The following is a 114,570-nucleotide window of genomic DNA, read 5'->3' on the forward strand; positions in this document are numbered from 1 at the left end:
TTTCACCAGATCTTCGCTCGAAACAGAGGTTATGCCAGTCGAGGGATGCGCAAAGATCGCGCTCGGGATTTTTGCAATCGGCAGATAAACCAGGCCAAAGGCAACTTCGCTGTCCTTCAGGGGTCTGGCCACCCTGCCGAGCCGCTCGGCTCCGGAACTTACAGCAGCAATCCCGCCACCGGAGCCGATGCTGGGAGGAATGGAAAGTTCGATGCCCGGATGAGCTGACTGAAAACCCTCTCCGATTTCGCGGAGCATCTCCAGGCCATCCCCCGTTCCAACCACATTCAGTGTGGAATCAGCGGAGGCAGAACTTGTTTGAGAGAAAATGACGCCTAGCGACAATGCCAAGCCAAATGCAAAGGTACGCATTACGACCACCCATGTTTATTTTGACAATCAAAGTGCCATCTTCAAGTTAATTAAAAACTAAAGTACCGATATTTTTTACAATTAACATGTTGTAAGAATTAATGAATGCAATAAATACGTATGTTGTTACAACTTGATTACAACTTAACTTTGCACGACATCTTCCCAAAGGTAATTTTTTCCTATTCCAGATCGCAAAATGCAATCAGGAAAGTCACCTGGGCTTCCCGGATTCGCTGGAATTTTTTGAGAAAGGCTGAATTACTCAATAAAAACTGCGGCAAAATCTGCCCGACAACTCAATAATTGCAACGACTTGCAGTTCAGGTTCACTTTCGGGATTTTTCCATGAAACTGGAACAACCGGAGGCTGTTATCCGCTACACAAGTTTTATTATGACGTTGGCGGAGCAGAGCTCTGACGAACGACAAGTTCAACATCGACAAATACGGGCGTGTCCGTTGCTGTCTTCGCGCTCTTGTTCAGATCGATACACTCCAGCAGCAAAGCGGCTGCCTTGGTTCCAAGGGCGTGTCTGTCCTGCCGAATGGTGGTCAGGGACGGGACGTAAAAATCGGACAGCTCAATGTCGTCGAATCCCACTACGGAAATGTCCTCAGGCACCCTCAGACCACCCGCGGTCAAAGTGGACATGAGTCCAAAGGCCACCTGATCCGAAGCACAGAAAACCGCCGTTGGACGATGCTGCATGCCCAGTATCTTTGTTGCAGCAATTCGGCCGGATTCAAGGGAAAAATCGCCCCGGATAATCCACTCATCGCGCGACGGCAGACCAAGCCGGCCGCGCTCTTCCAACATTCCCTCCCGGCGCGCATGCGTGAGAACATTGTCGGAGGGTCCCGTTACATGAGCGATCTTTGTGTGACCAAGTTCATAAAGATGTCGCACGGCAAGCCGGGCGCCCTGGATGTTGTCGCTTCTAACAGAGGGTAGCTGGGCATTGTGCACCCATTCACAAGCAAACACGATCTTGTCAGCGACCCCGTTTTCACGGAACTGTTGCAACTCGTTTTCTGAAAGCGCGCCATCAAGGCAAATCAGGCCGTCGATCTGGGAATCGAGGAAGTAATCCACGAGGTACTTGCCGGTTGTTGCATGATCCTTTGTGTCCGCAATCAGCACGGACGTGTCCTCATCTCCAAACCGCTCGCTGATGCCTGCAAGTATCTTGGAAAAAAACGGGTTTCCAAGATTGGGAACGAGCACCAGCACCGCTCCCGCCTGGCGAGTCCTCAATGTCCGCGCCGCCTTGTTCACGCGATAGCCGGTGGACCGGATGGCTGCAAGGACGCTTTCGCGGGTCGCCTCCGTCAAGAGGTCTGGATTGCTGAGTGCGCGGCTGACAGTTGCCGTTGAAACACCCGCTGCCCGGGCGACATCAAGAATGCGCGCATTTTTCTGGACCAATGCCATCTCCGGAAGTTTGTTTTGCCTTTGACCACATTCCGGGTTGACACAGAGCCATTTCCCTAGAATGATAAATGTAATCGATTACATCAATGATACTACAATATGTAATCGATTACAAAGTGAGGTGAAAGCCACATTCAGAGGACAATCGGACACGTGGTGTTCGATGGGAGGATAAAATGAAATCATTACGCGTAGTTTTTGCTGCATCCACGGCTCTTTGTGCTGCAACGGCCGCAAACGCAACTGACCTTGAAGTTACCCATTGGTGGACTTCGGGCGGCGAGGCTGCCGCTGTTGCAGAATTCGCAAAGGCGTTTGATGCAACGGGCAACAAGTGGGTTGACGGCGCAATCGCCGGCTCCGGCGGAACGGCACGTCCGATCATGATCAGCCGCATCACGGGCGGCGACCCTATGGGCGCCACCCAGTTCAACCATGGCCGCCAGGCAGAGGAACTGGTTGAAGCCGGGCTCATGCGCGATCTCACGGACATTGCCGAGGAAGGTAACTGGAAGGAACTCGTCTTCCCGTCGTCTTTGCTCGACAGCTGCACTCTGGACGGCAGAATCTACTGCGTGCCGGTCAACATCCATTCGCCACAATGGCTCTGGATCAACAATGCCGCATTCGAGGACAACGGTCTGGCCGTACCCACCAACTGGGACGAATTTGTCGCCGCTGCCCCGAAGCTTCAGGAGGCCGGCATCGTGCCGCTGGCAATGGGTCAGCAGCCCTGGCAAACAACACTGGCGTTTCAAACGCTCCTGACCGCCCTGGCGGGTCCTGAAACCTACACAAAAGTTTTTGGTGACAAGGATGCTGACGTTGCCGGCGGACCAGAAATGGCGAAAGTCTTTGAAGCTGCTGCAACGGCCCGGGATCTTGCCAAGGATTCCAATGTCCAGGCCTGGAACGATGCAACGAACCTCGTCATCACCGGAAAGGCCGGAGGCCAGATCATGGGTGACTGGGCGCAGGGCGAATTCCAGGTCGCAGAACAGGTCGCCGGCAAAGACTACACCTGTCTGCCGGGCCTCGGCGTCAATGAAGTAATCCAGACGGGCGGAGATGCGTTCTACTTCCCGAAGGTGGATGACGAAGCAATCACGGCAGCACAGGGCGAACTCGCCAAGGTCATGATGGCTCCAGCAACGCAAGTGGCGTTCAACCTGAAAAAAGGATCTCTGCCTGTGCGCGGAGACGTGGACCTTTCAGCTGCGAATGACTGCATGCGCAAGGGCCTCGATATCCTGGCCAAAGGTGACATCATCCAGGGCCCGGACCAGCTCATGTCCGCCGACAGCCTGACGCAGGTCAACGATCTGTTTGTCGAGTTCTTCAACAATCCGGAAATGTCCGCCGAAGACGCACAGAAGCAATTCGCGTCGATCATCAGCAGCGCGGACTGATCCCGTCACCCTCCGCCGCCCGGACCGTCGTCGTCAACTTACGCCCGGGCGGCGTCCTCCAGCCCTGCGCGCAGAAATGCGCGCAGGGAACTCCGGGTGCATGCCGGAAGTTTATTCAAAAAGGCTCTAGGACATGGCCGCAGCAACAGGTCCATCTAGGTGGCACAAGAACATAAGCGCCAAAGTGGCGGCGCTGCCGATGATCACAACCGCTCTCGTCGTCTTCATCGGCGGAACGGCCTGGACAGTGGTTTATTCGTTCACGAATTCCAAGCTGCTTCCGAGAGAGAAATTTGTCGGTTTTGCGCAGTACGATCGTCTCTGGAATAGCAGCAAATGGTTGATATCCATCGAGAATCTGGCGATCTACGGTGCGTTCTCGCTGGTCTTTTCGCTCCTCATAGGCTTCCTGCTTGCAGCTCTGCTTGACCAGAAGATCCGCTTTGAAGACACGTTCCGAACGATCCTGCTCTACCCGTTCGCGCTGAGTTTCATCGTGACCGGTCTTGCCTGGCAATGGATCCTAAATCCTGACTTCGGCGTGCAGGAGGTCGTACGCAGTCTCGGCTGGGAAAGTTTTGCGTTTGATCCGCTCTATAATCCAGAAATTGTCATCTACGGCATACTCATTGCCGGTCTCTGGCAAGGGACGGGCCTAATCATGTGCCTCATGCTGGCGGGTTTACGCGGCATCGACGAGGATATCTGGAAGGCCGCGAAGATCGATGGCATCCCGATGTGGAAGACCTACATCTTCATCGTCATTCCGATGATGCGGGGTATCTTCATAACCGCCATCGTCCTGATCGCATCCGGCATCATCAAGGTTTACGATCTGGTTGTCGCACAAACGGGCGGCGGGCCCGGCATATCTTCAGAAGTGCCCGCCAAATACGTCTATGACGCCATGTTCCTGTCGCAGAATCTTGGACAGGGTTTTGCCGCCTCGACCATGATGCTGCTCACGGTAATCATCATCGTGGTGCCCTGGGCCTATCTTGAATTCGGAGGAAAGCGCCGTGGGTAACGTGACCAAAACCTCCGCTGAAGTCGAACTCGCTCCCGTCAGTCACGAGATGACCGGGCCGCGGGGGCGCAAACCCCGAAAAATGCTGTCGCGCCGGAACATCATGATCTACGGCACTTTGATCGTGGTCTCGCTTTATTACCTTCTGCCGCTATACGTTATGATCGTTACGTCGCTGAAGGGCATGCCCGAAATCCGGCTTGGCAACATCTTCTCACCGCCCGTTGAAATTACCTTCCAGCCGTGGGTCAAGGCCTGGGCGGAAGCCTGTACGGGTCTCAATTGCGACGGCCTGTCGCGCGGTTTTTTCAACTCGGTCAGAATTCTCGTGCCGTCGGTGATCCTCTCGATCGCAATTGCCTCCGTCAACGGCTATGCGCTCGCCAATTGGCGTTTCAAAGGGTCCGAAACGTTCTTCACAATCCTGATCGTCGGCGCATTCATCCCCTACCAGGTGATGATTTATCCGATCGTGATCATGCTGCGGGAAGTCGGCCTTTATGGCAGCCTGACAGGGCTTGTGATTGTGCACACGATTTTCGGCATGCCGATCCTGACCTTGCTGTTCCGAAACTATTTTGCCTCCGTGCCACAGGAGCTGTTCAAGGCCGCGCGCGTCGATGGCGCCGGGTTCTGGGGGATCTATTTCCGGATCATGGTGCCCATGAGCCTGCCGATTTTCGTGGTCGCAATGATCCTTCAGGTCACCGGTATCTGGAACGACTTCCTGTTCGGCGTCATTTACACCAAGCCGGACCTCTACCCGATGACCGTGCAGCTCAACAACATCGTCAACTCCACGCAGGGCGTTAAGGAATACAACGTCAACATGGCCGCGACGATCCTGACCGGGCTCGTCCCGCTCACCATCTATTTCATCTCCGGCAAACTCTTTGTCCGCGGCATCGCCGCAGGCGCCGTGAAAGGCTGAAGAGACGTCTTATGGAAACCAATCACAGTATCTCTATCAAGAACCTGGCCCTCAGCTTCGGATCACTCGATGTCCTGAAGGATCTCAACCTGGATGTCGGGCGGGGCGAGTTCCTGGTCCTGCTGGGATCTTCAGGCTGCGGCAAATCCACCCTGCTCAACTGCATCGCCGGTCTTCTGGACGTATCCGACGGGCAGATTTTCATCGGCGGCCGCAACGTAACCTGGGAAGAGCCTTCCAAACGGGGCATCGGCATGGTGTTTCAAAGCTATGCTCTCTACCCCCAGATGACTGTTGCGGGAAATCTGAGTTTCGGACTGAAAAACGCCGGACTGCCGAAAGCCGAGATCGAGGAACGGGTTAACCGCGCGGCGAAGGTCCTCCAGATCGAACCCCTGCTCACGCGTAAACCTGCCGCCCTGTCCGGCGGGCAGCGCCAGCGTGCGGCAATCGGCCGGGCCCTTGTTCGCGACGCCGATGTGTTCCTGTTCGACGAGCCGCTCTCCAACCTGGATGCAAAGCTGCGCGCTGACCTGCGAGTAGAAATCAAGCAGCTTCACCAGAAGCTCAGCAACACGATGATCTATGTCACACATGACCAGATCGAAGCGATGACGCTTGCCGACCGGATTGCGATCATGCGTGGCGGTCAGATCCTGCAGCTGGCGTCTCCGCACGAGATCTACAACAGGCCGGCCAGCAAATATGTCGCCGAGTTCATCGGCTCACCCACCATGAATTTCTTTGACGGCGAGATTGTCGGCGGCGACGGGCTGCGCTTTTCCTCCGGTGATCAGCTCTTCCCGCTTGAGGGTTATCAATTCCAGGACGACTTACCGGTCCAGGGCCCTGCCTGGTTCGGAATCCGGCCGGAACACATGATTACCGGAGCCGAAGCGCAAGCCGCGCCCATCAAGCTGAACGGGCAGATCGAACTGGTGGAACCGCTCGGATCGGACACGCTTGCCCGGGTCGATATAGGCGGCCGGTCAATTTGGGTACGCCTGGACGGACAAGCGAATGTCCATGATGGCGACAGCATCGTCGTCGGCTTTGACTCTGCACGAGCCAATCTCTTCGAAAAATCATCTGAAAACCGGATCTAACAGACCTCCTCCAACCTTCAGGACAATCGTCATGAATGTGTCTTTTCAACTCTACTCCGCGCGCAATTTCACACCGTGGGAGCCTGTGCTCGAACATCTTTCAAACCTTGGATACACGCAGGTGGAAGGCTTCGGTGCGGTTTATGAGGATGCACCAGCATTCCGAGCCTTGCTGGCCAAACACGGACTTGCCATGCCGTCGGGCCATTTCTTCCCGTTCGAACAGCTCCTGGACGATACAGGCAAAGTACTGGATACGGCAAAAACGCTTGGAATGGAGCGCCTGTTCGTGCCCGCAGTACCACCAGAGCAACGTTCCACCGACCCGGATGTGTGGGTGTCGCTTGGACAAAAACTCGAAAACATCGGCGAGAAAGTACGCGGGGCAGGCCTGCGCTTCGGCTGGCACAACCACGATTTCGAATTTGTCGCCTGTTCGGACGGCCGCCTGCCCATGGATATCATCATGGCAAGCGCGCCGAGCATCGAGTGGGAAGCCGATATCGCCTGGATCGTTCGAGGCGGCCAGGATCCGCTTTTATGGATCGACCGCTACGCCGAGCGGATCACAACGGCGCACGTCAAGGATATTGCCCCTCAAGACGAATGCATCGACGAAGACGGCTGGGCCGATGTGGGTTATGGCGTCATGGACTGGCAGGGTCTCACCGCTGCCTTGCGCAACATCGGCGTCGACCTCTTTGTCATGGAACACGACAACCCCTCAGATTTCGAGCGCTTTGCGAGCCGCTCCATCACATCGTTCCAAAAGCTCTAAGGATCTAAAATGACTGACAAACTTGGTATCGGCATCCTTGGGTGCGGAAATATTTCGGCTGCCTACATGCGTCTGGCCCCCCTGTTCAAGGGCATCGAAGTGCGCGCCTGCGCGGACCTCAATGCCGAGGCGGCCAAGGCACGCGCTGAAGAATTCAATCTGAGGGCGGAAACGGTCGACGGCCTCTTGGCTGCAAGCGATATCGACATCATCGTCAATCTGACTGTGCCCGCCGCGCATTTTGAAGTCTCAAAGAGCGTCCTTGAGGCGGGTAAAAACGTTTATTCGGAAAAGCCCTTCGTTCTCAGCGTCGAAGAAGGACAAGCGCTTGCCAAACTCGCAGCAGACAAGGGGCTGCGTGTCGGGTCCGCACCGGATACGTTTCTGGGCGGCGCGCATCAGCTCGCCCGTCACCTGATCGACGAAGGTGCCGTGGGCCTCGTCACATCCGGAACCTGTTTCGTGCAAAGCCCCGGAATGGAAATGTGGCATCCCAATCCGGACTTCTTCTTCAAACCCGGCGGTGGTCCGATCCTGGATCTCGGCCCCTACTATATTTCCAATCTCATGCAGCTGCTCGGACCGGTCAAGCGCGTGACCGCAATGAGCACATCCGGTTCAGAATACCGCACGATTACCTCCGAACCGCGGCACGGTGAAAAGATCAAGGTGGAGACTCCCACCACGATCCACGCGGTGATGCAGTTCCATTCCGGTGCCCAGGTGACTTATTGTGCCAGCTGGGATGTCTGGCAACATGGGCACTCGAACATGGAACTTTACGGCCAGAACGGCACGCTGCACGTTCCGGATCCCAATTTCTTCGGGGGAGAAATCCGGCTGACCGAGAAAGGCGCCTTCGCAACGGTGTCGGAGGACTGGAAACACCCCTTCTCGGTGGCGAATGACGGGTCGCATGCGAATTACCGGACTGCTGGTCTGGCCGACATGGCCCTTGCCATCCTGCAGGGCCGGCCGCACCGGTGCTCTCTGGAGTTCTCACTCCATGTCGTGGATGTGATGACATCCATTCTGGCTTCCGGCGACGCAGGTGAGTACAAGGACATTCTCACCACATGCGAACGTCCTGAAGCCCTTGGTCCGCAAGCGGCGCAGGATTTGCTGGCTTAATCGGAGACATCATGACCTGGCAAGCTGCACAAGCTCGTTATGACACTATGGAATACCGCCGATGCGGGAAATCCGGCCTGAAACTGCCGGTGATCTCGCTCGGCCTCTGGCATAATTTCGGTGGCGACACGTCACATGAGCGCAAACGGGATATCGTCCGGACCGCGTTCGACCACGGCATCACCCATTTTGACCTCGCAAACAACTATGGCCCACCACCAGGATCCGCAGAAGAAGCCTTCGGCGACATTCTCAAAACCGACTTCGCGCCTTATCGGGATGAGATCATCATCTCGTCCAAGGCCGGTTATCTTATGTGGCCCGGGCCCTATGGCGAGTGGGGCAGCCGAAAGTACCTGATTGCTTCGTGCGATCAGTCGCTCAAGCGGATGGGCCTTGACTATGTCGATATCTTCTATTCGCACCGGTTCGATCCGGAGACGCCATTGGAAGAAACAATGATGGCACTGGATCACATCGTGCGATCCGGCAAGGCGCTATATGCAGGCATATCCTCATACAATTCCAAAAGAACCCGGGAAGCTGCCGCGATCCTGAAGGAACTCGGCACGCCGTGCCTGATCCACCAGCCGAGTTACTCCATGATCAACCGCTGGGTAGAAGAAGATGGCCTTCTCGACACGCTCGAGGATCTCGGCATCGGATCCATCGCCTTTACGCCTTTGGCTCAGGGGATGCTGACGAACAAGTATCTCAAGGGCATTCCGGACGGCAGCCGCGCGACCCAGGGCAAATCCCTCAAGAACGAGTTTCTGAGCGAAGAAACTCTCAATGCAATCAGGTCGCTCAATGCGATTGCCGAGCGGCGCGGGCAGAGCCTTGCGCAGATGGCTTTGGCCTGGGTCCTCCGCAACGGCCGCGTGACCACGGCGCTTATCGGCGCAAGCCGGCCGGAGCAGGTGATAGATTGCGCGGCCGTGGTGAACAACATGGAGTTCACGGAAGCCGAATTGCGGGAAATCGAGACCACCACGGTTGAGGCAAACGTCAATCTCTGGGCAGCCTCTTCCGAACGACAAGGACCGTCCCGCGGATGATCCGGAACCCGATCCTGCCTGGCTTCAACCCGGATCCTTCGATTTGCCGGATGGACGATGAGTATTTCATCGCCACCTCGACCTTCGAATGGTTTCCGGGTGTTCAGATCCACAGGTCCAAAGACCTGGCCAACTGGGATCTGGCCTGCCGGCCGCTGGATCGGGCTTCTCAACTGGACATGCGCGGCAACCCAGACAGCGGCGGCATATGGGCGCCGTGTCTCAGCTATTCGGACAACCGCTTCTGGCTGGTCTATACGGACGTCAAACGCCTTGATGGCAACTTCAAGGACGCGCACAATTACCTTGTGACGTCACCATTGATCGAGGGGCCCTGGAGTGATCCGGTCCATCTCTCGTCGCACGGCTTCGATCCTTCGCTCTTCCACGACGATGACGGCCGAAAGTGGTACCTGGTTCTGCAGTGGAACCACATTTCAAGTTCCGTCGGCGGCAAACCGCGCACGTCGGCATTTGACGGCATACTTCTTCAGGAATGGTCGGAAACGGAAGGCCTGATCGGTGAGCCGGAAAAGATCTTCTCCGGAAGTTACCTCGGGCTGACCGAGGGACCGCATCTATTTAAACGCAACGGCTGGTACTACCTCACCGTTGCCGAGGGCGGCACGGGCTACAATCACGCGGTTACGATGGCGCGGTCCCGGTCGATCAAAGGCCCTTATGAACTGCATCCAAATACCCACCTGATAACGGCAAAGGATGTTCCCGACTGGCCACTGCAGCGGGCCGGGCACGGTCAGATTGTTGAAACTCCTGATGGCGGGGTCTATCACACACATCTGTGTTCCCGACCGCTTCCCGGCCGTTTTTCACCGCTCGGACGTGAAACCGCGATCCAGAAATGCGTCTGGCGCGACGATTGGCTGTTTCTTGAAAATGGCGGTCCGCTGCCGCAAATCGAGGTGCCGGGTCTCAGCGGCGCTGTCTCCAGGCCGCCGCAAAGAACCAACCGGATATTTGTCGGCAACGAGTTGCCCCCGGAATTCCAGTGGCCCAGGACACCTTATCCAGAACGCCTCTTCACGCTCACAGGTTCCGAACTGCGCCTCATTGGCCGGGAAAGCATCGGCAGCTGGTATGAACAATCTTTGGTCGCGCGCAGACAGGAGCATCTTGACTACCGCGCCGAGACGACCCTGTCAGGCTTCGAACCTGAGACCTATCAGCAGGCAGCGGGCCTGACGACCTACTACAATCGGCACAAGTTTCATTTCCTCGCCGTCAGCCGGACCGAGGAACTCGGCCGCTGCCTGATGCTGATGTCCTGCCCGGGGAACTGGCCTGACGGAAACATGACTTTTCCGGCAGAGCACGTCGCCATCGAGGACGGCCCGGTCGAGCTCGCCGTCGAGGTGAAAGGCGCGCGCCAGCAGTTTTTCTGGCGACAGAAGGCCGGCTGGTCAGCGTTCGGGCCGGAGCTTGATGCGAGTGTGATTTCAGACGAAGGCGGCCGCGGAGAACATGCATCCTTTACCGGTGCATTCGTCGGCATGCTGGCCTTCGACACAACAGGCCGCGGCAAGACGGCCGAGTTTCAACAATTTTCATATGCACCTGAAGGAACCTGAAAGCGGCAACGGCTGCGCCTTCGACAAACTGGGAGGACCCCATGGCAGGACTGATAAAAGGACCGGCAATTTTCCTGGCACAATTTGGCGGCGACGAAGCGCCTTTCAATAGCCTGCCGTCGATTGCAAAATGGGCTGCCGGACTCGGCTATAAAGGCATCCAGATCCCGACATTCGACAGCCGCCTATTCGATCTCGAAAAAGCCGCGGAAAGCCAGGCCTATTGCGACGAGGTCAAGGGTATCTGTTCGGATGCCGGCGTCGAGATCACGGAACTGTCCACACACCTCCAGGGACAGCTGGTCGCCGTCCATCCAGCCTATGATCTGGCATTCGACGGTTTCGCCCCGTCCAGCCTCCACGGCAATCCGTCCGGCCGGCAGGAGTGGGCGGTCGACCAGATGAAAAAGGCAGCGGTTGCAAGCCGCAATCTCGGCCTTGATGCCTCCGTCAGTTTCACGGGTTCGCTCGCCTTTCCGTACCTTTATCCCTGGCCGCAACGCCCGACCGGCCTGATCGAGGAGGCCTTTGCGGAACTTGCCAGACGATGGAAACCGATTCTGGATGTTTATGAGGACCACGGTGTCGATGTCGGCTATGAAATCCATCCGGGCGAGGACGTTTTCGACGGCGTCACATTTGAAATGTTCCTTGAAGCGCTCAACGGGCACAGTCGCTGCCAGATCAACTACGACCCGTCTCACTTTCTGTTGCAACAGTTGGACTATCTGGCCTTCATCGACATCTACCATGAGCGTATCTGCGCTTATCACGTGAAAGACGCGGAGTTTAATCCCGACGGGCGCCAGGGCGTCTATTCAGGCTATCAGGGCTGGGTCAATCGCGCGGGCCGCTTCCGGTCCCTCGGCGATGGCCAGGTCGACTTCTCCGGCATATTCTCAAAGCTCGCCCAATACGGCTACGACAGCTGGGCGGTCCTTGAGTGGGAATGCTGCCTGAAATCGCCCGAACAGGGCGCAGCCGAAGGCGCGCCGTTTATCGAACACCACATCATCGAGGTGACCGACAAGGCATTCGACGACTTTGCCGGTGGCGATACGGATCAGGAACAGATCCGGAAAATGCTCGGGCTCTAGGGCTCTGGACACCCCTGCGGGAATTGTCCGAAGTCAAAGCCACCCGAGCCCCCACCCCTTTTACCTTCCCACAGGGCGTCAGGGGTGGGGGTCATCCGTGCCTGTGGTCAACAGGTCAAGGGATGGAAGGCGATCGCGCCTCGAAAACCGATAGCTGATCAAGTCGGAGCCTGACATCTGCGACAGGGATGCGGTTTTTCTTACAGATCCTCCAAGACCTCACCTGCTCTCCTTTCGCCCGCCTGCAAAAGTGACGACGCCGACGATGATCAGGCCGGTCAGGATCAACCTAAGACCTGCAGCGGCACCGAACGTGTTCAGCATTGCCACGAGCAGGAATAAAAACAGCGCAGATCCGAAAATTCCGGGGACATTGGAATTGCCCCCGGCTATCGACGAACCGCCAATCACCACGACTGCGATGGAGGCGAGCAGATATTCCTCGCCCATGTTCAGCGACGAGCCACCGGAAAATCCTGCCAAAAAGACACCGCAAACCGCTGCCAGCACGGCCGAGAGCGTGTAGGTCAGATATCTTATGCGTTCTATCGGGACACCCGCGAGCTTTGCAGCGCGTGTGTTCTGACCGAAGGCCGTAACGGACCTTCCGTAGATCGTGCGATTGAGCACCACCGCCATACCAATCGCGAAGGCAATTACCAGGAGCGCAAGAATGGGTACTCCCAAAATCTTTGCGGTCGAGATCCATTCCAGCGCGAGCGGCGGCTTGATCTTGACGCCGCGCCCGAGCGCGATGGCGCTCGATTGCACAAGGAAGCTCGACGACATGGTGGCGATGATCGGCGGAATACTGAGCACGCGGATCAGGCTGTAGTTGAAAAGACCGACCAGGAGGCCGACACCGACCGCGGCCAAAACGCCCAGAACGATCAGGGTGTTCGATCCGTCCATGACCATCATCGACACGACCGCGGACAGGGTGATGGTTGACGGGATCGACAAGTCGACATTGCCGGGTCCAAGCGTGATCACGAACATCTGGCCTATGCCGACCATCACGAAGAAGGTGGAGAACGACAAGGCCGTCGACGCCAAGGCGAGTCCACCCGTTCCGCTGATATAGGCAGCTGTCACCGCCCAGGTCGTGAAAGCTGCAAGAAACGACCAGCTCCAGGGATGCTGGCGCATGAAGGCCTGTACGCGTTTCATCGGCGGGCCTCCATCCGGTTCACGATGGCTCTCAATGCCAGCACAATGATCAGAACAGCCCCCTGCGCGCCGATCTGCCAGTCCGGCGAAATGCGCAGAAAGGACAGGAACGAGGCCGTCAATGTCAGGGTCATAGCACCGAGAACCGCGCCCACAGGCGAAATCCGCCCGCCGACAAACTCACCTCCGCCGAGGATAACGCCGGCGATGGAAAGAAGCGTGTAGCGCAGGGCAATATTGGCATCGGCGGAAGTGGCCAGACCAACCAGTGTCAGTCCTGCCAGAATGCCGAAAACAGCGGTCATCGCATACATCGTCATCTTGAGCTTCAGCACCGACCAGCCGGCACGCGTTATCGCTCTTTCATTGCCGCCGACACCGCGCATCAGAACACCCCAGGAGGTACGCATAAGCGCGAAGTGGACAACGAGTGCCAGAACGACAGCAGCCAATATCGGCATGGGTATGTAAGGCGGCTTGAAGGTAACCAGGGCCCGGATCCAGTCCGGTGCGCTGCCGCCCGGCGTCGGCAGAAGCAGAACCGCGCAGCCGGACCAGACAAACGACATTCCCAGTGTGACGACTATGCTCGGCAACTGCCGGATATAGATCAGCGCGCCCATGGCGGCATAGGCCGCGACGCATCCCAGCAGAGCCGCAATGCCGAGCAACGGTGTGTCGTGCAGCCAGGTCGCGCCGATACAGGCGACTAGCGAGACGAAGCTGCCAATCGACAGGTCGAGGTCATTCACAGCGATGACGAACATCTGCGCAATCGTCGCAAGTGCAATTGGTACAGCCAGATTGAACAGGAGGTTCAGTCCGAAATAGCTCATCGCGCGCGGTTGCAGCCAGAACACGCCCAACAGCACAAAAGTGAGAGACAAGGCAGGCAAAGCGCCCCGCCAGAAGCGGGCGGATGTGAAGAATTGCAGTCCGTTCATGCTGCCCCGCTCACCTGCTTGAAAGACGCCTGCAGCAGATTTTCCTCGGTGATGTCGCTGCCGACCAGTGTCTCGCTCACCACACCGTCCCGGAACACGTAGACCCGGTCGCAATAATCCAGTTCTTCCATTTCGGTGGTGTACCAGAGGAATGTTCTTCCCTGAGACGCTTCCTGCCGGATGATCGCATAGACCTCGTTTTTCGTACCGATATCAACACCGCGCATCGGATCGTCCATGAGGACGATATTCGAAGCGGATCCAAGCGCCCTGGCGAACAGCACCTTCTGCTGATTGCCCCCCGAAAGGGAAAGAATAGGCGCTTCGACGTTCGGCGCGCGAATTCCGATGCGGTCCTTCCAGGCTTCGGCGAGTTCCTGCTCCCGTTCGTTTCTGATCAGGGCGCCGGAGCGCAGCCTCCTTAAGGACGCGATCCCGATATTCTTGCGGATTGACCAGAGCGGCAGAACCCCATCCACCTGTCTGTCTCCGGCAACAAAGCAGCAGTCGTTGCCGCCACGGCCGGACGGCAGTACACCGTGACCCTCAAAAATCTCCAGCAAGGCTTCCGTCTGACCCTGGCCGGCCAAACCCGCAAAGCCGATGACTTCACCTGCCTGCGCGCGAATGGTCTGATCGTCCGGCTGGCCGGAGGGGCGCATGTGAATCCGTTCGTCACCGATCGCCTGCGCAGACTGGACGTCGCGTCGAGGCGCAACCCCCGCAGCCAGTGTGCTGCCCATGGCTTCGACAAGACGGCTGCGATCGAACTCAGAGGCTTCCCTGAAGGCGACGACGCGTCCATCCTTCATCACCGCAATCTTGTCGGAAACCTGCAATATTTCACCCAGCAGATGCGAGATCAGAACCACGCTCGTTCCGGAGGCCGTGATCTTTTCGATATAGTCAAGAAGCTGATTTGCAACCCGGGCATCCAGCGAGGAAGTCGGTTCGTCCAGTATGACAAGCCCAAGGTTTGTCTCGGTGACCGTGAAGGCGCGCGCGATCTCAACCATCTGCCGTTTTGAGATCGAGAGATCGCCAATGATGTCAACGGGCGAAATACCGTGCCCCGGGAATATCCGCTCCAGCTGGTCCATGATCAGAGCCGCAGCACGCTTTCGCCATGCGAAGCCCTTCAGGACCGGATGAATGATGCGTGTGTTTTCCGCCACCGAGAGGTTCGGACAGAGCGACAGTTCCTGAAAAACACAGCGGATCCCGAGATTTCCGGCGTCCTGAACCGAATAGCCCTTGCCGAGACTTTTGCCGGAAACCGTTAGAGCACCGTCGCTCGCTTCCAGGGTCCCCGCCAGGATGTTCATCAAGGTGGACTTGCCGGCGCCATTGTGGCCGACAAGTCCGAGACACTCTCCGGCGTGGATTTCAAGGCCCACGCCGCTCAGGGCCTGTACCGCCCCAAAGACCTTTTGAATTCCCGCAAGGGAAATCAAAGGGCTCACAGTTTCCGTTGTCATTGCTCCTCCGGAAATCGAACGGACGGTACCGGCACGCCTTACTTCACGCTTTCAAGATATGCCTTCGCATCATCCTGAGAGTACTCGACATTGGAAACGCCGCCAGGTTCGGTGTTGGCCAGCCCTTCTTCGAGATCCGCCTGATCAATTTGCAGGAAGGGCACGATCAGTTCCTTCGGCACATCCTGTCCGTCGAGGATCTGCTGCGCAACCCAGAAGGCAAGTGTCGAGACACCAGGCGCAATGGAGACCGACATGGTTTCATAACCATTGGCATCCTTTTGCTCCTGCCACCATGTCAGTTCATCGTGACGGTTGCCCATGATGATGATCGGCGTCGGCCGGCCTGCAGCCGCGAACGCCTGGGCAGCACCATAGCCGTCGCCACCTTGTGTCACGACCGCGACAATCTCAGGCATGCTCGGCAGAATACCGGCAACCGCTTTTTGAGCAACGGTCTGTGTCCACTCGCCATGAACGGACCCGGCAATGTTGAACTTGTCATGATTGGCGACACCAGCTTCGATACCCGAATGAATTTCATCGTCGACGAAGACGCCGGCCAGGCCGCGAATTTCAAGCAGCTCACCGCCATCCGCCAAACGTCCGGACAGATAATCGACCTGGATCTCACCCATCTTCTTGAAGTCGACAGCAATGCGCCATGCGCACGGTTCCGTGACAACACCGTCGAAGGACACGACGACGATGCCTGCATCACAAGCCTCCTTGACCGCGCCGTTGAGTGCCGTCGGCGAGGCTGCGTTGACCACAATCGCATCATATCCCTGAAGGATCAGGTTCTGGATCTGCGCTGCCTGTTCGGTGGCCTGGTTTTCTGCCGTGGTAAATGCATCACCGGCAGCAACAACACCCGTGCTGACCGCCTGATCGGCATTTTTGCCCCAGGACTTGAGCATGGCCTGACGCCAGCTGTTGCCTGCGTAGTTGTTCGACAGCGCAATCCGCTTGTCAGAAGTATCGGCCACCGACGGCTGAACGGCCGCAACAGTCATGGCAAGAGCGGTAGTCGCAAACAGTAGTGATTGACGTATTCTCATGATTTCCTCCCAATCATTCGTATTTCGCTTCAAGTCGTCAGAAAGCACTCCTCCGGGTTGATCCTCGAACACCCACATAGATCGCGTAGAGCGATGTTGTTGCTGTAATGAAGAGGCGATTGTTCTTGGGGCCACCGAAAGTCAGGTTGGCGACGGCTTCGGGAACAACAATGCGCCCGAGGAAAGATCCGTCCGGTGCGAACACCTGAACACCGTTACCGGAGCTGGACCAGATGTTGCCAAACTCGTCCAGCCTGAAGCCGTCGGGTACGCCTGGCGAAATCTCGGCAAAAACGCTCTCGCTTTCCGGTCGGCCGGAGGCCCCGAGCTCGAAGGCCTTGATATGATGCGGCCCGCCGGCAAGATGCGAGACACCGGTGTCGGAGACGTATAGCCACGCTTCGTCCGGCGAGAAGGCCAACCCGTTGGGTTTCTCCATCGTCTTGACGACGGGTTCGACCTCACCTGTCTCCGGATCGAGACGATAGACATAACAGCCGTCCTGTTCGGGCTCGGCGCGCGCGCCCTCATAGTCGGTCAGAATACCGTAGCTGGGATCGGTGAACCAGATCGAACCGTCGGATTTCACCACGACGTCGTTGGGCGAATTCAACCGTTTGCCGGCATGATGCGTTGCCAGCACGGTTCGGGACCCGTCGTGTTCGCGCCGGGTCACCGAACGGGTCAGGTGTTCGCAACTGACAAGCCTGCCTTCGCGGTCGATCGTGTTGCCATTGGCATTATTGGATGACGTCGTCAGGGACCGCGTTCCCAGTCCCTCGACCCATTGCAATATCCTGTTGTTGGGAATGTCGGACCAGACCACGCAGTCCGTCATGGCAAAATAGGCCGGCCCTTCCGCCCAAAGGCAGTTTTCGAACAGGCGCTCCAGACCGCAGATCGGAATCACAAGATCCCGCATGCGGTCGCACGCAATTTCGACCCCGTCATGCAATGGCCGCTGTCTCCCTGAGCCGCCGGTTTCAATGTCCTGATCCGGCAGCAATTGCTTTGTTGTTCAGGGAGCTTTCCATGCCGCCCGCACATTGTATGCTGTAGTTTCGACAAACCTCTTGCGGGAACCCGCAGGTTTGAGTGCAGGTTTCAACGGCGACAAAGCGGAAATGGCGCAGGAGAGACAATCCGGAGACCGGTATCCTTGACAGAAGAAGAAACACATACCGGAGCGAACGCCATTAGCACCGAGGCCATGCTGCAACGGTTTCTGCTGATCTCACGGGCAGTGGCCGGACAACTGGATTTTCAGTCGCTGATCCAGAAAGTGTCTGAAGAGGTCGGCTACTTTCTGCCCCACGATCACATCGACGTCTGCATCCTGACAGGCGAAGGCGACATGCATGTCGCCTACGAGGCCAGGCTGCACACGGGATGGGGTGACGCACCCGAACCGGTTCCGATTTCCGTCAGTCCGATCCGCAGCATGTTGCGCGGCGAGGAGGATTTCATTCTGACCGCTGACGCCCAGTTGGACGAGCGCTTCCACTTCGACGGTGCGTTCAGCGATCCGATTTTCGACGCCCGCCTGCGCAGCCGCCTGCACGTGCCTCTGCAGGTGGAGGGCAAGGTGATCGGCGCCCTGTCCTATTCATGCCATGCGCGCGACATCTATGAAGACAGCCACGTGACGATCGCCCAATATGTCGCCGACCTGCTGTCCTCCTATATCCACGCCCTGAACCAGGGTGAGCGCGCCCGGAAGGCCGCCATCCGGCAGGCGGAGATCCATGCGCATGCGGAAGGCCTGCGGGCCGGTGCGCTGCGCCTGACGGAAGCGCTCGAACTGGAGCGGCAAAGGATCGGCATGGACCTCCATGACCAGACCCTCGCAGACCTGACGCGTCTCAGCCACGAATTGCGACGTCTCAGGCAGGCTCCGAAGATACCGGGCGAAACGCTGACCACGCTCACCGACCGGCTGGAAGGGTGCCTGCAGGAACTCAGAAGCATCATCGAAGATGCCCGGCCGAGCGTTCTGAAGCTGTTCGGCTTCGAGCAGGGTATCGAAGCCCTGCTCGAACGCGCCGTCGCCTCGCAGGCGAGGCCGATCTCGGTGGAATTTTCCGACGAAACCGACGGGGCGGGCAACGTCCTTCAGGAAACCCATCAGATCGCCCTTTTCCGGATCGCGCAGGAGGCGGTGAACAACGCGATCAAACATGCCGATGCATCCCGGATCCGCGTCGTGCTTTCACAGTCGGACCGCCTGCTGAGCCTTGCAATTTCCGATGACGGCAGCGGCCTAACAGGCGGTGACGGTGACCATTTCGGCGGGATCGAGAACATGCGCACCCGCGCAACACTGATTTCCGCACAGTTCGAAATCGAGCCCTGTGCCGACTTGTCAGGAACCCGTGTCTGTGTCTCCCTTCCTCTCGGCGATCCGTCCACATTCCCCACGTCAGAACGAACTCAAAACAATGCGTATATTGATAGTTGAAGACGACGTCCTGCACCGTTCCTTTCTGCGCGAAGTCGTGGAACGGGAACTGCCGGATGTCACGGAACTGACCGAGGCACAGAACGGGGACGAAGGCATTGCCCTGGCCGCAAAGCACAGGCCGGACGCGATCGTGATGGATCTGCAGATGCCGAACAGAACCGGGGTCGAGGCGGCGCGTGCCATCTGGCGGCAGGAGCCCGAAACACGAATCCTGTTCTGGTCCAATTATGCAGACGAGGCTTATGTCCGTGGGATATCCCGGATCGTTCCACCGGGCGCTTCCTACGGCTACATTCTCAAATCCGCCTCCGAAGACCGTTTGAAACTGGCCCTGCAGGGCGTCTTTGTCGAAGAACAGTGCATCATCGACAGGACCGTGCGCGGCGTTCAACAGCGGGCTGACGACCGGCTGCAGGGTCTTACCGACGCTGAATACGAGGTTCTGATCGACATTGCACTCGGATTGACGGACAGAACGATTTCAAGACGGCGCGGCATTTCTCTGCGCAGCGTGCAAAGCCGGCTGCAGGCGCTTTACGAGAAACTCGGGCTCGACCAGGATACAGACCGCGATCAGGATGGGGCAGCGATCTACAACAGCCGCTCGCGCGCAGTCAGCATCGCGTTTTTGCGGCGGCTCGTGAACGGCAAGGCGATCGAGGCGGCGGAACTGGACTACCGGACATGGGCAGACACGACGAGCAAGACGCAGACCTAAAGTATCCGTTATGATCAAGCGGGCTTTTGTGTCCACGTCACTGCAGCGGATCGGCGACCGCGTATTTTCTTAGCTTTACCGGGTCCACACTAACCCCCAGTCCCTGGCCTTCGGGAACATGAACGCGCCCGTTTCTGACCGGGAACGGTTCTGTCAGAATATCGTCCTCGGCATAGTAGGTCGCCATGTAGAATTCGCAGTCAAGGATCAGGTCGGGTACGGCCGCCATGAGATGTGCGCCGGCGGCATGCGCAAGACCAGTCTCGAACATGCAGCCGCCATAGACTTCGATCCCGGCCGCGCGAGCGATCGCCGCCACCTCGAGCGCGCGGCGAATGCCGCCAGACTTCATGATCTTCAATGAAAAGATGTCAGCCATGCGGATCTGCGCTGCATAAAGCGCCCCCTTCGGGTCGAAGACGCTTTCGTCGGCCATAATCGGCGCGTCGATCACGTCAGTCAGATGCGCCATGATCTCGCGCTCGTGCATCTTGACCGGCTGCTCGACAAAAGTCGGGCGAAATGCCTCCAGATCGCGGACACGGCGCACGGCATCGTAGGCTGGCAGTCCCTGATTGTAGTCGATGCGGATATCAGCCGTTTCGCCATAGATCTCCCGCATTTTCTCCAGGCGCACAAGATCGAAACGGTGATCTGAAAAGCCGGTCTTGAGCTTGAAGATCCTGACGCCGTCCTCCCACATGGCGGCGACGTCTTCCAGGTCCTTGCCGAAGTCGGGATTGGCAATGGAAAAGCTCATGCCCATGCTGTCCCGCTGCCGGCCGCCGACAAGTTCCGAGACCGACAGGCCCGAGATCTGACCGGTTATGTCCAGCAGCGCCATTTCGAGCGCGGCCTTGGCCTCGGGATGCCCGACGATGATCTTGTCCGCCATCGACATATGCTTTTCGACCTGCACGGGATCCTGTCCGATCAGATGCGGCCGCAGATACACATGCAGGGCCGTAGCGCATCCTTCCGCCGTGCCAGTGAACACAGGCCAGGGCGAGGCTTCTCCCCAGCCTTTGATGCCTGTGTCGGTGGTCATTTCCAGGATGGCGACGTGAATTCCGGCAACGTCGCCGCTGCCATGCGAATGCACTGCCCTTGCGGGGATCCTGATCCTGTGGATTCGGATTGTCTCGATTTTGTGCCCGCTCACACGAACCTCCGATATCGATTTGATGCGTCTTCCGGAAGTGGATGTCTAATCGGGCCGGACGACCAGAACCGAGCACGACGCGAAACGCGACACACGGGCCGCATTGGGACCTATGAACAAGTCCTTCACGGTTGGCCTGCTGGCCCCGATCACAATAAAGCGCGCGGCCTGGAGATCGGCATGTTCGATCAGCTTTTCGTAAACGACGCCGCGCAAGACATCTGTCGAATGCGGCACATCCTGCCAATCGAACTGGCCTGCATAAGCGGCGAGATCCTTGCGTGCGTCCACTTCGACCTGATCGCGCATCTCGTCGGGAATGTAGGCCTGCACATAGGTGTTTTGCTGATCCGGTATCACAAAGACAAGTTCCACAGCGGCTTCATGGCTCTGTGCCAGCATGATCGCCTCACGGACCACACAGGCATCAGACTCCCTGTGGTGCAGATCGACGGCGGCAATGATCTTGACGTCTGCCATAACGGGACCTCTTTGAACGCTAACTGCAAATGCGGAACAAAAGGCGGCAGTGGCCTGCCGCCTCCTGCCAATGTCATCCTCGAGGGCCGCGCATGTTTTCCGGCAGGAAGGTGGCCAACTCGGGAACGAAGATCATCACAAAGACCATCAGCACCATGATCAGGAACAAAGGGATCGCGGTCTTGGCGATGTAGCCCATTTCGTGGTTGGTAATCCCCTGCATGACGAACAGGTTGAACCCGATCGGTGGCGTTATCTGCGCCATTTCGACCACAATCACGATGAAGATCCCGAACCAGATCAGATCAATCCCTGCGCCAATGACCATTTCCTGCACGATCGCCATGGTCAGCACGACGGATGAAATCCCGTCGAGAAACATGCCGAGCAGGATGTAGAACAGCATGAGCGCCATCAGGAGCGAGAACTGCGAGAGTTGCAGGCTCTCGATGAATTCCGCCAAGGCGCGCGGCAGTCCCGTAAAGCCCATTGCGAGCGTCAGAGCCGTCGCCCCCATCAGGATCAGCGCAATCATCGCCGATGTCCTGGTTGCCCCAAGCAGGCTGTCGATGAAGGTCTCTTTCGTGAGCGATCCTTGCGCAGCCGCCAGAACGAAGGCCCCGATAACACCGATGGAAGCCGCCTCTGTTGCGGTTGCCCAACCGCCATACATGGACCCGATGACAACGAGGATGAGCAGGATGATGGGGATCAGAAACCGGCTTTCGCGCAGTTTCTCGGAAAAACTCATGCGATTGGCAATCGTCGGCACTTCTTTGGGGCGCAGGAACGACCAGCCGGCAACATAGGCCATGAACATGCCCGCAAGCACGATGCCTGGTAAAATGCCTGCCATGAACAGCTTGGAAATCGACTGCTCGACGGCGACGCCGTAAACAATCAGTGTCAGCGACGGGGGGATCATGAGCCCGAGCGTTGCCGCTCCGGTCAGGGTTCCGATCGTCATGTATTCGGGATAACCGCGTTTCCTGAGTTCGGGGATCGACATCTTGCCGACGGTGGTCAAAGTCGCGGCGGACGAACCGGACACAGCCGCGAAAATCGTACAGCCAACGATGTTGACATGGACAAGACCGCCCGGCAGACGCTGCATCCACGGACTGAGGCCACGGAACATGTCCTGCGACAATCGACTTCGGAACAGGATCTCGCCCATCCAGATGAAAAGCGGCAGAGCGGTCAGGGTCCAACTGGACGAACCGGTCCAGATGCGCGTCAGCATCGCGTCGCCGGCCGGGCGCGAGGTGAACATCTCCAGCCCGAGATAGGCAACGCCGAACAGGGCAAGCCCGACCCACACGCCTGTCCCGAGAAGCAGGAACAGAACGAACAGGAAAATGAGAACGAGGTAGATCTCTTCCATGTCTTATTCCCCCTGCGTTTTCGCACCGGGGACGTGGATATTGTCCCGGCCGGTAAACAGCGTTGTCACGAGATTGTCGAGTGCACAGATTGCCAGGAGCACCGTTCCGGCTGCCATGGACATCTGCGGTATCCAGATCGGCCAGGCATCATGACCCTGGCTGATTTCGTTGAAACGGTAGCTTTCATACGTGAACTTGATGGCGTATCGCGCGAACAGGAAAGTCAGGTAACTGGCAATCGCCCAGCACCAGATCTCACCGAATTTGCGGTAGCGCCCAAGCGCAGTCAGCAACAGGTTGACCCGAATATGGCTGCCGCTGTTGAGCGCGTAAGGCAACGCGAGGAAGGATGCCGCTGCCATGCAATAACCCGTGAAGTCAGGCGCGCCGGTGATGATCCCGCCGCCCCACCTTGCAACCATTTGCGAGGCCACAAAAAAGAGGATCAGAATCAGAAAAACCGCCGCCAGATACCCGGCGAATTTGTAGAGCGCATCAAGACCGGTGCGCAAAAGCCTGAAAATAGCCACCGCCGTCCCCCTTCAAAGGCGAGTGTGCCCGGCGGAAACCGCCGGGCAGAAATTGTCATGCAGGCAGACTATTGTTGTGCCTTGAATGCATCGACGATCGCCTTGCCTTGATCGCCGGCAGTCTCAAGCCATTCTCCCGTCATGGTCTCACCGATGGCCCGCAGTTCCCCGGCCATCGTGTCGCTCACACGGCCCGTGGTCATGCCGTTCTTGCCCAGCTCGTTCACGGTGAACTCGTTGTACTGGATGGAGCGCCAGTCACCGGCATATTCGGCCATGGCTGCACAGCCGTTGATCACGTTCTTGGTGGTGTCATCCAGGCTGTTCCAGCTGTCCATGTTGACCATGACATAGTTCCGCGGCAGCCACGCATCGGCGGCATAGTAGTGGGACAGGCTTTCCCAGATCTTGCGGTCGTAACCGGTGGACCCGGAAGACACCATGCCCTGTGCAACGCCGGTCGCGAAGGCCTGGCTGATTTCGGCTGCCTCGATCTGCACCGGCTGCATGCCGGCGAGTTCAGCCATTCTTGCACTTGCGTTGTTGTAAGTGCGGAATTTCAGGCCTTTGACGTCTTCAAGGGAATTCACTTCACGGTCGAAATAAAGACCCTGCGCCGGCCACGGCACGGAATAAAGCAGGTGGAGATTCTGGTCTGCAAGGATCTCGGTCAGCGGCTCTTTCGCCACTTCCCAAAGCTTTTCGGAATCTTCAAATGACGTTGCCAGGAAAGGCACGGAGTCGAAGCCGAAGATCGCGTTCTCGTTCTGGTGACCGGAGAGCAAGCGCTCGCCGATCGGCACCTGTCCGGTCTGGATCGCGCGTTTGATCTCGGCGCCCGAATAAAGCGAGCCGCCCGGATGGGTCTTGATTTCAAGCGCACCGCCCGTGCCGAGCGTCACGCATTCGGCGAACTTCTCACCTGTAGCGGAGTGGAAGTTGGTTGCCGCATACGCCATGGGCATGTCCCAGGTTTCGGCCGATGCCGCGCCTGCTGCAAGCGTTGATGCGGCAACACCGGCCATGAGTACTTTCGTCAGTCCGGACATGGAAAACCTCCTCGTTTTTTGTCCCCTCATGCCCCGCGGCCGCGGGACACGCTACTCTTATTGACCGGCCTAGAACCTTTGCGGATCGTAGGCCGACAAGTCGATGTTCTGGCGTTCCCCGGATATGAGCCCGGCCAGAATTCGCCCGGTCTTGGGTCCGGCCGTGAGGCCGATGTGATGGTGTCCAAAACCGGCAAAGACACCTGATGCCCCGATTTCTCCGATCAGTGGCAAACTATCGGAAGGTGCCGGCCGATGTCCGAGCCAGCTCTCTTCCTTTTCGAACGTCAAATTCGGAAAGGTCTCCCTGACCTTCCTGTGCAACAACTCCAGCGGCGCCTTTGACGGCGGTGCATCCACTCCGCCGAATTCGACAACCCCTGCGCAGCGCAGTCCCGCCCTCATGGGCGTGGCGACAAACTTGCCGCTCGTGATCATCATCGGGGTCCGGGGTCCATGTTCGGCCGCCTGGAAAACAATGTGATATCCGCGTTCGGATTCCAGCGGCACCGCCAGCCCCAGTTTCCGTGCCAGGTCACCGGACCAGACGCCGGTTGCCAGAACCACCTGTGTGCAATCAATTGTCTCCTGTGACGTGATGACACTGGAGACCTGTCCGTCCGCAAAGCTGAAATCCTTGACTTCGGCCTGAACAAAAACCGCACCGAGCTTTTCTGCTTCCACCGCGAGCGCGGCGATATATTGCCCCGGGTCGCGCACATAGCCATGGTCATGCATCACCGCCAGCAGGCCGATCTTGTCCGACAAGGCTGGCTCGAAGTCATTGATGTCGCCGCCTTGGAGCACGTCCGGCTCAAATCCGGCCAGTCGCCGGAGCATCCAGGTATAGGCATCCGCCTCGAAAGCTGCCTTCGACGGATAGGCGAAGCTGTAATCGGCATTGACCAGCCACTTCTCGGCGTCCGTTCCCTTGGCAAGCGCTTCGTGCTGAGAGGGTGAATCGTAGATGATCGGCGTCAGACTACCGGCAATGCGCCGGGTGTCCCTGTCGTTTGCATGCGACAGATATTTCAGGAGCCAAGGCATCAATTTAGGCAGGTACGACCAGCGCAGGAACAGCGGGAAATCCGGGTCCAGCAACATTTTCGGGCTTTTGCGGACAAGTCCGGGTGCCGTTACAGGGGCGACCGAACACGCGGCAAGTACACCGGCATTTCCGTAGGACGTCGAGGACGCACTGCCCGGTTTAACCCTGTCCACCACGGTGACGTTCACACCCGCCCGGCGCAGCCAGATTGCGGTCGACACACCGACGACGCCGGCGCCGATCACAACAACATGTGCCGATGCCGCCGTGCCCATGTCCTCAACCCATCCAGCGCCGCACCGGTGCGGCCGCTTCTTCAAGAGGTTGGCAGATCACGTCTATGAGGGTCGGTCCCTCGTAAGCAAGGGCCTCGGTCATTACCTCGTCAAGGTCTTCTGCCTTATCCACCCGCCAGGTTTTAAGACCGAAGGCTTCAGCGACGGCCGCCTGATTGGTGCGGTTGAAGTCAACATTGTAGTAGCGCTTATCGCAGTCGGCATATTGACTTGCCTTGATCCAGCCAAAGGCCGAATTGGAAAAAACGACGTAAGTGATCGGCGCGTTGGCGCGCACGACGGTTTCCAACTCGCCGCAGGCAAAGGCAAAGGAACCGTCGCCCATCATCGCCACGACCTTACTGCCCGGCCGGCCATACCATGCCCCGAGCGCGGCCGAGAGCGAATACCCCAATGCACCATGCGCGCGATTGGTGATGTATAGTCGTCCAGGATGTTTCTGCTGCGAATAGGCATTGTAGTAGGGGCAGCTCGTTCCGGGATCGGAAACCACGATCGCATCATCAGGAAGCTTTTTGTTCAGCGAGTCAATGATCTGTTCGGGGACGATCGGCCCGGAACTGCCTTGGACCAGCGCTTGAAACTTTGCGAATTTGCGTTCCTTGATGTCGGCAACCTTTACGGCGCCGCCGAATGTCGGCAGTTCGCCTTGGCGTTCGTCGAGATAGCCGTTTGCCGCTTCAAGAGCGAGTTTCAAATCCGCGACCACACCGACTTCGGTCGGGTAGTTGGCGCCGATCGTCATGGGATCGCTGTCGAAATGCACGATCCGCTGCCCCGGCTTGGGTGCTTCCCAGCGTGACGTTGTCGTGGAACCAGCGCGGCAACCCATGAAGACAACCAGGTCGGCCGCTTCCATCATTTCCCAGGTTTCGTCCGTTCCGCCATTCGATCCGACGACGCCAAGGGAAAGCGGGTGGGTATCGGCGAGCGATCCCTTGCCTGAAATGGATGTCGCGACAGCCAGATCAAGACGGCTTGCCAGCCGGTCCAGGCTTTCCATCGCACCGGAGATAACAACGCCGCCGCCGCAGACGATCAGCGGCGACTTCGCGGTCAGGATGGCCTCGACCGCCGTTTCCACCGCGCCGGGTTCGGGGGCGCCGCGGTAAGCGGGAAATGTCTGATGCCTGGGATCGCCCCAGATGTCGTCTGAGGCAACGGGATCGTACTGAATGTCATAGGGCAACCCGAGATGGGAGGACCCAGGCCGGCCTGTTGTCATCGCGCGAAAGGCCTGACGGACCATGCGCGGAATGTGATCTGCCCGCTTTATGACCGTGTTGAACTTGGTCAATGGCCGCATTAGGGCTTCCTGGTCGACCTCGGTCAGCGGATATTTGCCGTAGGATGCGACCGAAATGTCGGTCGTGATCGACAGGACCGCATAAGAACTTTCGTTCGCCTCGATCAGTCCGGGAAGAATGTAGGTGGCACCGCCGCCGGACGGGCCTTCGCACACGCCGACCCGACCTGTCACGCGTGCGTAGGCGTCCGCCATATAGGCCGCGCTGCGCTCGTCCCTTGTGAGGACGTGGGTAATGTCGTGATCGAGGGTAAACATGGCGTCATAAAACGGCAGCGTCGTGTCACCGCACAGCCCGAAGATGTGCCTGACGCCGTGCGCCTCCAGCGACCGCACCATCGCCTCGGCACCATTTAACGCATTACGAATGGTTTCCCCCAAGCCAGACGCCTCCCTGAGACAGCATTTTCCTAACTGCACTCAATATTGTATACAGCTCTGTAGGCAAATGTGAAGGCGCAAATGTTCACAAAGACCGTTTTTTGATCTATCAGGAGACAAAGCGAATGGATCGGCAGGGCAGGAACACATGACCAAACGTCTCAGTAGCGTTGACCGCGTCTACGAAACGCTGCGTGACATGGCGATCCATTTCGACTTCAAGCCTGGCGAACGCATCAACGAGTCGGCTTTGACAACCAAACTCGGAACCAGCCGGACGCCTCTGCGCGAAGCACTCAATCGCCTGGTCGCCGAGGGTTTCCTGACGCTTGCAAAGGGGCAGGGCTTTTTCTGCCGCCCGCTTGAACCTGCAAAAATCCTGGAGCTTTACCAGGCCCGGTGCGCGATCGAGACCGAGGGGATCGTCCGGGGCATCGAAAATGCCAGCGACGAAGAAATCCAGGCGCTTTGTGACTATCTTGAAGATTTTGAGAAGACCTATTTCACGTCAACGGACCTGACGGAAGTTCTGCAGCAGGACGAAGAGTTTCACCTTCGCCTTGCCGCTCTTTCCGGCAATGGAGAACTGGTGAGGCTGCTCAGCAACCTGAATGAGCGCATTCGTTACGTGCGCCTGATCAACTTCCGGCAGATCCGCGAGCAGATGAAAGACGGCGAAAAAGAAGATCCGTCGCTGCCGGCTCATCGCCGGATCGTCGATGCGGTCAAGCGCCGCGACACGGACGCGGCCGTCAAAGCGCTCCGCAGTCATATCGAACGGCGCAGCGGCGAAACCGTCGAGCTCGTCCGCCTCGCCTATTCACAGCTTTATGTGCCGAGTTACTGAGGCTCAAGCCATCATAGCAGCGATCCGTGACCCGCATTGACTGTCCGGAGTTTCACCAGCGCGGATCGTCCAGCTCGGCGGGAAAACGGGCAGGAGCGAGGCTTTGCTGGAACCAGAGCACGTAATTGTAGATCGAATAGACCGGCAAGCCCGTCAACCGGCGGATATCTGCCGCATAGGGCACCATGTTGGTGCATTCCAGGACAATGGCACCCAAGTCGCTATTGTTGGCGACGAGTTCCCTTGCTGCATCGCGCATGTCTTCAATGCAGGCCGCAAAGTCGATTTCAGGCGCATCGCCCAGAATGTCCCGCGTGAAGACTTTTCCACGTTCAGTGCCGACAATCGGTGTGTCCAGCGGAACATTTGCCGCTCTCAAATGATCCTCGGTGAGGGTTTCCCGGGATATGGTCAGGATGCCGACCCGTCTGCCGGGAGGCAGAGTTGCCTGGACCATCGGAACCTGCATCAAGGATGAGGTGGCCAGCGGGACATCGATTTCCTGCGCCAATTGATCCTGCAGGATCGACAGGAACCCGCAATTGGTCGTGATGCCATCGCATCCACTTGCAACGAGGTCTTTTGCGGCCTCGATGAAGGCATCAAGCAGAGGCCGTGCATCAGACCGCACGACAAGATCTGGCGATGCGCCGCGCACAACCCGGTACTGGACCGGGAAGGGCCATGTCAGGGCATTGCCCATGTCACCTGGAATGCGCGGAAAACGCGTTTCGAGCATCAGGATGCCGACACTTGCACCATAAACGGTCTTTCCGCCGCGCTGAAACGTCACTGCCATTTCCTTCGTAGTCGAGGGTGCATCCCTTTTAAGATATACATTTTTGAACGCAGACCTGTATACAATTTATTTTACAGCAACAACGAAGCTCTCAGGACCGCCGGAGACCGAGCCAAAAAGCGTCTTCAATCAAAACTGCCGGATCAATATTTTAACAGGCTCCGAGGCCGGGAAATCATGAATGAAACAAGAAAATCCTGGAATCGCGATGCGGGTCCCTGTCAGGACCCGCTGTCGACGTAAGGGACTGGTTTGTCAGTGAAAGAAAGGGGAGCGGCATTTCTTGCGCGGACCGTTATATGGCCGGAACGTGTTGTCATAGGAATTATAGGTTTTGAAACGCTTGCTGCACCAGCCGACATGCTTCTGCCATGCCCTGTTCTTGCCGTATCCGAAGCCGTAAAACGGTTTTACCTTGACGTATCCGAAGCTTTTGCCGTGATGTTTTCCATAGCCATAGTTTCCGGCAGATGCGGTGGTTACGCCGGCCATAATCAATGAGACGGCAACGGCCGCGAGAGAAACGGTTTTAACAATCGATTTTTTAAACATTACTGCATCCTTGTGTTTATGCGCGCTGGCCTTTTCTGTCGTGCCAACGAGCATCACGTAAGAATGCGATGAGGTGTTTGCCTGTGACGGGCGACACGCCAAACCGGCGGATCCTAAATGGTTTTGCGGCCTGTGAAAGCAACCGACGTTCTGATCAGTCGTCTTCGGCGATCGATTCAAGCGCCTCTCGATTGTCAATGATCAGCCAGCCGTCCCTCAGCGTGATCAATTCCGCCTTCTGCCACTTTCGCAGACAGCGGTTCACGTTTTCCCGGGTATTTCCAATCATGCTTGCAAGCTCGGACTGGGATTGTGAGAGTTTTTTCAGGGGCTTGTCCTCTGATCCGGGAGGTGTCACCGTCAGGCGGATTACAAGTTTCGCAAGCCGCACCGGAAGATCGAGAAACGCGATTTCGATCATGCGCTCATCCGAGCGCCGAACGCGTTGACACAGGAGTTCGATCAGCGGAATGGACAAGCCCGGGTTGCGCTGCAGGACGTCCAGGAGGGAACGTCTTTCAAGAACTATCAGCGTGCAGTTGGTGAGAGCCTTGACGCTGGCAGAGCGTTCGCCACCATCGAGCAGCGCTATTTCCCCGAAAACATCGCCGGCCTGCAAGTCGTTGAGTGTAATCTCGCGTGCGCTCGGCGTCAGCATGGTTACGCGCACCGACCCTTCGGCAATCGCCATCATGCTCTGCCCCGGGTCGCCCATCGTAAAAATGGTTTCTCCGGATTTGTAGCGCTTCACAAAGGCAAAACTTGCCAGTTCCCGCTTTGCCTGATCGTCAAACGCATCGAACACGAAACTCTTGCCGAGAAGTTTCTCCTTGTTGAAATCACGGTCGACTTCCATGTTCGTCTCTCTTTCTGCATTATTTCGGCTTAAATCGCTTGCTACAACATTAAGCACATATACGGATCGACATCGTGGTATGGATCCAACGGGGTCGATAAAAAATATTTTCGGGAAGGTGACAATGAGAAACTTCGTCCTGCTCACGGTGCTCACGCTTCTGATCACTCTGTCACCTCAAGGTGCGGTCGCGCAAACGCTTGTCGGCTGCACGACATCGAACCTGACAGATCCGCCTCGTGTCGTTTACCAGTGCGAGGGGGGTGTGGTTCTGGAAGCGGAAGCAGCTGCCGCGCTCGGCATCGTGACATCAGGCGCCGGCAACAGACCGACGGACGTGGACGTGTCGTCCGACGCCGTTTTGATCGAAGTCGCACCTGGAAGCGGACCGTTTCAGATCCGGACACCGCACGCAATCGCGGCCGTGCGCGGAACAATCTATGCCGTCGACGTCGAGGACGGTAAAACCGCCGTCTTCGTCAGTGAAGGCGAAGTTGCCGTCTCCCGCCCGGATGGCTCCGATCAGGTCCTTTTGGCTCAGGGCTTCGGTGTTGACGTTGCGCCCGGTGAACCGCTTGTCGTTCGCGAATGGGGCGCAGAGCGGGTCAGAAATCTCCTAAGCCGTTTCGGTCGATGAAATCGACCGTTCCGCGCTGGATTGTTGCCCTTGCATTTGTAAGTGGCCTGGCTTGGAGCGGATATCTCGCCCAGCGTCATCTTGCAGGAACCGCGAGCGTGCTCGACAGGTTCGAGACGGTTTTGCTCGACCTGCGCATCGTTCTGACCGGTGAGCGGAAATCTCCGGAAAACGTGACTATTGTCGCGATCGACGACCAGACGGTATCGATCGTCGGAAAATATCCGCTCACACGGTCACAGCTCGCAGAGCTGGTCGGGAAGATCGAGGCTGCCGGTGCCCGGGCGCTGGCGATCGACATTCTTTTGTTCGGCGCCTCGGACAGTGCGGGCGATGCCGCACTGGCAAAGGAATTCGAGTCCCTCCCGGTGGTGATTGCTGCAGCAGGGCACAGCGGGAACATGACTTCGTCGGCGAGTTTCGTGCCGACCGTTGCCAGCATCCTGTCACCAACTCCGGAAATCGCCGATGCCGCCGAAGTGGGCCTTGCAAATGTTGTGACAGATACCGGCGGCACCCCCCGGCACATCCCTCTCCTATTCCTGACTGATGGCGGACTGCAGCCATCCTTCAGCCTCAAAGCCCTGGAGCTTTACTCCAACAAGACGCCCATTTTTACCGAGACCGGCCTCAGAACGGGCAACCGGGATCAGGTTCTCGATGCCGGGTGGCATCTTGCGTTGAACTTCTACGGACCGGGCGGGACGATCAGAACGGTCAGCGCCGAACGCCTACTGTCAGACGATACCCCGGATCTGACCGGCCAGATCGTTGTTTTGGGCGTCACCGCGACCGGTGTCGGCGACAGGTTTGGCACACCCTTCGATCCCGTGATGCCAGGCGCTGAGGTGCAAGCAACCGGCATAGCCAATCTTCTGGACGGGACTGCGCTTGCCCGCAACGACACCATACGGCTTGCGGATGGTGCCGCCGCAATTGCCGTCACTGTTCTTAGTCTTGTTGCAGTCGCGTTTCTACCGCTTGCACCGGCCTTTGTGTTCTACATCATCCTGCTCGCTTGTTGGCTGTTCGCCGGTTTTCTATTTTTCGGCCAGTCACAATGGCTGAATGGTGCTTTGCCGTTTGCCGCCAGCTTGCCTCCGGTGGTTGGGCTTCTGGTCACGAGGCAGATTTTCGACCGGTTCCATTCACGCCGCCTGTTGCAGGCACAGAGCGCCCTGAGCCGCTTTCAATCTCCACGTCTGGCGACCCGAATCGCCGAAGATCCGGATTTTCTCGCAAACCCGCGGGAACAGGATGCGGCCATGCTGTTTATCGACCTGTCAGGCTATACCGGACTAAGCGAACAGCTCGGTCCTGTCAGAACCCGCGATTTCCTGAAGACCTTCCACACAATCGTTGTCGATGTCGCCGACAAGACAGGGGGCGTGGTGCTCGATTTCATGGGCGACGGCGCCATGCTCGGGTTCGGGGTCCCGGATGCATCGGAAACCGATCCGGTCAACGCCGTGCGTTGCGCGTTTCAGTTGGAAAGCACGATCAGTGGATGGCTGCAGGGATCCAATGTTGCAGACCACATTAGCGCTGTGAGGGTTGGAGCACATTTCGGGAAAGTCGTGCTATCGCGCCTGGGACACGACAGGCAGCAGCAGATCACGACAACAGGCGACTGCGTCAATGTTGCCAGCCGGCTGCTGGAGGTCGCGAAAAGCCACGAAGCGTCCATCGCATTTTCGGTGGACCTGCTTGACGCGGTTGCCAGTCGATCGGGCAACAGGATGCCAACGCCGAGGCTTGAGACCGTTTCAATCCGTGGACGCCAACAGGATTTGCAGGTTGCCCTGTGGCGACCGGGAGAATTTCCCGCTGTTCCGGTCCGCGTGTCCGGATATTCCTGACGGCACCTGTTTAGCGGTTTGCAAACGCCTTTCGACGCAACAGGACGGCTGGCACGTCAATGTACCAGCCGTCCGCGCGCTTCGTTGGTGCAAGGCAATCGCCTAAAGTATTTTGTAGGAACCGCGAGCGTGCTCGACAGGTTCGAGACGGTTTTGCTCGACCTGCGCATCGTTCTGACCGGTGAGCGGAAATCTCCGGAAAACGTGACTATTGTCGCGATCGACGACCAGACGGTATCGATCGTCGGAAAATATCCGCTCACACGGTCACAGCTCGCAGAGCTGGTCGGGAAGATCGAGGCTGCCGGTGCCCGGGCGCTGGCGATCGACATTCTTTTGTTCGGCGCCTCGGACAGTGCGGGCGATGCCGCACTGGCAAAGGAATTCGAGTCCCTCCCGGTGGTGATTGCTGCAGCAGGGCACAGCGGGAACATGACTTCGTCGGCGAGTTTCGTGCCGACCGTTGCCAGCATCCTGTCACCAACTCCGGAAATCGCCGATGCCGCCGAAGTGGGCCTTGCAAATGTTGTGACAGATACCGGCGGCACCCCCCGGCACATCCCTCTCCTATTCCTGACTGATGGCGGACTGCAGCCATCCTTCAGCCTCAAAGCCCTGGAGCTTTACTCCAACAAGACGCCCATTTTTACCGAGACCGGCCTCAGAACGGGCAACCGGGATCAGGTTCTCGATGCCGGGTGGCATCTTGCGTTGAACTTCTACGGACCGGGCGGGACGATCAGAACGGTCAGCGCCGAACGCCTACTGTCAGACGATACCCCGGATCTGACCGGCCAGATCGTTGTTTTGGGCGTCACCGCGACCGGTGTCGGCGACAGGTTTGGCACACCCTTCGATCCCGTGATGCCAGGCGCTGAGGTGCAAGCAACCGGCATAGCCAATCTTCTGGACGGGACTGCGCTTGCCCGCAACGACACCATACGGCTTGCGGATGGTGCCGCCGCAATTGCCGTCACTGTTCTTAGTCTTGTTGCAGTCGCGTTTCTACCGCTTGCACCGGCCTTTGTGTTCTACATCATCCTGCTCGCTTGTTGGCTGTTCGCCGGTTTTCTATTTTTCGGCCAGTCACAATGGCTGAATGGTGCTTTGCCGTTTGCCGCCAGCTTGCCTCCGGTGGTTGGGCTTCTGGTCACGAGGCAGATTTTCGACCGGTTCCATTCACGCCGCCTGTTGCAGGCACAGAGCGCCCTGAGCCGCTTTCAATCTCCACGTCTGGCGACCCGAATCGCCGAAGATCCGGATTTTCTCGCAAACCCGCGGGAACAGGATGCGGCCATGCTGTTTATCGACCTGTCAGGCTATACCGGACTAAGCGAACAGCTCGGTCCTGTCAGAACCCGCGATTTCCTGAAGACCTTCCACACAATCGTTGTCGATGTCGCCGACAAGACAGGGGGCGTGGTGCTCGATTTCATGGGCGACGGCGCCATGCTCGGGTTCGGGGTCCCGGATGCATCGGAAACCGATCCGGTCAACGCCGTGCGTTGCGCGTTTCAGTTGGAAAGCACGATCAGTGGATGGCTGCAGGGATCCAACGTTGCAGACCACATTAGCGCTGTGAGGGTTGGAGCACATTTCGGGAAAGTCGTGCTATCGCGCCTGGGACACGACAGGCAGCAGCAGATCACGACAACAGGCGACTGCGTCAATGTTGCCAGCCGGCTGCTGGAGGTCGCGAAAAGCCACGAAGCGTCCATCGCATTTTCGGTGGACCTGCTTGACGCGGTTGCCAGTCGATCGGGCAACAGGATGCCAACGCCGAGGCTTGAGACCGTTTCAATCCGTGGACGCCAACAGGATTTGCAGGTTGCCCTGTGGCGACCGGGAGAATTTCCCGCTGTTCCGGTCCGCGTGTCCGGATATTCCTGACGGCACCTGTTTAGCGGTTTGCAAACGCCTTTCGACGCAACAGGACGGCTGGCACGTCAATGTACCAGCCGTCCGCGCGCTTCGTTGGTGCAAGGCAATCGCCTAAAGTATTTTGTAGAGAGTCATGTCTTTCTTAAGCATGTGATGAAACAGTACGGCACCTATGTGAAGCGCGAACAGCGCAAGCAAAATCCAGGCACTCCAGGCGTGAATGGCCGAAAGCGTCCAAGCGATATCCGGGCTCTTGCCGATGGGACTCCAGACCTGAAACAGACCGAACCATTTCAGTGGGAACCCGTGTGCATTGGTCGCCAGGAAACCCGAAACGGGCATGATGATCAGGAACAGATAGAGCAGCCCGTGAACCGTTGAGGCGGCATAGCGCTCCAGAGTCGGTCCTTCGTGCGGCGGCGACACCGCCGTAAGCTTGTTGCCCACCCTCACAAGCATCAGCCAGATCACCAAAAAGCCGAAACTTTCGTGAAGAAGGTAGAACGTCGAAACCACGTCCTTTTTGGCAAAGCCGATCATCAGCCCGAGAGGCCAGGTCACCAGGACAAGGACGGCAACGGCCCAATGCAAAAGGCGCGCCGGCGTGCCGTATCGGGAAACGGATTGAACTGATTGTCCGTCGATCCCGGACACTCCTTCTGTAGCCATTCTGTCAGACACTGCCCACTCCTGTTCCCGCTGTTCGACATTGCAATGGCCAATTTGGCCGCGCGTTGCCTTAGCATAGTGGATTCACCTGCTTTTTCACGCGCCTTGCCGCCAAACGCACCAAGCAATCGAGAGACTTACCGTCCGTCGATGATCAATAAGTAAGGCATCACTTACCGCGCGACCTGTGACGCGCAGCACTGTCAATTGAAGAAAACAAAAACAGGGATGAGGAGCGTCCGGACCCTAAAGGCCGTGCCGGATCGACGTTTTCCTAGTCGGAAAATCCGGTTACTACGTGCGGGCTTTTTCGAACGCCGCCCATGCCGCTTCGAACTTCTCGAAGTTGAACCCGGGTTCCCGCGCAGGGCCCAAAACAAGCTGTTCCGTATCCAGAAGCTTTCGGATCGCGTTCGCCAGATCAGGGACCACTGTTTCGGGGACAACCAACGCGCCATGCCGGTCCGCATGGACAAGTTCGCCGGGATGAATGTCCAGACCAAAGATCTTGACGGGTCCATCTATCTCCTTGACGTGAACATAGCCGTGGCTCGGTCCAATCGAACCGGCAACGACCGGAAACCCGTCCGGCAAGTCGCCGAGATCGCGCATGACCCCATTGGTCAACGTTCCTGAAAGCCCCAGCCCCTTGTGCACTGCCGTGTTGATTTCCCCCCAGAAGGCGCCGATGGCGTTCGGGAAATCAATGTCCTCAACAACAGTCAGCGCCGGACGCGGTCCTTCTGACATGTACCGGTAGTAGTCCATTCGTCTTGCCTTGATGACTTCAGGCGGTTCGGTCGGTGGTGCCAGGGCCGAAATTTTGGCGGTGCGCGCGTAGCCGACCATGGCAGGGGCCGAAGGGTCGGAGGCCAGCATGGTCCCGCGCGTGAAACGGTTGAAGCCGCGTTTTCCCTCTGCAACTTCAATCGCATTGCACACCGTCGGCGTGTCGACGGATCTAAGGAGGTCCAGTAGCTCGGTGTTCATTGGATATCCAGCCAGGTCTTGAAGGCCGCGTTTACGGCCTCGGGTTGTTCAAGGGTCGGCAGATGGCCTGCTTGTTCAACGATCCTGAGATCGGATCCATCGACAAGCGCGTGCATCAATTCATGCCGTTCCAAAGGGCAGAGCCGATCTTCCTTTCCCATCAGGATCAGGGTCGGCACTGTCAGCGCTTGGAGCGTTTCCTGCTGATCAGGCCGCGTTTGAAGGGCCCTGGACTGGCGCTCGAAAACCTCGGGACCGAGATCAAGGGCCATCGCCATGCACGCCTCCAGGACGTCCTGCCGCAACGGACCGTTCGCCAGGTAATTCGGCTTGAGTTCGTCTCTCATCACCTCGCGCAGTCCGCCTGCCCTTACCTTGCCGATCTGCGGCTCGCGCCGCTGCTTGACCTCGTCCAGTTCCGCACGGGGATTTGTGTCCAGCAATGCCAGTCTCGAAACCCGGTCCGGAGCCTGCCTCACGATTTCCATCGCGACGATCCCGCCCATTGAGAGCCCGGCCAGCGCAAATTTCGGCGGCGCCTTGTCAAGAACATCCGCTGCCAGCGCTTCCACCGTGGCGTGGTCTGTGATCGGAGCCAGATGAAGCGGCACGCGTCCTGACAGGGCGGCGATCTGAGGGCCGTAAAGCCGCGCGTCACACATCATACCCGGAAGCAGGACGAGTGGGGTCACGCACGTCCTCCGGCAATCGCGGCACCGTCGGCAAGAGCCTTCAGCTTGGCAAAGGCGATCTCCGGATCAACCGCGCCAAAGCCTGCAAAGGTGCCGAAGCCGCAATCCGATCCGGCAATCACGCGATCCGCACCAACAATTGGGATAAACCGGTCCAGACGCTGAGCAACCACTTCCGGGTGCTCGACGAAATTCGTGGTCGTATCAACAACACCCGGGACAAGAACCTTGTCGTCGGGAATTTCGGATTTGCGATCACGGAAGACCGTCCATTCATGTGCGTGCCTGGGGTTGGACGTCTCGAACAGCACATAGCGGGCGCGTGCCGACATTAGCGTCGAAAACACCTTGTCCATGGAAATGTCGCAGACATGCGGGCCTTCGTAGTTCCCCCAGCAGATGTGAATGCGCACCTTTGCCGGATCGATGTTCTGAAGCGCATGATTCAGCGCATCGACATGGCTCGCTGCGATCTTCAGGAATTCATCATCCGAAAGATCGGTGAAGAGCATATGCCGTGACAGCGCGAGGTCCGGACAATCGAGCTGCAGGTTCAGTCCCGAAGCGACGATGGTCTCGTACTCATCCTTCATGACGTCCGCGAGCGCCTGCAGATAGGCTTCGCGGGACGGGTAATAATCATTCTGGAGAAAGAGCGAAATCACCCCGGGCGAGGCGGCATTCATGAAGCCGTGTTCCGCGCCATGTTCTGCCATCGCAAGTTTCAGATGGCGGATGTCCTTGATCAGCTCGCCCTGCCCTTTGGAGCGGACTTCACCAGTACACATCGGACGCGCGTATTGGGGCGTGCCACCGCTCTCCGCGATCCGTTTCAGGAAGCTCGGATACATTTTCAAGTCGGCGGGCGCATTGCGCGGACTGTCACCGGAAAAACCCGTGTAGCGGTCTTTCACATAAGTCGCGTAGGAGATTTTGGAGGTCTCTCCGTCGCTGACGATGGTAACGCCCGCTTCGACCTGCTTGCGCACGGTTTCCGACACAGCAGCCGCCATGGCCGCATCAAAGGCTGCCTCGTCATAGTCTTCGCCTTTTTCCCGGGCAAAGATAAAGTCGACGACTGCCTGTGTTCTCGGCAATGAGCCGACGTGGGTAACGTCAATCTTGCTCATGATCTCCCCCAGTGTTTCTGGCAAATTCTTACGCCTTGCCTCTGATTTGTTTCGAGCATCTGTGACCCGTCAACGCCTTGCAGGACGCGTGGAGCGCAAGCCGGGCCGGCCCTGCACTTTCATCAAACGACCCAGGTCGGTCCTGCCGGATCATCGGTGTTCATGACACGATACAGACTGGCTTCGCCGCTCATGGATGGTACGAGGCTGTGTTCGAGGCCCGGTGGCACGGCTGCTGTGTCGCCCGGCGCAAGTGTCTTTTCGCCACCCGGCCAACTGAGTTTCCAATGACCACGCACCACCATCAGAATTTCATGACTGGCGAGGCTGTAGCTCGTTTCCGGGATCGATCCGCGGGTCAGGAACTCGACCTCGAAACCCGGTTTGTCTTTCAGGAGCCCGGCTTCGCCGATTACCCGGCAGGGCGTTTTGGCGGAGAGTGCCGTCATGTCCCAGTAACGCGCAACATAGTCCCTGACGACGGCTTCATTGCCCGGTTCAGGGAAGGCCTGAAGCTGTTCGTCGGTCAAAAGCGGCATCGGCTTGATACCGTCCGGGAGCACCTGCCCTTTCTTGGTGTCGTAAAGTACACCGTTTTCGCCGAGAACAAGGCCATGATCGGCGGCGTCTTCAATGACCTGAGGCGCCCAGGTCACGCCGCCACCGGCATCGTCACCACCCAGGATCGCCATGATCATTCCGTAGTCGGTGCCGATGTTTTCAAAGCCTCTGAAGATGCCCGTCGGGATGTTGAAAATGTCGCCTTCTTCCAGAACAACTTCACCGGCCGATCCCCAACGCCCCCAGAAAAACCGCCAGCGGCCCTTCAGGACAAAGAACACCTCTGCTGTGGTGTGCGAATGCAGCGAGTTGCGGCATTTCGGGGGCTGGCCTGCCGCCCCGATATTGAAGCCCGGAGTTTCCTTGATATGCACGTGCTGGTCCGGACTTTCGGAGACCCCGCCTCCGATGATCGTGAAGTTTTCTTTCTGATCCGAGCCTGGCGTGTGGGCGTCGATGAATGCCGTGCGGCACGGTTTCAGATCACCATAGCGCACGATCCGGCTTTCCATTTCTTGAGGGGTCATAACCAACCTGCCTGTTTGCTCACATCATCCAGTCTTCAACGCGATCTGTTTCCAGATCGCCGTCTCATCAAAGAGAGCGTATTCACGTCTCAGCCCCCAGGGACCGAATTCGGCATGGCACGCACCCATGACGTAGACATCCGCCCCGGAGGGCTCCCCGAAGGCGCCCCAACCATCATGTTTGCCGGAGAGCGACCAGCGGATGGCCGCACGCGGCGGCATCAGTGGATCGTCGCGCCCGATCTGATGCTCAATCTTGAATTCGGCGGATGGAAAGCTGGACCGCAGTCCCATCCAGAACCTGTCGGCAGCCGCCCAGGAATAGCCGTTGACGAAACCGGGATAGGCAAGCTCACACGCGCGGTCGTATTCCGCCTCGATCGCTGCCATGTCCGCATTCATGAGACGGCTCAGAATATCGGCGTATTTCGCGCCCCATTCACTGTCGTTGCCGTTTCCCTTGTAGGGGCCGGCCTTGTCGACCGCTGCGGTAAAGGGCCGGACGCAGTGTTCCGGTCCGCCCTCTCGCGCTATGAGATCGCGTGCATAGTCTTTCGGATCCCAGCCCATTTGCCGGACGATCGCGCCCTGGTCGCGGATCAGCCATTCGTCGTTGATCTGATTGTCGATCGCGTGGCAGTCCGCGATGATCCGGTATTGCAGCTTCTTGCCGGTTGCCTTTCCGTAAACGCCGTCACCGAGATGGGTCGCGGTTGAGATAATACGATGGGAAGACAGCATGCCGTCCTCCGGTGTGCCGGACCAGATTACGTCTTCACCGAAAAGGGTCCTGTCGGGAAATTCCGACAGGGTCGCCATTGTCGCACCGATGACATCCTTGTTGCCGACAACGAGCGAGCCCGGCGACCGGACAATGATGTCGCTGGAATAGTAGTGATGCAGGGTCGCGATCTTGCGGTCTTCCCAGATCTCTTTCGTGATGCCGATTATGTAGTCCGGAAAATCCTTCCAGCGCGGGTCAAAGCCTTTCATCGGGCCATCCTTCGGGTATGCGCGCGGAGCCGCGGATCATGAGCGGTCCGTCAATCTGTATTTTCTGAACGTCGTTGCTGCCCTCTTCGATCCAGCCAAGCAGCGTGGAGACAGTCGCTTCCACCATCCGGTTCGAGGGCTGCCGCAAGGTTGTCAGATCGTAAGCAGGCCATGAGGCAAGCGGCACATCATCGTAGCCGACCACGGACACGTCACCCGGAACGTCGAGTTTCAGTTCGAACCGCAGGACATCCATCACGGCAAACGCCATGTGATCGTTTCCGACAAAGACCGCGTCGGGCCGTTCGTTTCCGGAGAAGATTTCACGCGTTGCGGCCGCGGCCGTCTCTCGGTTGTACATCCCATCGATGCAGCGGGTGATATCAAGTCCTGCAGCGTTCAGCCCGGCCAGGAACCCCGACTGTCTGTCCCGGCCTGTCGACGAGCCCGACCAGCCAGCGATGTGAGCGATCCTGCGGTGGCCGCCGGCGACAAGAAATTCCGCGATCTTGCGGCCACCCTCAAAGTTGTTCGACGTGACCTGATTGAGCCGTTCGTCGTCCTGGCCACGGTTGAAAAGAACAACCGGCACCCCGGCTGCCGCGCAACGGGCAGCCAAAGCGTTGGACATGCCGACGGATGCGGTGATGATGCCGTCGACCTGATAGTCCAGCAGTTCTCCCATCACCTTGTCGACACCCGCGTCATCGTTGGAAACCATGAAAACGAGAATGTGGTAGCCATGCGCCTGCAGCGCCGTGGAGAGTTTTTCGAGTGCGTCCGGGTAAAACTGGTTCTCAAGGTAGGCAACAACCAGCCCGATGATGCGCGACCGCCCCGTGATCAGCGAACGGGCCAGAACATTGGGCCTGTATCCGAGTTCCTGGGCCGCCTTGAGCACTTTCTCGGCCATTTTGGGAGAGACCGAAGCCCCGGGCGTGAACACGCGGCTGACAGCGGACTGGCTGACACCGGCCCTTCTCGCAACATCAACGGACGTGACTTTCTCAGCGCGCATTAGTCGGCCGTCCAACCTCCGTCGACAATCAGTGACGTGCCGGTGACCAGCGCAGACGCATCGCTTGCCAGATAGAGAACAGCACCCATGATATCTTCCACCGTGCCGGTACGGCCGAGTTTGATCTTTTCCTCGATCCACCTGACCCGATCCGGGTTATCAAAGGTCGCTTCGGTAAGCGGCGTGCGGATGAACGTCGGGCAGATCGTGTTGACGCGGATCTGTTTCGGTCCGAACTCCAGCGCCATTGCCTTGGTGAAGCCTTCGACAGCAAATTTCGAAGCGCAGTAGACCGCGCGGTCGATACCGCCGACATGTGCCATCTGCGAGCTCATGTTGATCAGCGACCCCGGCTTTCCAGCCGCGATCAATCCCTTGGCTACGCATCGCGTTACGAAATAGGCACCCCGTAGATTGACGTTCATGACCGCATCGAAGTCTTCCGGCGTAGTCTCGACGGCCGGAGAATGGCGTGCAAGGCCAGCGCTGTTGACCAGGACATCGAACGGCCCGTGTCTGTCGACGCTAACTTCGACCTCCATAACGTCGGCAATGTCGAGCTGAAGCGCAGATGCCTTCCATCCCTTTGCCGTCATGGCGTTGACGGCTTCTGCGAGTTTTTCAGTGCGGCGAGCAGCCAGCACGACGTCTCCGCCTGCTTCAGCAAGCGCTGAAGCGCAGGCAAGGCCGATGCCTGAAGAAGCACCGGCAACAAGAACCTTCTTGCCGGCAAGAGAAAAACTCGGGGTGGAAGGCAGGTCGATCATTGCAGAGCAACTCCGGTTTCAAGGTCAAAGCCAGCGCGGGCCTTGTTGAAATCCCGAAGTCTGCCGAAAACGTCAACACCCAACTGGTCATAGGCATCCAGAAGGTCGACCAGTACCCAGTTTTCCCTGATCAAGCCGTTTTCAAGCCGCCAGAAATCGAGGCTGCGCATGGTAATACGCTTGCCGTTTGGCGCGATCCCCATCCAGCCGTCGTGGCTGACGGTCTGGATCATGTTCGGCCAGCCGGTGACCGCCGCATATTCACGGTCGCCGAAGAAATGATAGGTGATTTCGTCGACATACTGTCCGCGATCCGGCATGCCGTTCAGGAACGGGATCTGATGCCACTTGCGGAAGCCCTTGATGCCACGGCCCGTACCGATACCGGACGGGCCGTACCAGCTCATGCGGGGGTGCCAGAAGCGCGGCATTTCCATCACTTCCGGACCGCCCTGCGAAGGGTGCTTTTTCAGGTATTCCAGCATGTCGATGATATGCTGGCAGGTGCGCTGACCTGCTTCGGCGTCATAAGGTCCGGGTACGATGCCGTCCTCCGTCGCCGGACCCGGCACATGCCATTCGCGCCCGAGACTTGGGGCCATCGGCCACGCGGCCGCCTGCATCATAACTTCGGGAATATCCCAGATCGCCTGAAACTCCACGACCTTGTCCTCCACGAAGCGATAGAACTCGTGAAAGCGCATTGCGAACTGATGGCCTGTCGCCGGAATATCAAGCCACGGCTTTTCGAACGATCCTGTGTAGTAACCACCACAGCCGACCCAGTCGTCGCCTTCGGGTGTCGGGCCGGCCATCACGATCGTATCGCGGCGCTCCAAATCCGGGATTGCCTTCAAAAGCGGCCTGAAAGCCTTGTCGTAAAAAGCATCGGGACCGACCGTGTCTCCAAACGGGTGGCACAGCCTGAAGGTGGCATCTGGTGCACACAGACCCTCGAGGGTCTTGCGAACCACGGCTTCCTCGAAATCGTACATTGCGGCCCGTAATGGGGCGATCAATGCCTTATGGGCCGTGTGCTTATCCATTTCTACTCGGCAGCCTCTCCGTAAGGCACGTTTCCGCCGCCATATCTGCGGACGCGGACATTTGCCTGTTCCGCGTGGCCGACAAAGCCCTCCAGCATGCACAGGCGCGAGCAATAAGCGCCAATCTCGGCAGCTGCGTCATCCGTGAGGACTTTCTGGTAGGAATGCGTTTTCAGGAACTTGCCGACCCAAAGTCCGCCCGTGTAGCGTCCGGCCTTTTTCGTCGGCAGCGTATGGTTCGTACCGATCACCTTGTCGCCGTTGGCAACGTTGGTTCTGGCTCCCAGGAACAACGCGCCATAACAGGTCATGTTATCCAGGAACCAGTCGTCCCGGTCGGTCATCACCTGCACGTGCTCCGAGGCGATGTCATCGGCAACGGCGAGCATCTCGTCATAGGTGTCGCACAGGATCACTTCGCCATAGTCCTCCCAGGATTTCGACGCGGTGTCAGCCGTTGGCAGGATCTTCAAAAGCCGGTCGATTTCAGAGAGTGTCTCGGTGGCGAGCTTACGCGAATTGGTGACCAGAACCGCCGGCGAGTTGTAGCCATGCTCTGCCTGGCCGAGCAGGTCGGTCGCGCACATTTCCGCATCGACCGTTTCGTCTGCAATCACCATCGTCTCGGTCGGACCTGCAAAGAGATCGATGCCGACACGCCCGAAGAGCTGGCGCTTGGCTTCGGCAACGAAGGCATTGCCTGGGCCGACGAGCATGTGGACCGGGTCGATGGTCTCCGTTCCTATCGCCATGGCGCCGACGGCCTGGATGCCGCCGAGGACATAAATCTCATGCGCGCCGCCAAGATGCATTGCGGCGATCACCGCCGGGTTAGGTGCACCCTTGAAGGGCGGCGTTGCGGCAATGATGCGCGGCACCTCGGCAACGGATGCTGTCGCGACCGACATATGCGCCGAGGCAACCATTGGAAACTTGCCGCCCGGCACATAACAGCCGACCGACTGCACGGGTATGTTCTTGTGTCCAAGAATGACGCCTGGCATCGTTTCGACTTCGATGTCCAGCATCGATGCACGCTGCGCTTCGGCGAACTTGCGCACCTGTTCCTGAGCGAATTTGATGTCTTCCATGTCCCGTTGCGAGACCTGGTTCATCAGGGCGTCGATTTCCGAGGCGCTCAACCGGAAAGAGGCCGGCGAATAGTTATCGAATTTCTCCGAAAGTTCGCGAACCGCGGCATCGCCGCGTGCCTCGATCTCCTTGAGCGTTCCCTCCACGATGGAGCGAACCTTGGCATCGTCTTCGGAGCGTTCGGATTCCGGCTTCCCGCGCTTCAGATACTCAATGGCCATGTTTCATCCCTTTCACGGCGCGAGCGGAAAATCTTTTGCGGATCTCAAACGCCACGCACCTTATCGTTTTCCTTCAGTTTGCATACGTATGCAGAAAGTTCAAGTGACCTTCTGCGAAACATGGAAAACTACTTGGTTTTCCCTCACGCAGCTTTTTCTGGCGTAGGCGGGACGCGCTCGCCGCGGTCGAAGGCTTCCCAGCCCTGACCGTCAAAAACGTCCTTGCCGAGCTGGGCCAGAACATGAGGGAAGTCGACCATCACCCAGTTATCCACGATCTTGCCGTCGACCACCTTCCAGAAATCCATGTAACGGATCTCGACCCGCTTGCCCGTCGGCGCGAGCCCCATGAACTCTCCGGAATGAGTCGCTTCCTGGCGCCCGAATGCGGCAGCCCATTCACCCATGTAGAGCCGCGCCTCATCAACGCAGACCTTGTCCGAAAAGGCTGCCTGAAACGGTTTTTGCCAGTTGTCCTGAAATTCCTTGAGACCGGTTTTGGTTCCGCACCCGGTATTCCCCAGCCAACGGAAACCTGAAGAAAAGAACTCTCCGATGTCTGCGATCCGGTGGTCGTTGAGACCATCGACCATGCCTTCGATGACGCGGCGGGTTTCCTCCGTCTTGCTCATATCCGTGTCGCGGCTCAATGCCGCCTGTTCGGGACGGGATCCCTTCATGTTTCACCTGTGACTGTAGTGCCTGTTTGAATACTGCATGACCTATCCCTTCACGGCTCCGGCTGTTAGGCCCGAAACGATCTGGCGCTGGAAAATCATGATCAGCAAGAAAAGCGGTGCGATGATAGACACCGCCGCAGCCACGGCTTCAACCTGATCCGTCGTGGTCGTTTCACGATTGAAGTAGCCGGCAATGGCCGGAACCATGGTCTGGTTCTGCGCGTCCAAGAGGAGCGAACAGACCAGATAGTCGTTATAGGCGAGCAGGAAGCTGAAGAGGCCTGTCGTGATTACGCCCGGCCACATCACCGGCATGATCACCCAGCGGAATGCCTGGAAGTGGGTGCATCCGTCCACGCGCGCCGCTTCGTCCAGCTCGTTCGGGATGTTCTGGAAGAACGACCGCAGCATCCAGATCGTGAAGGGCTGGTTGATCGACACCAGGACCGCGATCACCGCCCAGGGTTTGCCATAAAGGGTCGGCGCTGCATCGCCCAGGAGCGGGCGCAGGATTTCGGCCGAATTGATGAAGGGCGGCAGATAACCGGCGACGAGGACGGAATGCGGCAGCGCGCGGAAGACCAGCGCGATAATGAGGATCCAGAAGGCTATGACCGATCCGGTCGATCCCGACCTTGCCAGGCCGTAACCGGCAAGGGTTCCGACCGTCAAGGAGACCGTCACCACACCAACCGTGACAATCAGCGAATTGGTGAAGTTCTCGTAGAAAGCGTTTTCGACCCATACGGCCTGATAGTGTTCTGTGGTCAGGCCGAGGATCGGTTTGCCAAACGGGCCGAGCACCGAATTGACCACACCCAGAACCGGCGGAAGGATTCCCGCGAACACAATCAGGAAGCCGATTGCAAACACGAGCGCGCCGATTATCCAGCCCGGGACGAGCAGATGGGGCGGCGTGTACTTGCTGACCATTTTCGGAAGAAGCGTCATGGCCAGGTGGATCGTGTACCAGAGAAACGCAATTCCGACGATGATGCTGACAATCGACAGGCCGCGGCCGGTCGCAACGGTTTCGGGTCCGAAAATCACGCTGAGAGGGTTCGAGGAAAAGGCGTCGATCGGGTCCTTGAAGCTCATGACCGCGATCCAGAAGATCGGGAAAGCAGCAATCAGGCACCAGAACGCCAGGAAACCGGCCGAGGACAGTTGCAGCGCCATGGGCTGCTGCATGGATTTTGGCAGGCTCATACCCGTCCTCCCTTGTGATCGCGCCAGGTTTTGCGCAGCAACGGAATCAGCAGAACAACAATGCCGATCATGGTGAGCATCGCACTTGCGGATGCGCGCGAAATGGATCGGTTTCCGCTGTCATCAGGCGTCAACAGGTCGTAGGTCAGCCATTGCAGGGAAATGCGGTAGGCCTGGCTCGAGAAGCCGACAATCTCCTCGAAGACGCGGTACGAATCCATCAGGTGGATCAGCGAAACGAAAACAATGAGCGGCATCAGGTGCGGAATGATGACATAGCGCAGCCTCTCCCAGCGACTCGCTCCGTCAATCACTGCCGATTCCAGCGTGTCCTGATTGACGGTTTGCAGGCCTGCATAAAAGACCAGGAATGCAAAGGGTGCCACGTGCCAGACACGGTAGAACATCATCAGAAGTTCAATGGTCCAACCCTGTCCGAACATGGATATGTCGCGCCCGAGCCACCACTCCAGAAAGGCCGTCATGATGCCGTCGCCGATGAACAGCCAGCGGATGGACAGCGCCCCGATAACCGGTGTGATGATGAAGGGCAGCAGTGAAACGAAAATGATGGGGCCACGTATCATTCGGGTGGCATTGTTGACCGTGATCGCAATGGCCAGCCCGACACCGATAACAAGGGGAAGCGTTACCAGCGTGAACGTCAATGTGAAGCGGAGTGCCTTCCAGAAGTCGATGGTCAGCAGGGCATCAAAATCAAGAGCGCTCAGGGCCTCCCAGGCACGACCCGGCTCCAGTACATTGGAGTAGCTCTCCAGACCGACATATTTCACCGTCGTGACGATCTTGCCGTCGTCTCCAAGAACCGGTTGTATTTTTGTTTCGGTGACGCATGTCTGGTTCGGAAAACCGGGGGTGCAGGTTTCCACTTCAACCTGTTCGAACACCGGTTGCGTGACATAGAAACTCTGCATGAACACGCTGACAAGCGGTGCAGCGATAAAGAGCAGCATCAGGAAGATGGACGGGCCGACAAAAGCGGCAAATGTCTTGGTGTTCATGCTGCCCTCCCGTGAAAGTACCTGGATAGGGCGAAGGGCGCGGGCGCCCCTCGCGAAGGCTGTTGCGGCCTTACTTGATCAGTCCGGCTTCCTTCGCCGACGTCGTGTACGCGGCGGCGATGTCCTTCAACGTCGTCTCGGCGTCTTTTGCACCGGTCAGATAATCGGCGACACCGTTGCCAAGCGCTGTGTGCATCAGGCCCATCTGCGAGCTCGCCGGGTACGGCAACGCTCCGGCTTCAGCTGTCTGAACAACGCCGAGCGCGAGAGGTCCAGGCTCGTAGCCCTCGATCAGCCAGACAGCGACGTCATTGTTTTCCTTGACCATTTCAGGTGTCATGCCATTCATCGCGACACGGAAAGCAGCTTCAGCTTCTTCGTCGGATGCATTTTTGGCGATGACGATGCCGTCCCACCACAATGTGGAGGCTGCGCGTGCGTTAGCGGTCGGGGCACCGGCCATTTTGACCTTGCCGACAACCTGGGATTCATTCGGATCGTCCATAGCCCCTGCACGGCTGGCCCACAGGTTCGCCATGGCAATCTTGCCCTGCTGGAACTGCTGCTGGACGTAGGTGGAGTCTGAAACGAGATATTCCGGATCCATGTATTCGGTCAGCTTCTTGAGCATTTCGAGAGACGCAACGCCCTGCTCATTCTCGATCGTCGCAGCATTGTCCGGCCCAAAGAACTCGCCGCCCATGCCGAGATACATGTTCACGAATTCCTCACCGAGGTTCCAACCGGTCTTGAATGTACCGCCAATCGGGTATTCCACGACGCCGGCTTCCTTGATCTTGGCGGCCGCTGACAGAACCTCGTCATAGGTTTTCGGCACCGGGATGCCGAGATCGGTCAGAATGTCCTCGCGATACATCAGGTGCTGCGCATTCACCATCATGGCAACGGCCATGGTCTCGCCGTTGATCTTGATGAGCTGGTTCGCGGTCAGGTTCTGACCGTGTTTCGCGATAAGGTCATCGAGCGGACGAACGGTTCCTTCGTTGAGCAGCGGAACGAGGGTTCCGTTGGCAACACCGCCGATTTGGTAGAGCGACGGGTTGGCGGCAAATGCCGCGGGCTGCTTGGTGCGGAACTCCTGGTCTAGTTCAGCTTCGAAGTCGCCGCATTTGGCCATGAAAGACGTCACCGCCTTCCAGGCTTCAAAACCGGCGGTAAGAGATTTCACCGGTGTCGTATTCGTGAAATCACAGGCGCTTGCCGCACCAGTGACTGCCAGCGACATCGCACCGGCAAGAAGCAGTTTCTTCAACATCTGTCAGGTCTCCCTGCTGTTCCATGCGCCGACAGGCGCTGCTCTGGTTTTTTCGGCAGAATGCCGGGTCCGGACCGGCTTAAGCGTCAATGCGCGCGCCTGTCTCGTGATTGAAAAGATGACAAATTTCGCCGGGGATGTGCAGCCCGACTTTTTCGTCGATCTCGATCCTGTAGTCCTTGTTGGCCTTTACGGACACGAGCGCTCCACCGGCTTTCACGGTGATCATCGTGGCATCGCCAAGCAGCTCCATGGTGTAAACCGGTGCGTTGATTTCCGCGTCTGCGCTCGATGATGCAACGGCGGCGTCCTCGGCGCGGAAACCGAGGGTCATGGGACCGTCGGGGCCGTCAAGTCCTGTGATGCTGACGTTTTCGCCCGTGAAGGTGCCGGCAGACAAAGTACCTTCCATGAGGTTCATGGCAGGAGATCCGATGAAGCTGGCAACGAATGTGTTGGCCGGACGGTCATAAATTTCCGTCGGCGATCCGACCTGTTGCACGATGCCGCGTTTCATCACGACGACACGGTCGGCAAGGGTCATCGCCTCGATCTGGTCGTGCGTGACGTAGATGGTCGTCACCTGCAATTCGTGTTGCAGGTTCTTGATCTGCGCCCGTGTCGAGACACGAAGCTTGGCGTCCAGATTGGAGAGCGGCTCGTCCATCAGAAAGACGTTCGGTTCGCGCACGATGGCGCGGGCAAGCGCCACACGCTGGCGCTGGCCGCCGGACAGTTCTGCGGGTTTGCGATGCAGGAACTCGTCAAGCTCGACCATGGCGCTCGCACGGCGTACGCGGGCATCATGGGTCGACGGGTCGACCTTCCTCACCTTCAACGGAAAGCGAATGTTCTCGTAAACATTCATATTCGGGTAAAGGCCATAAGACTGGAAAACCATTGCAATGTCGCGGTCCTTGGGATCCAGATCGTTGACAACCCGGTCACCGATCACGATCTCGCCACCGGTTGCGTCTTCAAGACCGGCGATCATGCGCATGGTCGTCGTCTTGCCGCAGCCGGACGGGCCAAGCAGGACCAGAAACTCACGGTCGGCTATGGTCAGATCGAAGTTGTCGACACCGACAAAGGATCCCCAGCGTTTTGAAACGTTTCTCAGCTGAATCTCAGCCACTGCGTCCCCTCCTCAGCAATCCGAGCGACAATCTTGCATTCCTATGCAATTTAGCTAGACACAGAGGAAAGACTTTGGCAATGATTTTTTGCATACGAATGCAAAATTGTTGCAATACGTAAAACTTCGCAATTGTTGCAAGGCACAATATGTCCGATTTCCGGCTTAAGCCACAGGGCTTTCTCGACGTCATCCTCACAGCACCAGCGAGCGAGATGAGGTCGTTGCTTTCCAATCACTTAACCGACGACGCCATTTGGGATGTCGCCTATCCGGTGGAGCGGCTTTCCGGCAAGGCGCATGTTCAAGAGGCCTTCTTCGAACCTCTGCGAACCGCGTTTTCCAATGTCCGCCGGCGCAACGAGATTTTCATTGGCGGACCGAACCGCCGGGCTCCGGGAGGACATTGGGTCGCCAGTGTCGCCCATTATGTCGGCAATTTCGAAAATCCGCTTTTCGGTGTTCTGCCATCTCATCACCTGGCATTCCTCCGGTCCGGCGAGTTTTACCGGATCGAGCCGGACGGGCGCATCTCGGAGGCCAAGATCATCCTCGATCTCATCGATCTGATGCGGCAGGCCAACCGGATGCCTCTCCCGGGAATGCTTGGCACTGAAATGATGTTCCCAGGTCCCGCGACCCATGACGGCGTCCTGCCGGTCGATCAGGAAGACGGCGAGCGAACGCTGGATCTTTGCGAAGCGATGCTTGCGGATTTGAAAGCTTTCGATCCGAACACATTCACCTCCAAGGGCCAGACCGGTGAAAACGGCTACTGGCACGACGACATGCTCTGGTACGGGCCGGGTGGGATCGGATCGAACTACCGCTGGAGCGGATTTGAGAAGGATCACCGGGCTTCGTTTCTGACCGCCTTTCCGGACCGGGTCGGCGGGGACCACTATTGCCGGATCGGTGATGGCAATTACGCAGCCGTCAGCGGCTGGCCGTCCATGACCATGACGCATAAAGGCGACTATCTGGGTGTTCCTGCCACAGGTAAATCGCTTACGCTTCGGGTCATGGATTTCTACCGCTGCGCTGGCGGAAAGATCATGGAAAACTGGGTTCTGCTCGACTATCTGGATCTGTTCCGGCAGATGGGACGCGATCTGATTGCCGAGCAGGGTTAGGGGAACGCCGGTGCGCGCAAAAGCGCACCGGTATTTCGGTTGCCGTCTTCGTCAGCCAGCTGCGCTGACGGCGCGTTTGGCCATGACGGTGACGAGGTTTGCTCTGTAGGCTGCGGATCCGTGGATATCGTGCAGCATGGAGCCAGCGTCCACCTTGATGGAAGCGACCGCGTCCGGCGACCAGTTGCCGGCAAGGGCTGCTTCCATGCCGTCGACCCGGAAGACGCCGTAGTGGCCCGCCCCCGTGACCGCGACCCGCACCGAGCCGTCCTGGTGTTTGGCCACATAGACACCCGCCATCGCATAGCGCGAGGCCGGGTTCGGGTATTTCGCATAGGCGCCCTTCTCGATCAGCGGGAACGTCACGGACACCACGATCTCATCCTCGTCCAGCGCCGTGTCGAACATGCCGACAAAGAAGTCTTCGGCGGAAAGCGAGCGCTTGCTCGTGACAACCGTTGCCCCCAGCGCCACAAGCGCTGCCGGATAGTCCGCAGCCGGATCGTTGTTGGCAATCGAGCCCCCGATCGTGCCCATGTGCCGAACCGCAGGATCGCCGATGCCGCCCGCAAGCCCCGCAAGGCTCGGAAGCTTCGATTTCACGAGGTCGGACGCGGCAACCTCCGCATGGGTCGTTGCCGCCCCGATCGACAGGCTGCCATCGCCCTCGCAGATGCCGTTCATCTCCGCGATCTTCGTCACATCCACAAGATCGCTCGGCGACGCAAGACGCTGCTTCATCGTCGGCAGCAGCGTCTGGCCGCCCCCAAGGATCTTGCCGTCCTCAGCCTTCGACACAAGATCCGATGCTTCGCCAACTGAGCCGGCGCGGTGATAGGTTGTTTCATACATGTCGGGTCTCCCCAAAATCTCTTTGTCGGTGACCGGGCAGGCTGACCCTGCCCGAAGAATTTTCCTCGCGAACCTTATTCGGCCGCCTGCTTCAGCTGCGCCTGGCACAGCTGCCACACACGCTCGGGCGTGGCCGGCATCGCAAGCTCGTTCGACCCGACCGCATCCGTGATCGCGTTGATCACAGCCGGCGGAGACCCGATCGCACCGGCCTCCCCGCATCCCTTCATGCCGAGCGGATTGCCCGGGCAAAGCGTCTCGTGCGTCGACAGGCTGAACGAAGGTACATCATCGGCGCGCGGCATCGTGTAATCCATGTAGGACGCCGTCAGAAGCTGGCCGTTCTCGTCATAGGCCGCATTCTCCAGAAGCGCCTGCCCGATCCCCTGGACAAGGCCGCCATGAACCTGGCCCTCCACGATCATCGGGTTGATCACCTTGCCGAAGTCGTCGGCCGCAACAAAGCTCACGATCTCCGTCTTGCCCGTCTCCGGGTCGACCTCGACCTCGCACACATAGGTGCCCGCCGGGAACGTGAAGTTGGACGGGTCGTAGAACGCCCCCTCCTTCAGACCCGGCTCCATGCCTTCGGGAAGATTGTGCGCCGTATAAGCCGCAAGCGCCACTTCGGTGAAGCTGAGCTTCTTGTCCGTGCCCGCAACCTTCAGCTCGCCGCCCTCGATCTGGATGTCGCCCTCCGCGGCCTCCATCAGGTGCGCCGCGATCTTCTTCGCCTTCGCTTCCACCTTGTCCAGCGCCTTCACGATCGCCGACATGCCGACCGCGCCCGAGCGCGAGCCGTAGGTGCCCATGCCGAACTGCACCTTGTCCGTGTCACCATGAACGATCGACACCGCATCGCTGTCCAGACCGAAGCGCTCGCAGATCAGCTGCGCAAACGTCGTCTCATGACCCTGGCCATGGCTGTGGGAGCCCGTCAGGACCTCAACCGTCCCGACCGGGTTCACCCGGACCTCGGCAGATTCCCACAAGCCGACACCGGCCCCGAGCGAGCCGACCGCAGCCGACGGCGCAATGCCGCACGCCTCGATATAGCAGGAGATGCCGATGCCCCGCAGCTTGCCGCGCGAGGCCGCCTCCGCCTTGCGCGCCGCAAAGCCTGCATAATCGGCAGCAGACAGCGCCGCATCCAGCGTCGCATCATAATCGCCCGCGTCATAACACATGATCACAGGCGTCTGGTGCGGGAACTCACGCACGAAGTTCTTGCGCCGGAAGTCCGCAGGAGACAGACCCACCTCCCGTGCCGCCGTCTCCATGATCCGCTCCAGAAGATAGGTCGCCTCCGGACGCCCCGCCCCCCGGTACGCATCCACCGCCGTCGTGTTGGTATAGACCGTCTTCACATTCGCGTGGATCGCCGGGATGTTGTACTGGCCCGACAAAAGCGTTGCATAAAGATAGGTCGGCACCGCCGACGAGAACAACGACATGTAGGCGCCCAGATTGGCGATCGTCTTCACCCGGAGACCGATAATCCTGTTGTCCGCATCCAGCGCCAGCTCTGCTTCCGACACATGATCGCGGCCATGGGCATCCGTCAGGAACGCCTCGGTGCGGTCCGACACCCACTTCACCGGACGGCCCACGCGCTTCGACGCCCAAAGGCACACCATCTCTTCCGGATAGATGTAGATCTTCGAGCCGAAGCCGCCGCCGACATCCGGTGCGATCACCCGGAGCTTGTGCTCAGGGGCAACATTATAGAAGGCCGACAGGACAAGGCGTGCCACATGCGGGTTCTGCGAGGTCGTATAGAGCGTGTGATGCTCTTCCGCGTCATTGTAGCTTGCAAGCGCTGCCCGCGGCTCCATCGGGTTCGGAACCAGACGGTTGTTGCGGATCTCCATCTTCGTCACATGCGCTGCGCCCGCAAAGGCCGCATCAACCGCTGCCGCATCCCCGATCTCCCAGTCGTAGATCAGGTTGCCTTCCGCCTCAGGGTGGATCTGCGGAGCCCCGGGCTCAAGCGCGGCAACCGGATCAACCACAGCCGGAAGCTCCTCATAGTCGACAACAACCGCATCGGCCGCATCGCGCGCCTCAGCAGCCGTATCGGCCACAACAACGGCAACCGCCTGCCCCACATGGCGCACAACCTCAGGCTCAAGCGCCCGCCAGCCCCCCATCTTCATCGGAGACCCGTCCTTGGAGTGGATCATCCAGCCGCAGATCAGGTTGCCGATCCCGTCGCCGATCAGCTGATCCCCCGTCAGGACCGCATCGACACCAGGCATCGCAAGCGCCGCACTCGCATCAATTCCGGTCACCTTCGCATGCGCATGCGGAGAGCGCACAAAGGCCGCGTGGCCCATCCCCGGCAGAACCATGTCGTCCGTATACTGGCCCTTGCCCGTGATGAACCGCTTGTCCTCCTTGCGCAGCGCCCGCGCGCCAATCCCCTCAATTGCCATTCTCTCTCTCCCAAAAACCTGATCCGGATCCCACTGACACCTCGCCGCGCCTTCTCCTCAAGACGCTGAACGGACACTGGACCCAATCGTCAAAACGCGCTGCAAACACAGCGCTCAAATCTCAAACCAACAGCCCTATTCAGCCGCCTCAGCCATCCCAGCCATCTGGTCCGACGCCGCCTTGATCGCCTTGACGATGTTGTGATAGCCCGTGCACCGGCAGATGTTGCCCTCAAGCTCGTCCCGGATCGTCGCCTCGTCCAGATTGCCCGCACCATGACGGTTGATCATGTCAACCGCGCTCATGATCATCCCGGGCGTGCAGAACCCGCACTGAAGACCGTGATGCTCCCGGAACGCCGCCTGAACTGGATGAAGCGCATCCGCAGACCCGATCCCCTCAAGCGTCACAACATCAGACCCCGCCGCCTGTGCCGCCAGCATCGTACAGGCCTTAACCGCCTTCCCGTCAACATGAACAACACACGCACCGCACTGCGACGTGTCACAACCAACATGCGTCCCCGTCAATCCCCGAACATCACGGATCAGCGAGACAAGCAACGTCCGATCCTCAACATCACACGTCACAGACTTCCCGTTCAAAACCAACGATACCTTCGTCATAAATCAATCTCCCTCGGGCAATTTCCAGGGCCATGCTCCCATGGCCTGAAACGACATTTCCCGGCCTTCTACCGGTGTTCTTCTATGTGAACCGGACGGACTGAAATCCGCGATCCAGATGCGCGTCCCCTTTTAAAAGAGAACCGCAAAGACGATGACGACAACCCCAAGAGCCACCAGACCCCAGACGAGCGGACCGCCAAAGACCTTTTCATCCCTGGTTGCCTGCTGGCCGGCGTTTTCGCTGTCCGGCGGCCTGGTCGAGGTGGCGGATGGCATCTCTGGAGCAGCCGCAACAACCGGTTCCGGTGTGGCGGAAGTTTCAAGCGGGGCCACCTCAGGTGCAGCCGGTTCTGCCGATGCTGCCGATCCCGACTGATCGGCAACCGTCTCGGAAAATTTCGTGAAGAAATCCTCGGCCATTTTCTTGGCCGTGGAGTCGATCAGCCGGCTGCCGAGTTGCGCAAGTTTGCCGCCGACCTGGGCCTTCGCCTCGTATTCCAGCAGCGTTCCGCCTTCTGCTTCTGTCAGCTTGATATCGGCGCCACCCTTGGCGAAGCCGGCAACGCCACCCTTGCCTTCACCGGTTATGGTGTAGCTTTCCGGAGGGTTGATGTTTTCAAGTGTGACAGCACCTTTGAACTTCGCCTTGACCGGCCCGATCTTCGTGGTCACCTGCGCGTTCATCTCGTTGTCGGAGGTCTTTTCCAGACTTTCGCAGCCGGGAATGCAGGCCTTGAGAACTTCCGGATCATTCAGTGCGCGCCACACTGCCTCCCGCCCGGCCGGTATCACCTGGCTGCCCGACATATCCATAGTGTCCTCCCACCGGAATATTTCAAAAGTCGTTGATCTTTAGAAAAGAACAGAGCAGGGCAGCTGTACACTGTACTTTAGGCCGGGTTGCGGTCCGCTTTACAAGGTTCAGGTTCGAGAGCTACAAATTGGGTTCGGCATCTGACATCCCGGAAAAAACGGGAGCCTGATGCCCGGGAGGAGAGATTGAGCCCAAGATCAGGGACGCGGCACGAGTGCGGCGTGGTGGTTCTGACGACCAACCAGCCGGATGACCACTCATTCTGGGTTGATATCGGTACGGCTGCCCGATCCGGGCAGTTTGCCCTCGGTCTTTTGTTTTTTTCGCAAGACTGCTTCCCACCCGAGCTGATCAGAAACCGGATGTCGGAGCATGCCCCGGGCCTTGTTTATGCCGCCTGTTCGACGGCAGGCGAGATCGGCGGTCCGCAAAGCGATACCGGTCAATGTCTTGCCGTTCTCTTTCCAAAAGACAACTTCTTTGCAACGACGGTTCGCATAGACGGGATCCGTTCGATCGGATTCGATCGTATCGTCGCACAAGTGAAGGAAGCCCGGCAGACCTTCGAGCGTGCCAGCAATGGTTTTGGGCAAGACGCTGATCAAGGCGAAATTTTCGCGGTCTGCCTCATCGATGGCATGTCCGTTGTCGAAGAAATGGTCACGGCAGCCCTGCACTGGGCGCTGGAGGACATCCCTCTGCTTGGTGGCTCGGCGGGCGACAGCATGCGGTTTACACGAACGTCGCTCATTCACAATGGTGACATCGGGGACAATTGCGCCATTGTGCTGTTTTTCAGAAGCGCCGTGCCCTTCAAGATTTTCAAGACAGACAACTTCGTGCCGACAGAGCGCAAGCTGGTGGTGACGCGCTCAGACCCGGAACGCCGCATCATCTATGAATTCAATGCGACCGAGGCCGCGACGGAATATGCCCGGGCCGTCGGCATCGACCCGGCAAGCCTGTCGCCGATGAGCTTTGCCTCTCATCCGCTGGTCGTGCGTGTCGGCGGCGAGTATTATTGCCGCTCCGTCCAGAAGATGAATCCGGACGGCTCGCTCTCGTTCTTTTGTGCCATCGATGATGGAATTGTTCTGACAGTCGCGGAACCGACCGGGATGACACGGTCAACCAACGAAGCTTTCGAGAGTGTCGTGAGGGAAATCGGGGATGTCGATTTCGTGCTGGGTTTCGACTGCGTTCTTCGCAGGATCGACGCCCAGAACCGGCAGGCGACACAGCGCATTCAGAAAATCTATCAGAAATACAATGTCGTCGGCTTCAACACCTACGGCGAACAATATCTGTCCATGCACCTTAACCAGACCTTCACGGGAATAGCCTTTGCGCGGCCTGCACAGAACACCGGAGAGCGAGCATGAGTCTGTCCGACATTGACGACGTCATCCGTCTGCAGAAAATCAATGCTGCGCTCGTGGACCGGGTCGAACAGGCCATGGATCAGCAGCGGAATGCGTTCTCCCTGTTCCAGACGGCAATCTCGCTGGAAGGCCAGGTCCGGCGGCGGACCGACGAACTGACGTCGGCACTGCACCGTCTGGAAGAAACCAATATCGAGCTCGCCCGCCAAAAAGACATTTCCGAACGGGCCAATCGCTCGAAAACACAGTTTCTGGCCGCCGCCAGCCACGACATCCTGCAGCCGCTCAATGCAGCGCAACTGACCATCTCGTCTCTTTACGATCTGCAGGTTTCAGATCAGTCCCGCTCCATGGTCAATCAGGTGGAACGCTCGCTCGACACCATGAACGAGCTGCTCCGCACGCTTCTGGACATTTCCAAACTGGACGCCGGGGTGACGACACCGCGGTTCGCCTCCGTGCCCATCCCGCCGATCCTGGCCAGCGTGCTTTCGGATCTGCGCCCGATTGCGCAAAAGAAAGGGCTGCGGCTGCGTGTCGCCGTCACGAACGATTGTGTCTACACGGATCGCCTCATGCTCAGAAGGGCTCTTCAGAACCTGATCACCAACGCCATCCGGTATACAGATCGCGGCGGTGTCCTGATCGGGACGCGCAGGCAGGGCGACAGCATTTCGATCGAAATCATCGACACAGGTGCGGGCATTCACGAGGACCAGCAGGAAAAGATCTTTGAGGAGTTTCATCGCGGGCCGCTGCCGCAGGGCGACGCGGACCACGGAACCGGCCTTGGCCTTGGACTTGCCATTGTGCGCAGGCTGATGACAGCTCTCAAGCACGAGGTCAGCGTCAGCTCGAAACCCGGAAAGGGAAGTGTCTTCCGTATTCGGGCAAAACGTGCCGATGCACCGCCATCTATTGCGACCACAGCTCCGGCTCCCACGCATACTATCCCCTCCAACGCCAATCTCACCGGCAAGAAAATCCTCGTTATCGAGAATGATCCGGCTGTTTTGGAGGCCATGGCCGGTCTGCTGTCCAAATGGGGCTGCTACTACAGAATTGCGCGATCGACACCTCAGGCACTGGAAGCACTGGACAACAACAACTGGTTGCCCGACCTGATCATCGCCGACCATCATCTGGATTTCGGGCATCTGGGAACGGACACGCTGGAACGTCTGTTCAGCGTGCTGCCTGTCCGGGTTCCGGCCATTCTGGCAACGGCCGATGCCTCCCAGGGCCTTGCGGAACATGCCAAGGCACTCGGCGTGGAGCATCTGCCCAAACCGGTAAAGCCCGCACAATTGCGAGCTTTGGCAACTCATCTCATCAATTCCGGCAAATGAACAACAGCGCCCGGCAAGGCTAGTTGTGGTGCCGCAGCGGCCTGAAACCGGGATTGGCAGATGCCGCGGTATCAAATGGGTCCGTCGTCCCGAGGGCCTCGAGTTTCTTGACTTCAATCACAGCCTGCGTGCGGCTCGAGACGCACAGTTTTCTGAGAATTTCAGAAACGTGGGCTTTCACCGTGGTTTCGCCAACCTGCAGCTCATAGGCGATCTGCTTGTTCAAAAGCCCGCTGCAGATCATCTGCAGAACCCGGATCTGCTGCGGCGTCAGGCTCGACAGGCGCTCGATCATCTTCCGGGTCTGGTCGTCAAGCGGCTCATCTTCGGCATCGGTGTAGTTTTCGGGCAAATAGGTCGCCCCGTTCATGACCTGCTGAATGGCCTCTGCCAGCGTCGTTTTTTTCGATGATTTGGGAATAAACCCCGCCGCACCATAAGCCATCACCTGCGCGATTATCGGCGGGTCTTCGGCACCTGAGACGACGACAACGGGCAGCCTTGGATAATGGGTTCTCAAATGCAAGAGCCCGTCCATCCCTTTCACACCGGGTATGGAGAGGTCCAGTAGGGCAAGATCGAACCCTGAATCGTCATCCAGCAATTCGCATGCGTCGTCGAGCGAAGCCGCATCAAGGGTATCTGAATTCGGGTAGGCCAGTTCCACTGCACTGTGAAGCGCTTCCCGAAACAGAGGATGGTCGTCTATGATCAGGAATTTGGTCGCGCCGTCTGCCTCGATTGACATGATCCCTTGCCTTCCGGTTTCGGACGATGGGTACCGACAGGTTCTTGCGTGCGATTGTTTCGCATCGAAGACGGGACGCTTCCGGCAGACAGGCCGCCGGAAGCGTCGAACCGTTCCGTCTTAGTTCGATGATGCCAGCTGCTTGGGCAGCTTGAACACCCAGATTGAACCACCCTGGTTCAGATAGTTCACCTTCTTGGCGACCTCACCGCCCCAAAGCGGAACCGCACCACCCCAGCCGGACGCAACCGCGATATACTGCTCGCCATCCATGTCCCAGGTGATCGGCTGGCCGACGATACCGGAGCCGGTCTGGAAGGACCAGAGTTCTTCGCCGGTATCCGCGTCAAAGGCCTTGAACTGCCCTTCGGGCATACCGGTAAATACGAGGCCACCCGCCGTGGTCATCACACCGCCCCACAAGGGTGCGTTGTTCTTGTGTTCCCATTTGATCTCACCGGTGTTCGGGTCAATTGCCTTCAAAGAGCCGATGTGGTCTTCGAAGATAGGTTTGATGGTGAAGCCGGACCCCAGGTAAGCTGCGCCTTTCTTGTAGGTGATCGGCTCGTTCCAGATATCCATGCCCCATTCGTTCGACGGAACGTAGAAGAGGCCCGTATCCGGATTGTGCGCCATCGGCATCCAGTTCTTGCCGCCCAGGAAAGACGGAACCGCGAAGACGACTTCACCCTTCTTGCCGTCGGCAGCCTTGCTCGGGTCGCCGGGCCGATTGTTTTCAACGAATTTCGGGCGGCCATCCTCACCGATGCCTTCTGCCCAGGTGATCTGCTTGACGAACGGCCAGGCGTTGACGAAGGCACCGTCATCACGGTTCAGGATGTAGAAGAAGCCGTTCCGGTCGGCAGTCGCGTAGCGTTTGTTTCCGCTCGCATCGACGAAGGGAATGACTTCGTTGACACCGTCAAAGTCCCAGCCTTCGCGGGGCGTGGTCTGGTAGTGCCATTTGATTTCACCATTTTCCGGATTGATGCCAATGCGCGAGGCTGCGTAGAGGTTGTCACCTTCGGTTCCGGTCGGATTGCCGGCGGAACGAAGCCAGCTGTTCCAGGGTGCCGGGTTGCCTGCGCCGAACACCAGTGTGTTGGTGTCCTGGTCATAGGTGCCGCCGAGCCACGTCGCGCCGCCGCCTGTCTTCCACATGTCACCGGGCCAGGTCGCGTTGAGCGTGCCGGTCATGGTGCTTTCTTCGCCCTTGAAGGTGCCCATATGGCCTTCGATGACGGGACGGGTCCAGACCAGTTCGCCGGTTTCCGCGTCGCGGGCCTGCACCTCACCGATGATGCCGAATTCACCACCGGAATTGCCGGTCACGATGAGCCCGTTCACAATCACCGGGGCAGCCGTATAGGAGTAGCCTGCCTTGTAGTCGGCAATTTTCTTGCGCCAGACCACATCGCCGGTCTTCAGATCCAGTGCCACGATCCGCGCATCGAGCGTTCCGAAGAAAATCTTGTCTCCATAGATGGCCGCGCCGCGGTTTACCACGTCACAGCAAGGCAGAATGCCTTCGGGAAGACGCGCGTCATATTGCCAGATTTCCTCGCCGGTCTTCAGGTCAATCGCGTAAAGGCGCGAATAGGACCCGGTGATGTACATGACCCCATCGTAAATCAGCGGCTGGGTCTCCTGACCGCGCTGTTTTTCACCCCCCAGTGAAAACGCCCAGGCAGGAACCACGTTTTGAACGTTGTCCTTGTTGATGATCTTCAGGGGTGAATACCGTTGCTGATCCCGGCCCATGCCGTTGGTCAGAACGCTATCAGTCGTCGCCTGATCGTTTGCCAGGTCCTCTTCCGTCACATCGGCGTGCGCTCCGGTCATCGCAAGTGCGCTGACCGCTGCCATAGCGAAAAACTTCCTCATCCTGTCTCCTCCCAGGTTCAGTTCGGACAGAGCGACGTGTTCTGAAACCGCATGAACACACGAAGCCACCGCCTCCCTCATTTTTAAGTCTAGTGGAAACACCCAATCGCGAGAATTGCACCATAGTGCACCTTTCAAACGCCGGAATTCTGCGAATCCGGACCTGTGCATTGCAACAAATTCATTCTTTCGCGCCGCGGCGGCAAAGAAGGTAAATCCCAGATCGACACTGCGCTCTTGCAGCCCGTGACCTGACCATTGCAAACCGGGAAGCCTTGCCGACCGAAAGTCCAATTCATTGCGGTTTCACGACTGCTAAGCTGAAGCGAAAATCCAATGGGAGGAAATCATGCATCGGCTCATCAAACTGCTTCTTGTTAGCTTTTCTTGCCTGATGCTCGCCACCGCCGCGTACGCGCAAGAGACGCCCGTCCTGAAGGCCGCTGTCCTCAAGGTCGGGACCGTCAACTGGGAACTCGATACCATCAAACACAATGGCCTGGATATCGAAAACGGGTTCAAGCTCGAAGTCATGGGACTTGCCGGCAATCCCGCGACCCGTATCGCGTTCCAGGGGGGCGAAGCAGATATCGTCGTTGCAGACTGGCTGTGGGTCGCCCGCCAGCGCGCTGACGGGCACGACTATGTGTTTGTGCCCTATTCCAAATCCGTAGGCGGCCTGATGGTTCCAAACGATAGCAAAGCCCAGAGCCTGAAGGATCTGGCCGGTCAGAAGATCGGCATTGCCGGTGGCCCGGTCGACAAAAGCTGGCTTATTCTGAGAGCCTACGCAGAACAGGAATACGGGATTGATCTCGCCGCGGAAACGCAACAGGTGTTCGGCGCCCCGCCGCTGATTTTCAAGAATGCGCTCTCCGGTGAAACAGACGGTGCCATCAACTTCTGGCATTTCGCAGCCAAAATGAAAGCAAAGGGAATGCGCGAGCTGATCTCAGTTGCTGATGCCGCGAAGGCACTCGGTCTCGATCCCGAAACGCCGCTTCTCGGGTATGTCTTTCACGGCGAAATGCTCGAAGAACAGCCGGATCTGGTGCGCGGCTTCATGGCTGCATCGAGAGGTGCCAAAACCATTCTGGCAGATAATCCCGAAGCCTTCGACAGGATCAGACCAATGATGCGGGCAAAGAGCGATGCCGATTTCGAAGCCCTGAAGGCAGGCTTCATCGCCGGCATCCCGGCACCTGGACCGGTCGATGAAGAACAGGCCGAGCTGATGCTGGAGGTCATGGCCCGGCTCGGCGGTGAAAAACTCGTCGGATCCGCAACAAAACTGCCGGAGGGTGTGTTTGTCGTTCCGGAAGGCTGATCCGAAACTTGCAGCTTCCGTCAGGACCCGGCTGATATCGCTGGGTCTGCTCATCCTGGGCTGGTCGGCATTCGCCGCGGCCCTGGCAGATCCTCAGACCCTTCCGTCGCCGCTCGAAATCGGCCGACTGACCTTCAACGAGCTCACCGGCGGGCCGCTGCTGTTTCACTTGAGCGTTACCCTTGGGCGTGTCCTCGCCGCCTTCATTCTCGCCATGGCCATCGGAACGGTTTTCGGTCTGCTGATGGGCCGGAAGAAACCCTTCGACACGTGGCTCGATCCCTGGCTGCTGTTTTTTCTGAACCTGCCCGCTCTTGTAACCATCGTGCTTTGCTACCTCTGGATCGGTCTGACGGAAGTCGCGGCAATCACCGCGGTCGCGATCAACAAGATCCCCATGGTGACGGTGCTCATACGCGAAGGTGCACGAACGTTCGATCCGTCCCTTGATGACATGTCCAGAATATTCCGCGTGACGCGCCTGACTCGGTTCCGGCACATCGTCGTTCCACAGCTGGCGCCTTTCTTCGCGGCAAGTGCCCGAACTGGCATAGCCCTGATCTGGAAGATCGTTCTTGTGGTCGAGTTTCTGGGCCGATCAAACGGCGTCGGCTTTCAGATCCACCTTTATTTCCAACTCTTCGATGTCGCGATGGTGCTGACCTACGCCCTGTCGTTCATCGTCGTGATGCTGACGATCGAATTCACCATTCTTCAGCCGTGGGAGCGCCGCGCAAGCCGGTGGCGCCGGGCATGATTGAGATCGACATTCACAGCAAGTCGTTCGGTGACCAGCATGTGCTCGGGAGTGTCTCGCTGACGATACCAGCCGGAGAATGCGTCGCCGTTCTCGGTCCCTCCGGCATCGGCAAGACGACGCTCCTGCGCATTGCAGCGGGCCTCGACACGGAGTTCGATGGACACGTCACGCGGCCGGAACGCCTGGCAATGGTCTTTCAGGAGCCAACGCTTCTGCCCTGGCGCACCGCGGCGGACAACCTCAAGCTCATTGTCGGTCTGACGGACGACGACGCCGACGCAGCGCTGAAGCGCGTCGGGCTTGATGGCAAAGGCGGACACCTGCCGGATCAGTTGTCGCTAGGTCAAAGGCGCCGCCTTGCGCTTGCCCGCGCCTTCGCCGCGCAGCCGGATTTTCTTGTCATGGACGAACCCTTTGCATCGCTCGACAAGGCGCTTGCCGCCGAAATGATCGCGCTGACACGCGACCTTCTGAAAGGTGCGCGTATCGCGACGCTTCTGGTCACGCATTCAGAATCCGAGGCCGAGGCACTGTCCGACCGGACTTTGCACCTGCACGGCCGGCCGGCTGTCCTGACGGACGCACAGGCTGCGGACTGAAGGCTTCTCACACGTTTCCCTAACAGCGTTTTGAATTGGTCCTTCTGCGCAACCGCAATACTGTTCGCCGTGAAAGAACCTTTGTGGCGGTCTGGCTAATGAAATTTTCTTCGGTTTTGGGTGCTCTTTTTTTGTTTGCAGGCATTGGAACAGCCGGTGCAGGCGAGACGGCCGATCACCCTTGCGGGCTGGAAGCTGCCTGCAGCGCGGACGCAAGGCCCTATCGCGCCAAACCACCAGAGGGCTGGGACGGCGTGGAACCCCTCCCGGTGCTCATTCATTTCCATGGCTGGAAACGCGATTCCAAGCATCCACTTAAGAACCCGAAAGTTCTGACTGCCATAAACGAGAACAAGGCCCTGCTGGTCGCTCCCGAGGGGCTTCACAGAACCTGGGACTTCTGGGAACGCGACAATCGCGATGTCCCATTCGTGCGAGCCGTTCTTGAAGACGTGGCAACGCGGTATCCGATCGACAAGACGCGCATCTACGCAACGGGTTTTTCCTATGGTTCCGCAATGGCATGGCGTGTCGCCTGCGACGCCGGCGACCTGATCGCCGGGATCCTGCCTGCGGCAGGAACGCTCTATAATCAGGACAGGGTTTCCTGCCCGACCGGTCCGGTGAACGTCATACATGTTCACGGCTTCAAGGACAACGTCATGGAACTTCCGCGAGAAGCGGACGGCAATCCGAACATTGCCGTCGATCTCTGGCAACGGACCAATTCCTGTGCGGTTGAACCGGACCGCACGGAAACCCTGAACGGCCATGATTGCCTGGTCTGGTCTAGCTGCCAAAGCGGAAAGGAAGTCATGCTATGCCTGCATGAGCGCGGCCATATTGTCCCCAAAGGCTGGATCAAGAACGCGCTGGAGCGTGCGTTGCAGAAATACCGGCTTGGAGAAAACACATACGGTCAGCTCAACCCAGCGGTCCAGGGCTCAGCGCCGACCTCGCTGGCGAACTGAAACCGAAATCCTGCGCGCTCAGTAGATGCGCTGGAATTTCCATTCGTCGGCATCGGGTGTCACGGCTTTCCAGTCGTAGTCGAGCCGCTTCAGTTCTTCAGCTGTTTCAAATCCCTGCTCTGCAGACCGGTTTATAAACTCCCGGCCCAGATCAATATCCTGCTCGACACCGTAGCCGCGCAAGAGATCGAGCCCGTAGTTGAATTCTCCAATCGGGTCGCCCGCTTCAGCAGCCTTCCGGTCCCAACGGGCGGCAGCTTCGGGATCCTCGCTCTCGCCAAGTCCGTTCTGGTCCATGTAGGCCATCCAGGTCATCGTGCCCGTCCAGCCCTTGTCAGCGCAGGTCTGGAAGACCTTGCGCGCGGCTTCATGATCACCCTTTTTGGTCAGCAGGTACCCTTGGGCGCAGACAACCATGTCAACATCACCTTCCAGGGCTCGGGTCAGTGACTTGCTCAGGCTCATTTCGTCCGGGTTGAGTGTGCCGCCGCTGTCGACCTCTTCGGCGAGCGCAGACTGTCCCCAGATACCAGCGACGAGAAAGAGCGAAACGCAACGAAACTTCATGCCTTGGCCTCCTGTTTCCATACCGGCCCAACGCGCTCAGGTTTTCCTTCGAACCATACCACGTGCCGGATCATACCCCCAAAGACTGCCCAGGGAAAAGACGGTGAATGCCAACAGCACCCATAGAAGAGCAAACCAGTCGACCTGGCCATAAAGGGCAAACCGGATGAGTTCGACACCATGGGAAAACGGATTGAAGGCGCAGATATCACGCAGGATGGTCGAGGCCTCCGCCATTTTCCATAGGGGATAAAGCGCTGTTGACAGGAAGAACATCGGGAAGATGACGAAATTCATGACACCGGCAAAATTCTCCAATTGGTTGATCGTGCTGGATAGCAGCAGCCCGAGAGCGCCCAGCATCAGACCGTTGAGGATCAGCGCGGGCAGGAGCGCGAGGTAACCGGCAGGTGAAAAACTGATGCCCGTGAGCGCTGCAATCGCCAAAAACGTATAGACCTGAAAGATCGAAATCGTGGTGCTTGCAAAGAGCTTGGAGAACAGAAGCCACCAGCGCGGAATAGGGCTGGTCAGGAGCAGGCGCATCGATCCCATTTCACGGTCGTAGACAAGGCTCAGGGATGACTGCATGCCCGAAAAGAGCTGGATCATGCCGCAAAGGCCCGGAACGATATAGATCTCGTAAGTGATGTAGGTCTGATAGGGCGGCTGAATAGACAGTCCAAGGGCTGCGCGGAAGCCCGCAGCGAACACGATCAGCCAGACCAGAGGACGAACGATAGCTGCAAGGAAACGTCCGCGCTGAGAAACGAAGCGGAGGGCTTCCCGGTGGACAATCGCAAGCAGACAGATAAGAGCCGCTTTCATTCACCCGCCCCCGTCATTTCCAGAAACCGGGACTGCAGGGACGATGTTCCAGCGACCTCACCGGCACGGCCGTTCGCGCAGACCTTGCCCTGATGCAGCACGATGAGGTGATCGCTGTCGTCGATCTCGTCAACCAGATGGGTCGCCCAGAGCACCGTCAGGTCCTGCTCTTTTGCCATGCGGTGAACATGGCGCGTGATTGATTGCCTCGTGGCTGCATCCAGCCCAACTGTCGGCTCATCCAGAAGCAGCACATCCGGGTCGTGGATCAGCGCCCGGGCAATTTCCATGCGCCGCCGGTGCCCACCGTTGAGTGCCCGGACTTTCTCGCCCACGCGTTCGGCCATATCGAGCCGTTCAAGAGCAGATCTGATCCGCCGGTCGGCATCCTTTCCCGAGAGCCCGTGAAGCGCAGCGAAGTATTTCAGGTTCCGCCATACCGAAAGATCCAGATCCAGCGTTGGCTGCTGGAAAACGACACCAATCCTGGCCAGTGCCTGGCGGGGTTCTTTCGCCAGCGAGTGTCCGTCAATCGTGATGTCGCCCGCATCAGGTACGAACAATCGCGTCAATATGGAAAAAAGCGTGCTCTTTCCAGCGCCGTTCGGTCCCAGAAGCGCGCAGAACATTCCCTTTTCGAGCGAAAAGCTGATGTCGTTCAGGGCAGTCTTCTTGCCATAAGAATGGGTGACACCCTGAACGCCAAGGCGGGCTGTCACTTAATGGTAATCTCCAGGCTTTGGAGTTCGCTACCCGGCACGCCGAAATTGTATGTCCCTGGCTTGATTGCCAGGAAACTGATTTCCGCGGTGCCGGCTTCATCGAACTCGAGACTGTCGACGCCAAGCGGCCGGATTTCAATCCCCTCAATCACGATCTCGTCGATCCAGATGGCCCTGAAAAATCCCGCTCCGGCAAGCGCCAGTTCCTGACTGCCGTCGGCTTCGATTTCGATTTCGTAATAGGTGCCAGACTTCAGCTCCAGCTTTCCGCTTTCGTTGAGCGGCACCCCGGCGGACAGTGTCAGGGGTGGGAGGTCTTCCCGGTTGTCACGCGACAGGATCCCGGCGGTTCCGAAGGTCGGCGCGTCATCGTCATCATCGTCACCGTCTGCCATGACAGGCGCCGTCAGAAGTGCGAATGTGGTCACGCACGCGAGTAAGAGTTTCATCTGTTCCTCCCGGATTAATCGTCAGTTCGTCGGCCGGTACGCCGCCCCCCAGGGGAAGCGTCCGACTTTGATCGTTTTTATTGGAGCCAGTTCGGCAACGTCGATCACGGTCACGTCGCCGGAAACGCCGTTGGTGGTAAAAAGCAGGCTCTCGTCGCCATTGAACGCCATATGCCAGACGCGGCGACCGACCAGAAGATAGTCCGTAACCTCATAGGTTTCCGGATCCACGACCGCGACGTGGTTCGACGGTCCGAGCGCGACAAAAACGTGTTTGCCATCCTTGGTCATTTCAAAGCCGACAGGCTGGACGCGGTCCGGATGAATGCCCTGGATCTCGAAGTTTATCTTGGCCTTTTCCGTCTGGCTTTCCCGGTCGAAGACGGTGATCGTGCCGCCGATTTCGGAACTGACCCACAGCTCGGATCCGTCATGTGTGAATTCGGCATGGCGCGGGCGCTGATCGACAATCGTGTTTGCGAAGAGCTCCTGCGTCTTTGTGTCGATCCAGTGGGCCATGTTGGTGGTTTCCGACGTGGTGATCGCGATATCGCCATCGGGCGACACCGCCATCCCCTCCGGCTCGATGCCGACATCTATCTGCGCGATGACCTTGCGGGTTTCCGTGTCGACGACGGTGGTGATCGCATCATCCTCGTTGGCTATGTAAAGATGCCGGTTGTCCGGATGCAGCACGAACTGCTCCGGATCTTCACCTGAAGGCAACTCGTGAAGGATCTTGCCGGTTTCCGGGTCAATCACCTGGACGGTGTCGCTGTCGGACGCACACAGATAGAGAACCGAATGATCGATCGCGAAGGTTATCCCACGCGGTCTTTCTCCCACATCGATCGTGCGAACCACTTCAAGCGTATCGATGTCGATCACGCTGATCGTGTCGTCCTTTTCGTTCGACACCCAGATTTCGTCAGCCGCCGCAGTGGACAGGCCGAGACCGAGCGCAAGCGACACGGCCGGCAACAAGATGCGCATGTTTCACTCCCTGAAAGCTGTACAGGCGGTTTCCGCCTCGTCTATTCCGAGCGTATCGAGCTCGGTTCTTTGGTGCAGGAACCCTTCGAACGGGGCCTGGGCGACGACGGCCCGTCCGTGCGTCACCGGTATCGGCTGTCTCATTTGCCCATTCCAGGTCCGGAAGGTCTGTGGCCTTCCCTTGAACCCGGCGAGTTCAAAGTCGTCCGACAAAATGTAGGCACGGATGGCGGATGGTTCCGCCTGATTGGTCCGCGTCACCGCCTCTCCGATCGCCCTTACGGCTGCCCACGCAGCATAATCGACCGGACGCATTGGTCTTTCGGCGCCCTTTACGAACCTCTTCTGAAGCTGTGCAGCGCCCCATTGCTCGACGGTTCGATCCCAGGCTGCAGGAACCAAACCTTCGGTGCCGGCAACGGGGCGCGGTTCCCAGGTATTGAAGGGCACATAGCGGCTAAAATCATCTGTTTCGTCAGCAACGATCAGAAGATCGTGTTCCGGGAAATCCTGCGTTAAAAGTGGCAGTTCCTGAAAAGCGTTGCGCCGCATGTCGGCATCCACGTCCCAGACCTTGCTTTCCAGCATGCGAATTCCAAACTTCCGTGCCGAGCCGGCAATTGAATCCGCAAAGGCTTCGTCCTTCGGATTGGGTCCGGACAGCATGACCCAGTCTGTCCATTTTTTTCGGACCGCGAACTGCGCAAGCGCATCCGTCAGCATCGCGCGCGAAGGGAGTGTGTGCAGAAGGTTCGCGCGGCAGGACTCGTTCCTGAGATCCGTATCGGGAGCACCAGCGTTTAACAAAATCGCGGTCCCGGCCTCAGGCAGGTCGGCCAGCATCAGCAACTTGTTCTTGGGCGCCTTGACGACAACAAAGGGCGTCAACGCAAGCAGCTCGCGCGCAGCGGCTTCAAAGTCGCCACCCACGTCCACAATACGTGTCTCCAGAGAGTAGAACTGCTTCAGAAAACGACCGGTCGTCGCATTGTCCTTTAGGCCAAGCTCGGCACCTGACAGACCCTCGTTTTCAGGAACCGGGTCGAGATTTGAAAGCACCGGCGGTTGTACTTCAACCTGTTCCAAGTAGCCGATCGTCACTGACACTTCCGCATGCGCAACACTGCAGCAAAACCATAATATCACTAAGTATTTCGCGATCGGCCTGACAATCATAAAGTCATTCTCCGTGATCCGAATACCGGTGAGTTCCCGATGCCTCATAGGTTAATCTGACAATCGCACACTGGGCAAGAAAAGGAGACTTGTCCCTTGGTACAATAGCGCCGCTGCGTGAGCTGTGCGTATCTAATTCCGGCGATCTCGGGAGGAGAGAACTCATGAATTTTCGCAAATGCATGCTGGGCATCTTTGCGGCTGGAACCGCCCTTTCCCTCACATCTCTGGACCCAATGGGAAGAGTGGAAGCGCATGGCGATGTGGCGCCTCAGGCGGTCGATACTGCGGGACTTCCCGACCTTGGCGAGGAGTGGCTTGAGGAGAACCCCTGGAGAGATCCGGAGAGTGAATTCTGGGCGCTCGCGATCAGCATCGGCGCATCGGGCTATAACCAGAATTGCGCGCGCTGCCACGGGCTTGAAGTCATATCCGGCGGGCTGGCGCCCGATCTCAGATATCTTGAAGCGGACGACTTCGGCGACGAATGGTATCTGGAGCGCTACCAGAACGGCTACACGCAAAACGGCGTCACCAAAATGCCGGCGTTCGGCGACTTGCTTGGCCAGGAAGCTGCCTGGGCAATCCGCACCTATGTGGAGACACGACCAGATGAGGGGGCTCTCGATCCACACTCGGATCGATTGAAAGCCATCCGCGACGTGATCAAGGAACTTGCAGACAAGGCAACGCCTGCGGCCGAAGCCGAGGCGACCATCGCGCCGCTGCGCATTGAAATGGACGAAATTGCGAATTCCCTGGAAACGGGATCCGGTGCTCCGAAAGCAGAATCGGTTGCGTCCCGCGCCGTGCTGCAGTTGGATGGTTCAGACGACAGTCTCAAGAAAACCGCAGAGATCCTCACGATCGGATTATCGGCCGCCGAGTAATGAAAACAACTGCGAAACGAGCAGCAATCGCGTTCCTGGCTATTTGCAGCGTGGCCGGGACGCCTGCCCTCGCGCAAAACTGCCAGAATGTGCGCTTTGGCGACGAAGCCGAGCGCAAACCACAGAATGTCGGCCGGGACATTGTCGGCCAGAGCCTGGATGACATCCAGGAACGCGGCACGATCAAGATCGCCGTCTACGAGGACTTTCCACCCTTTTCCTATGAAGAGAAAGGCGTCCTCAAGGGCGTCGATATCGAGATCGGCAAACTGATCGCCGCAGACCTTGGTGTCGACGCACAGTTCATCGTGACTGCAGCAGATGAGAATGTCGACGGCGACCTGCGTAACAACGTCTGGCGCGGGAAGCTCATCGGCGGGCAGATTTCCAATGTCATGCTGCATGTCCCCTATGACCGGGAACTCGGATGCCGAAACGAGATGGTCGTGCTCAACGGTCAGTATTACAACGAGCAGCTTGCCATCGCCTATCGCAAGGACGCCTATCCCGAGGACCCGCCGGTTCCGGCCTATTTCCGTTTCGACACGGTGGGTGTCGAAAACGATACGATTTCCGATTTCTACCTTTCAGGCTTCGCCCGCGGGCAGCTGGTCGGCAATATGCGCCGCTTTCCAACGGCAAGTGATGCCATGTCGGCCTTGGCAGAAGGCGAGATCATGGCCGTCATGGCGCCCTTGTCGCAGCTCGAACACGATCTCACCGACGAGATCGGGGTGCATACGCCACCCTTGCCAGGACTGGCCAAGTCGTCCTGGACCCTGGGACTGGCCGTGCGGCACAACTGGCGGCCCCTTTCCTATGCCGTTGACGACGCCATCCGATACGCGATCGACGACGGGCGCATGGCCAAGATCTTTGAAGACCATGGCCTGACTTACACGAAGCCGGAGTGGTGACGTCTGAAGCCGGGCAGGATTCACTCAAATCCGGAGAAGTTCACCACCGGCATCTTCCAGCCAGACGGTTTGCGCGAAGTCTTCCGATACGGCTTTTTCCGCAAGATCGGTTGAGGTCGTCAAGGCAAGCGCCGTAGACAATCCGTCGGCTTCGGCGGCCGTTCGACCCATCACAGTCACCGACTTCCAGCGCGGCTCAGCCCGGCTGAGATCTGGGCGCAGGATGTGGCCACTGCCGTTTTCAAACAGCGTTCCGAACGGTGCTGATGTCGCCAGCGCCGCATTCTCAAGCTCGATCCTTTCAAGAATACCGCCTTTCGTGCTGGCAATCCCGATCCGTGACGATCTGCGGCCTGCGCGGAATTCGCCGACATGGACCAGATAGGGATCAAATCCATGAGCTGTCAGGACCTCGCTCACACGGTCGGTCGCAAACCCTTGAGCAATGCCGTTCAGCGTCATTGCCATTCCGGGAACGGAAAAACGAAGGTGTGACCGCTTCAGCTCGACCTTCGACCACCCGATCAACCCGGCAAGCGACCTCAAGTCCGTTTCGGAAAGTCCGTGACGGGCCCGCGCCTGTGCCACCATGAGCGGCTGAACCGTCGGGTCGAACAGGCCGCCGGACAGACGGTGGATCCTGTCCGCAACCCCGATTAATCGGGCGAATTCGGGCGGCATCATGAGGTTTCCGCTCTCGTTCAAGCGGTTCAGCGCAGACGTCGGCTGATAGAGCGAGAATAGCCGCTCCATTCTGGCGAGCGTGTCCTGTGCGGCACGGAGCGCATTCTGTGCCTGTCTTTCGTCCGTTCCGAACAACCGGATCTCGGCGTCCGCTCCAAGGGCGCGCCCGTGCCATGCAACGCCATCGGCCGATGCTGATCGGGCGCCCGATGCCGACGGGGCGCATCCGGCCATGACGGTCAGGAAACGGCGACGGCTTATGGTCAAAGCTGCCTCCCTCGTTTGGCGAGCACGAGGGGCACGCATTGAGTGTCGTCATCATGGATCGTCACACAATCGAGGCACTGAAAGCACTCGTCATAGCGGATGCCACCAGCCGGCTTGATCGCATTGTAGTTGCATTTCACGCGGCAAAGCTGGCATGGACTGCCACAGACGTCGCGCCTCGGGATCCAATCGCGCAGTCTCAAGAAACCGCCGATCGCCATAACCGCGCCGAGCGGGCAGACGTAGCGGCAGAACCCTTTGAAAACCACCATGCTGAGCAGAAGCAGACCGACGCAATAGGCGACGAAATACCATTCACGCACGAAAAACGTGGTGACCGCCGTCTTGAATGGCTCGACCTCAATGGCGGCGTCCAGATAGGCGGGCGCTACAAAGACGAGCGCCACAAGGCTTGCCAGGACAACGTATTTGAATTTCACCAGCCAACGGTCGATGCGATCGGGCACACGTATCTGGGGAAGCCGCAGGAGGCGTCCTGCGTGATGCATGAATTCCTGCATCGCACCGAAAGGACACATCCAGCCGCAGAAAAATCCACGTCCCCAGATGATGAATGTCAGGACAACGACGCCCCAGATCAGAAGCGAAAACGGATCGTATAGGAGAAATGCAAGGCTTTGACCCTCAAACATGCCACGGACAACGCCGAGAACCGTTGCAATCGAAAGCTGCCCTTGGCCCCACCAGCCGACAAAACCGATCACGCCCGCAAGAATTGCCAGCCGGAACACCGTAAAATAGCGGAAACCGGCGAGGCGCGATTGCCCCAGCAAAAGCAGCGGCACCAGCATGGCAAGGCCGCCGGCCAGAACAATCAGGTCCCCAGCCCTTGCATCCATGGCCTGTCGCCAGACTGGAACAGGTTCAGGCGGCTCGTCCCTTATGAAAAATCGCTCGTCCGTCTTGTGAGCCAGCGCAAAATCGACGGTTCCAATCTCGGGTCTGAAAGATCCGTGTTCGCGAACGGCGCGCACCGATAAAGACCATTCACTGGTCGGGTCGAAGCCGAGCCTGCGGTCGGTGCGCAGGATCATCGCATACTCGCCGGGTATTCCTTCGCGCAGCTCGATATCAAGATCGGCATCGCGCAGCGAAATCGGCAAGCCATCCTGACTTGCGGTGATCAGATCAGGGCTGGTGTTGCGCACAAATTCTTCGGTCACCAGCCCATGGCGCCCGGCGTCGATCACAAGGATCGGTTCATCTTCGGGCGAGAGCTCGCGGAAATTGCGCAGCTGGCGCAAACTGTCCGGTTCGAGGATGGCTTCTGCAACCGACGGCGGGCCCAGGTCGACGACCCAAAGATCCAGATAAACCGCATCCGGCTCGTCTTTGGCGATCGGATCGTCGTCCGCCCAGATCGTTTCCGCAAAGGCGTCATCGACTTCGCGGTTGGTGACCACCCGCCGGCCGGCTATTCCCTCCTCGACAAGCTGTTCCCAGGTCAATGCCTCGGTGTATTCGAGATTAGGCTCGGCCGCCGCCCGGCCGCCAATTCCCTCGATCTTTTCGCGCGCAACCTTGAGTGCCGCAGCAAGCAGCGTTTCATGAGCAATGCGGACACTTGCCGTCGCCTTGGTTACGCCGTCGAGATAGACAAGCGATGACCCACTTCCCTGGTCGCCATAAGGAACCCCGATCACCAATGAGTCGGTTATGGAGTAGCCCTTGTACTGGGCGATGAAGTCCTGAAAGGGAGCTTCGCCGAGCCCTGACACGAAAATCGGTTCGTTGTGAGACACGATATCGACATCGATCAGCCTGCCCTCAAGCGTCAGAATGACAAACAGATTGATCGGCGCACCCGAAAACCCCGGAAGAGGTGCCAGCGGCTGGGTTTCAAAGGCATAGCCCGCAACACGGCCGTCGAGATTGATCAGTTCGTAGATGCCGCCGTCGAGCAGTTCGCCCAATTGGTAGGGAGGCTGGATGTATTGCGAGGCGCCTTCGCGATCCAGCTCCAGTGCGCTGCCGGAAGACACGGCAAACGTGATCGCGACGACTGCGCAGACAACAAGCCTGGCAAGCGCGCGAACAAAGTTCCCCGTCCCTTGCTGTATCTCCTCCATGAGTGCAGTTTTTCCGCAGCGGAAATCGGACGCAACTGTCCTTTAGATCAAGACGCCCTCCAATTCGCCTTACATGCCCTGTACCAAAGGCCTAGATTTCCGTTGACCCAGGTCAACGTTGCCCGCGCGCCGATAGCGTTGACTCCGCTTCGTTCAGGAGAGGAGAGAGCCCATGACGTTCCGAAAAATCGCCTTGGCAACAGCAGCGCTTGCCCTGATGCCATCCGCTCAAGCATCCGAAGTCTTCGAGCAGGCCAAGATCACTGCCGGCGAGATGCTTTACAAGGTGGAGTGCCGCCGGTGTCATGCAGCTGATTCCAGCGATCCCAGTTACGGTCCACCTCTTGAAAATGTGATCGGCCGCGGCGCCGGAACATTCCCGGATTACGACTACTCAGAAGCGCTGGCCACCTCCGGAATTGTCTGGACTCCAGCGGCACTGCGCGCATGGATGGAGGACAACACTGGCTTCCTGCCGGGCACAAAGATGCGCCATGTCGGGATCGAGGACCGGACCGTGCAGGACTTCATCCTGACTTATCTGGCTAGTCTTTCCGCGGTCGAAAAACAGTAACGTCCTCAAACGACACTCTTGTGTTCGGCCGGACGATGTTCACACGACAACGGCCACCACCGCGAGGCAGTCTCCCGACTTGATAAGACCGGGAAAATGGCGTGCCATCAGAATACCGGAGCGTTTGGCCCGGTATTCTTCTGGCGCTTGCCCGGTCCTCTCCGTTGACCAGATCCTAGCGACAAGATCACCTGCGGCCACCTCGTCGCCAAGATCCACAACCGGCTCGATCATGCCTTCGCTCTCGCTGAACACGAAACAATCGCCGTCCGGCATGTCGAGGTTGATCGTCGCTTCAGTTTCGATCGTTCCCGACAGGATGCCGGCGTGGCGAAGAACATTGCGGACACCTTTTCTGGCAATCGCAACGGAGCGGGCGGTTGCTGTACCGCCGCCGCCGAGCTCGGTTGTGACGAACACCTTGCCCTTGTCCTCGACCGCAGTGTCATACATGCCGACATTGTCGATCTCGAGCATGATTGCCGTGTAGGGTGCATTGAATGCCTGGACCGCAGCAACGCAGGCCTCCTGCTGCACCTTGTTGCCGAGAACATGCGCAGAGGCAAAGGGTACGAAATCCAGCGTTTTTCCTCCCGAATGAAAATCGAGAACGATATCCGCCATCGGGATCAGGACACTGTCAAAAAAATGCGCGATCTTCTGCGTTACGGTCCCATCCGGCCGGCCGGGAAAGGAGCGGTTCATATTCCCTTTGTCAATCGGGGAGGTACGCGTCCCGGCACGGAAAGCAGGGTAATTCAGCGCCGGCACGATGATGAGCCGTCCACTGATATCATTTGGGGAAAGGTTCAGTGCAAGGTCCTGAAGCGCCAGAGGCCCCTCATATTCGTCGCCGTGGTTGCCTCCGGTCAAAAGGGCGGTGGGTCCCTCACCGTTCCGGATCACCGTGATCGGGATCATCACCGATCCCCAGGCAGAATCGTCGCGGCTGTAAGGCAGGCGCAAAAATCCATGATGGGTCCCGTCCTGATCGAGCGGGATAGTCGGGACGATGGGATTGCCGGGCATCGTCATTCCTTCACGAACAGCTTGCGGGGAACGTTGGCCAAACATTCAGGGGCACCTTCCCGAATGACAATGCTCTCGGTGATTTCAAAACCCCAGTCCTCCATCCAGAGACCGGTCATGAAATGGAACGCCATGTTTTCCTGCAGGACGGTTCGATCACCGCTGCGCAGCGACATCGTGCGTTCGCCCCAATCAGGCGGATAGGAAATGCCGATCGGATAACCGGTGCGGTTGTCCTTGGTGATGCCGTATTTTTTCAAAACGGCGAAAAACGCTTGGGCAATGTCTTCGCACAGATTGCCTGCGCGGGCTGTTTCAAGCCCGGCCTCCATGCCTTCCAAAACCGCCTTCTCGGCATCGAGGAACGTCTGTGTCGGTTTTCCGAGAAAGAGTGTCCGGGAAAGCGGGCACTGGTAGCGATGATACGCGCCGGCGACCTCGAAAAACGTGCCTTCTCCGGATTTCATCGGCCTGTCGTCCCAGGTCAGATGAGGTGCCGCAGCGTCGCTTCCCGACGGTAGAAGCGGAACTATGGCGGGATAATCCCCGCCTGCCTCCAGGGCGCTATCGTATCTCAATCCGGCGTCGTAAATGTCCGCGACGAGGTCACACTTGCGAAGTCCTGGCTCTGCCTTTTCCAGAATGCGTGCGTGGATTTTTTCGACCAGCTTGCCCGCCTTGCGCATATAGGCGAGTTCCTGCGCCGATTTTACGGCCCGCTGCCAGTTGACTAGCGCGGTGATATCCTGGAACACCGCGTTTGGCAGGTGTTTTTGCAAAGAGGCGAAGCTTGCGGCGGTGAACCAGTAGTTGTCCATTTCAACGCCAATCCGCACCGAGGACCATCCTCGGTCCGCGATCCGAGCCGCCAGAAAATCCATAGGGTGCCGCTCGGTCGACTGAACATAGTTGTCCGGGTAGCCGATGACATTGTCCGGATGCATGTAGCAGGTTCTATAAGCACCTTGGGCATCCTGCCCGCGTCCGAACCAGATCGGATCGCCGTCCATTCCCAGAAGCACCGCCTGGTGCACGTAAAACGACCAGCCGTCATAACCGGTCAACCAGGCCATGTTGGAGGGATCGGATACAATGATCAGGTCCACCCCGGCCTTTTCCATCGCATTCCGGGTTTTACCGATCCTCGTCTGGTATTCGTCAGCCGAGAAATGAAGTGTTGGTTCAATCATGCATGAATTCCAATAAGCGTCAGGACTCAAATCGTGTTCCGGCACCGGTCGCCTCGGCCCGTTGACGTGCGAATGTGGCAATGGCCGTGTCCTGAATGCCAGTCCCTGTCAGGTCACAGATCGTAAGGTCTTCAGGGGTTCTGCGCGCCGTTACCTTGCCCGCCACGATATCTCCGAGTTCGTCGAACCGGCGGTCTTTTTCGATGACCCCTGCGGCGATGGCGTGATGCAATTCTCCGAGAATTGCCGTCTGTGACAGGCGGTCGGGAACGTAGAGATCTGCGCGGGCGAGACAGGCAGGTTCAAGCTCGTTCTTGTGGTGCTGATCCGACCCCATCGCGGTTATGTGCTGGCCGGGTCTGAGCCACTCCGCCTTGATCAAAGGCTTCGCGCTGGGGGTCGTGCTGACAATCACGTCAGCCGAAGTGACGGCTTGCTGAAGGTCGTCGGCAGCCGAGGCCTTGATACCGAGCAACCCGGCCATTTCTTCAGCCGCAAGTCCCGCTTTCGCGACATCCCGTGCCCAGAAAGACACGCTTTCGATGGGCCGGACGAGGCACAGCGCCTGAAGCTGCAGCTTCGCCTGTGCACCAGCACCCAGTATGCAGGCGGTTTTCGCGGTTTCAGGCGCGAGGTGTTTCGCCGCGACCGCGCCGGCGGCTGCGGTTCGAACGTCGGTCAGATAGCCATTGTCCAGAAGCAAAGCCTCGACCACGCCCGTAGAAGAGGAAAACAGGATCATCAGACCCGACGTACTCGGAAGGCCTTTTTTCGGATTGTCAAAGAAACCGGGAGACATCTTGATCGCAAAGCTCGCCAGACCGGGCACGTAGGCTGTCTTGACGTCCACCTCGCCGTTTTGTTCCGCAATGTCCATTGAGAGGATCGGCGGCATGACGACACCACCGCGTGCGAGTGCGGCAAAAGCACTTTCAACACAGGCGACCGCATCGAGATCGAGAGGCACGGCACGCCGCAAATCCGCCTCCGTCAATATTTTGATTAGGGGCAATCGTCAGTCCTCCTCTGCGCCGGCCACATCGACGTCTTCGCCTGAGATAATGCGCCTGTGCATGTTCATGTCGATGTTACATCCGCTCAATATCGCAACAGCGGGACCGGACAATTGAACCTTTCCGGAAAGAATCGCGGCGAGACATACGGCGCCGGATCCTTCGACGACTTGACGTTCCTGCCAATAGGCATGCCGTATGCCCTCGGCGATTTCGCCTTCATCAAGCAAAATGATGTCGTCAACCAGATCCCGGACGATACCGAACGTATACCGGTTTTGAAGACCTATCCCTCCGCCGAGGGAATCGGCAAGCGTCGGCAGTTCCGGAACCTGGACCGGGTGCCCCGCTTTTTGCGAGGCCGCCATGGCGGCACCGCGTTTCATGGAGACGCCAACGATCTTCACGCCGGTTTTTTTCGCCTTGACCGCTTCCGCCACACCGGAAATCAGTCCGCCCCCCGAAAGGGGCACGAGGACAGTTCCAACGTCCGGTGCATCTTCCAGAATTTCGAGCCCCAGTGTTCCCTGACCAGCGATGATGTCACGATGATCAAAGGGTGGCAGCAGCGTCATACCATCTTCAGCAACCAGTCTGTCGACTTCGAGCTGGGCTTCGTCCTGAGAGGACCCGACGATGCGGACCTCCGCGCCCTGAGCCCTTATGCCGTCGATCTTGTTCTGAGGTACGAGGCGGGACATGCAGATGATGCACCTGACCGCTGCTTCCCGCGCCGCATACGCAAGACCCCGTCCGTGGTTGCCGGTCGAAACGCCGACGACACCCTTTGCCCTGGCCGTCTCATCCAGTGCCAGAACCGCGTTGGTGGCACCGCGCAGCTTGAAGCTGCCGGTCGTCTGCAGCTGTTCCAGCTTCAGATGGACAGGCGAGCCGTTCTTCTCACTCAGCGCCTGCGAGATTGTCATCGGTGTCCGGAGCACTTTGCCTGCGATCCTGCTCCGGGCGCGCGCGATTTCATCAGGATCGAATTGCATAACCTGTTTGTTCATGCCGTCATTCAAGCCTTTTCGCCGGAAAGATCAAACGAATAGAGCTTCCCGAAACCGGCGGGCCGATGATCGGTGAGCCCGCCCAGGCGGCTTAACAGCCAGCCAGCGGCCTGGTTCGACGTCACAACCGGTTTGCCGAGGCGTTCTTCGATTTCTGGAATGACGTCAAGCGCCGGCAGGGCCGTGCAGGAGACAAAAAGTACCTCAGCCTCCTTCCGGTCAGCTGCAACAGCTGCATTAATGATTGTCTGCCGGCTGATGCGGGCCATATCCCGGTCGTCTTCTATGCCCAGACAATCGAAGTTGACGACATCCAGTCCTTCGCCACTGAAGAACTCCGCCATCGGCGTGCTCGTCGCAATGGTATAGGGTGTCAAAACGGCTATTCGCTGCGCATTCAGGGCCTGAAATGCCCTGATCGCGGCCGCGGTCGGTGTGACGACAGGGATGCCGGGCAATGCTTCCTGAATTGCTCTGCGCACTTCATGATCACCAATCACAACGGTAGCCGCCGTGCAGCTGTAACAGACAGCCCTCAGCGGTGCTACGGGCGCCAAAAGTTCAGCAGCCCTAACAAGCCGAGGAGCCATCAATCTCAGATTTTCCGGCGTGGTCGGATTTTCGAAGGCGAGCCTGGACACATGGATCGCCGCATCAACGCCTTGCATCTGCCGATAAAGATCCCTTTCGCTGGTCAGGTCCGTGGCGAGCGCAATCAACCCGAACCTCGCCGTTTCCGGAAGATCGAATAGGACTTCTTCCGACGAAACTGACGGCGCGACTCTTGCCATTTTGGTTTCCCATGAATGATTGTTTGCCATGATAACGCAGCGTTTGATTGAGACTGCTATACGACCAGAACCGGACACTGCGCCAGACTGGTGATCTTGTGCGAAACGCTGCCGAGCAGAAACCCCTCGACATCGCCCAGCCCGCGGCTGCCGACAACGATCATGTCCGCATCGTGCTCTTCGGCGAATTTCACGATTGTCCTGGCCGGTGGTCCCACCTTCACGAAAGCGCGGACCGCTTCAGACCCGGCTTCAATCGCAGAACTCTTCGCTTTTTCAGCAATTTCCTTGGCATGATCGCGCATTGACTCGTCCGGCAACAATGGATCTTCAGGACGCACCATCGACATTGAGGCTTCCAGAAGGGAATGGTGCCGGTAGACGGTCAAGACAATCACGTCCGACTTGCACGAAGCCTGCAATCCAACCGCCACATCAAGGGCTTTGTGAGATCCGGGTGACCCGTCAACTGCAACCAGAATGGTCTTGAACATGATTTTTGCCATCATCTGAATGCCAGGTCGCGCAGGAAGAGCGCAATCTGAGGGAAGAAAATCAACGCGACGGAGACACACAACAGGATCACCGTGAATGGAAAGATCCCGCGTATGACGTCGAAATAGGGGCGCTTGAAGATGGCGATCGCCGTGAAGATGTCACATCCGAACGGCGGCGTCGCAGAGCCGATCGCGACCTGCAGTGTGATGATCGTGCCGACAAGAACGGGATCCAGTCCAACCGACTTCACGACCGGCGCGAAAATCGGAACCAGTATGAGAATGACCACGATGGGGTCGACAAACATACAGCCGATGAAGAATGCCACCGATATGACAGCCAGAACGGCATGCGGTCCCATTTCCGTAATTCCGATGCCTGCCAGGATCTGCTGGGGCACCTGCGCGAATGAAATCACCCAGGAAAAGGCTGATCCTGCGCCGACCAGGATGAAGACAACCGCGGTGATCAAGCCGGTTGATTTGGCAATCGTGTACATTTCCGGCCACTTCAAGGACCGAAAAACAACGAACTCGAGGAAAACAGCGTAGAGAACGCAGACTGCCGCAGCCTCCGTCGGGCTGAAAACACCGCCATAGATCCCGCCGACGATGATCACGGGAAATCCGAGTGGCCAGACGGCCATCTTTACGGCTTCGAACCGTTCACTCCAGCTGGCTTTCGGCTCCGTCGGAACGCCTTTGATTGTGGCGTAGACCATGCTGTATGCGGAAAACAACACAAGCAACAACAGACCGGGTCCGATTCCAGCAATGAAAAGTTCGGCAATCGAGGTGCTTGAAATCACGCCGTAAATGATCATGCCGATAGATGGCGGGATAAGGAAAGCGATGTCAGAGGCGTTGATGATGAGCGCAAGTACAAAAGAATCCTTGTAACCCGCCTTCAGCATACGCGGACGCAACGGCGAACCGACGGCCACGACGGTTGCCTGGGTCGACCCGGAAACGGCCCCGAACAATGTGCAGGCCGTTGCAGTACTGACCGCAAGTCCCCCTCTGACGTGGCCGACGAACTTCATGACCATGTCGATCAGCCGGCCGGCGGACTGTCCGCGTGTCATGATGTCTGCCGCGAGAATGAACATCGGCACTGCGATCAGGGATGCCGGACGGATCCCTGCCATCATCTGCTGGACCATGAATTCCGTCTTGCTGACATCACCGAACAGCATCATGAAGCCGGTAAAGGTCGCTGCCAGCAGCGGTATCATCATCGGAAATCCGAGCAGGAGGAGCGTGATCATCAAAAGGAAAATTACAAGTGCCATCATTTCCCCCTAAACTTCGAACTCGTTGTCTACGTATCCCTCAAGCACCTGGGTGGAGAGATAGATATCCTTGCCGAAGACGTTCTTGATGGCGGTCAGAGCGTACTGCACGCCTGTCATGAAAAAGCCGACCGGCACCCAAAGGAAAATCCAGAAGACAGGAATGGCCAATGCCGGCAGCACGCGGCCCGAGGCCGCAACGCTCGTTATGTAACGAACCGCGAAATAGCACAGCGCGAACATTGCCAGAGACGTCACCGTGGCAATCAGGATCATCATCAACTTGCGTGCGGACGCGGGCAGCATGTCGAATATGGCCGACATGCGAATATGGCGCCCCTGGCGCGCCGCGTAGCTTATCCCGGCGAACGTGATCAGGATGATCAGAATGCGGTTCAGCTCTTCGGAAAAGAACAGGCTGTGCTGAAACACGAAACGTCCAACGACGTTGGTAACGGTATTGGCGGCCATCAGCAGGACACCGAAGGCAAGCATAATAGATTCAACGCGGCTGACCGCCAGGTCGAGCATGCCGAGGACACCGGTCATCTGCGCATGTTGGATTTCGGTGGGTTCGTTGCTTTGCACCGTTCTCTCCCGTCCGTCGACACGGAAGCGGGAGGCTGCCGACCGGCCGCCTCCCGCTCTGTTCCGGATCAGTCCCGCGTTGCTTCGAGATCGGCCTTCATCTGCGCCAGGATCGCCTTGCCACTATCGCCGGTCATCTCGATGAATTTTGCTTCCACGTCCCCGGCCGCGGACTTGAAACACGCTCTTTCATCGTCGGAAAGAACCGTGATCGTCATATCGGGCTTGGCCGCCTTGATCTTCTCAAGTTCGCTGTCCGCCAGGCTTTTCTGGTATCCGACGATATAGTCGAAAGCCGAGGCGGCCGCGTCCTGGATGACCTTCTGGTCATCCGCACTCAGGCCGTCGTAGAACTGCTTGTTGGCCATCAGGGCAGTCGTGAAATTGTTGTGGCCGGCATAGGTGATGTGGTCGGTCACCTCGTAGATCTTCGTGGAGTAGAGGAAGAAGGTCGGGTTCTCCTGTCCCTGAATGATGTTGGTCTGGAGCCCGCCATAAACCTCGCCCCAGGGCAGAGGTGTCGGTGTTGCACCGAAGGCCTTGTAGGATTCCACAAGAAGGGGATTGGTCATCACCCGGAACTTTACTTCGTCGAGGTCCGCGCAGCTTCTGACCGGCGATTTCGTGGTCATTGCCACTTCGCCTTCAGGATACATGGACAGCAGCTCAAGCCCCTGATTGGCGTATAGGCCGACGAAATCCTCGTTGATCGCTTTGGAAGCCTTGAAGAAGCGGCCCAGATGGTCCTGATCCGTCGGCAGCAGGTAAGGCACGAAGAAGACCTGAGCTTCGGGGATAAGCGCTCCGGTGAAACCGGGCGACTGGTTCACGAACTGAAGCAGACCGGCCTGCGTCTGCTCCATGATATCAGCAGACTCACCCAATGATCCGTAAGGAAACAGGGTGATTGTATGATCGGAATTCGCTTCAACGGCTTCCTTGAACTTCGTGGCGTAGACCCCCTGCACATCCGTCAGGGCTTCCTCAAAGGCATATTTCCAATCTGCTGACTGGGCCAGGCTCGACCCCGCAAGCATCAGTGCCGTGCCGGTCAAAAGGGCTGTGAATTTGATTTTCATGTGTCTTACCTGCTGTTTGCTGTTCCCAGGCCAAACCGCCCCATTCGGACGCACAGGTTCCGGCCGCAGCAGCGCCCAAGGGGAGCTTTCTGTCGGTACCGGCTCGCGCATTGGGTGCGGCGGCCGTTCAATCTGATTTCTGGGTTGTTGTTATTGTCTCAACTTGAAATGAGGACAATTAATAGTCAATCAAAACATTAAATCATGACAATTTTATTGTCCTGATACTGCTCAGAATGCCAGCAGGGCCGGCTCTGGCGGGCTCTTGTAGAGCCGCGAAATCGTTTGCAGGCCGTGCGCAAGCGCGCCTTCGTCCATCCCGCCAATGCAGATGCGGACGCCGGGCGCGACGGCCGGGTCGGAAACGGCGAAAGCAGAGCCCGGCGCGACTGCAACACCCTTCTGCCGGGCGTTGGCGACAAAGGCATCCTCGCTCCAGGATCCCTGCAGCGGCAACCAGATATGCATCCCGTTGGGGCTCGCACCGAAAGGGATGTCATCCAGCACGGTTGACGCGATCACGTTGCGCCGTTCTAGCGCCGACATCTGCCACGACAGGAGCTCGTCCGCGGTGCCGTTATCGATGAAGAGGGAAGCGATTTCTGCCATGATCGGCGTTGCCACCCAGTCCGTCACCAGATGCCGGTTGGCGGCTGCCGACGCCAAAAGGTCGGGAACAACCAGGTAGCCATGCCTCAATCCCGGCAGCAGGCACTTGGTGAAGCCGGTGAAGTAGAATGTCCGCTCAGGTGCGAAAGCGGCAATGGGCGGCGGTCTGCCGGGTTGCAAAGGCCCCCAGGCATCATTTTCAATTATGGTGAAGTCGAATTTTCGGGCAAGTTCGGCGATCTCTTTGCGCCGTTCCCGCCCCATCATGAGCGCGAGCGGGTTCAGGCCGCTCGGCATGATGTAGACCGACTTTACGGGCTTGGCCCGGCAAATTTTTTCCAGCTCATCCGGCACGATGCCTTCGTCATCCAGCGGAACGCCCTCAAGCCGCAGATCCAGATACCTGGCAAGCGGAATGAGTGTGTGATGGCACATGGATTCCGTCAGGACGAGCTCGCCTGCGCTCGCAGCTGTCATCAGCGCTGTCGTCATGGCCGAGGTCGACCCGTTGGTCATCAGGATTGCGTCAGGCGAACACTGGAGACCGCACCGCGCCAGCCAGCCTGATGCAGTCCCCTTGAATGGCTGTAGAGCATTTGAGGGCTTGAACGAAAATATCGAGGTGTCTGCGAGCGAGCCGGCCAGCTCGGTAAAGGCGGCGCTCATGCGTTCCTTGTGCAATGGCGAGGTGACGGGTTTGAGGATCGACAGATCAATCAGCTGCCCGTCCTGACTCGCCGGGACGAACGGCCAACTGGATTTTGCCGGTCCCGAGCTGACAAACGTTCCGCGGCCGACCTGTCCTTCGATAAGTCCGCGCCGGATCAGTTCGTCGTAGGCCCGGCTTATTGTCTGGACGCTGAGCTTCAGCTGATAAGCAAGCTCGCGATGGGTCGGCAGGCGTTCACCAATCTGCAGGTCGCCCCTGTCAATCGCATCGGATATCAGGTCAGCGAGTGACCGGTAGGCGGGGCGTGGGATGTTTTGAGGGAAGCTGGTCCAGATTGTCATGATTTCATACTGACGATTTTCATAACAATTGACAAGTCAATTCATCCTGTTCATGGTCGCCCCATGATTGGGCTGAAACTCGACGACCGCGACCTTAAAATCCTGTCAATCCTGTCCCGCGAGGGCAGGTTGCCGAAGGCTGACCTTGCCAAGCGGGTCAACCTGTCGCCGACACCACTTTGGGAACGCTTGAAACGCCTCGAGCGCGCGGGCGTCATTCGCGGTTACAGTGCCGACATCTCGCTGAAAAGCGTTGCCTCTCACATCGAAGTCTTTGTCACGATCGAACTTGAGTCTCACAGGGCAGAGAGCTTTCAAACCTTCGAACGCACGATCAACCTGTATGATGAGATTGTCGCCTGTTGGGCCGTCGGAGGCGGGTTTGACTACGTTCTGCAGGTTGTGACCAAGGACATCGACAGCTACCAAAGGCTGATCGACACGCTTCTGGACGGCGGTATCGGGCTCGCGCGTTACTACACCTACGTCGTGACCAAGCCGGTCAAATTGCGCGGTGCACCTCCGTTAAAGTTTCTTGTCGGCGATCCGGCAGAAGACGAAGCTGCTGCAAGCGCCTCCGAATAGGCAAGGATCATCTTCGCAGACGCCGTTTTTTGGTCGTTTCCTCCAGTTCCCGACACCTAGGATCCCGTCACCAACACCGGAGACAAGATCCATGGAAACACCCGTTCTGCAGAAAGCGGAAGCACCCGTTCTCGCGGGCAAACGCCTTTTCCGTTCATTTGCCTATGTCGATGGCAAGTGGGTCGCAAACACGGCCGGGGAGACCTTTCCTGTTTTTGACCCGGCGACGCAGCAACAAATTGGCGACGTGGCAAAGCTCAACGACACGGAAAGCCGGATGGCCGTCGATGCAGCGCACCGTAGCTTTCCCGCTTGGTCAGCTTTCCTGCCACAGCAACGGGCGACGATTTTGCGGCGATGGTTCGAACTGATCGCAGGCAATCGCGAAGATCTCGCTCAGCTCATGACGCTTGAGCAGGGCAAGCCCCTGTCAGAAGCGCGCGGAGAGATCGACTACGGCGCGTCTTTCGTCGAGTTCTATGCAGAAGAAGCCAAGCGTCCAAATATCGAAGGCGTGACGTCGCATCTGCCTGATGCCGAAGTTGAAGTCTGGCTTGAGCCCGTCGGCGTTGCAGCGCTGATCACGCCCTGGAACTTTCCCAGTGCAATGGTCACCCGCAAAGCTGCCGCCGCGCTCGCCGCCGGGTGCACGGTTGTCGTGCACCCTTCGGGCGAAACGCCCTATTCATGCCTGGCGCTTGCGGAGCTTGCCGAACGCGCCGGTGTGCCGCAAGGCGTGTTCAACGTGGTAACCGGTGATCCGTCGATCGTTGTTGCACCGTGGATGGATGATGCCCGTGTCCGGGCCGTCTCCTTTACCGGTTCGACGGATGTCGGCAAGCTGCTTTACCGCCAGAGCGCCGGAACGATCAAGCGCATGGTGCTGGAACTTGGCGGTCATGCGCCCTTTCTTGTCTTCGCGGACTGTGACCTCGATCTTGCGGTCGACGAGGCGATCAAGGCGAAATTCGCGACTTCCGGGCAGGACTGTCTCGGAGCCAACCGGTTTCTGGTGGAGCGCCCGGTCTATCACGCGTTCTGTGAGCGTTTTGCCGAGCGAACACGCACGCTCAGTGTCGGTCCCGGTTTCCAGGATCCCGACATTGGCCCGCTGATGAACAGCCAGGCAATCGAAAAGCAGGAGACCCATGTCGCCGACGCAGTTGCATCAGGTGCAACTCTCATGTGCGGTGGCCATCGTCACCCTGCCGGACCTTTGTTTTTCGAGCCGACCGTCCTGAGCGGCGTACACGACGACGCCAGGATCATGCGCGAAGAAACCTTCGGTCCGGTCGCTGCCATTGCCCTTTTCGACGATGAAGATGAAGCCCTGAGACGGGCCAACGATACCGAATACGGCCTTGTTGCCTATGTGCACACCAGCGACCCGCGCCGGATCTACCGTGCGAGCCGCCTGCTGCAGTTCGGCATGGTGGCAGTGAACAGAACAAAGGTTACGGGCGCTCCAATTCCGTTTGGCGGCATGAAGCAATCGGGCCTCGGCCGCGAAGGCGCCCGAATGGGAATGGCCGACTTCATGGACGTCAAATATGTCTGCCGCGATTGGGCGTGATCACACAAGAAACAGGACACAGAATATGCTTCGCAACGACCAGCTCGATCAGTGGGATCGGGAGAATTTCTTTCATCCGTCGACCCACCTTGCCCAACACGCGCGCGGCGAAGCCGCTGGCCGGATCGTCGAAACCGCTTCCGGCGTCCACATCGAAGACAGGGACGGTAACCGTCTCCTGGATGCTTTTGCCGGACTTTATTGCGTCAATGTCGGTTACGGCAGACCTGAAATCGCTGAAGCGATTGCCGCGCAAGCCAAAAAACTCGCCTATTACCACGCCTATGTCGGCCACGGGACAGAAGCCTCCATCACCCTTTCGAAAATGATCCTGGACCGGGCGCCCGGCAACATGTCGAAAGTCTATTTCGGCCTTGGCGGATCCGACGCCAATGAAACCAACATCAAGCTGGTCTGGTACTACAACAACATCCTCGGCCGCCCGGCGAAAAAGAAAATCATTTCCCGTTGGCGCGGGTATCACGGTTCCGGGCTGATGACCGGTTCCCTGACGGGGCTCGAACTCTTTCACAAGAAATTCGACCTGCCGTTTGAAAACGTTCTGCACACGGAAGCTCCGTATTACTTCCGCCGTCCGGATCTCGCGATGAGTGAAACGGAATTCGTCGCGTATTGCGCTTCTGAGCTTGAGGCGCTGATCGAACGCGAAGGCGCGGATACAATCGCCGCTTTTATCGGAGAACCCGCCATGGGAACCGGCGGGCTCGTGCCGCCCCCCGCAGGCTACTGGCAGGCAATCCAGCCGATACTCAGGAAGCACGACATTCTTCTGATTGCCGATGAGGTCGTCACCGGCTTCGGGCGGCTCGGGTCGATGTTCGGGTCCGAGCACTACGGCATCGAAGCGGACATCATTACGATCGCAAAGGGGCTGACCTCGGCTTATGCGCCCCTTTCAGGATCCATCATTTCTGAAAAGGTCTGGGACGTTCTCATGAAGGGGACGGATGAAAGCGGTCCGATCGGTCACGGTTGGACTTACTCGGCCCATCCGATCGGAGCTGCTGCCGCAATCGCCAATCTGGAGCTTGTCGACAGTCTGGGGCTCGTCTCCAATGCTGGAGAGACGGGTGCCTACCTGAAACAGACTATGGCGGAGACTATCGGTGACCACCAGAATGTCGGCGAGATCCGCGGCGAGGGTCTTCTGATCGCTGCAGAGTTTGTCGAGGATCGCGCAAGCCGGACCTATTTCAACCCTTCGAAGAAAATCGGCCCCGCCCTCGCGGCGGCGCTAACAAAACATGGTGTCATTGCGCGTGCGATGCCCCAGGGCGACATTCTCGGTTTTGCACCACCGCTGTGCCTCACCAGGAAGGAGGCCGACACGATCGTCGAAGCAACGAAAAAGGCTGTTGTGGACGTTCTTGGCTGACGCGTGTGCAGCTGCGCGGTCGCTGCTCCGAATAAATGACGGGCAATGCCTGCGTTGCCCGTCAAAAACGTGCGCCGCCTGTCACATCTGGTTCGGCAGAAACAGCACCAGGGCCGGCAAGAGCAGCAGCAGAAGCAGCCTGATGATGTCGACCGCCCAGAATGGCGTGACGCCCTTGAAGATAGTTGCCGTCGGCACGTCCCCGACAACTGCCCTCAACACAAAGACATTCAGCCCTACCGGCGGCGTGATCAGGCTGATTTCGGTCACGACAACCACGATGATGCCGAACCAGATCGGATCGTAACCAAGCCCGGTGACGATCGGAAAGAAGATCGGCACCGTCAGGAGCAACATGGAAAGGCTTTCGAACACACAGCCGAGCACAATGTAGATCAGCAAGATGATGCACATCACCACCCAGGGGGCCAGGTCGTAGGCCGTCACAAGGTCGCTGAGCGCGGCCGGTAGACCAGCCACATTGACAAAGTTCGAAAAGATCCAGGCGCCGATCAGCACGGCAAAGAGACCCGCCGACGTCATGGCGGTTTCGCGCAGGGCTTCCAAGGTTGCGGACATCGACAGGCGACGGCGCGCAATTGCGATCAGGAACGCTCCCATCGCGCCCATGCCGGCTGCTTCCGTCGGCGAGAAGCTCAGGTTCAGCGGCGGCACATCAAACAAGCCATAGAGCCCGCCAATTACCAGGAAGAACAGAAGCAAAACCGCCCAGACATCCTTCAGTGCGGCCAGCTTTTGCGACGTCGTCGCGCGCGGGCCGGCGGGGCCTGCGTCCGGATCACGCCAGACCGTGAACTTGACGGCCACGAGATAAAGAAGAATCCCGATGAGACCCGGAATGACGCCGGCCACAAAGAGTTTGCCGATCGATGTTTCAGTCAGCAGGCCGTAAATCACAAGAATGACGGAGGGCGGTATCAGGATCCCGAGTGTCCCGCCTGCGGCAATCGATGCTGTCGATAATTTATCGCTGTATCCGAACCGGCGCATCTCGGGCATTGCAACTTTCGACATGGTCGCAGCTGTTGCGAGCGAAGACCCCGAAATCGCGGCGAAACCGCCGCAGGCAACGATCGTTGCCATGGCCAGTCCGCCCCGAAGGTGTCCGAGAAAGGCATTGGACGCGGCATAGAGTTCCCGGCTGATGCCTGCCTTGTTGACGAAGAGGCCCATGAGGATGAAGAGCGGCACGACCGAAAGGCCGTAATCCTGGGACGTGTCGATGATCAGGCGCGCCGCCATGGAAATCGACGCCCTGTAGCTGGTTTCGAGCATGAAGCCGATCATGCCGACAAAACCCATGGCAAAGGCGATGGGAATGCGCAGCATGACCAGAACAAGGACCGCTGCGAACCCGAGGAGACCTTCAAGCATCCGGCGCGCTCATCAGTTTCGGAGTGAAGAGATAGCCGAGGCCCCGGACGATCAGAACGACGGACGTAATAGCGGTGACGGCGGCTATGAACCAGCCCACGTAGTGCAATGGCAAACGAAGGTATTCCATCAGATCGCCGTAGGACCTGCTGCGCTCAGCAAGCACAAAGACCCGCATGGCGGGCCAGATCAGGATTATGCCGCAAAACAGGTTGGTAAAGGCATCGCGCCAGCGCGCCAGGTGGTTTCGCTTGAAGAACCCGTCCAGCAGATCGACGCTGATATGGCCGCCCTGGGCCGAGACAACGGGCAGGACGGAGAACACCATGATCGCCATCAGAAGCCGCGTCATATCGGCAGCCACTTCGATCGGCGCGTTGAACACCGAGCGCAGGATGACGTCACAGAAGGTCATCACCATAAGCACGAAAAGGGCAAACGAGGCGAGCAGTGCCGGCAGGCGGCCCGCCAGCTTCAACAGGTTCGACACGACAGATCCTTTTGAAGTCGGCGGTCCGAAGTCACTCCGGACCGCCAGATGCCGTCAGTTTCCGGCCATCTCTTTCTTGACCATCTCGTAGGCCGCCTGGGCATCGAGCCCGGCTTCCTGGAGCTCGCCCAGAACCTTGTCGGTTACGTCTTTCGAGATTTTCTCGAATGCGGCGACGTCATCCTCGCTGGCCGAAATGATCTTCGTGCCCTCGGCACTTTTCGTGGCCTCGTAGGCGATCTTGTCAGACTTGTCCCAGGCAGCGCCGGCCATGCGGCTGGCCGGTTCGCCGAAGACATTTTCGTCGAGGGCTTTTTGGACATTTTCCGGCAGACCGTCGAAGGTTTCCTGGCTCATGATGATCGCGAAAGATCCACGATAAAGGCCACCCGGCATGTCATAGAGGTTCTTGGCGACTTCATTGAGCTTGAAGCCGACCCGCTCGCCGACATTCATGGCGACCGCATCAGCGGCTCCGGAATCGAGCGTTTCGTAAACCTTTGGCGCCGGGACGTTAATTCCGATCAGCCCCAGGGCTGCGCCAACGTCACCCGCGACACCGCCGCCGATGCGGGTTTTCAGGCCGTTCATGTCGGCCAGGGTTGCCACATCCTTGTTGGAGTGGATCTGCCCCGGACCGTGTGTGTTCAAGGAGATCACCTTGACGCCACGGTGCTCGTCCAGCTTGTTCAGATGCTCCTCATGGACGCGCCAGTAGGCAACCGAAGCGGCTTCCGCGCTGCCCTCGTAGCCGGGCAACTCGATCAGTTTCGTGGCAACGAAGCGCCCAGGCTGATAGCCGTGGAAAATGATTGCCATGTCGGCCGCGCCATCAAGCACCAGGTCCATCTGTGCCGGCGGCGGCGCCAGTCCAAACACCAGTTCGCCCGTCACTTCGCCATCTGTCGCCTTTTCCATCATGTCAATGAGGCCGGCGAAAATTTCCGTATTGATACCGTGGGTCGGCGGCAACCAGCTCGACACTTTGAGCACTGTTTCTGCCGAGAGTGCCGAGACACTGAGGCAAAGCGAAACGGCGGTTGCACCTGCTATCCTGAAAAGCGACTTCATGTTCCTCTCCCTTGAACAACGGGTCTTTTGCGCGGGCTCCTCCACTTCGCCCGAAACATCCCTTGAATAGTTTCACCCTGCGTGAAGGTTTGTCAAGAAATATGAAACTGCATATATTTTTTACAATCCGGAAGATATTTCCGGCCTGCTCTTGCAACCTCAAATTTATCTCGCAAAACGCACCCTGAACGCAAGAAACCCAAGGCTTGCCCGCTCATTCATGGGCTTCTCCAAGCCAGAACAAGCGCTCCTGCCAAGCTGATTGAGCATTCTATTCTCTGCTTGGTATTATTGACCGACCGGCCGATAAATGCAAACACAAACTTCGTTGGTGCTGAATTCCTGTGCATCCAAAACGGATTTCATTGTATATCTGGAGAACATTCGAGGGAGGATGGAATTGGAAATACCCTTCAGAACCAAACGCATGCTCAACTTTGGCGACTGCGACATCTCCGGGACGGCCTATTTCCCGTCCTATCTGAATATTCTCAACGGTGTGAATGAGGAATTCTGGCTGCACCTTGGATATCCCTGGCACAAGATCATCTGGGAGGAGCGATGGGGCACACCGACCGTTCACATCTCGAGCGACTTTTCGAGCCCGTCTTTCTTCGGCGAGGAGCTTGAGTTCGAAGTCACCGTCCAGCGCGTGGGAAGGTCGTCCGTGACCATCCACCACGAGATCAGCTGCAAGGGCGAGAAACGCTGGTCGAGCACACAGGTTCTGGCCGCCAGCAATCTGGACGAGCACACGTCGATCCCGTGGCCGGAAGACGTCAAGGCGGCGCTGCTGGCCTGTATTCCGAAACCGGACGCCGACGCGTGATCTGTCCGGCTAGATGGTCAGCGTGCCAACGCTGGCCCCGCCGCAGACATAGAGCGTCTGACCGGTAACGAAGCTGTTTTCCGGACTGCAGAAAAACAGGAAGGCATTGGTCACGTCCTGCACCGTTCCGATCCGTCCGACCGGAATACGCTTGGCAAGCGCCTCCTGTTGCGGACTGTCTTTCTCGACAATGCCCCAGAAATTATCGGTCAGGATAGGTCCGGGTGCGACCACATTGACGGTGATGCCGTGCGGTGCAAGCTCAAGCGCCCAGGTGCGTGCCATCCCGATCATTCCGGCCTTGCTTGCGCTGTAGGCCGTGCGCGTCGGGGCGCCAAGTGCGGCACGCGATGCATTGAACATCACGCGGCCGAACCGGCGATCCTTCATGCCAGGCAAGACTGCCTGCAAGAGCGTCAGGGCCGAGCCGAGATGAAGTTGCGCAAGTCCCGTTATTTCCTCTGGCTTTGCCTCTTCCACAAGGTTCGGCCAGATCAGACCGGCATTGTGAATGAGGTGAGACACGTCGAACTCGGCCTGTATGGTCTTGGCCGCGTTCAAAACGGCTGCCGGATCGAGAAGGTCCGCCTCAACCGAGTGCAGATTGGGGTGCACCTTGTCGGGAGCCGACCGCGCCACCGAGACAACCATATAGCCCTGGCCGAGAAGTTTTTCGGCAAGATCCGCGCCGATGCCCTTGTTGCCGCCTGTCACGACAGCCGTGAATTCACTCATTTGCTCACCATCGCCAGAACGCGAAGCGGACTGCCGGTTCCGTTCTTTATTTTCAGGGGCGCCGCCATCAGGACCGCCCCGGTCGCAGGCAACTGATCGAGGTTGTTGAGGCACTGCAGGCCGTATTTCCCGGCACCGTGCAGGTAGTAGTGGGCCGGGTAAGGCGGCGCGTAATGGGCTCCCTGGCCGGCATCGGTACCGATTGTTTCCGTTCCAAAGCCACGAATGTCGCGTTCCTCGACCAGGAAGCGGATGCCCTCCGGCGTCGGGCCTGGCGAATGGGGGCCATCGTCGCGCATGTTCAGGTAATCGGCGCCGCTGCGTTTGGACCAGTCGGTTCTCATGAGGACCCAGCTGTCCGCAGGAATGCGGCCATGTTTGGCTTCAAAAGCTGCTATCACGCCGGGTGTCAGTTCGAAATCCTCGTTCGCGAGCGCCTCACTGGAACAATCGATCACCACTGCCGGTCCGACAAAGGCTTGCATCGGAATTTCATCGACAGAGCCAAGCGCAACATCCTTTCCGGAAATCCAGTGCGATGGCGCATCGAAATGCGTTCCGGTATGTTCCGACATGGAAATATTGTGCCATTTCCAGGCCGGGCCCCGGTGGTCATAGGCACTGACTTCCTCCATCCGGAAGCGCGCGCACTGACCAAATTCAGGCGGCAGGACAATGACCGGAAAATCCGGGTCGAGCGTGTGCGTCAGATCTACGATTTCAACCGCACCGGAAGACAGTCCGGAAACAAGAGTGTCGAGGACGGTCATGCGCCTTCGCCTCCTTGCGTGAGTTCACGTTCGAGGACTTTCGGATCACGCCGCCAGCGATCCCGAATTTCCTTGGCGACATCCCCGCACCAGACATCTTCCAAGCCCTGCTGCAGTCCCGACACCACCGCCCGCGCCATTGCGACCGCGGACACTTTGGGCGGCGGTAGAGCCTGGTGCCATTCGTCATCGGTCGGTCCGGTGAAGACGTTCATGACCCGCAGGCCCGATCCTCTGAATTCGCCGCGCAAAGACTGGCTCAGCGAGTAGGCTGCCGCATTGGAAGCGGTGAAGCATCCGAAGTCGGGCGCATTGGAAAGTGCGTGCACGGACAGGATATTGACCCAGGCCACTGCGGAATTGATGCCGTCGCCGGTGCGTGCGCACATGCCGGGCCCGAAGGCCTGTGCCAGGCGCATGAGACCAAGGTAATTGGTCTCCATCTCCTCACGCGCAAAGGCCGTGTCACCGCGCTCCAGAACACCACCCGGACGAACGAAGCGCGCGGTGTTGATCAAAATATCGGTCTTTCCGCCGATCTCTCCGGCAAGTTTTTGTACCGATGCCACATCGGTCACATCCAGCGGCAGTGTTTCCACATTCTCAAGATCCGCCAACGCGCGCCGATTGTCATGAGGACGCCAGCTTTCCGATTCTCCGACGAAAACCGTTGCGGCACCGGCATCAAGGAGAGCCTTTACCAGCGCGGGCGTGTTGGGATTGCGCAAGTCCGTCACAAGGATACGGCGGTGCTTGGGGTCGGCAGACAGCGCACGCAGTTGCGGGTTGTCTTCCATATGATCCGTCCTTTCTTCGGGCACGGCAAGCAATACACCTTGCCCGGCCGCATCGAGACGATTGAGAAGGGTGACCTTGCTGCCGCTCTGGCAATCACCATGCACATGGCAGAGGACGACAGGCCCGACATCCAGCTGAACCGAGCCCATGCGCCATGGCGTCCGGTCTCGGAAGTAGAGTTTCGTCGACGTTCGAACCGTTGTTTCGGCCAAGAGAGTGCCCGAAGGCGACTGGTCCTGCCACGCGAGTTCCGGCGAAAGGCAGGCCCGGCAAACATCGCGCGGCGGATATTGAACGGCGAAACACTCCTGGCACACTTGTAACGCAAAGCGCCCTTCCGCGGCAGCAGCGCTCAGACCCAGTGCTGCGCGCGATCGTGTTTCGGGCGGGCGCGTCGATGATTGCGTCCGTTTCTGAGGGTTCTTTTTGGGTGGAGGCTGGAGCGGCTGTGTCATTATGCGCCTCCGGATTTCAGGATCGCAGCGCTGCTGCAAACACCGCGGTCATAATTGATCATGCCGAAGCCGGATACCATCGCAACACGGGCGTCGCTCACTTGGGTGTCTCCTGCTGTCCCAGTCACCTGGCGGAGAGCCTCCACGAGCCCCAGAAAGCCGCCCGCGGCACCGGCCTGGCCAGCCGACAATTGGCCGCCGGACGTGTTGTGGGGGAAATCCCCATCGACAGTCAGATCCTTTTTCCTGACGAAGTCCGGGCCTTCGCCCTTTTCGCAAAAACCAAGATCTTCCATCTGCATCATGGAGATCACGGGATAGTCGTCATAGGTTTGCAGCAGATCGACATCTCCCGGCGAACAGTCCGCCATGGCGTAGAGTTCGTCTTTGTCGAGTGTCCATCCGCCGCGCAGCTGGATCGGATCCTCCGCATGGGCGTTATGGCGCTCAATCGTGCCGCCGATTGTGGCGAAGGGCAGTTTGCGCTTCATCGCTTCCTCGACGGACATCACCAGAAAGGCTTCGGATCCCGCGCAGGGCATCACACAGTCAAAGAGGGCTATCGGGTCAGCAATTGGCCGTGCCGCCAGATAATCGTCCATCGTCAGCGGTTTTTTCATCACCGCATTCGGATATTTCAGCGCATTCTTTCTTTGCGCCACGCAGATCCGGCCGAAATCCTCGCGGATCGCACCGTATTCGCGCATGTAGCGATCCGTGAGCAGCGCGAAATTGGCGTTTGGTCCACCATAGCCATAGGGGAAAGAGGCATCCTGGGCGAAGCGGGAAAAGCTCGACAGCATGTTGCGGAAGCTGTCGATGTGGTTCGTGTCCCCGGCGACACAGGCGACAATGTTGGCATCGCCCGCCTGAACGGCGCGTGCGGCCCGGCGCAATGCCACGACACCGCTGGCCCCGCCCATCGGGATATGGTCGAGCCATCTGGGGACGAGACCGAGATGCTGGGTCAGGCCAACCGCCGTGTCCGGAAACAGGGTGAAACTTGCAACAGAAAAGCCTTCGAGATCGGATGGCTTCAAGCCGGCAGCCTGAAGGGAGCCGCGCAGTGCCTTTGCGATCCACCAGTGTGCGGTTTCGATGGAATAGCGCTGATACGGCGCTGAAAACGGTGCGGTTACCGCAACCCCATCATAACTCGCGCGTCGTCCCATCAACCGGCCTGCCGTTTCTTCAAATGCCCGGTTGCAACAGTATCCGGATCGTGCAGAAGCCGCCCAGCCATTTCTTTGAGGGTAGCGCGCTGGATCTTCTGTGTCGCCGTCAGCGGCAACTTGTCGACGAATGCGATAAAGCCCGGGGCCTTGTAGTAGGCCATCTGATCAAGGCACCAGCGCGTGATCGCCTCCGCCTTGGCAGGAGTGGCGTCTTTCACACTCAGGCAGGCAAACACTTCATCGCCGCGAACGGGGTCCGGAACCGGTGCGACGCCTGCCGCTTTGATTTCCGGGTGCCGCATGAGGATGGATTCCACCTCCACTGCCGCGATGTTCTCGCCAGAACGTCTTATGACGTTCTTCTTGCGATCGACAAAGAACATGTTGCCGTCCGGCGCACGCCTGACGATGTCACCGGTGTGGAACCATCCACCCTCCCAAGCTTCCGCCGTTGCGGCCGCGTCCTTGTAGTATTCGGAAAAAAAGCCGTAGCGCGGTTCGCTTCCGGCGCGGCGCACCAGCAGCTCCCCTTGTTCTGATGGTGTCCCTTCGTCGTCGATGATCAGACATTCGACATCCGCTGCCGGTTTGCCGATGCTGGCCTGGGCAACCAGCCGGTCTTTTGTTGATGCTGCGATCACGGCGCCGGCGCCCGTTTCTGTCATGGCCCAGGCCTCGACCAGGGGAAAGCCGAACCTTTCTTCGAACGCGACCTGCAGCTTCGGATCAACGCCCGCACCGAAACCGAAGCGGACAGAATGCGCGCGGTCGGCGGGAGACGGTTCGAACCCCATCAGCATGGATGGCATAACGCCGAGATAATGCAGGCATGTCGCCCTGGATGCCGCCACATCCGACCACCAACCGCGCGGGTGAAAGCGATCCAGAACGGTGAGGCACCCGCCGACGGTGACCATGGCCATGAAGGAATAGGCCATCGCATTCATGTGGAACACCGGCAGCGGTGTGATCATGCGCTCGCCCGCGTCAGTCAGGTTTGCCAGTCCGCCAACAGTCGCATACCAGCGGCCTGCCAGCAGGAAATAGGTATTCGGCAGAATGCAGCCCTTCGGTTTGCCCGTCGTTCCGGACGTATAAAGAATGGCCGCTTCACGGGCTTCGCCTTCCAGTGGCCGGGCAACGGCCACGCCCTCGCGCAGCCTAGGCAATCTGTCGCCAGGCGCTATGACCGGCACATCCATGCCGGCTGATTTGCTTGCCGTTTCAAGCTCCGGATGGCGTCTTTTGATCGCGACAATCAAAGCGGGTTCGGAGTGTCCGATGAGATATTCCAGCTCCGCGGACCTCAGGTCCGGATTGATCGGCACGACGGATCCGCCGATGCTGTTTACGGCGAGCCAGTAGAGGAAGAAAGCGGGCCTGTTTTCAAGCAGCAGCGCAACGCGCATTCCCGCAGCATAACCTGCCGCCTTCAACTCCCTTGCGATCAGATCCACCTGTTCCTGTGCATCCGCATAGGTCACCTCGCCCGGCGCGAGACCATAGACTTCTGCCGTCCCGGGCAACACGTTCAAAACCGGCCGGTCGGGATACTTTCCGGCCGTTGCGGTGAAGACCTCATAGACCGTTGAAGGCTCGGATGCGTTCATGGCAGCAACTGGATATTGCCGAAAGCGGCGTCGCTGTTGAGAATATCGACGCGTTTGTTGGCGATCCGCAGAGCGCCGTCGACAACCGCGAGCTCATGGATCGCGGTCAACGCCAGCAAGAACTGTTCATCAAGCCGCGTTTCCACGTAGTGCATGGACGTGTTGGTGACGATCCTGTCTTCGGTCATCTCGTCGACAAAAGGACGCTGAATGACATGATGGCAACGGCTTTTGGGCTTCTGACTGAAGGTTCTTGCGCCATTCAGGCGCTCGACGCGCAGGCGCAGCATGAACATGTCTTCGTAGAGCAAAGACGTCACAAGATGAGGGTCTGTCTGCTTGTAATCGAGCGGCATCCAGTAGTGCCCGCCTTCCAGCCAGAGCGACAGCCACTCGTCATACCGGCCCTCGTCCAGCATGCGCGCCTCGTCATAGATGAAGTCGATGACCTGGTCTTTCGAAACAGCCATCACGCATCCTCCATCGACACGGTCATGAATTTCACCCAGGCGTCGAACTGATTGCGCATCTGACGTTCCGTCGTCCCGTTTTCGACAGCCTCCTGGGAGAAGTCCTCCGCTTCGGTCCTGAGACGCTGAACGTTGACCCATTCCATGCCATTGGACATCAGCCCTTCCTGGGCCCGTTCGTACATTTCAAGGTCATCGTGGCCGACGATGGAAGTCGGCGCATTGATCATCCGGTTGTACATGGCGGTGCGTGCGAGAAGCTGATCGGGCGCACCGACCAGGCGGTAGATGTAGCTTTCCACCAAAGTCTTGTCGGGTCCGAGCGGTATGAAATTGCGCAGCTGCTGGATCGGGCCCTTGATCATGATGTTCGGGAAATACACCGTGTTGTGGCGGTTCTCATCGAGGATCGACTTGGCACGCTCTTCGCCATAAGCCTCTGACAAGGCATCGAAATATCCCGGGATCGCGGAATAATCCGAATGGATTGAATGGTGGACGCCCGTGTGCCCGTGTCCATTCGGCCACGTGCGTATACCCATCTTCTCGAAAAACTCGTAGGGCGACATGAAGGGAGCGATGATCTCCATCGCAGGCGGGCGCGGCTCCGGATTGCCCATCTCTTCCCAGATGTTCACAGCCGTGCCGGCAGAACTTTCATGGGCAACCATCGGGTGACAGGTGTCCGTCTGGTTCTCTACCAGCATTTTCCAGTTGCACTTGTGCATATAGCGCAGCGGCGGCCCTGCAATTTCGAGCCGCCCCTCCGGCGACCGGTCGACCATATTGTCGATGGAGCTGAGGCTGTCGCCGAAATAGTCTTCAAATCCTATTCCCTCTGGCGCTAGGCGGGCAAAGACAAAGCCGCGATAGTTGCGGACAGCGCCGACGGGAGTCATGCCCTTGGCGCTCTCGCTTTCCGAAAACCCGGTATCCTCATAACCCTTCTTGAGCGGGATCGCGAGCAGACAGCCATTGGTCTTGAAGGACCAGGCGTGGTAGGGGCAGCGGAAGAATTTTCCGGTGTTTCCCACTCTGTCGATGGCTATTTTCGTGCCCTTGTGCGGGCAACGATTGAAGAGGACGTAGATCTCGCCGTCGGAGTGACGAACCTGTATCACCGGCTGGTCGCCGATCTGGGTCGTAAAATAGTCCCCCTTGTTCGGCGTCTGACTTTCATGGCCGACGAACACCCAGGTGTTCGCAAAGAGATGTTCCATCTCCAACCGGTAGATTTCCGGGCTCGTGTAGACGTCCCGGTGCACCTGCGGTCCGGTGAACATCGCGGTGATTTCGCTGGCTGTCCGCATGCTGGCTCCTCCTCCGGTCTGCGACCCTCAACGTTTGTGGCGACTACAGATCAAGTACCAGGCGGGCTGACTTTGCCCGGCTGACACAGATCTGCATGACCTTGCCGGATTCTTTTTCAGCATCAGACAGGACGACATCGCGGTGATCGGGCTCACCACTGATCACATCAGTCTGGCAGATGCCGCAATCGCCGCGCTGACAATCGTACATGACGTCCAGGCCGGCTGCCTCGAGCGCTTCGATGATCGTCTGGTCTGGTGCCACAGACACGACCTGACCGCTGCCGTGGACCTCGACTTCAAATGACGAATCCTCCGCCGATTTCTCAGGTGAACTGAAGAGCTCGACATGCACCGCATCATCCGCAATACCGGCCTGCGACGCAGCCGTACGTGCGGCGTCAATCATGCCCTTTGGCCCGCAGATATAGAGATGTGTGGCCGTTTCCTGAGCGCTCAGCAGCTTTGACAGATCGAGTGGGGACTGGTCGTCAAAATGCAGCGTGACAGCGCTCCCGAATGCAGTCTTCAGGGCTTCCGCGAACCCCATTCGCTCTTCGGTCCGGGCGCAGTAGTGTAGCTGGAAGGATCTCCCCGCCGCCTGCAGCCGCGTTGCCATCGATATCAGGGGCGTGATGCCAATGCCACCCGCCAAAAGCAGAGTGTGGGGCGCGCTCTCAATGAGCTGGAAGTCATTCTTGGGACGAGACGCCGACACTTCATCGCCGGGGGAAAGCGCGTGCATCGCCTTTGATCCGCCCTCGCCATCTTCCTCCCGCTGGACCGCGATTGTGTAGAATTGCGAAGCCTCGGGCCAATCGATCAAGGAATAGCTACGGGTGCCCGGCGAACCGAGATCGAAATCGATATGCGCGCCCGGCTCGTAACCGGGTAACATTCCGCCTGCCTGTTCGCGAAACCTGAAAACACGGATTGTTTCCGTTTCCGGTTCCACACTTTCAAGAACAAGTTTCACCGGCGTCCCTCCTCTTCATAAAATATGAAATTTCATATAACTTGAGTCAAGCCTCTTTTTTTCCGAAATGTTCCGGGCTAAACGAAAAGCGGTTTCGCAGGTATTTCAACGCGGCAGACAAAACTCATCCTGAGGAGGACCGGCAAGGTCCGTCTCGAAGAATGGGCCGCAAACGCCGAATATTTGACCTATCCTTCGAGACGCTGCCAACGCAGCTCCTTCGGATGAGGGATGTGGTCATTGCCTGATAAGCGTGAACCACAACCCGGTGCAGCATTTGAGGATTGCAGTCTGGTACAAGAGCCTTGAATATAATCGCTCACGTCGGGGACACTCATTGGCACAGGCACCGGGAAAATTCGTTTCTTCTTACCTGCTTTATCTTCTGGCGGCCTCGAGCGAGGCGGCCAGCCATCAGTTTCACGCGCGCGTGCGTGAACTCGGGCTGCGCGTTCCCGAATGGCGCGTGCTGGCCTGCCTGTTCGATCAGGACGGGCTCATGATCACGCAGTTGGCGCGGTTTTCCCTTATGGAACAGTCTCGCATGACCCGCATCGTCGATCAGATGGAAAAGCGGGGGCTGGTCGCGCGCAGAAGCGATCAGGGAGATGGCCGACGCGTACGGGTCTATCTGACCAGCGAGGGTCAGGCGCTGAGCGAACGGCTTGTCGAAGAGGCCCAGGACCACGAAGACAATTTGCTTTCCGCCCTGAGTCCCGCCGACGCGGAGAGGATCAAACCTTCATTGGTGCGCTTGCTGGGCGCGCTCGAGTCCACGCTGATTTCGAATGAATGAACCGAAAGGAGATGCGCGACTGCTTACGCGAATCTTCTAGCGGTAAGATCAGAAGAGATACCGGCTTTCCAGCAGCAGGCCATAGCGCTGATAGTTCTGTTCAAAGACGACTTTCTCACCGGTAAAGACATAGCGGCGGTCGAAATTCGACTGAAGCCACCAGTAGCGCCCACCAACGCCGATCTGCCAGTTGTTCGTGACATCGAAATTGAGCATCGCATCGGCCTCGACACCATATGTCCAGTTGCTTTCCCATGTTTCGACGCGGTTGTGGCTCCATGGTACGGCCGCTACATCGAAGGACCAGCTGAATCGATCGCTGAAATCGCCTTCGGCCGTCAAGCCGACACGGAGAGCATGCCATTGGCGCCTCTGCTCGATAACGGTGTTCCTATCCACGGCATCAATACTGTCATTCAAGTAGTGATACCCGACGAAACCCTTCATCTGGATCTGGCCGTTCGCAAATTCGGCAAACCGCCAGCCTCCGTCTACGACCACATATCCGAGAGCCGTTTCTTCCAGGTCACCGCTCGGATTGGTGTAGAAGTCACCCTCTCCACCCGAGTTTCGGCCCAAACCTGCATAGCCGCGCACGAATATTTTCGTTGTCAGGTCTTCCAGCTCGCCAACAATCTCTGCAGTGTGTGAGGACACGCCATCAACATTGTTCCAGTTGAAGTCGCCTGTATCCATCTCCGAATTGTTCTGGCTGTACCAGTATCGGAGACCGATACTGCCCCGCAGCGTAGATGCCTGATATTGCGACGTTGCGGGCGTGTTGTAGTCCGCCGCTTGAGACGCTCCCGACAATAAACACGCAAATAGGATAAGAGAAACTCTTCCGATCATAGCCCCTGCACCGGTAAGTATTTATGCGCGGGATTCGCGCTAAAGATGCAGGTATCTTTTGCAACTTATGGTTAATGGAGTATGAAAATATTGCCCTGTGGCGCTGCTTTTGCACGCGCTGCTGCACCACCTGCGGCTCGCATGGCAGCATCGCTGCGTAATGTGTTCGGGACGCCTGTCAAACAAACACGTGGAGCAACATGGGTGTTACTCCAAAAGCGACGACAAAGCTGATACCCAGCCAACCCGGTACCACCAGATAAGACTTTTGTGGCTTGTTTTTGTTGTAGAAAACTCTGGCGGTGTTTGGTGTAGGCCTTTCGATATATTTGCGCTGGTACTCCAAAAGAAACCTGACATTGTGCGATGCGGTCATGTAAAACGGGCTGACGCGATGGCCTTCATACTGTTTTCCGTCGACTTCATAGGTATAGGTCGCCTTGGAGAAATATTGCCGGTCACCAGCAATTGCATCCGAGTGCCAGGCCGACACTTCGTCGCTGTGAAGCTGACCGATGACGCTCGGCCAATTCCGCAATCTGAAGCAGTAGATAAGTGAGTATGTTGCCGCCAGAAGAAAATAAAGAGCTACGAGCAGGAACAGGCTTTCCGGATCTCCTGCTGCAGATCGTCGAAATACTTTTCCAGTGAACCGCTCAAACCAAAATACTCTCTTCTCAAGCCGCGCTAACGCGCGGTCTCACTCGGATACAGAAAGCCAATCGGAAGTGTTGTTGGATTTCCGTCAGCAGGTATGGCGATCATTTCCGGCAAGTCCTAAGAAATCCTGTCTGCGCGCGGGAAACGCTTAAGCGCCCCGTGGTTCTGACCCATATCCGCTCCCGGCACGGGCGATGGATTTCGTCCGGCGTTTCCTGGCCATCGAAGTCTCATCCCCGGATGCGGAGACGCTCGAGATAAACGTTGTTGCTGAGACCACCGATGGTCAGTCCGGCATACCCGGCTGCCAGATGCGCGGGGTGCGTCTCGGACTTAAGTGCATCCACATGCTGGATTTCCAAAACCGTATAGGGCCGCTGGTAAACCCAGGTGCGGTTCACGACTGCCCTGATATCCGCGTTCGGTGGCACCTCATCCGTAAAAGCATAAAAGTAAAGGGTGAACCCAAATGGTTCTACCGGCTGGATCGAAAGCGGTGTCATTCCCCAGCCAAGCAAGTCAGGCTCAATGGCGGAAATGTCTGCAGTACGAAGTGTCACGAGACTGAGATGCGCTCCACCGCCAAGGCGGGTCCTGTCAACAGGGATGTCGGGCCGTTCCCCCTGGAACCAGTGGTCGATCAGCTCAATCGTGAACCCTTCCGGATCGACCGCTTTTGCAAGATATCCAACATCACGAAACTGCTTCGGCTCCGAACAAGGCACGCCACGTGCCTTTAGCTGAGAAATCGCGAGTTCGATGTTCGGGACTGAAAGCGCTATTTTCCAATAAAGATCAGCACCTTGCGGCTTGTAAGGCGCGTCGGCTCTGACAAAGTGAATACCGGTTTCCGGGCTGCCGAATCCGACACGCCCGTCTCCCTGATCAGACATACCCAGGACGTCACAGTAAAAATGCCTCTGCGCCTCCGGGTCGACGACGGCCAATGTGAGTGTGTCAATTCCAGCCATGGTGTTGTCCTGATCAGAGGGAGACGGGAGCGGTCGGTCCGTTACTGGGCGATCTCGAAATGGTCTTCACGAAGACGCGCTTTGCCATCGGGCTGAAGCACCCAAAGCTCGTTTGTGATAATCCCCTGAGCATTGTTCATCTTCCACTCGGCAGAAATGCTCACAGACTTGAGCGATCTGTCCGCCACCCTTGCGACCGTATTATAGTAGACCACGTCATCGAAACCCTTGGCGATGATGTCTTCCCAAAAGGCTTCAATGGCCTGGCGTCCCTTGAAGGTGCCGAAGGGCTTGGCCACCATGACAGCGTCTTCCTCATAAAGTGCGGCAGCGGCCGCCGCATCACCCGCGTTGAATGCATCACGCCAGGCACGACTGGCCTCAGCCACGGCTGTGCTCAATTCAAATTCGGAGGCGGCACGCGTCTCGGCGTCGCCAGCGAGTGTCTGTCCGGTCAGGGCGGTTCCAATGGCGAGCGCAATGGCCAGTGTACGTATCGATTTCATGTGTTTTCTCCAAATAACGGGCGTATTCAGTGTTGCGTTTAATGTGAGAGTTCAGAGCCAGCGGACTGACGGCAAGAAAATGAGATATTGAGATTGTTTTAAAAACAGGGCAAAACTGAACATATTATTCATAAAATGAGAACAGTCTAACATTACTGTCTACCTTGCCATTGAGCTTTGTCACGATCGTTGAAACAGGTTCGATCACGCGCGCTGCAGAGAAGCTTTCGCTTGCCAAATCGGCCGTAAGTCAGAATTTGAAACGGCTGGAAGAAGAACTCGGTGTGCAATTGGCGCGCAGGACAACCCGGCGCCTGACGCTCACACCCGCAGGCGAGCGCTATTACCAGCGCTGCAAGGATGTTCTCACGCTCTCAAAACAGGCGGCGACGGAGATGGAGACGTTTGGTGCAAAGCCATCGGGTCCGATGACGATCACCGCGCCCCATGCGCTGATTGCGCCGCTTATCGCGCCCGCAATGGCAAGCCTTGCACGGCAATACCCGGACTTGCGGCCAACCCTGATCGCCGACGACACACGCCTCGACCTCGTCGCGGATCAAATAGATCTGTCTGTCAGTGTCGGGAAATTGAGCGACAGCACATTGCGTGCGCGCCGTATCGGCGAATTGCGGGACGTTTTGTGCGCTGCGCCGTCGCTCTTGGCCAACGCGCCTTCACGCGGCGACCCAGCCTTTGCCGATTGGATCCGCTCGATGTCTTATATTGCGCATACACGCGAGCCGTCCGTCATCGAACACAAAATACCCGCGTCAACCTTGTCGAAAGAAGCCCGACTGGATTTCGATCCGGTATTCCGGGGCAATACGATCGAAGCGATTGCCGCGCTTACGCGACAGGGACTGGGCATATCACTGCTTCCCGATATCAGTATCAGCGACGAACTTTCCTCCGGACGACTCATCTGTCTTTGCGATGAAGTTCTTCCAGATCCAACACCGGTCTATGCGGTTCACCCATATGATGCGATGGTGCCGAAATCCGTTGCCGCCGCAATAGATGCCTTGCGAACCGCGTTCGCAACGGTAAAGCGCGAAGCCGCTGTCAGGTCCGGCCGAACCGGACTTCAGTAACAGCAGCTCCGCGCTTCGCACCTAGTCCAATTCCTTGATCAGCAACAGCACGTCGCCGGTGTAGTAGGGCTGGCAGGGGTGCGACCGGACAGGCACCTTTTCATGCAGCTTGTAACCGAGGCGCTGGTAGAGACGCACAGCCCCGGTGTTCTGGGCATAAACCTGAATGCTCATCGCAGACGTGCCGTTTTCCCGCGCAAGGCGTTCCGCCGCAGCGAGCAGAGAGCTGCCGAGCCCCTGACCGCGGTGCCCGGGAAACGTTGCGAGCGCGTTGATGTACCAGGTTCCGACCGAGTGTTTCTCCAGCTCCACGAAGGGAGCGATCGGCGCGGGAAGTGCTTCGGGATCGTCTTCCGGGGTGGCGTCGATGAGATAGCTCAGGACCATACCGGTGACTTCGGCCTGGCGTTCCGACACAAGCGCATTGGTGTAGGAAAATCCGCCCGAGGGTCTTTGTGCGCGCTCGGTGCCGACATCGAGCGATGTCTGCCCGCTTTCGCAGGCCCGGCTCCAAAGCCAGTTGGGAATGCCTTCGCCCGCAATATCTATCAGTCTGGCAAGTGCCGCAGCATCCTCGACGCTGGCTTGCCGGATTAGGGGACTGGATTGAAAGTTCATTATGTTGGCTCGTCTGTTTTAAAAAAATGTGTGCGACCGGTGTTCGACCGGTCTGCATGCCGATTTGGTCAATGCACCGGGACAGGACCGACGGGGCCGCCGGAGTCCCAGTCGAGGTGAGAACGGTCGTCAACCAGGGATTGGCCGGAAAGCGGAGACTCACCGGATCCGGACGGAACGGAAGAAGCTCGCATTTGGCCGTCAGATTTCTGCCGGGCAATGACGTCTCCCGGGTTCGAGGGAGCTTGCTGTTTCAGATCACCGACCGACTTGATCGAAGGTGACTGGCCAGTCGAGACCATAGACGACATGGGAGCGCCGGACTGCGCCGGTCCGGCCAGCAAAAATATCATTCCAGTGGACAAAACAAGTGATTTCAACATTTTAGCACTCCAATTCAATGAGCCCGAAAACCTGAGCAAAAGCTGTTCAGGCCGCGGGCCGGGACTGTTCATGTATTGCAATGCAGCCGACATGCCTGTGATCCGTGCCACAGCACCCGCCAACCACTTGAATTTTAGGCAAGAATCGCAACAACTCGACACTCAGGCCGCCCAGTTCTCCGGGATCGCCATCGTCCAGGGTCTCGGCCTCGTCGAGTTCTGCATGGCTCATGCGCGACGCATTGGACCTGATACCGCCGATCCGGGACGTCCACGAACCGCCGGATTCCAGCACATCGCGGAAATGATCCGGATGCGCACAGTTGATCATGTAGTAGGCGGGCCCGCTGCTCGTTGCCTCGTCGACTTCCCCGATCGCGTCCGCCAGCGACTGGCCGGACGGCAGCCGGCCGTCGGTTTCCAGCGTGAAGGCAATCGCGATGGGAATGTCGACTTCAGCTGCCGCGCGCACCATGCCGACAGCTTCGCCGGCATGTGTCAGCGTCATGGCGCTGATCATGTCGACGCCGGCGCGGCCCAGCGCATGAATTTGCGGCGCATGGATCAGGAGGGCGTCCTGATAGGAAAGTGTTTCTTCCGGTGCATAGGCATCGCCTGAAGGGCCGACAAGCCCATTGACCAGGATCGGCAGTGCCTCCGTTTCGTGGCGCTCCCTTATACCGGAGACGAAACGCACGGCTCGTTCATTTGTCTGCAGGACTTTGGCGACCGATAATCCAAGAGGTCCCGCCCAGGCGACACCGGCGCGCCATGTCGGCGCGTCAAGAACAAACCCGCGGCCGGACTGGCGGGCGATTTCCAGAAAACGCTCGTAATAAGCAACGAGGTCACGTCGTCCCTGCTCACTATCGAGAAGCACGGCTGCCGAGAAACACGGCAGGTCATATCCCTTGTCAAAGATCAGATGGGTCTCCAGTCCGCCATCCGACAAAAAGAACCGTTCGGCGTGAATAAGGTCATGAAATCGCATGAAGCATTTCTCCTGTTTCGATACCGAGAGAAGTATGCGTGGCGGCGTCCGGCCGGTAGTGGTCGCGTGGTCCGGTTGCGGGAATTCATTTTCCGCTTTATTTTCAGTATTTAAGGAGATGTTGCCGCTGAAGGGCCTCGGATGGAGGAGCGTCAACTGGACTCACGGTACAGTGGGGGACGGCATTGACCGGCAAAACCGACACACGCAGCAGGATCCTCGATATCGCGGAAGCCGCCGTGCTGGAAAAAGGCTTCGAGGCCACCTCAATCGAGGAAATCGTTGCCGGTGCCGAGATTTCGCGAGGCGGTTTCTTCTATCATTTCAAGGACAAGAATGCGCTCGCCCGCGCCATGCTGGAACGGTACATCGAGGTCGAGAACGCGCTTTACGACGATCTCTTTGCGCGTGCCCGGGAACTCAACGACGATCCATTCCATTGCATGCTCATCGGGCTGAAACTGCTGGCTGAAATGCTGGAGGAAATGCCGACCGGGCATCCCGGATGCGTGATCGCCTCGACCGCCTATCAGGACAGGCTGTTCGACGACGGCGTCCGGGAGTTGAACCGGCAGGCGATACTTGGCTGGCGCAAGCGGTTTCGCGGCATGTTCGAGGAAATCGCGGAGATTTATGAGCCGCGCGAGGAGGTCAACCTCGATGCGCTCGGCGACATGGTGTCGGGCGTCGTCGAAGGAGGCCTCGTGTTGCAGCGTGCGCTGCGCGAACACAACAATGCGTCCGAGCAGATCATGCTGTTCCGAACCTATCTGAAACTGCTGTTCAGCCCGAAATAATACGCGCGAGGCTCAGAACTCGATCGTGATCGGAACATGATCGCTCAGGCCGTTTCCCACCCAGTCGTCAAAGGTTCCGACCGAGAATTCCCTGATTTCATTCAGCCAGTCCTTCGGCGCGAAGACGAAATCGATATGATAGGTCGGGCCGTCGATCCGCCGGTCGCGCCAATAGTGCGTCGGCGTTGTTTCTTCACCTTGCCGCTCGCCAGTCACCGCGTGATAAGCGCTGCGCAAACCCATTCCATCCAGGATTTCCACCTTGGCCATGTGATTGATGCGCCAGCCCGGCTTGTCCCAGATCTTGTTGCTGTTCCAGTCGCCGCCAATCACGGTCGGGCCGGCGGTTATGAAGTCGCGGTACTTGCCAAACGCCCGGCGGAGCGGTCCGCTCTGGTGCTTGCGGGTAACGCCGGCGCTGGCGTTTTGTGCCCAGACGGCAATCAGATTGAACGCGCGTGGTCCGTTGACCCTAAGGGGCAGGATGAAACGAAGCGTCGGAAAGAACGGCTCAAAACGCGTGACTTTGTAATCGTTGAAAGCAAAGACACCCAGGCCCTTATTTGGGTTTGTTCCCATCCAGAGTGTCGAGCAGGCAGCCAGAGCGGTTTCACCGCGTTTTGCCAAAATATCCGGGTGTGCGCATTCCGATATCACGGCAATGTCCGGCCGCTCTGACAGCAAGGCATCCGCCTTGCGGTGCAGCGCCATGTTGCAATTCCAAAAGACCAGGCGCACGTCACGAACGACGCGTCATGTGCCGCGTCGCCCCGGCATCCAGGCAAGCAGCCAGAACAAGAGTTCGCGGCGAAGCTCCAAATTCCATCGCTGATTTCCTCCGCTTAATCTTTCCGGAATTTCACCGCCGGTGACTTCTCGGGCAAGAGCCCTGCCCGGAACCGTTGCAGGACAACCTGGAGCAGGAGGCCGACAAGCAGCATGCGGATGAAGGAGCTGCGGGTCGCCCATTCCGGCGGCAGGCGATTGGTGAATATTTCCGTGACGGACCAGATTGTCCAGATGCTCAAGGCTCCCAGGATTGCCCCCCTGTTGTTCCCGGAACCACCTGCCATCAGCATGACCCAGACAAGGAATGTCGTCAGCAGCGGGTCGGTTGCCGTCGGAGACAGGAAGCGGAAGTAATGCGCTGAAAGACCGCCTGCAATGCCCATGACGGCGCAGCCGATCACAAAGGTCTGGACGCGGAATTTCTCGACATTCTTTCCCGCCGCAGCGGCCGAGTTCTCGTTGTCCCGGATAGCGCGCAAACTGCGGCCCCAGGGACTGTCATAGAGACGCGTCGTCGCAACATAGACAAGCAAAACAATCATCCAGACAAAGCCCAGAAAGGCGACGTCCGACATGCGTCCCGTTGTGAAGTCCGCAAAGGGCCGCGGGATTCTCGATATCCCGAGACTGCCGTTGGTCAGCCAGCTCTCATTGACGAAGACAAGCCGCAGGATCTCGGCAATGCCGATGGACGCCATGGCGAGATAGTCGCTTTTCAGCCGCACGCAGATCCGCGCAACTGCCCAGCCGGTCAGACCCGCAACGATTGCGGCACCGAGCAGTCCGATTGGGACGGGCATGGAGAAGCCACCAAGATGCCTGCCGGAGGACGCGGTCGCCAGGATCGCGGAAGTGTAAGCGCCGACCCCGTAAAAGCCAGCGATGCCCGCATTGAACAATCCGCCCATACCCCACTGAACGTTGAGGGCAAGGCACAGCAATGCGTAGATGCCGCCCAGGATCAGAAGGCTGACGACGTAAAAGAAAAGACCGGTCAGCTCCACTACAACAACCTCCCCTTGAAGAGGCCCTGCGGGCGGAAAATCAAAAGAGCGATCATGATTATAAAGGCGACTGCCGTCTTGTAAGAAGGCGAAATCAACGCGTCATCGCCAATCCAGTGATAGGACGACAGTTCTTCCGCCATGCCGATGATGAAACCACCTGCCATCGCCCCCATTGGCTTGCCGATCCCGCCAAGAACTGCCGCTGCGAACATGGGCAACAGCAGGTTCCAACCGAGGTTCGGGTGGGCTGATGTGTTGAGTGCCGCGAACGCTCCGGCAATAGCGGCGAGCGCCGCACCGATGATCCATGTCCAGCGCACGACTTTCGCCGTATCGAGCCCCGAGACTTCGGCGAGTTCGGGATCATCGGCAACGGCGCGCATGGAGCGGCCGGTTTTCGTCGCGGTCAGGAAAAAATGCAACAGTACGGCGATGACCGCTGTCACCACGATCGCCTGCAGGTGAAGAACCGAAACGCGAAACGTGTCGAACAGAACCAGCGGCGGGCGAACGCCGGCAACGAGGACCTGGTTCTCCGATCCCCAGACAAGCTGGATCAGCGAGCGGAAGACCAGTGCGATGCCGAAGGATGAAATGACGGTGTAGATCGTGGGCAGGTCCCTGAGCGGTTTGTAAAAAAACCGGTCGACAAAGAGCGCTGCGAATATCGTCAAGGCCATGCCGAAGGGAATCAGCAAGAGAGGATTCACCGGCATGAGCGCGGCAGCGGCAAGAATTCCGTAGGCCCCAAGTGTCATCAGGTCGCCGTGGGCGAAATGGGCAAAGCGCAAGATGCCGAAGATCATCGAGATACCGACGGCGCCCAATGCATAAATGCTGCCGATTGTCAGGGCTGGAAAGAGGTAGAAATTGACGAACTCCGTCATCCGGCGGCACCTCCCAGAAAGAGGCGGCGGACGTCTTCATCGGCCAGCAGCTCCTGTCCGGTCCCGCTGATGTGGTTGCGGCCGTTGACCAGGATATGCCCGTGATCGGCAATCTGAAGCGCCTGGCGCGCGTTCTGTTCGACCATCAGGATCGTGATTCCGGTTTTACGGATATCGAGGAGCAAATCGAAAATCCGCTCCAGGTAGGCGGGAGACAGTCCGGCCGTCGGTTCGTCCAGAAGAACAAGCTTCGGATCGCTCATCAGCGCACGGCCCATGGCGACCATCTGCCTCTGCCCGCCCGACAGTTCGCCAGCGGGCTGCCCAAGCTTGCCGTTGAGGTCGGGAAAGAGCGCCAGCACCTTGCCGAGGGTCGCTTTCTTGTCATGCGGTGGCGCGGCATATGTTCCGACATCAAGATTTTCAGCCACCGTCATGGAGGGGAAGACATTCTTGCTCTGCGGCACTGCTGAAACGCCGAGCGGCACAAGCGCAGACGTCTTGCAGCCGATCAGTTCCCGTTCGCCAAGCCTGATGGAACCGGCGGCGACATGTGTGAGCGCGAAAATCGACTTCAGGAGGGTCGACTTGCCCGCACCATTCGGGCCCAGGATCACGGCTATTTCCGCCGGTTCTACGCTGAGCGAAATCTCCTCGATGATCGGAGGGCCGCCATATCCTGCCGTCAGCCCCTCAACGGAAAGCTGCTCGGTCATAGACGGGCCTCATATTTTCCACCACCGAAGTAGGCTTCGATCACGCGTTCATCCTGCCTGACCTCTTCAACTGTTCCCTCTGTCAGCAAGGCTCCCTGCGCCATCACAAGAACGTGGTCACACAGCCTGGAGACATAGTCGAGATCATGCTCAATAAGACAGAAAGTGAGATCCCGTTCCTTGTTCAGCATCAGGATCTTGTCGGCCAGTTTTCCAAGCAGTGTCCTGTTGATCCCCGCTCCGATCTCGTCAAGCAGGATAATCTTCGGATCCCGCATCAGCGCACGGCCGAGTTCAACAAGCTTTTTTTGACCGCCAGAGAGGTTGCCGGCCTTTTCGTCGATCACATGCTCCAGTTCGAGCAGACGGACGGTTTCACGTGCGGTCTCGTAGATCCGCCGCTCTTCCGCCGAATAGCTGCCGCGCCGGAATACGACATTAAGGACGTTCTCACCGTCCGGCGCATCAGCCGACGCCATCAGGTTTTCAAGGACGGAGAGCCTGGAGAATTCGTGCGGGATCTGAAAGGTTCGCGCGAGGCGCGCCTCTGCCCGCTGGTAAGGCTTCAGGCCGGTGATATCCCGCCCGTCAAATAGCACGCGCCCCGAGGTCGGCCGGACTGCTCCGGCAATGACATTGAACGCCGTTGTCTTGCCCGCACCATTGGGTCCGATCAGACCGGTTATGCGGCCTGCGCCGATCTCGAAGCTTGCATGGTCAACCGCCCGCAAACCGCCGAAATCGACGCAGATCTTGTCAAGTTGAATCACGCTCCGAAAGCTTATTCGACAATCGCGGTCTGCTTGTAGCCGTCGCCATCGACAACGAATTTGCCGATGAAACCGCCGACATCGCCATTGTCGTCGAATTCGGCATTCCCGCTGGCGCCATCATAGTCGATGTCCTTGCCTTCCTTGATGAGGGCAACGGCCTTTTCCCATTCGCCTGGCCCGACTTTCTCGCCCGGAGCCATCGCGACGTCACGAAGCGCCTGTGCCATCTTGGCCCGGTCGGTCGACCCGGCCTTTTCGATTGCCAGCAGTGCAAGGAACGTTGCGTCGTAGGTCTGGTCCACAAACGCCTTGTCCGCACCTTCGCCATATTCGGCGTTGAAGGCGTCATGCAGCGTTTTCTGGGCCGGATTTTCGGCTGGCGACGTCGGGGAGGAGAAGAATGACGTTTTCAGCGCATCAGCGCCAACGTTCTGGATCAGGAGTTCGTCCCGCAAGCCGTCAGTGCCGACGAACTTGTCGAAGAGGCCACCCTCAATTGACTGCCTGACGATCTTGCCGCCGCTGTCACCCGCATAGGCGATGACGACCAGGGCTTCCGCGTCGTCCTTTGCAAGACTTGCCAGCTCAGACCGGTAGGAATCCTTCTTTTCCTCGTGCTTGTTCTCTGCAACGATCTCACCACCGGCCTTCTTGTAAGCGTCCATGAAGGTCTGACCGATACCAACGCCGTAGTCATTGTTCACGTAGGTAACCGCGACCTTGTTGAGGCCTTCATCCAGAACCATCTTGGCGAGGATTTCGCCCTGGTAGTTGTCGGAAGGAACGATGCGGAAGACAAGACCATCGTCCTGCAGATCCGTCATCGCGGGAGACGTTGCGGTCGGCGAAATCTGGGCAACGCCTGCCGGGATAATGGCCGCTTCTGCCGCTGCAATCGTCGTGCCGGACATCAGCGACCCCATGACAATTGGCACGTTTTCGATATTGACCAGCTTCTGTGCGGCGTCGACCGCACCTTGCGCCGTGCCCGTGGTATCGCCGTAGACCGCGACCACTTCGCCTCCCAGCAATCCGCCCTGGTCATTGACGTGTTTGACGGCCAGGTTCGCGGCATTCTGCAGCGGCGGAATGAAGTTGGCGATCGGACCCGTGATGTCCATCAGGATCCCGATCTTGGTCTCCGCAAAAGCCAGCGAGCTGGTGCCCAGCATCAGGGCGGCTGCGGCAAGTGTCGTCAATGTCTTCATGCTTACTTCCCCTCATCGCTTTTTCATTTGTCCAAGGTACCCGTTCGTTACCTCCCTGACGGGCTTAGAACCTCGGTTTCAAACCGGCCCGGCAGGCTGACTTCAAGCAGCTGAAGGTCGGTCGTTGCGCCCGCGTATCGCGTCGCCATCTTCGGCGGGACCACGAAGGCGTCTCCGGCAGACAGGCGGTAAGGGTCTTTGTCTTCGCCCTCGAGTGTCATTTCGCCTGCCAGCACAAAGTTGAACAGAATATCGCAGTCGTGCCGCGTCCACGGTGACATATCTCCGGTGGGACGCGCTACCATAACAGATGCCACCCCTTTGGTGTTGTCGCAGATCGTCGTGTCACGCGCCTCGAAGCCCGGAATGCGAAACGGCTCAAAGGCAGCGTCTTTTGCCAGGTTATGGACAAATTTCTGGCCTTGCCATTCCCTGTCCGGCCGCTCGACCGGCGTCGGCAGTTCCATCTCGTGGTCGATCTCGGTGATGTGCTCGGCCGGAACGCCGATTTCGATCACCTCAATGCCGTCCGCAGCGTGCATCACACGATGCCGGATCTCCGGAGGCTGGATAAAACAGTCGCCTGCCGTCAGCCGGCGTATGCCTCCCTGATCCTCATAGAGGACATCCACCCAACCCCGCACACAGAAGATCAGCTGGAAGCCGACCTTGTGGAAATGCACCATGTCAGGCACCGGGCCATCAGGTACGCGGATGTGAGACGCGATCATCGCACCGCCAAGCCGTGTGGGGACAAGATCGCGGTATTCCATTCCCGCGCGGCCAATCACCCAGGGCGCCTGATCGGCGAGCCTGCGTACAACAAAGGCATGCTGTGTTTCCGGAAGGACGAGCGGTGGATTCAATTCGTCA

At 58.2% G+C, this 114,570-nt stretch carries 112 protein-coding genes and 1 pseudogene (2 of these 113 only partly in view); 32 read left to right on the forward strand and 81 right to left on the reverse strand.

Annotation, left to right across the window (positions count from 1 at the left end; translation table 11 throughout):
• Both Q0915_RS25760 and Q0915_RS25765 read right to left on the reverse strand, forming a co-directional pair.
• On the reverse strand, positions 1-372 hold the start of the coding sequence (locus Q0915_RS25760; RefSeq protein WP_299483600.1) for a substrate-binding domain-containing protein. 432 nt of this gene lie to the left of the window's left edge; the window shows 372 of its 804 coding nt (coding positions 1-372); it begins with the start codon at positions 370-372; its stop codon lies beyond the left edge, outside the window.
• Positions 373-766: 394 nt separating this feature from the next.
• Entirely contained in the window at positions 767-1,801 is a 1,035-nt protein-coding gene (locus Q0915_RS25765) for a LacI family DNA-binding transcriptional regulator (RefSeq protein WP_299483601.1), read from the reverse strand.
• 182 nt (positions 1,802-1,983) lie between these two features.
• Between Q0915_RS25765 and Q0915_RS25770 the strand changes: the two genes are divergently transcribed.
• The 9 genes from Q0915_RS25770 (at position 1,984) to Q0915_RS25810 (ending at position 11,933) form a co-directional block, all read left to right on the forward strand.
• On the forward strand, positions 1,984-3,216 hold the full coding sequence (locus Q0915_RS25770; protein ID WP_299483602.1) for an ABC transporter substrate-binding protein: 1,233 nt from the start codon (positions 1,984-1,986) through the stop codon (positions 3,214-3,216).
• A 133-nt stretch (positions 3,217-3,349) separates the two neighbouring features.
• Complete coding sequence (locus Q0915_RS25775) at positions 3,350-4,243, forward strand: sugar ABC transporter permease (RefSeq protein ID WP_299483603.1); 894 nt, start codon at positions 3,350-3,352, stop codon at positions 4,241-4,243.
• A 49-nt stretch (positions 4,244-4,292) separates the two neighbouring features.
• Positions 4,293-5,174, forward strand: a complete 882-nt coding sequence (locus Q0915_RS25780; protein ID WP_299483843.1) for a carbohydrate ABC transporter permease — start codon at positions 4,293-4,295, stop codon at positions 5,172-5,174.
• 11 nt (positions 5,175-5,185) lie between these two features.
• Positions 5,186-6,280 (forward strand): ABC transporter ATP-binding protein, encoded by a 1,095-nt coding sequence (locus tag Q0915_RS25785; protein ID WP_299483604.1) that lies wholly within the window; start codon positions 5,186-5,188, stop codon positions 6,278-6,280.
• 31 nt (positions 6,281-6,311) lie between these two features.
• A complete protein-coding gene (locus tag Q0915_RS25790) occupies positions 6,312-7,058 on the forward strand; it encodes a sugar phosphate isomerase/epimerase (protein WP_299483605.1) in 747 nt (248 codons plus the stop codon).
• A gap of 9 nt (positions 7,059-7,067) precedes the next feature.
• Positions 7,068-8,189 carry a Gfo/Idh/MocA family oxidoreductase gene (locus tag Q0915_RS25795; RefSeq protein ID WP_299483606.1) on the forward strand — a complete coding sequence of 374 codons (1,122 nt, stop codon included), beginning with the start codon at positions 7,068-7,070 and terminating at the stop codon, positions 8,187-8,189.
• Positions 8,190-8,200: 11 nt separating this feature from the next.
• On the forward strand, positions 8,201-9,247 hold the full coding sequence (gene mgrA / locus Q0915_RS25800; RefSeq protein ID WP_299483607.1) for an L-glyceraldehyde 3-phosphate reductase: 1,047 nt from the start codon (positions 8,201-8,203) through the stop codon (positions 9,245-9,247).
• Positions 9,244-10,836: a glycoside hydrolase family 43 protein gene (locus Q0915_RS25805; RefSeq protein ID WP_299483608.1), complete on the forward strand. Its 1,593-nt coding sequence runs from the start codon at positions 9,244-9,246 to the stop codon at positions 10,834-10,836. The genes mgrA and Q0915_RS25805 overlap by 4 nt, the downstream gene beginning before the upstream one ends.
• A gap of 41 nt (positions 10,837-10,877) precedes the next feature.
• Entirely contained in the window at positions 10,878-11,933 is a 1,056-nt protein-coding gene (locus Q0915_RS25810) for a sugar phosphate isomerase/epimerase (RefSeq protein WP_299483609.1), read from the forward strand.
• Positions 11,934-12,152: 219 nt separating this feature from the next.
• Here Q0915_RS25810 and Q0915_RS25815 read toward each other — a convergent pair whose 3' ends face one another.
• Genes Q0915_RS25815 through Q0915_RS25835 form a run of 5 tightly spaced genes read right to left on the reverse strand, consistent with a single transcriptional unit; the run spans position 12,153 to position 17,508 of the window.
• Positions 12,153-13,103, reverse strand: a complete 951-nt coding sequence (locus Q0915_RS25815; protein ID WP_299483610.1) for an ABC transporter permease — start codon at positions 13,101-13,103, stop codon at positions 12,153-12,155.
• On the reverse strand, positions 13,100-14,047 hold the full coding sequence (locus Q0915_RS25820) for an ABC transporter permease (protein WP_299483611.1): 948 nt from the start codon (positions 14,045-14,047) through the stop codon (positions 13,100-13,102). The genes Q0915_RS25815 and Q0915_RS25820 overlap by 4 nt, the downstream gene beginning before the upstream one ends.
• The gene (locus tag Q0915_RS25825) at positions 14,044-15,525 is read right to left on the reverse strand and encodes a sugar ABC transporter ATP-binding protein (protein WP_299483612.1); all 1,482 of its coding nucleotides are present in this window, start codon (positions 15,523-15,525) and stop codon (positions 14,044-14,046) included. Before Q0915_RS25825 ends, Q0915_RS25820 begins: the two co-directional genes overlap by 4 nt.
• A 38-nt stretch (positions 15,526-15,563) precedes the next feature.
• Positions 15,564-16,586 (reverse strand): ABC transporter substrate-binding protein, encoded by a 1,023-nt coding sequence (locus Q0915_RS25830; protein ID WP_299483613.1) that lies wholly within the window; start codon positions 16,584-16,586, stop codon positions 15,564-15,566.
• 37 nt (positions 16,587-16,623) lie between these two features.
• Positions 16,624-17,508: an SMP-30/gluconolactonase/LRE family protein gene (locus Q0915_RS25835; protein WP_299483844.1), complete on the reverse strand. Its 885-nt coding sequence runs from the start codon at positions 17,506-17,508 to the stop codon at positions 16,624-16,626.
• Between the two features lie 237 nt (positions 17,509-17,745).
• On the opposite strand from Q0915_RS25835, the gene Q0915_RS25840 reads away from it, so the two are divergent.
• Both Q0915_RS25840 and Q0915_RS25845 read left to right on the forward strand, forming a co-directional pair.
• Positions 17,746-19,044, forward strand: coding sequence for a GAF domain-containing sensor histidine kinase (locus Q0915_RS25840; RefSeq protein ID WP_299483614.1), 1,299 nt, complete (start codon positions 17,746-17,748; stop codon positions 19,042-19,044).
• Positions 19,025-19,765, forward strand: a complete 741-nt coding sequence (locus Q0915_RS25845) for a response regulator transcription factor (protein ID WP_299483615.1) — start codon at positions 19,025-19,027, stop codon at positions 19,763-19,765. The genes Q0915_RS25840 and Q0915_RS25845 overlap by 20 nt, the downstream gene beginning before the upstream one ends.
• A 37-nt stretch (positions 19,766-19,802) precedes the next feature.
• On the opposite strand, the gene Q0915_RS25850 is transcribed toward Q0915_RS25845, so the two are convergent.
• From Q0915_RS25850 to Q0915_RS25880, 7 genes are all read right to left on the reverse strand, one after another.
• On the reverse strand, positions 19,803-20,927 hold the full coding sequence (locus tag Q0915_RS25850; RefSeq protein ID WP_299483616.1) for an enolase C-terminal domain-like protein: 1,125 nt from the start codon (positions 20,925-20,927) through the stop codon (positions 19,803-19,805).
• Between the two features lie 45 nt (positions 20,928-20,972).
• Positions 20,973-21,407, reverse strand: coding sequence for a universal stress protein (locus tag Q0915_RS25855; RefSeq protein WP_299483617.1), 435 nt, complete (start codon positions 21,405-21,407; stop codon positions 20,973-20,975).
• 73 nt (positions 21,408-21,480) lie between these two features.
• A complete protein-coding gene (locus Q0915_RS25860) occupies positions 21,481-22,791 on the reverse strand; it encodes a TRAP transporter large permease subunit (RefSeq protein WP_299483618.1) in 1,311 nt (436 codons plus the stop codon).
• A gap of 3 nt (positions 22,792-22,794) precedes the next feature.
• Positions 22,795-23,322 (reverse strand): TRAP transporter small permease subunit, encoded by a 528-nt coding sequence (locus Q0915_RS25865; protein ID WP_299483619.1) that lies wholly within the window; start codon positions 23,320-23,322, stop codon positions 22,795-22,797.
• A gap of 68 nt (positions 23,323-23,390) precedes the next feature.
• Positions 23,391-24,371, reverse strand: coding sequence for a TRAP transporter substrate-binding protein (locus Q0915_RS25870; RefSeq protein WP_299483620.1), 981 nt, complete (start codon positions 24,369-24,371; stop codon positions 23,391-23,393).
• 69 nt (positions 24,372-24,440) lie between these two features.
• On the reverse strand, positions 24,441-25,694 hold the full coding sequence (locus Q0915_RS25875; protein ID WP_299483621.1) for an FAD-dependent oxidoreductase: 1,254 nt from the start codon (positions 25,692-25,694) through the stop codon (positions 24,441-24,443).
• Between the two features lie 4 nt (positions 25,695-25,698).
• Positions 25,699-27,402, reverse strand: coding sequence for a thiamine pyrophosphate-binding protein (locus Q0915_RS25880; protein WP_299483622.1), 1,704 nt, complete (start codon positions 27,400-27,402; stop codon positions 25,699-25,701).
• 148 nt (positions 27,403-27,550) lie between these two features.
• On the opposite strand from Q0915_RS25880, the gene Q0915_RS25885 reads away from it, so the two are divergent.
• Positions 27,551-28,249 carry a GntR family transcriptional regulator gene (locus Q0915_RS25885; RefSeq protein ID WP_299483623.1) on the forward strand — a complete coding sequence of 233 codons (699 nt, stop codon included), beginning with the start codon at positions 27,551-27,553 and terminating at the stop codon, positions 28,247-28,249.
• Between the two features lie 52 nt (positions 28,250-28,301).
• Here Q0915_RS25885 and Q0915_RS25890 read toward each other — a convergent pair whose 3' ends face one another.
• The 3 genes and pseudogenes from Q0915_RS25890 to Q0915_RS25900 form a co-directional block, all read right to left on the reverse strand.
• Positions 28,302-29,042 (reverse strand): aspartate/glutamate racemase family protein, encoded by a 741-nt coding sequence (locus tag Q0915_RS25890; RefSeq protein WP_299483624.1) that lies wholly within the window; start codon positions 29,040-29,042, stop codon positions 28,302-28,304.
• Positions 29,043-29,303: 261 nt separating this feature from the next.
• Positions 29,304-29,411 (reverse strand): annotated as a pseudogene (locus Q0915_RS25895) (BA14K family protein); the annotation flags it as partial.
• A gap of 343 nt (positions 29,412-29,754) precedes the next feature.
• Positions 29,755-30,456 carry a Crp/Fnr family transcriptional regulator gene (locus Q0915_RS25900; RefSeq protein ID WP_299483625.1) on the reverse strand — a complete coding sequence of 234 codons (702 nt, stop codon included), beginning with the start codon at positions 30,454-30,456 and terminating at the stop codon, positions 29,755-29,757.
• Between the two features lie 124 nt (positions 30,457-30,580).
• Here Q0915_RS25900 and Q0915_RS25905 point away from each other — a divergent pair, with 124 nt between their 5' ends.
• From Q0915_RS25905 to Q0915_RS25915, 3 genes are all read left to right on the forward strand, one after another.
• Positions 30,581-31,093 carry a FecR domain-containing protein gene (locus Q0915_RS25905; RefSeq protein ID WP_299483626.1) on the forward strand — a complete coding sequence of 171 codons (513 nt, stop codon included), beginning with the start codon at positions 30,581-30,583 and terminating at the stop codon, positions 31,091-31,093.
• Positions 31,090-32,952 (forward strand): adenylate/guanylate cyclase domain-containing protein, encoded by a 1,863-nt coding sequence (locus Q0915_RS25910; RefSeq protein WP_299483627.1) that lies wholly within the window; start codon positions 31,090-31,092, stop codon positions 32,950-32,952. Before Q0915_RS25905 ends, Q0915_RS25910 begins: the two co-directional genes overlap by 4 nt.
• 129 nt (positions 32,953-33,081) lie before the next feature.
• Positions 33,082-34,842 (forward strand): adenylate/guanylate cyclase domain-containing protein, encoded by a 1,761-nt coding sequence (locus Q0915_RS25915; RefSeq protein WP_299483628.1) that lies wholly within the window; start codon positions 33,082-33,084, stop codon positions 34,840-34,842.
• Between the two features lie 102 nt (positions 34,843-34,944).
• On the opposite strand, the gene Q0915_RS25920 is transcribed toward Q0915_RS25915, so the two are convergent.
• The 15 genes from Q0915_RS25920 to Q0915_RS25990 form a co-directional block, all read right to left on the reverse strand.
• Entirely contained in the window at positions 34,945-35,502 is a 558-nt protein-coding gene (locus tag Q0915_RS25920; protein ID WP_299483845.1) for a cytochrome b, read from the reverse strand.
• Between the two features lie 294 nt (positions 35,503-35,796).
• On the reverse strand, positions 35,797-36,492 hold the full coding sequence (locus Q0915_RS25925; protein ID WP_299483629.1) for an RraA family protein: 696 nt from the start codon (positions 36,490-36,492) through the stop codon (positions 35,797-35,799).
• Positions 36,489-37,184, reverse strand: a complete 696-nt coding sequence (locus tag Q0915_RS25930) for an alpha/beta fold hydrolase (RefSeq protein WP_299483630.1) — start codon at positions 37,182-37,184, stop codon at positions 36,489-36,491. The genes Q0915_RS25925 and Q0915_RS25930 overlap by 4 nt, the downstream gene beginning before the upstream one ends.
• On the reverse strand, positions 37,181-38,314 hold the full coding sequence (locus tag Q0915_RS25935; protein ID WP_299483631.1) for a cobalamin-independent methionine synthase II family protein: 1,134 nt from the start codon (positions 38,312-38,314) through the stop codon (positions 37,181-37,183). The genes Q0915_RS25930 and Q0915_RS25935 overlap by 4 nt, the downstream gene beginning before the upstream one ends.
• 122 nt (positions 38,315-38,436) lie before the next feature.
• Complete coding sequence (locus Q0915_RS25940; protein ID WP_299483632.1) at positions 38,437-39,402, reverse strand: cupin domain-containing protein; 966 nt, start codon at positions 39,400-39,402, stop codon at positions 38,437-38,439.
• 24 nt (positions 39,403-39,426) lie between these two features.
• Complete coding sequence (locus Q0915_RS25945) at positions 39,427-40,395, reverse strand: ester cyclase (RefSeq protein WP_299483633.1); 969 nt, start codon at positions 40,393-40,395, stop codon at positions 39,427-39,429.
• The gene (locus Q0915_RS25950; protein WP_299483634.1) at positions 40,382-41,413 is read right to left on the reverse strand and encodes a LacI family DNA-binding transcriptional regulator; all 1,032 of its coding nucleotides are present in this window, start codon (positions 41,411-41,413) and stop codon (positions 40,382-40,384) included. Before Q0915_RS25950 ends, Q0915_RS25945 begins: the two co-directional genes overlap by 14 nt.
• Positions 41,413-42,180 carry an SDR family oxidoreductase gene (locus Q0915_RS25955; RefSeq protein WP_299483635.1) on the reverse strand — a complete coding sequence of 256 codons (768 nt, stop codon included), beginning with the start codon at positions 42,178-42,180 and terminating at the stop codon, positions 41,413-41,415. The genes Q0915_RS25950 and Q0915_RS25955 overlap by 1 nt, the downstream gene beginning before the upstream one ends.
• Complete coding sequence (locus Q0915_RS25960; RefSeq protein WP_299483636.1) at positions 42,177-43,226, reverse strand: ester cyclase; 1,050 nt, start codon at positions 43,224-43,226, stop codon at positions 42,177-42,179. The genes Q0915_RS25955 and Q0915_RS25960 overlap by 4 nt, the downstream gene beginning before the upstream one ends.
• Positions 43,227-43,228: 2 nt before the next feature.
• Positions 43,229-44,539, reverse strand: a complete 1,311-nt coding sequence (gene hisD, locus Q0915_RS25965) for a histidinol dehydrogenase (RefSeq protein WP_299483637.1) — start codon at positions 44,537-44,539, stop codon at positions 43,229-43,231.
• 143 nt (positions 44,540-44,682) lie between these two features.
• On the reverse strand, positions 44,683-45,219 hold the full coding sequence (locus tag Q0915_RS25970; protein WP_299483638.1) for an ester cyclase: 537 nt from the start codon (positions 45,217-45,219) through the stop codon (positions 44,683-44,685).
• Between the two features lie 42 nt (positions 45,220-45,261).
• A complete protein-coding gene (locus Q0915_RS25975) occupies positions 45,262-46,428 on the reverse strand; it encodes a carbohydrate ABC transporter permease (protein ID WP_299483639.1) in 1,167 nt (388 codons plus the stop codon).
• Positions 46,425-47,450 carry a sugar ABC transporter permease gene (locus Q0915_RS25980; protein WP_299483640.1) on the reverse strand — a complete coding sequence of 342 codons (1,026 nt, stop codon included), beginning with the start codon at positions 47,448-47,450 and terminating at the stop codon, positions 46,425-46,427. The genes Q0915_RS25975 and Q0915_RS25980 overlap by 4 nt, the downstream gene beginning before the upstream one ends.
• A 70-nt stretch (positions 47,451-47,520) precedes the next feature.
• Positions 47,521-48,726: an extracellular solute-binding protein gene (locus tag Q0915_RS25985; RefSeq protein ID WP_299483641.1), complete on the reverse strand. Its 1,206-nt coding sequence runs from the start codon at positions 48,724-48,726 to the stop codon at positions 47,521-47,523.
• A 79-nt stretch (positions 48,727-48,805) separates the two neighbouring features.
• Positions 48,806-49,861: an ABC transporter ATP-binding protein gene (locus tag Q0915_RS25990; RefSeq protein ID WP_299483642.1), complete on the reverse strand. Its 1,056-nt coding sequence runs from the start codon at positions 49,859-49,861 to the stop codon at positions 48,806-48,808.
• Between the two features lie 149 nt (positions 49,862-50,010).
• On the opposite strand from Q0915_RS25990, the gene Q0915_RS25995 reads away from it, so the two are divergent.
• The gene (locus Q0915_RS25995) at positions 50,011-50,994 is read left to right on the forward strand and encodes an ester cyclase (protein ID WP_299483643.1); all 984 of its coding nucleotides are present in this window, start codon (positions 50,011-50,013) and stop codon (positions 50,992-50,994) included.
• 51 nt (positions 50,995-51,045) lie between these two features.
• Here Q0915_RS25995 and Q0915_RS26000 read toward each other — a convergent pair whose 3' ends face one another.
• The 4 genes from Q0915_RS26000 to Q0915_RS26015 form a co-directional block, all read right to left on the reverse strand.
• A complete protein-coding gene (locus Q0915_RS26000) occupies positions 51,046-51,846 on the reverse strand; it encodes a xanthine dehydrogenase family protein subunit M (protein ID WP_299483644.1) in 801 nt (266 codons plus the stop codon).
• A 74-nt stretch (positions 51,847-51,920) separates the two neighbouring features.
• On the reverse strand, positions 51,921-54,281 hold the full coding sequence (locus Q0915_RS26005; protein WP_299483645.1) for a xanthine dehydrogenase family protein molybdopterin-binding subunit: 2,361 nt from the start codon (positions 54,279-54,281) through the stop codon (positions 51,921-51,923).
• 135 nt (positions 54,282-54,416) lie between these two features.
• Positions 54,417-54,908, reverse strand: a complete 492-nt coding sequence (locus Q0915_RS26010; protein ID WP_299483646.1) for a (2Fe-2S)-binding protein — start codon at positions 54,906-54,908, stop codon at positions 54,417-54,419.
• A gap of 132 nt (positions 54,909-55,040) precedes the next feature.
• Positions 55,041-55,724 carry a carbon monoxide dehydrogenase subunit G gene (locus Q0915_RS26015; protein ID WP_299483647.1) on the reverse strand — a complete coding sequence of 228 codons (684 nt, stop codon included), beginning with the start codon at positions 55,722-55,724 and terminating at the stop codon, positions 55,041-55,043.
• 186 nt (positions 55,725-55,910) lie between these two features.
• On the opposite strand from Q0915_RS26015, the gene Q0915_RS26020 reads away from it, so the two are divergent.
• Together Q0915_RS26020 and Q0915_RS26025 are read left to right on the forward strand one after the other, a co-directional pair.
• Entirely contained in the window at positions 55,911-57,107 is a 1,197-nt protein-coding gene (locus Q0915_RS26020; RefSeq protein WP_299483648.1) for an FIST N-terminal domain-containing protein, read from the forward strand.
• A complete protein-coding gene (locus Q0915_RS26025; RefSeq protein ID WP_299483649.1) occupies positions 57,104-58,456 on the forward strand; it encodes a hybrid sensor histidine kinase/response regulator in 1,353 nt (450 codons plus the stop codon). Before Q0915_RS26020 ends, Q0915_RS26025 begins: the two co-directional genes overlap by 4 nt.
• 19 nt (positions 58,457-58,475) lie before the next feature.
• Here the strand turns inward: Q0915_RS26025 and Q0915_RS26030 are convergent, their stop codons facing one another.
• On the reverse strand, positions 58,476-59,204 hold the full coding sequence (locus tag Q0915_RS26030) for a response regulator transcription factor (protein ID WP_299483650.1): 729 nt from the start codon (positions 59,202-59,204) through the stop codon (positions 58,476-58,478).
• Between the two features lie 120 nt (positions 59,205-59,324).
• Positions 59,325-61,088 (reverse strand): PQQ-dependent methanol/ethanol family dehydrogenase, encoded by a 1,764-nt coding sequence (locus Q0915_RS26035; RefSeq protein ID WP_299483651.1) that lies wholly within the window; start codon positions 61,086-61,088, stop codon positions 59,325-59,327.
• Positions 61,089-61,437: 349 nt separating this feature from the next.
• Here Q0915_RS26035 and Q0915_RS26040 point away from each other — a divergent pair, with 349 nt between their 5' ends.
• The 4 genes from Q0915_RS26040 (at position 61,438) to Q0915_RS26055 (ending at position 64,745) form a co-directional block, all read left to right on the forward strand.
• The gene (locus Q0915_RS26040; protein ID WP_299483652.1) at positions 61,438-62,415 is read left to right on the forward strand and encodes an ABC transporter substrate-binding protein; all 978 of its coding nucleotides are present in this window, start codon (positions 61,438-61,440) and stop codon (positions 62,413-62,415) included.
• Complete coding sequence (locus Q0915_RS26045; RefSeq protein ID WP_299483653.1) at positions 62,396-63,172, forward strand: ABC transporter permease; 777 nt, start codon at positions 62,396-62,398, stop codon at positions 63,170-63,172. Before Q0915_RS26040 ends, Q0915_RS26045 begins: the two co-directional genes overlap by 20 nt.
• Entirely contained in the window at positions 63,169-63,774 is a 606-nt protein-coding gene (locus tag Q0915_RS26050) for an ATP-binding cassette domain-containing protein (RefSeq protein ID WP_299483654.1), read from the forward strand. Before Q0915_RS26045 ends, Q0915_RS26050 begins: the two co-directional genes overlap by 4 nt.
• 98 nt (positions 63,775-63,872) lie before the next feature.
• A complete protein-coding gene (locus Q0915_RS26055; RefSeq protein ID WP_299483655.1) occupies positions 63,873-64,745 on the forward strand; it encodes a polyhydroxybutyrate depolymerase in 873 nt (290 codons plus the stop codon).
• Between the two features lie 18 nt (positions 64,746-64,763).
• Here Q0915_RS26055 and Q0915_RS26060 read toward each other — a convergent pair whose 3' ends face one another.
• The 6 genes from Q0915_RS26060 to Q0915_RS26085 are packed head-to-tail and all read right to left on the reverse strand — an operon-like array spanning position 64,764 to position 69,405.
• Positions 64,764-65,312 carry a tetratricopeptide repeat protein gene (locus Q0915_RS26060; protein WP_299483656.1) on the reverse strand — a complete coding sequence of 183 codons (549 nt, stop codon included), beginning with the start codon at positions 65,310-65,312 and terminating at the stop codon, positions 64,764-64,766.
• A 36-nt stretch (positions 65,313-65,348) separates the two neighbouring features.
• Positions 65,349-66,140, reverse strand: a complete 792-nt coding sequence (locus tag Q0915_RS26065; RefSeq protein ID WP_299483657.1) for an ABC transporter permease — start codon at positions 66,138-66,140, stop codon at positions 65,349-65,351.
• Complete coding sequence (locus Q0915_RS26070; RefSeq protein ID WP_299483658.1) at positions 66,137-66,859, reverse strand: ABC transporter ATP-binding protein; 723 nt, start codon at positions 66,857-66,859, stop codon at positions 66,137-66,139. The genes Q0915_RS26065 and Q0915_RS26070 overlap by 4 nt, the downstream gene beginning before the upstream one ends.
• The gene (locus Q0915_RS26075; RefSeq protein ID WP_299483659.1) at positions 66,856-67,311 is read right to left on the reverse strand and encodes a hypothetical protein; all 456 of its coding nucleotides are present in this window, start codon (positions 67,309-67,311) and stop codon (positions 66,856-66,858) included. Before Q0915_RS26075 ends, Q0915_RS26070 begins: the two co-directional genes overlap by 4 nt.
• Before the next feature lie 21 nt (positions 67,312-67,332).
• Positions 67,333-68,304: a YVTN family beta-propeller repeat protein gene (locus Q0915_RS26080; protein WP_299483660.1), complete on the reverse strand. Its 972-nt coding sequence runs from the start codon at positions 68,302-68,304 to the stop codon at positions 67,333-67,335.
• A gap of 3 nt (positions 68,305-68,307) precedes the next feature.
• The gene (locus Q0915_RS26085) at positions 68,308-69,405 is read right to left on the reverse strand and encodes an ABC transporter substrate-binding protein (protein WP_299483661.1); all 1,098 of its coding nucleotides are present in this window, start codon (positions 69,403-69,405) and stop codon (positions 68,308-68,310) included.
• A gap of 239 nt (positions 69,406-69,644) precedes the next feature.
• Here Q0915_RS26085 and pedF point away from each other — a divergent pair, with 239 nt between their 5' ends.
• The gene (gene pedF, locus Q0915_RS26090) at positions 69,645-70,370 is read left to right on the forward strand and encodes a cytochrome c-550 PedF (RefSeq protein ID WP_299483662.1); all 726 of its coding nucleotides are present in this window, start codon (positions 69,645-69,647) and stop codon (positions 70,368-70,370) included.
• Positions 70,370-71,287 carry a transporter substrate-binding domain-containing protein gene (locus Q0915_RS26095; RefSeq protein ID WP_299483663.1) on the forward strand — a complete coding sequence of 306 codons (918 nt, stop codon included), beginning with the start codon at positions 70,370-70,372 and terminating at the stop codon, positions 71,285-71,287. The genes pedF and Q0915_RS26095 overlap by 1 nt, the downstream gene beginning before the upstream one ends.
• A 24-nt stretch (positions 71,288-71,311) precedes the next feature.
• Here the strand turns inward: Q0915_RS26095 and Q0915_RS26100 are convergent, their stop codons facing one another.
• Positions 71,312-72,238, reverse strand: a complete 927-nt coding sequence (locus Q0915_RS26100; RefSeq protein ID WP_299483664.1) for an FAD:protein FMN transferase — start codon at positions 72,236-72,238, stop codon at positions 71,312-71,314.
• On the reverse strand, positions 72,235-74,328 hold the full coding sequence (locus tag Q0915_RS26105) for a 4Fe-4S binding protein (protein ID WP_299483665.1): 2,094 nt from the start codon (positions 74,326-74,328) through the stop codon (positions 72,235-72,237). The genes Q0915_RS26100 and Q0915_RS26105 overlap by 4 nt, the downstream gene beginning before the upstream one ends.
• Positions 74,329-74,500: 172 nt before the next feature.
• On the opposite strand from Q0915_RS26105, the gene Q0915_RS26110 reads away from it, so the two are divergent.
• A complete protein-coding gene (locus tag Q0915_RS26110; protein WP_299483666.1) occupies positions 74,501-74,902 on the forward strand; it encodes a cytochrome c family protein in 402 nt (133 codons plus the stop codon).
• Between the two features lie 39 nt (positions 74,903-74,941).
• Here the strand turns inward: Q0915_RS26110 and doeB are convergent, their stop codons facing one another.
• From doeB to Q0915_RS26160, 10 genes are all read right to left on the reverse strand, one after another.
• Positions 74,942-75,937 carry a N(2)-acetyl-L-2,4-diaminobutanoate deacetylase DoeB gene (gene doeB / locus Q0915_RS26115; RefSeq protein ID WP_299483846.1) on the reverse strand — a complete coding sequence of 332 codons (996 nt, stop codon included), beginning with the start codon at positions 75,935-75,937 and terminating at the stop codon, positions 74,942-74,944.
• On the reverse strand, positions 75,934-77,118 hold the full coding sequence (gene doeA / locus Q0915_RS26120; RefSeq protein ID WP_299483847.1) for an ectoine hydrolase DoeA: 1,185 nt from the start codon (positions 77,116-77,118) through the stop codon (positions 75,934-75,936). Before doeA ends, doeB begins: the two co-directional genes overlap by 4 nt.
• A 22-nt stretch (positions 77,119-77,140) precedes the next feature.
• Positions 77,141-78,133, reverse strand: coding sequence for an ectoine utilization protein EutC (gene eutC / locus Q0915_RS26125; RefSeq protein WP_299483667.1), 993 nt, complete (start codon positions 78,131-78,133; stop codon positions 77,141-77,143).
• 3 nt (positions 78,134-78,136) lie between these two features.
• On the reverse strand, positions 78,137-79,144 hold the full coding sequence (eutB, locus tag Q0915_RS26130) for a hydroxyectoine utilization dehydratase EutB (protein WP_299483668.1): 1,008 nt from the start codon (positions 79,142-79,144) through the stop codon (positions 78,137-78,139).
• An 8-nt stretch (positions 79,145-79,152) separates the two neighbouring features.
• Positions 79,153-79,935 (reverse strand): ectoine utilization protein EutA, encoded by a 783-nt coding sequence (locus Q0915_RS26135; protein ID WP_299483669.1) that lies wholly within the window; start codon positions 79,933-79,935, stop codon positions 79,153-79,155.
• A gap of 56 nt (positions 79,936-79,991) precedes the next feature.
• Complete coding sequence (locus Q0915_RS26140) at positions 79,992-80,429, reverse strand: universal stress protein (RefSeq protein ID WP_299483670.1); 438 nt, start codon at positions 80,427-80,429, stop codon at positions 79,992-79,994.
• Between the two features lie 11 nt (positions 80,430-80,440).
• A complete protein-coding gene (locus Q0915_RS26145) occupies positions 80,441-81,724 on the reverse strand; it encodes a TRAP transporter large permease (protein ID WP_299483671.1) in 1,284 nt (427 codons plus the stop codon).
• Between the two features lie 9 nt (positions 81,725-81,733).
• Positions 81,734-82,312 (reverse strand): TRAP transporter small permease, encoded by a 579-nt coding sequence (locus Q0915_RS26150; RefSeq protein ID WP_299483672.1) that lies wholly within the window; start codon positions 82,310-82,312, stop codon positions 81,734-81,736.
• A 68-nt stretch (positions 82,313-82,380) separates the two neighbouring features.
• Complete coding sequence (gene dctP / locus Q0915_RS26155) at positions 82,381-83,391, reverse strand: TRAP transporter substrate-binding protein DctP (protein ID WP_299483673.1); 1,011 nt, start codon at positions 83,389-83,391, stop codon at positions 82,381-82,383.
• Between the two features lie 231 nt (positions 83,392-83,622).
• Complete coding sequence (locus Q0915_RS26160; RefSeq protein ID WP_299483674.1) at positions 83,623-85,011, reverse strand: PLP-dependent aminotransferase family protein; 1,389 nt, start codon at positions 85,009-85,011, stop codon at positions 83,623-83,625.
• Between the two features lie 63 nt (positions 85,012-85,074).
• On the opposite strand from Q0915_RS26160, the gene Q0915_RS26165 reads away from it, so the two are divergent.
• The 3 genes from Q0915_RS26165 (at position 85,075) to Q0915_RS26175 (ending at position 88,565) form a co-directional block, all read left to right on the forward strand.
• Positions 85,075-85,596 carry an Lrp/AsnC family transcriptional regulator gene (locus Q0915_RS26165; protein ID WP_299483675.1) on the forward strand — a complete coding sequence of 174 codons (522 nt, stop codon included), beginning with the start codon at positions 85,075-85,077 and terminating at the stop codon, positions 85,594-85,596.
• A 91-nt stretch (positions 85,597-85,687) separates the two neighbouring features.
• Complete coding sequence (locus Q0915_RS26170; RefSeq protein ID WP_299483676.1) at positions 85,688-87,169, forward strand: NAD-dependent succinate-semialdehyde dehydrogenase; 1,482 nt, start codon at positions 85,688-85,690, stop codon at positions 87,167-87,169.
• Between the two features lie 25 nt (positions 87,170-87,194).
• On the forward strand, positions 87,195-88,565 hold the full coding sequence (locus Q0915_RS26175) for an aspartate aminotransferase family protein (protein ID WP_299483677.1): 1,371 nt from the start codon (positions 87,195-87,197) through the stop codon (positions 88,563-88,565).
• 81 nt (positions 88,566-88,646) lie between these two features.
• Here Q0915_RS26175 and Q0915_RS26180 read toward each other — a convergent pair whose 3' ends face one another.
• Genes Q0915_RS26180 through Q0915_RS26190 form a run of 3 tightly spaced genes read right to left on the reverse strand, consistent with a single transcriptional unit; the run spans position 88,647 to position 91,521 of the window.
• The gene (locus Q0915_RS26180; RefSeq protein WP_299483678.1) at positions 88,647-89,960 is read right to left on the reverse strand and encodes a TRAP transporter large permease; all 1,314 of its coding nucleotides are present in this window, start codon (positions 89,958-89,960) and stop codon (positions 88,647-88,649) included.
• Positions 89,953-90,450: a TRAP transporter small permease subunit gene (locus Q0915_RS26185; RefSeq protein WP_299483679.1), complete on the reverse strand. Its 498-nt coding sequence runs from the start codon at positions 90,448-90,450 to the stop codon at positions 89,953-89,955. Before Q0915_RS26185 ends, Q0915_RS26180 begins: the two co-directional genes overlap by 8 nt.
• A gap of 54 nt (positions 90,451-90,504) precedes the next feature.
• Complete coding sequence (locus Q0915_RS26190; protein ID WP_299483680.1) at positions 90,505-91,521, reverse strand: TRAP transporter substrate-binding protein; 1,017 nt, start codon at positions 91,519-91,521, stop codon at positions 90,505-90,507.
• Between the two features lie 400 nt (positions 91,522-91,921).
• On the opposite strand from Q0915_RS26190, the gene Q0915_RS26195 reads away from it, so the two are divergent.
• A complete protein-coding gene (locus tag Q0915_RS26195) occupies positions 91,922-92,350 on the forward strand; it encodes a thioesterase family protein (RefSeq protein ID WP_366525336.1) in 429 nt (142 codons plus the stop codon).
• Positions 92,351-92,359: 9 nt separating this feature from the next.
• Here Q0915_RS26195 and Q0915_RS26200 read toward each other — a convergent pair whose 3' ends face one another.
• Genes Q0915_RS26200 through Q0915_RS26235 form a run of 8 tightly spaced genes read right to left on the reverse strand, consistent with a single transcriptional unit; the run spans position 92,360 to position 100,649 of the window.
• Complete coding sequence (locus tag Q0915_RS26200) at positions 92,360-93,085, reverse strand: SDR family oxidoreductase (protein ID WP_299483681.1); 726 nt, start codon at positions 93,083-93,085, stop codon at positions 92,360-92,362.
• Positions 93,082-93,855: a cyclase family protein gene (locus Q0915_RS26205; protein ID WP_299483682.1), complete on the reverse strand. Its 774-nt coding sequence runs from the start codon at positions 93,853-93,855 to the stop codon at positions 93,082-93,084. Before Q0915_RS26205 ends, Q0915_RS26200 begins: the two co-directional genes overlap by 4 nt.
• Complete coding sequence (locus Q0915_RS26210; RefSeq protein WP_299483683.1) at positions 93,852-95,108, reverse strand: SDR family NAD(P)-dependent oxidoreductase; 1,257 nt, start codon at positions 95,106-95,108, stop codon at positions 93,852-93,854. Before Q0915_RS26210 ends, Q0915_RS26205 begins: the two co-directional genes overlap by 4 nt.
• A complete protein-coding gene (locus tag Q0915_RS26215) occupies positions 95,108-96,280 on the reverse strand; it encodes a thiolase family protein (protein WP_299483684.1) in 1,173 nt (390 codons plus the stop codon). The genes Q0915_RS26210 and Q0915_RS26215 overlap by 1 nt, the downstream gene beginning before the upstream one ends.
• Positions 96,280-97,893 carry an AMP-binding protein gene (locus Q0915_RS26220; RefSeq protein WP_299483685.1) on the reverse strand — a complete coding sequence of 538 codons (1,614 nt, stop codon included), beginning with the start codon at positions 97,891-97,893 and terminating at the stop codon, positions 96,280-96,282. The genes Q0915_RS26215 and Q0915_RS26220 overlap by 1 nt, the downstream gene beginning before the upstream one ends.
• Positions 97,890-98,363 carry an aromatic-ring-hydroxylating dioxygenase subunit beta gene (locus tag Q0915_RS26225; protein WP_299483686.1) on the reverse strand — a complete coding sequence of 158 codons (474 nt, stop codon included), beginning with the start codon at positions 98,361-98,363 and terminating at the stop codon, positions 97,890-97,892. The genes Q0915_RS26220 and Q0915_RS26225 overlap by 4 nt, the downstream gene beginning before the upstream one ends.
• Positions 98,363-99,673 carry an aromatic ring-hydroxylating dioxygenase subunit alpha gene (locus Q0915_RS26230; RefSeq protein ID WP_299483687.1) on the reverse strand — a complete coding sequence of 437 codons (1,311 nt, stop codon included), beginning with the start codon at positions 99,671-99,673 and terminating at the stop codon, positions 98,363-98,365. Before Q0915_RS26230 ends, Q0915_RS26225 begins: the two co-directional genes overlap by 1 nt.
• Positions 99,674-99,716: 43 nt before the next feature.
• On the reverse strand, positions 99,717-100,649 hold the full coding sequence (locus Q0915_RS26235) for a PDR/VanB family oxidoreductase (protein ID WP_299483688.1): 933 nt from the start codon (positions 100,647-100,649) through the stop codon (positions 99,717-99,719).
• Positions 100,650-100,986: 337 nt separating this feature from the next.
• Here Q0915_RS26235 and Q0915_RS26240 point away from each other — a divergent pair, with 337 nt between their 5' ends.
• Positions 100,987-101,445 (forward strand): MarR family transcriptional regulator, encoded by a 459-nt coding sequence (locus Q0915_RS26240; protein WP_299483689.1) that lies wholly within the window; start codon positions 100,987-100,989, stop codon positions 101,443-101,445.
• A 48-nt stretch (positions 101,446-101,493) separates the two neighbouring features.
• Here Q0915_RS26240 and Q0915_RS26245 read toward each other — a convergent pair whose 3' ends face one another.
• From Q0915_RS26245 to Q0915_RS26260, 4 genes are all read right to left on the reverse strand, one after another.
• On the reverse strand, positions 101,494-102,297 hold the full coding sequence (locus Q0915_RS26245; protein ID WP_299483690.1) for a hypothetical protein: 804 nt from the start codon (positions 102,295-102,297) through the stop codon (positions 101,494-101,496).
• A gap of 178 nt (positions 102,298-102,475) precedes the next feature.
• On the reverse strand, positions 102,476-102,901 hold the full coding sequence (locus Q0915_RS26250) for a DUF3592 domain-containing protein (protein WP_366525346.1): 426 nt from the start codon (positions 102,899-102,901) through the stop codon (positions 102,476-102,478).
• Positions 102,902-103,187: 286 nt separating this feature from the next.
• A complete protein-coding gene (locus Q0915_RS26255; protein ID WP_299483691.1) occupies positions 103,188-103,928 on the reverse strand; it encodes a VOC family protein in 741 nt (246 codons plus the stop codon).
• 41 nt (positions 103,929-103,969) lie between these two features.
• Positions 103,970-104,434, reverse strand: a complete 465-nt coding sequence (locus Q0915_RS26260) for an SgcJ/EcaC family oxidoreductase (protein ID WP_299483692.1) — start codon at positions 104,432-104,434, stop codon at positions 103,970-103,972.
• A 170-nt stretch (positions 104,435-104,604) separates the two neighbouring features.
• On the opposite strand from Q0915_RS26260, the gene Q0915_RS26265 reads away from it, so the two are divergent.
• Complete coding sequence (locus tag Q0915_RS26265; protein ID WP_299544477.1) at positions 104,605-105,528, forward strand: LysR family transcriptional regulator; 924 nt, start codon at positions 104,605-104,607, stop codon at positions 105,526-105,528.
• A 21-nt stretch (positions 105,529-105,549) separates the two neighbouring features.
• Here Q0915_RS26265 and Q0915_RS26270 read toward each other — a convergent pair whose 3' ends face one another.
• The 3 genes from Q0915_RS26270 to Q0915_RS26280 form a co-directional block, all read right to left on the reverse strand.
• Positions 105,550-106,146, reverse strand: a complete 597-nt coding sequence (locus tag Q0915_RS26270) for a GNAT family N-acetyltransferase (protein ID WP_299483694.1) — start codon at positions 106,144-106,146, stop codon at positions 105,550-105,552.
• Positions 106,147-106,214: 68 nt separating this feature from the next.
• Positions 106,215-106,529 carry a hypothetical protein gene (locus Q0915_RS26275; protein ID WP_299483695.1) on the reverse strand — a complete coding sequence of 105 codons (315 nt, stop codon included), beginning with the start codon at positions 106,527-106,529 and terminating at the stop codon, positions 106,215-106,217.
• A gap of 46 nt (positions 106,530-106,575) precedes the next feature.
• Entirely contained in the window at positions 106,576-107,520 is a 945-nt protein-coding gene (locus Q0915_RS26280) for a homocysteine S-methyltransferase family protein (RefSeq protein WP_299483696.1), read from the reverse strand.
• Between the two features lie 185 nt (positions 107,521-107,705).
• Between Q0915_RS26280 and Q0915_RS26285 the strand changes: the two genes are divergently transcribed.
• A complete protein-coding gene (locus Q0915_RS26285; RefSeq protein ID WP_299483697.1) occupies positions 107,706-108,317 on the forward strand; it encodes a TetR/AcrR family transcriptional regulator in 612 nt (203 codons plus the stop codon).
• Between the two features lie 12 nt (positions 108,318-108,329).
• On the opposite strand, the gene Q0915_RS26290 is transcribed toward Q0915_RS26285, so the two are convergent.
• From Q0915_RS26290 to Q0915_RS26320, 7 genes are all read right to left on the reverse strand, one after another.
• Positions 108,330-109,028 (reverse strand): hypothetical protein, encoded by a 699-nt coding sequence (locus Q0915_RS26290; RefSeq protein ID WP_299483698.1) that lies wholly within the window; start codon positions 109,026-109,028, stop codon positions 108,330-108,332.
• A 131-nt stretch (positions 109,029-109,159) separates the two neighbouring features.
• On the reverse strand, positions 109,160-110,110 hold the full coding sequence (locus tag Q0915_RS26295; RefSeq protein WP_299483699.1) for a branched-chain amino acid ABC transporter permease: 951 nt from the start codon (positions 110,108-110,110) through the stop codon (positions 109,160-109,162).
• Complete coding sequence (locus Q0915_RS26300; protein WP_299483700.1) at positions 110,110-111,000, reverse strand: branched-chain amino acid ABC transporter permease; 891 nt, start codon at positions 110,998-111,000, stop codon at positions 110,110-110,112. Before Q0915_RS26300 ends, Q0915_RS26295 begins: the two co-directional genes overlap by 1 nt.
• Positions 110,997-111,716: an ABC transporter ATP-binding protein gene (locus Q0915_RS26305; protein WP_299483701.1), complete on the reverse strand. Its 720-nt coding sequence runs from the start codon at positions 111,714-111,716 to the stop codon at positions 110,997-110,999. The genes Q0915_RS26300 and Q0915_RS26305 overlap by 4 nt, the downstream gene beginning before the upstream one ends.
• A complete protein-coding gene (locus Q0915_RS26310) occupies positions 111,713-112,486 on the reverse strand; it encodes an ABC transporter ATP-binding protein (protein WP_299483702.1) in 774 nt (257 codons plus the stop codon). Before Q0915_RS26310 ends, Q0915_RS26305 begins: the two co-directional genes overlap by 4 nt.
• Positions 112,487-112,497: 11 nt before the next feature.
• Complete coding sequence (locus Q0915_RS26315) at positions 112,498-113,697, reverse strand: ABC transporter substrate-binding protein (RefSeq protein WP_299483703.1); 1,200 nt, start codon at positions 113,695-113,697, stop codon at positions 112,498-112,500.
• Between the two features lie 47 nt (positions 113,698-113,744).
• Positions 113,745-114,570 carry the 3' portion of a cupin domain-containing protein gene (locus tag Q0915_RS26320; RefSeq protein ID WP_299483704.1) on the reverse strand. The gene runs 269 nt beyond the window's last position, so only the last 826 of its 1,095 coding nucleotides appear in the window; its start codon lies off the right edge, out of view; the stop codon is at positions 113,745-113,747.

Origin of the sequence: uncultured Roseibium sp., from assembly GCF_947494555.1 — a bacterium.
Lineage (GTDB): Bacteria > Pseudomonadota > Alphaproteobacteria > Rhizobiales > Stappiaceae > Roseibium.

Excerpts from the sequence above, each read along its gene's own strand:
- Q0915_RS25770 (WP_299483602.1), top strand. The coding sequence starts at position 1,984 with ATGAAATCATTACGCGTAGTTTTTGCTGCATCCACGGCTCTTTGTGCT.
- Q0915_RS25775 (WP_299483603.1), top strand. The coding sequence starts at position 3,350 with ATGGCCGCAGCAACAGGTCCATCTAGGTGGCACAAGAACATAAGCGCC.
- Q0915_RS25780 (WP_299483843.1), top strand. The coding sequence starts at position 4,293 with ATGACCGGGCCGCGGGGGCGCAAACCCCGAAAAATGCTGTCGCGCCGG.
- Q0915_RS25785 (WP_299483604.1), top strand. The coding sequence starts at position 5,186 with ATGGAAACCAATCACAGTATCTCTATCAAGAACCTGGCCCTCAGCTTC.
- Q0915_RS25790 (WP_299483605.1), top strand. The coding sequence starts at position 6,312 with ATGAATGTGTCTTTTCAACTCTACTCCGCGCGCAATTTCACACCGTGG.
- Q0915_RS25795 (WP_299483606.1), top strand. The coding sequence starts at position 7,068 with ATGACTGACAAACTTGGTATCGGCATCCTTGGGTGCGGAAATATTTCG.
- mgrA (WP_299483607.1), top strand. The coding sequence starts at position 8,201 with ATGACCTGGCAAGCTGCACAAGCTCGTTATGACACTATGGAATACCGC.
- Q0915_RS25805 (WP_299483608.1), top strand. The coding sequence starts at position 9,244 with ATGATCCGGAACCCGATCCTGCCTGGCTTCAACCCGGATCCTTCGATT.
- Q0915_RS25810 (WP_299483609.1), top strand. The coding sequence starts at position 10,878 with ATGGCAGGACTGATAAAAGGACCGGCAATTTTCCTGGCACAATTTGGC.
- Q0915_RS25815 (WP_299483610.1), bottom strand. The coding sequence starts at position 13,103 with ATGAAACGCGTACAGGCCTTCATGCGCCAGCATCCCTGGAGCTGGTCG.
- Q0915_RS25820 (WP_299483611.1), bottom strand. The coding sequence starts at position 14,047 with ATGAACGGACTGCAATTCTTCACATCCGCCCGCTTCTGGCGGGGCGCT.
- Q0915_RS25825 (WP_299483612.1), bottom strand. The coding sequence starts at position 15,525 with ATGACAACGGAAACTGTGAGCCCTTTGATTTCCCTTGCGGGAATTCAA.
- Q0915_RS25830 (WP_299483613.1), bottom strand. The coding sequence starts at position 16,586 with ATGAGAATACGTCAATCACTACTGTTTGCGACTACCGCTCTTGCCATG.
- Q0915_RS25835 (WP_299483844.1), bottom strand. The coding sequence starts at position 17,508 with ATGCGGGATCTTGTGATTCCGATCTGCGGTCTGGAGCGCCTGTTCGAA.
- Q0915_RS25845 (WP_299483615.1), top strand. The coding sequence starts at position 19,025 with ATGCGTATATTGATAGTTGAAGACGACGTCCTGCACCGTTCCTTTCTG.
- Q0915_RS25855 (WP_299483617.1), bottom strand. The coding sequence starts at position 21,407 with ATGGCAGACGTCAAGATCATTGCCGCCGTCGATCTGCACCACAGGGAG.
- Q0915_RS25860 (WP_299483618.1), bottom strand. The coding sequence starts at position 22,791 with ATGGAAGAGATCTACCTCGTTCTCATTTTCCTGTTCGTTCTGTTCCTG.
- Q0915_RS25870 (WP_299483620.1), bottom strand. The coding sequence starts at position 24,371 with ATGTCCGGACTGACGAAAGTACTCATGGCCGGTGTTGCCGCATCAACG.
- Q0915_RS25875 (WP_299483621.1), bottom strand. The coding sequence starts at position 25,694 with ATGGGCACGGCGGCATCGGCACATGTTGTTGTGATCGGCGCCGGCGTC.
- Q0915_RS25885 (WP_299483623.1), top strand. The coding sequence starts at position 27,551 with ATGACCAAACGTCTCAGTAGCGTTGACCGCGTCTACGAAACGCTGCGT.
- Q0915_RS25900 (WP_299483625.1), bottom strand. The coding sequence starts at position 30,456 with ATGGAAGTCGACCGTGATTTCAACAAGGAGAAACTTCTCGGCAAGAGT.
- Q0915_RS25905 (WP_299483626.1), top strand. The coding sequence starts at position 30,581 with ATGAGAAACTTCGTCCTGCTCACGGTGCTCACGCTTCTGATCACTCTG.
- Q0915_RS25910 (WP_299483627.1), top strand. The coding sequence starts at position 31,090 with ATGAAATCGACCGTTCCGCGCTGGATTGTTGCCCTTGCATTTGTAAGT.
- Q0915_RS25920 (WP_299483845.1), bottom strand. The coding sequence starts at position 35,502 with ATGGCTACAGAAGGAGTGTCCGGGATCGACGGACAATCAGTTCAATCC.
- Q0915_RS25925 (WP_299483629.1), bottom strand. The coding sequence starts at position 36,492 with ATGAACACCGAGCTACTGGACCTCCTTAGATCCGTCGACACGCCGACG.
- Q0915_RS25935 (WP_299483631.1), bottom strand. The coding sequence starts at position 38,314 with ATGAGCAAGATTGACGTTACCCACGTCGGCTCATTGCCGAGAACACAG.
- Q0915_RS25940 (WP_299483632.1), bottom strand. The coding sequence starts at position 39,402 with ATGACCCCTCAAGAAATGGAAAGCCGGATCGTGCGCTATGGTGATCTG.
- Q0915_RS25945 (WP_299483633.1), bottom strand. The coding sequence starts at position 40,395 with ATGAAAGGCTTTGACCCGCGCTGGAAGGATTTTCCGGACTACATAATC.
- Q0915_RS25950 (WP_299483634.1), bottom strand. The coding sequence starts at position 41,413 with ATGCGCGCTGAGAAAGTCACGTCCGTTGATGTTGCGAGAAGGGCCGGT.
- Q0915_RS25955 (WP_299483635.1), bottom strand. The coding sequence starts at position 42,180 with ATGATCGACCTGCCTTCCACCCCGAGTTTTTCTCTTGCCGGCAAGAAG.
- Q0915_RS25960 (WP_299483636.1), bottom strand. The coding sequence starts at position 43,226 with ATGGATAAGCACACGGCCCATAAGGCATTGATCGCCCCATTACGGGCC.
- hisD (WP_299483637.1), bottom strand. The coding sequence starts at position 44,539 with ATGGCCATTGAGTATCTGAAGCGCGGGAAGCCGGAATCCGAACGCTCC.
- Q0915_RS25970 (WP_299483638.1), bottom strand. The coding sequence starts at position 45,219 with ATGAAGGGATCCCGTCCCGAACAGGCGGCATTGAGCCGCGACACGGAT.
- Q0915_RS25975 (WP_299483639.1), bottom strand. The coding sequence starts at position 46,428 with ATGAGCCTGCCAAAATCCATGCAGCAGCCCATGGCGCTGCAACTGTCC.
- Q0915_RS25980 (WP_299483640.1), bottom strand. The coding sequence starts at position 47,450 with ATGAACACCAAGACATTTGCCGCTTTTGTCGGCCCGTCCATCTTCCTG.
- Q0915_RS25985 (WP_299483641.1), bottom strand. The coding sequence starts at position 48,726 with ATGTTGAAGAAACTGCTTCTTGCCGGTGCGATGTCGCTGGCAGTCACT.
- Q0915_RS25995 (WP_299483643.1), top strand. The coding sequence starts at position 50,011 with ATGTCCGATTTCCGGCTTAAGCCACAGGGCTTTCTCGACGTCATCCTC.
- Q0915_RS26000 (WP_299483644.1), bottom strand. The coding sequence starts at position 51,846 with ATGTATGAAACAACCTATCACCGCGCCGGCTCAGTTGGCGAAGCATCG.
- Q0915_RS26005 (WP_299483645.1), bottom strand. The coding sequence starts at position 54,281 with ATGGCAATTGAGGGGATTGGCGCGCGGGCGCTGCGCAAGGAGGACAAG.
- Q0915_RS26010 (WP_299483646.1), bottom strand. The coding sequence starts at position 54,908 with ATGACGAAGGTATCGTTGGTTTTGAACGGGAAGTCTGTGACGTGTGAT.
- Q0915_RS26015 (WP_299483647.1), bottom strand. The coding sequence starts at position 55,724 with ATGGATATGTCGGGCAGCCAGGTGATACCGGCCGGGCGGGAGGCAGTG.
- Q0915_RS26025 (WP_299483649.1), top strand. The coding sequence starts at position 57,104 with ATGAGTCTGTCCGACATTGACGACGTCATCCGTCTGCAGAAAATCAAT.
- Q0915_RS26030 (WP_299483650.1), bottom strand. The coding sequence starts at position 59,204 with ATGTCAATCGAGGCAGACGGCGCGACCAAATTCCTGATCATAGACGAC.
- Q0915_RS26035 (WP_299483651.1), bottom strand. The coding sequence starts at position 61,088 with ATGAGGAAGTTTTTCGCTATGGCAGCGGTCAGCGCACTTGCGATGACC.
- Q0915_RS26040 (WP_299483652.1), top strand. The coding sequence starts at position 61,438 with ATGCATCGGCTCATCAAACTGCTTCTTGTTAGCTTTTCTTGCCTGATG.
- Q0915_RS26050 (WP_299483654.1), top strand. The coding sequence starts at position 63,169 with ATGATTGAGATCGACATTCACAGCAAGTCGTTCGGTGACCAGCATGTG.
- Q0915_RS26055 (WP_299483655.1), top strand. The coding sequence starts at position 63,873 with ATGAAATTTTCTTCGGTTTTGGGTGCTCTTTTTTTGTTTGCAGGCATT.
- Q0915_RS26060 (WP_299483656.1), bottom strand. The coding sequence starts at position 65,312 with ATGAAGTTTCGTTGCGTTTCGCTCTTTCTCGTCGCTGGTATCTGGGGA.
- Q0915_RS26065 (WP_299483657.1), bottom strand. The coding sequence starts at position 66,140 with ATGAAAGCGGCTCTTATCTGTCTGCTTGCGATTGTCCACCGGGAAGCC.
- Q0915_RS26075 (WP_299483659.1), bottom strand. The coding sequence starts at position 67,311 with ATGAAACTCTTACTCGCGTGCGTGACCACATTCGCACTTCTGACGGCG.
- Q0915_RS26080 (WP_299483660.1), bottom strand. The coding sequence starts at position 68,304 with ATGCGCATCTTGTTGCCGGCCGTGTCGCTTGCGCTCGGTCTCGGCCTG.
- pedF (WP_299483662.1), top strand. The coding sequence starts at position 69,645 with ATGAATTTTCGCAAATGCATGCTGGGCATCTTTGCGGCTGGAACCGCC.
- Q0915_RS26095 (WP_299483663.1), top strand. The coding sequence starts at position 70,370 with ATGAAAACAACTGCGAAACGAGCAGCAATCGCGTTCCTGGCTATTTGC.
- Q0915_RS26105 (WP_299483665.1), bottom strand. The coding sequence starts at position 74,328 with ATGGAGGAGATACAGCAAGGGACGGGGAACTTTGTTCGCGCGCTTGCC.
- Q0915_RS26110 (WP_299483666.1), top strand. The coding sequence starts at position 74,501 with ATGACGTTCCGAAAAATCGCCTTGGCAACAGCAGCGCTTGCCCTGATG.
- doeB (WP_299483846.1), bottom strand. The coding sequence starts at position 75,937 with ATGACGATGCCCGGCAATCCCATCGTCCCGACTATCCCGCTCGATCAG.
- eutB (WP_299483668.1), bottom strand. The coding sequence starts at position 79,144 with ATGAACAAACAGGTTATGCAATTCGATCCTGATGAAATCGCGCGCGCC.
- Q0915_RS26135 (WP_299483669.1), bottom strand. The coding sequence starts at position 79,935 with ATGGCAAGAGTCGCGCCGTCAGTTTCGTCGGAAGAAGTCCTATTCGAT.
- Q0915_RS26140 (WP_299483670.1), bottom strand. The coding sequence starts at position 80,429 with ATGTTCAAGACCATTCTGGTTGCAGTTGACGGGTCACCCGGATCTCAC.
- Q0915_RS26145 (WP_299483671.1), bottom strand. The coding sequence starts at position 81,724 with ATGGCACTTGTAATTTTCCTTTTGATGATCACGCTCCTCCTGCTCGGA.
- dctP (WP_299483673.1), bottom strand. The coding sequence starts at position 83,391 with ATGAAAATCAAATTCACAGCCCTTTTGACCGGCACGGCACTGATGCTT.
- Q0915_RS26160 (WP_299483674.1), bottom strand. The coding sequence starts at position 85,011 with ATGACAATCTGGACCAGCTTCCCTCAAAACATCCCACGCCCCGCCTAC.
- Q0915_RS26165 (WP_299483675.1), top strand. The coding sequence starts at position 85,075 with ATGATTGGGCTGAAACTCGACGACCGCGACCTTAAAATCCTGTCAATC.
- Q0915_RS26170 (WP_299483676.1), top strand. The coding sequence starts at position 85,688 with ATGGAAACACCCGTTCTGCAGAAAGCGGAAGCACCCGTTCTCGCGGGC.
- Q0915_RS26175 (WP_299483677.1), top strand. The coding sequence starts at position 87,195 with ATGCTTCGCAACGACCAGCTCGATCAGTGGGATCGGGAGAATTTCTTT.
- Q0915_RS26180 (WP_299483678.1), bottom strand. The coding sequence starts at position 89,960 with ATGCTTGAAGGTCTCCTCGGGTTCGCAGCGGTCCTTGTTCTGGTCATG.
- Q0915_RS26190 (WP_299483680.1), bottom strand. The coding sequence starts at position 91,521 with ATGAAGTCGCTTTTCAGGATAGCAGGTGCAACCGCCGTTTCGCTTTGC.
- Q0915_RS26200 (WP_299483681.1), bottom strand. The coding sequence starts at position 93,085 with ATGAGTGAATTCACGGCTGTCGTGACAGGCGGCAACAAGGGCATCGGC.
- Q0915_RS26205 (WP_299483682.1), bottom strand. The coding sequence starts at position 93,855 with ATGACCGTCCTCGACACTCTTGTTTCCGGACTGTCTTCCGGTGCGGTT.
- Q0915_RS26210 (WP_299483683.1), bottom strand. The coding sequence starts at position 95,108 with ATGACACAGCCGCTCCAGCCTCCACCCAAAAAGAACCCTCAGAAACGG.
- Q0915_RS26215 (WP_299483684.1), bottom strand. The coding sequence starts at position 96,280 with ATGGGACGACGCGCGAGTTATGATGGGGTTGCGGTAACCGCACCGTTT.
- Q0915_RS26220 (WP_299483685.1), bottom strand. The coding sequence starts at position 97,893 with ATGAACGCATCCGAGCCTTCAACGGTCTATGAGGTCTTCACCGCAACG.
- Q0915_RS26225 (WP_299483686.1), bottom strand. The coding sequence starts at position 98,363 with ATGGCTGTTTCGAAAGACCAGGTCATCGACTTCATCTATGACGAGGCG.
- Q0915_RS26230 (WP_299483687.1), bottom strand. The coding sequence starts at position 99,673 with ATGCGGACAGCCAGCGAAATCACCGCGATGTTCACCGGACCGCAGGTG.
- Q0915_RS26245 (WP_299483690.1), bottom strand. The coding sequence starts at position 102,297 with ATGATCGGAAGAGTTTCTCTTATCCTATTTGCGTGTTTATTGTCGGGA.
- Q0915_RS26255 (WP_299483691.1), bottom strand. The coding sequence starts at position 103,928 with ATGGCTGGAATTGACACACTCACATTGGCCGTCGTCGACCCGGAGGCG.
- Q0915_RS26260 (WP_299483692.1), bottom strand. The coding sequence starts at position 104,434 with ATGAAATCGATACGTACACTGGCCATTGCGCTCGCCATTGGAACCGCC.
- Q0915_RS26270 (WP_299483694.1), bottom strand. The coding sequence starts at position 106,146 with ATGAACTTTCAATCCAGTCCCCTAATCCGGCAAGCCAGCGTCGAGGAT.
- Q0915_RS26275 (WP_299483695.1), bottom strand. The coding sequence starts at position 106,529 with ATGTTGAAATCACTTGTTTTGTCCACTGGAATGATATTTTTGCTGGCC.
- Q0915_RS26280 (WP_299483696.1), bottom strand. The coding sequence starts at position 107,520 with ATGCGATTTCATGACCTTATTCACGCCGAACGGTTCTTTTTGTCGGAT.
- Q0915_RS26290 (WP_299483698.1), bottom strand. The coding sequence starts at position 109,028 with ATGGCGCTGCACCGCAAGGCGGATGCCTTGCTGTCAGAGCGGCCGGAC.
- Q0915_RS26300 (WP_299483700.1), bottom strand. The coding sequence starts at position 111,000 with ATGACGGAGTTCGTCAATTTCTACCTCTTTCCAGCCCTGACAATCGGC.
- Q0915_RS26305 (WP_299483701.1), bottom strand. The coding sequence starts at position 111,716 with ATGACCGAGCAGCTTTCCGTTGAGGGGCTGACGGCAGGATATGGCGGC.
- Q0915_RS26315 (WP_299483703.1), bottom strand. The coding sequence starts at position 113,697 with ATGAAGACATTGACGACACTTGCCGCAGCCGCCCTGATGCTGGGCACC.